Source organism: Aquabacterium sp. G14 (assembly GCF_037482285.1).
Lineage (GTDB): Bacteria > Pseudomonadota > Gammaproteobacteria > Burkholderiales > Burkholderiaceae_C > Aquabacterium.
This window is the reverse complement of the sequence record NZ_JBBEYB010000004.1, coordinates 1-112100: the sequence shown is the minus strand read 5'-3', so window position 1 is coordinate 112100 and position 112100 is coordinate 1. Positions and strand designations below refer to the sequence as shown.

Annotated in this window: 110 protein-coding genes, 1 tRNA gene, 4 pseudogenes and 1 riboswitch; of the genes and pseudogenes, 49 read left to right on the top strand and 66 right to left on the bottom strand. The window is 64.6% G+C overall.

The genetic code is table 11. From position 1 onward, the window contains the following. Positions 1 to 27 precede the first annotated feature (27 nt). Positions 28 to 891 (bottom strand): ZIP family metal transporter, encoded by an 864-nt coding sequence (locus WIT60_RS06420; protein ID WP_339583106.1) that lies wholly within the window; start codon positions 889 to 891, stop codon positions 28 to 30. Between the two features lie 88 nt (positions 892 to 979). Between WIT60_RS06420 and WIT60_RS06415 the strand changes: the two genes are divergently transcribed. Continuing rightward, a complete protein-coding gene (locus tag WIT60_RS06415) occupies positions 980 to 2533 on the top strand; it encodes a Ppx/GppA phosphatase family protein (protein WP_339583241.1) in 1554 nt (517 codons plus the stop codon). A 14-nt stretch (positions 2534 to 2547) separates the two neighbouring features. Here WIT60_RS06415 and WIT60_RS06410 read toward each other — a convergent pair whose 3' ends face one another. From WIT60_RS06410 to ribD, 6 genes are all read right to left on the bottom strand, one after another. Beyond that, on the bottom strand, positions 2548 to 3696 hold the full coding sequence (locus WIT60_RS06410; protein WP_339583105.1) for a serine/threonine-protein kinase: 1149 nt from the start codon (positions 3694 to 3696) through the stop codon (positions 2548 to 2550). A 23-nt stretch (positions 3697 to 3719) separates the two neighbouring features. Continuing rightward, positions 3720 to 4244: a transcription antitermination factor NusB gene (gene nusB, locus WIT60_RS06405; protein ID WP_445207664.1), complete on the bottom strand. Its 525-nt coding sequence runs from the start codon at positions 4242 to 4244 to the stop codon at positions 3720 to 3722. Continuing rightward, positions 4241 to 4705: a 6,7-dimethyl-8-ribityllumazine synthase gene (ribH, locus tag WIT60_RS06400; RefSeq protein WP_339583104.1), complete on the bottom strand. Its 465-nt coding sequence runs from the start codon at positions 4703 to 4705 to the stop codon at positions 4241 to 4243. Before ribH ends, nusB begins: the two co-directional genes overlap by 4 nt. Positions 4706 to 4793: 88 nt before the next feature. Next, entirely contained in the window at positions 4794 to 5909 is a 1116-nt protein-coding gene (gene ribBA, locus WIT60_RS06395) for a bifunctional 3,4-dihydroxy-2-butanone-4-phosphate synthase/GTP cyclohydrolase II (RefSeq protein WP_339583103.1), read from the bottom strand. 157 nt (positions 5910 to 6066) lie between these two features. Next, the gene (locus WIT60_RS06390; RefSeq protein WP_339583102.1) at positions 6067 to 6702 is read right to left on the bottom strand and encodes a riboflavin synthase; all 636 of its coding nucleotides are present in this window, start codon (positions 6700 to 6702) and stop codon (positions 6067 to 6069) included. A 45-nt stretch (positions 6703 to 6747) separates the two neighbouring features. After that, positions 6748 to 7899: a bifunctional diaminohydroxyphosphoribosylaminopyrimidine deaminase/5-amino-6-(5-phosphoribosylamino)uracil reductase RibD gene (gene ribD, locus WIT60_RS06385; protein ID WP_339583101.1), complete on the bottom strand. Its 1152-nt coding sequence runs from the start codon at positions 7897 to 7899 to the stop codon at positions 6748 to 6750. A gap of 119 nt (positions 7900 to 8018) precedes the next feature. On the opposite strand from ribD, the gene WIT60_RS06380 reads away from it, so the two are divergent. Genes WIT60_RS06380 through WIT60_RS06360 form a run of 5 tightly spaced genes read left to right on the top strand, consistent with a single transcriptional unit; the run spans position 8019 to position 11063 of the window. Then, positions 8019 to 8582 (top strand): GspH/FimT family pseudopilin, encoded by a 564-nt coding sequence (locus WIT60_RS06380; RefSeq protein WP_339583100.1) that lies wholly within the window; start codon positions 8019 to 8021, stop codon positions 8580 to 8582. After that, a complete protein-coding gene (gene pilV, locus WIT60_RS06375; RefSeq protein WP_339583099.1) occupies positions 8582 to 9109 on the top strand; it encodes a type IV pilus modification protein PilV in 528 nt (175 codons plus the stop codon). The genes WIT60_RS06380 and pilV overlap by 1 nt, the downstream gene beginning before the upstream one ends. Further along, positions 9109 to 9975, top strand: a complete 867-nt coding sequence (locus WIT60_RS06370; RefSeq protein ID WP_339583098.1) for a PilW family protein — start codon at positions 9109 to 9111, stop codon at positions 9973 to 9975. The genes pilV and WIT60_RS06370 overlap by 1 nt, the downstream gene beginning before the upstream one ends. A gap of 3 nt (positions 9976 to 9978) precedes the next feature. Next, complete coding sequence (locus WIT60_RS06365; RefSeq protein ID WP_339583097.1) at positions 9979 to 10593, top strand: PilX N-terminal domain-containing pilus assembly protein; 615 nt, start codon at positions 9979 to 9981, stop codon at positions 10591 to 10593. Between the two features lie 11 nt (positions 10594 to 10604). Further along, on the top strand, positions 10605 to 11063 hold the full coding sequence (locus WIT60_RS06360) for a type IV pilin protein (RefSeq protein WP_339583096.1): 459 nt from the start codon (positions 10605 to 10607) through the stop codon (positions 11061 to 11063). Positions 11064 to 11121: 58 nt separating this feature from the next. Here WIT60_RS06360 and nrdR read toward each other — a convergent pair whose 3' ends face one another. From nrdR to WIT60_RS06345, 3 genes are all read right to left on the bottom strand, one after another. After that, positions 11122 to 11604, bottom strand: a complete 483-nt coding sequence (gene nrdR / locus WIT60_RS06355; RefSeq protein WP_339583095.1) for a transcriptional regulator NrdR — start codon at positions 11602 to 11604, stop codon at positions 11122 to 11124. A gap of 96 nt (positions 11605 to 11700) precedes the next feature. After that, positions 11701 to 12951, bottom strand: a complete 1251-nt coding sequence (gene glyA, locus WIT60_RS06350) for a serine hydroxymethyltransferase (RefSeq protein ID WP_339583094.1) — start codon at positions 12949 to 12951, stop codon at positions 11701 to 11703. A 60-nt stretch (positions 12952 to 13011) separates the two neighbouring features. Next, positions 13012 to 13156: riboswitch (ZMP/ZTP riboswitch) on the bottom strand. Positions 13157 to 13244: 88 nt separating this feature from the next. After that, positions 13245 to 14162 (bottom strand): lytic transglycosylase domain-containing protein, encoded by a 918-nt coding sequence (locus tag WIT60_RS06345; RefSeq protein ID WP_339583239.1) that lies wholly within the window; start codon positions 14160 to 14162, stop codon positions 13245 to 13247. Between the two features lie 435 nt (positions 14163 to 14597). Here WIT60_RS06345 and WIT60_RS06340 point away from each other — a divergent pair, with 435 nt between their 5' ends. Both WIT60_RS06340 and msrA read left to right on the top strand, forming a co-directional pair. Further along, a complete protein-coding gene (locus tag WIT60_RS06340; protein WP_339583093.1) occupies positions 14598 to 16187 on the top strand; it encodes a UbiD family decarboxylase in 1590 nt (529 codons plus the stop codon). 346 nt (positions 16188 to 16533) lie between these two features. Next, positions 16534 to 17097: a peptide-methionine (S)-S-oxide reductase MsrA gene (msrA, locus tag WIT60_RS06335; protein WP_339583092.1), complete on the top strand. Its 564-nt coding sequence runs from the start codon at positions 16534 to 16536 to the stop codon at positions 17095 to 17097. Between the two features lie 43 nt (positions 17098 to 17140). Here the strand turns inward: msrA and pdxH are convergent, their stop codons facing one another. Beyond that, positions 17141 to 17791, bottom strand: coding sequence for a pyridoxamine 5'-phosphate oxidase (gene pdxH, locus WIT60_RS06330; RefSeq protein WP_339583091.1), 651 nt, complete (start codon positions 17789 to 17791; stop codon positions 17141 to 17143). A 141-nt stretch (positions 17792 to 17932) separates the two neighbouring features. On the opposite strand from pdxH, the gene WIT60_RS06325 reads away from it, so the two are divergent. Further along, the gene (locus WIT60_RS06325; RefSeq protein ID WP_339583090.1) at positions 17933 to 18580 is read left to right on the top strand and encodes a nucleotidyltransferase family protein; all 648 of its coding nucleotides are present in this window, start codon (positions 17933 to 17935) and stop codon (positions 18578 to 18580) included. Between the two features lie 211 nt (positions 18581 to 18791). Further along, on the top strand, positions 18792 to 19469 hold the full coding sequence (locus tag WIT60_RS06320; RefSeq protein WP_339583089.1) for a hypothetical protein: 678 nt from the start codon (positions 18792 to 18794) through the stop codon (positions 19467 to 19469). Positions 19470 to 19872: 403 nt separating this feature from the next. On the opposite strand, the gene WIT60_RS06315 is transcribed toward WIT60_RS06320, so the two are convergent. The 3 genes from WIT60_RS06315 to tyrS all read right to left on the bottom strand — a co-directional run bounded on the left by WIT60_RS06315 (position 19873) and on the right by tyrS (position 23594). Continuing rightward, positions 19873 to 21174: an OmpW/AlkL family protein gene (locus WIT60_RS06315; RefSeq protein ID WP_339583088.1), complete on the bottom strand. Its 1302-nt coding sequence runs from the start codon at positions 21172 to 21174 to the stop codon at positions 19873 to 19875. A 119-nt stretch (positions 21175 to 21293) separates the two neighbouring features. Further along, positions 21294 to 22088: a PEP-CTERM sorting domain-containing protein gene (locus WIT60_RS06310; protein ID WP_339583087.1), complete on the bottom strand. Its 795-nt coding sequence runs from the start codon at positions 22086 to 22088 to the stop codon at positions 21294 to 21296. 243 nt (positions 22089 to 22331) lie between these two features. Beyond that, a complete protein-coding gene (gene tyrS / locus WIT60_RS06305; protein ID WP_339583086.1) occupies positions 22332 to 23594 on the bottom strand; it encodes a tyrosine--tRNA ligase in 1263 nt (420 codons plus the stop codon). Positions 23595 to 23747: 153 nt separating this feature from the next. Between tyrS and WIT60_RS06300 the strand changes: the two genes are divergently transcribed. Beyond that, positions 23748 to 25178, top strand: coding sequence for a M23 family metallopeptidase (locus tag WIT60_RS06300; protein WP_339583085.1), 1431 nt, complete (start codon positions 23748 to 23750; stop codon positions 25176 to 25178). Continuing rightward, positions 25175 to 26341, top strand: coding sequence for an anhydro-N-acetylmuramic acid kinase (locus tag WIT60_RS06295; protein WP_339583084.1), 1167 nt, complete (start codon positions 25175 to 25177; stop codon positions 26339 to 26341). The genes WIT60_RS06300 and WIT60_RS06295 overlap by 4 nt, the downstream gene beginning before the upstream one ends. Here the strand turns inward: WIT60_RS06295 and erpA are convergent, their stop codons facing one another. The 4 genes from erpA to rplM all read right to left on the bottom strand — a co-directional run bounded on the left by erpA (position 26342) and on the right by rplM (position 28981). After that, positions 26342 to 26719 (bottom strand): iron-sulfur cluster insertion protein ErpA, encoded by a 378-nt coding sequence (gene erpA, locus WIT60_RS06290; protein WP_339583083.1) that lies wholly within the window; start codon positions 26717 to 26719, stop codon positions 26342 to 26344. A gap of 181 nt (positions 26720 to 26900) precedes the next feature. Beyond that, positions 26901 to 27938 (bottom strand): N-acetyl-gamma-glutamyl-phosphate reductase, encoded by a 1038-nt coding sequence (gene argC, locus WIT60_RS06285; RefSeq protein WP_339583082.1) that lies wholly within the window; start codon positions 27936 to 27938, stop codon positions 26901 to 26903. Between the two features lie 210 nt (positions 27939 to 28148). After that, positions 28149 to 28541, bottom strand: coding sequence for a 30S ribosomal protein S9 (gene rpsI, locus WIT60_RS06280; protein ID WP_339583081.1), 393 nt, complete (start codon positions 28539 to 28541; stop codon positions 28149 to 28151). A gap of 11 nt (positions 28542 to 28552) precedes the next feature. Continuing rightward, positions 28553 to 28981: a 50S ribosomal protein L13 gene (gene rplM / locus WIT60_RS06275; RefSeq protein WP_294638427.1), complete on the bottom strand. Its 429-nt coding sequence runs from the start codon at positions 28979 to 28981 to the stop codon at positions 28553 to 28555. 405 nt (positions 28982 to 29386) lie between these two features. Here rplM and WIT60_RS06270 point away from each other — a divergent pair, with 405 nt between their 5' ends. Together WIT60_RS06270 and WIT60_RS06265 are read left to right on the top strand one after the other, a co-directional pair. Beyond that, positions 29387 to 30085: a GNAT family N-acetyltransferase gene (locus tag WIT60_RS06270; protein WP_339583080.1), complete on the top strand. Its 699-nt coding sequence runs from the start codon at positions 29387 to 29389 to the stop codon at positions 30083 to 30085. A gap of 91 nt (positions 30086 to 30176) precedes the next feature. After that, the gene (locus WIT60_RS06265; RefSeq protein ID WP_339583079.1) at positions 30177 to 30902 is read left to right on the top strand and encodes a DUF2726 domain-containing protein; all 726 of its coding nucleotides are present in this window, start codon (positions 30177 to 30179) and stop codon (positions 30900 to 30902) included. On the opposite strand, the gene htpG is transcribed toward WIT60_RS06265, so the two are convergent. Further along, complete coding sequence (gene htpG / locus WIT60_RS06260) at positions 30871 to 32769, bottom strand: molecular chaperone HtpG (RefSeq protein WP_339583078.1); 1899 nt, start codon at positions 32767 to 32769, stop codon at positions 30871 to 30873. The two genes, WIT60_RS06265 and htpG, sit on opposite strands and share 32 nt — an antisense overlap. A 164-nt stretch (positions 32770 to 32933) precedes the next feature. On the opposite strand from htpG, the gene WIT60_RS06255 reads away from it, so the two are divergent. Beyond that, positions 32934 to 33010: transfer RNA gene (locus WIT60_RS06255), tRNA-Met, on the top strand. A gap of 113 nt (positions 33011 to 33123) precedes the next feature. Here WIT60_RS06255 and WIT60_RS16865 read toward each other — a convergent pair. Continuing rightward, positions 33124 to 33291 carry a DUF4113 domain-containing protein gene (locus WIT60_RS16865; protein ID WP_445207663.1) on the bottom strand — a complete coding sequence of 56 codons (168 nt, stop codon included), beginning with the start codon at positions 33289 to 33291 and terminating at the stop codon, positions 33124 to 33126. 199 nt (positions 33292 to 33490) lie between these two features. Here WIT60_RS16865 and WIT60_RS06250 point away from each other — a divergent pair, with 199 nt between their 5' ends. The 3 genes and pseudogenes from WIT60_RS06250 to tnpC form a co-directional block, all read left to right on the top strand. Further along, complete coding sequence (locus WIT60_RS06250) at positions 33491 to 33868, top strand: transposase (RefSeq protein WP_200964342.1); 378 nt, start codon at positions 33491 to 33493, stop codon at positions 33866 to 33868. Further along, on the top strand, positions 33865 to 34212 hold the full coding sequence (tnpB, locus tag WIT60_RS06245) for an IS66 family insertion sequence element accessory protein TnpB (RefSeq protein WP_058087081.1): 348 nt from the start codon (positions 33865 to 33867) through the stop codon (positions 34210 to 34212). Before WIT60_RS06250 ends, tnpB begins: the two co-directional genes overlap by 4 nt. Positions 34213 to 34271: 59 nt before the next feature. After that, positions 34272 to 35297 (top strand): annotated as a pseudogene (tnpC, locus tag WIT60_RS06240) (IS66 family transposase); the annotation flags it as partial. Between the two features lie 163 nt (positions 35298 to 35460). On the opposite strand, the gene gdhA reads toward tnpC, so the two are convergent. After that, complete coding sequence (gdhA, locus tag WIT60_RS06235) at positions 35461 to 36807, bottom strand: NADP-specific glutamate dehydrogenase (RefSeq protein ID WP_339583076.1); 1347 nt, start codon at positions 36805 to 36807, stop codon at positions 35461 to 35463. A 254-nt stretch (positions 36808 to 37061) separates the two neighbouring features. Between gdhA and WIT60_RS06230 the strand changes: the two genes are divergently transcribed. Then, positions 37062 to 38087 carry a Fe(3+) ABC transporter substrate-binding protein gene (locus WIT60_RS06230; RefSeq protein ID WP_339583075.1) on the top strand — a complete coding sequence of 342 codons (1026 nt, stop codon included), beginning with the start codon at positions 37062 to 37064 and terminating at the stop codon, positions 38085 to 38087. A gap of 3 nt (positions 38088 to 38090) precedes the next feature. Here WIT60_RS06230 and WIT60_RS06225 read toward each other — a convergent pair whose 3' ends face one another. Beyond that, complete coding sequence (locus WIT60_RS06225) at positions 38091 to 39803, bottom strand: ABC transporter permease (RefSeq protein ID WP_445207662.1); 1713 nt, start codon at positions 39801 to 39803, stop codon at positions 38091 to 38093. Between the two features lie 54 nt (positions 39804 to 39857). Here WIT60_RS06225 and WIT60_RS06220 point away from each other — a divergent pair, with 54 nt between their 5' ends. The 6 genes from WIT60_RS06220 (at position 39858) to WIT60_RS06195 (ending at position 45920) form a co-directional block, all read left to right on the top strand. Next, a complete protein-coding gene (locus WIT60_RS06220) occupies positions 39858 to 40970 on the top strand; it encodes an ABC transporter ATP-binding protein (protein WP_339583074.1) in 1113 nt (370 codons plus the stop codon). 4 nt (positions 40971 to 40974) lie between these two features. Then, positions 40975 to 41682 (top strand): N-acetylmuramate alpha-1-phosphate uridylyltransferase MurU, encoded by a 708-nt coding sequence (murU, locus tag WIT60_RS06215; RefSeq protein WP_339583073.1) that lies wholly within the window; start codon positions 40975 to 40977, stop codon positions 41680 to 41682. Between the two features lie 114 nt (positions 41683 to 41796). Then, complete coding sequence (locus WIT60_RS06210) at positions 41797 to 42180, top strand: hypothetical protein (protein WP_339583072.1); 384 nt, start codon at positions 41797 to 41799, stop codon at positions 42178 to 42180. 14 nt (positions 42181 to 42194) lie between these two features. Next, positions 42195 to 43562: a tRNA (N6-isopentenyl adenosine(37)-C2)-methylthiotransferase MiaB gene (gene miaB, locus WIT60_RS06205; protein ID WP_339583071.1), complete on the top strand. Its 1368-nt coding sequence runs from the start codon at positions 42195 to 42197 to the stop codon at positions 43560 to 43562. A gap of 159 nt (positions 43563 to 43721) precedes the next feature. Continuing rightward, positions 43722 to 44840 carry an HD-GYP domain-containing protein gene (locus tag WIT60_RS06200; RefSeq protein ID WP_339583070.1) on the top strand — a complete coding sequence of 373 codons (1119 nt, stop codon included), beginning with the start codon at positions 43722 to 43724 and terminating at the stop codon, positions 44838 to 44840. A 156-nt stretch (positions 44841 to 44996) separates the two neighbouring features. Then, positions 44997 to 45920 carry an HD-GYP domain-containing protein gene (locus WIT60_RS06195; protein WP_339583069.1) on the top strand — a complete coding sequence of 308 codons (924 nt, stop codon included), beginning with the start codon at positions 44997 to 44999 and terminating at the stop codon, positions 45918 to 45920. Here WIT60_RS06195 and bioF read toward each other — a convergent pair. Then, positions 45905 to 47137 (bottom strand): 8-amino-7-oxononanoate synthase, encoded by a 1233-nt coding sequence (gene bioF / locus WIT60_RS06190; protein ID WP_339583068.1) that lies wholly within the window; start codon positions 47135 to 47137, stop codon positions 45905 to 45907. The two genes, WIT60_RS06195 and bioF, sit on opposite strands and share 16 nt — an antisense overlap. A gap of 37 nt (positions 47138 to 47174) precedes the next feature. Continuing rightward, positions 47175 to 48080 carry a transcriptional activator NhaR gene (gene nhaR / locus WIT60_RS06185; protein WP_339583067.1) on the bottom strand — a complete coding sequence of 302 codons (906 nt, stop codon included), beginning with the start codon at positions 48078 to 48080 and terminating at the stop codon, positions 47175 to 47177. 120 nt (positions 48081 to 48200) lie between these two features. Here nhaR and WIT60_RS06180 point away from each other — a divergent pair, with 120 nt between their 5' ends. Then, positions 48201 to 48893: a Bax inhibitor-1/YccA family protein gene (locus tag WIT60_RS06180; RefSeq protein ID WP_339583066.1), complete on the top strand. Its 693-nt coding sequence runs from the start codon at positions 48201 to 48203 to the stop codon at positions 48891 to 48893. Between the two features lie 187 nt (positions 48894 to 49080). Here WIT60_RS06180 and bioD read toward each other — a convergent pair whose 3' ends face one another. The 5 genes from bioD to WIT60_RS06155 all read right to left on the bottom strand — a co-directional run bounded on the left by bioD (position 49081) and on the right by WIT60_RS06155 (position 52655). Next, on the bottom strand, positions 49081 to 49794 hold the full coding sequence (gene bioD / locus WIT60_RS06175) for a dethiobiotin synthase (RefSeq protein ID WP_339583065.1): 714 nt from the start codon (positions 49792 to 49794) through the stop codon (positions 49081 to 49083). A 24-nt stretch (positions 49795 to 49818) separates the two neighbouring features. Then, the gene (bioA, locus tag WIT60_RS06170) at positions 49819 to 51255 is read right to left on the bottom strand and encodes an adenosylmethionine--8-amino-7-oxononanoate transaminase (protein WP_339583064.1); all 1437 of its coding nucleotides are present in this window, start codon (positions 51253 to 51255) and stop codon (positions 49819 to 49821) included. A gap of 66 nt (positions 51256 to 51321) precedes the next feature. Then, complete coding sequence (locus WIT60_RS06165; RefSeq protein ID WP_320362503.1) at positions 51322 to 51696, bottom strand: 6-pyruvoyl trahydropterin synthase family protein; 375 nt, start codon at positions 51694 to 51696, stop codon at positions 51322 to 51324. Between the two features lie 25 nt (positions 51697 to 51721). Beyond that, positions 51722 to 52384, bottom strand: a complete 663-nt coding sequence (gene queE / locus WIT60_RS06160; protein WP_339583063.1) for a 7-carboxy-7-deazaguanine synthase — start codon at positions 52382 to 52384, stop codon at positions 51722 to 51724. A 1-nt stretch (position 52385) separates the two neighbouring features. Continuing rightward, positions 52386 to 52655 (bottom strand): hypothetical protein, encoded by a 270-nt coding sequence (locus WIT60_RS06155; RefSeq protein WP_320362501.1) that lies wholly within the window; start codon positions 52653 to 52655, stop codon positions 52386 to 52388. Between the two features lie 152 nt (positions 52656 to 52807). Between WIT60_RS06155 and hemA the strand changes: the two genes are divergently transcribed. The 6 genes from hemA to WIT60_RS06125 all read left to right on the top strand — a co-directional run bounded on the left by hemA (position 52808) and on the right by WIT60_RS06125 (position 58012). After that, positions 52808 to 54151, top strand: coding sequence for a glutamyl-tRNA reductase (gene hemA, locus WIT60_RS06150; protein WP_339583062.1), 1344 nt, complete (start codon positions 52808 to 52810; stop codon positions 54149 to 54151). Between the two features lie 8 nt (positions 54152 to 54159). After that, the gene (prfA, locus tag WIT60_RS06145) at positions 54160 to 55260 is read left to right on the top strand and encodes a peptide chain release factor 1 (protein ID WP_339583237.1); all 1101 of its coding nucleotides are present in this window, start codon (positions 54160 to 54162) and stop codon (positions 55258 to 55260) included. Continuing rightward, entirely contained in the window at positions 55253 to 56089 is an 837-nt protein-coding gene (gene prmC, locus WIT60_RS06140) for a peptide chain release factor N(5)-glutamine methyltransferase (protein WP_339583061.1), read from the top strand. The genes prfA and prmC overlap by 8 nt, the downstream gene beginning before the upstream one ends. 123 nt (positions 56090 to 56212) lie before the next feature. Further along, positions 56213 to 57013, top strand: a complete 801-nt coding sequence (locus tag WIT60_RS06135; RefSeq protein ID WP_339583060.1) for a hypothetical protein — start codon at positions 56213 to 56215, stop codon at positions 57011 to 57013. 100 nt (positions 57014 to 57113) lie between these two features. Next, positions 57114 to 57437: a Grx4 family monothiol glutaredoxin gene (gene grxD, locus WIT60_RS06130; protein WP_339583059.1), complete on the top strand. Its 324-nt coding sequence runs from the start codon at positions 57114 to 57116 to the stop codon at positions 57435 to 57437. Positions 57438 to 57445: 8 nt separating this feature from the next. Continuing rightward, complete coding sequence (locus WIT60_RS06125) at positions 57446 to 58012, top strand: UbiX family flavin prenyltransferase (RefSeq protein WP_339583236.1); 567 nt, start codon at positions 57446 to 57448, stop codon at positions 58010 to 58012. 7 nt (positions 58013 to 58019) lie between these two features. Here the strand turns inward: WIT60_RS06125 and WIT60_RS06120 are convergent, their stop codons facing one another. Then, positions 58020 to 58664 carry a lytic transglycosylase domain-containing protein gene (locus WIT60_RS06120; protein ID WP_339583058.1) on the bottom strand — a complete coding sequence of 215 codons (645 nt, stop codon included), beginning with the start codon at positions 58662 to 58664 and terminating at the stop codon, positions 58020 to 58022. 184 nt (positions 58665 to 58848) lie between these two features. Beyond that, positions 58849 to 60612 (bottom strand): proline--tRNA ligase, encoded by a 1764-nt coding sequence (locus tag WIT60_RS06115; RefSeq protein WP_339583057.1) that lies wholly within the window; start codon positions 60610 to 60612, stop codon positions 58849 to 58851. Positions 60613 to 60712: 100 nt separating this feature from the next. Here WIT60_RS06115 and WIT60_RS06110 point away from each other — a divergent pair, with 100 nt between their 5' ends. Further along, a complete protein-coding gene (locus tag WIT60_RS06110; protein ID WP_339583056.1) occupies positions 60713 to 61324 on the top strand; it encodes an RNA pyrophosphohydrolase in 612 nt (203 codons plus the stop codon). A 103-nt stretch (positions 61325 to 61427) separates the two neighbouring features. On the opposite strand, the gene WIT60_RS06105 is transcribed toward WIT60_RS06110, so the two are convergent. From WIT60_RS06105 to WIT60_RS06050, 12 genes and pseudogenes are all read right to left on the bottom strand, one after another. Next, on the bottom strand, positions 61428 to 62489 hold the full coding sequence (locus WIT60_RS06105; protein ID WP_339583055.1) for a putative solute-binding protein: 1062 nt from the start codon (positions 62487 to 62489) through the stop codon (positions 61428 to 61430). A 143-nt stretch (positions 62490 to 62632) separates the two neighbouring features. Beyond that, positions 62633 to 63751 (bottom strand): glutamate 5-kinase, encoded by a 1119-nt coding sequence (gene proB / locus WIT60_RS06100; RefSeq protein WP_339583054.1) that lies wholly within the window; start codon positions 63749 to 63751, stop codon positions 62633 to 62635. Between the two features lie 37 nt (positions 63752 to 63788). Beyond that, complete coding sequence (locus WIT60_RS06095) at positions 63789 to 64367, bottom strand: histone H1-like repetitive region-containing protein (protein ID WP_339583235.1); 579 nt, start codon at positions 64365 to 64367, stop codon at positions 63789 to 63791. Between the two features lie 24 nt (positions 64368 to 64391). Next, positions 64392 to 65441, bottom strand: a pseudogene (gene cgtA, locus WIT60_RS06090) (Obg family GTPase CgtA); the annotation flags it as partial. A 135-nt stretch (positions 65442 to 65576) separates the two neighbouring features. After that, entirely contained in the window at positions 65577 to 65834 is a 258-nt protein-coding gene (rpmA, locus tag WIT60_RS06085) for a 50S ribosomal protein L27 (RefSeq protein ID WP_339583053.1), read from the bottom strand. 45 nt (positions 65835 to 65879) lie between these two features. Beyond that, on the bottom strand, positions 65880 to 66191 hold the full coding sequence (rplU, locus tag WIT60_RS06080) for a 50S ribosomal protein L21 (protein WP_339583052.1): 312 nt from the start codon (positions 66189 to 66191) through the stop codon (positions 65880 to 65882). 93 nt (positions 66192 to 66284) lie between these two features. Beyond that, a complete protein-coding gene (locus WIT60_RS06075) occupies positions 66285 to 67529 on the bottom strand; it encodes a patatin-like phospholipase family protein (RefSeq protein WP_339583051.1) in 1245 nt (414 codons plus the stop codon). Then, positions 67526 to 68476 (bottom strand): arginase, encoded by a 951-nt coding sequence (gene rocF, locus WIT60_RS06070; protein WP_339583050.1) that lies wholly within the window; start codon positions 68474 to 68476, stop codon positions 67526 to 67528. The genes WIT60_RS06075 and rocF overlap by 4 nt, the downstream gene beginning before the upstream one ends. Before the next feature lie 5 nt (positions 68477 to 68481). Further along, positions 68482 to 69390, bottom strand: coding sequence for an LOG family protein (locus WIT60_RS06065; RefSeq protein WP_339583049.1), 909 nt, complete (start codon positions 69388 to 69390; stop codon positions 68482 to 68484). Positions 69391 to 69403: 13 nt separating this feature from the next. Next, positions 69404 to 70180, bottom strand: a complete 777-nt coding sequence (locus tag WIT60_RS06060) for a HesA/MoeB/ThiF family protein (protein WP_339583234.1) — start codon at positions 70178 to 70180, stop codon at positions 69404 to 69406. Positions 70181 to 70212: 32 nt separating this feature from the next. After that, entirely contained in the window at positions 70213 to 71655 is a 1443-nt protein-coding gene (locus tag WIT60_RS06055; protein ID WP_339583048.1) for a S41 family peptidase, read from the bottom strand. Positions 71656 to 71817: 162 nt separating this feature from the next. Further along, a complete protein-coding gene (locus WIT60_RS06050) occupies positions 71818 to 72786 on the bottom strand; it encodes an MBL fold metallo-hydrolase (protein ID WP_300156340.1) in 969 nt (322 codons plus the stop codon). Between the two features lie 120 nt (positions 72787 to 72906). Between WIT60_RS06050 and WIT60_RS06045 the strand changes: the two genes are divergently transcribed. Continuing rightward, positions 72907 to 75672 (top strand): CHASE domain-containing protein, encoded by a 2766-nt coding sequence (locus WIT60_RS06045; RefSeq protein ID WP_339583047.1) that lies wholly within the window; start codon positions 72907 to 72909, stop codon positions 75670 to 75672. Positions 75673 to 75700: 28 nt separating this feature from the next. Here WIT60_RS06045 and WIT60_RS06040 read toward each other — a convergent pair whose 3' ends face one another. Next, on the bottom strand, positions 75701 to 77563 hold the full coding sequence (locus WIT60_RS06040) for a polysaccharide biosynthesis protein (protein WP_339583046.1): 1863 nt from the start codon (positions 77561 to 77563) through the stop codon (positions 75701 to 75703). A 73-nt stretch (positions 77564 to 77636) separates the two neighbouring features. On the opposite strand from WIT60_RS06040, the gene WIT60_RS06035 reads away from it, so the two are divergent. After that, a complete protein-coding gene (locus tag WIT60_RS06035; RefSeq protein ID WP_339583045.1) occupies positions 77637 to 77882 on the top strand; it encodes a DUF1653 domain-containing protein in 246 nt (81 codons plus the stop codon). 24 nt (positions 77883 to 77906) lie between these two features. On the opposite strand, the gene WIT60_RS06030 is transcribed toward WIT60_RS06035, so the two are convergent. From WIT60_RS06030 to WIT60_RS05970, 13 genes and pseudogenes are all read right to left on the bottom strand, one after another. Further along, complete coding sequence (locus WIT60_RS06030) at positions 77907 to 78212, bottom strand: 2Fe-2S iron-sulfur cluster-binding protein (protein WP_445207661.1); 306 nt, start codon at positions 78210 to 78212, stop codon at positions 77907 to 77909. After that, complete coding sequence (locus WIT60_RS06025) at positions 78190 to 78429, bottom strand: hypothetical protein (RefSeq protein ID WP_339583044.1); 240 nt, start codon at positions 78427 to 78429, stop codon at positions 78190 to 78192. Before WIT60_RS06025 ends, WIT60_RS06030 begins: the two co-directional genes overlap by 23 nt. 143 nt (positions 78430 to 78572) lie before the next feature. Beyond that, the gene (gene dinB / locus WIT60_RS06020; RefSeq protein WP_339583232.1) at positions 78573 to 79778 is read right to left on the bottom strand and encodes a DNA polymerase IV; all 1206 of its coding nucleotides are present in this window, start codon (positions 79776 to 79778) and stop codon (positions 78573 to 78575) included. After that, on the bottom strand, positions 79775 to 80074 hold the full coding sequence (locus WIT60_RS06015) for a flagellar basal body protein (protein WP_339583043.1): 300 nt from the start codon (positions 80072 to 80074) through the stop codon (positions 79775 to 79777). The genes dinB and WIT60_RS06015 overlap by 4 nt, the downstream gene beginning before the upstream one ends. Positions 80075 to 80093: 19 nt before the next feature. Then, on the bottom strand, positions 80094 to 83855 hold the full coding sequence (locus WIT60_RS06010; RefSeq protein ID WP_339583042.1) for a DUF748 domain-containing protein: 3762 nt from the start codon (positions 83853 to 83855) through the stop codon (positions 80094 to 80096). 69 nt (positions 83856 to 83924) lie between these two features. After that, positions 83925 to 84752, bottom strand: coding sequence for a 2-keto-4-pentenoate hydratase (locus tag WIT60_RS06005; protein WP_339583041.1), 828 nt, complete (start codon positions 84750 to 84752; stop codon positions 83925 to 83927). A 39-nt stretch (positions 84753 to 84791) separates the two neighbouring features. Further along, complete coding sequence (locus WIT60_RS06000) at positions 84792 to 85793, bottom strand: PA2778 family cysteine peptidase (protein WP_339583040.1); 1002 nt, start codon at positions 85791 to 85793, stop codon at positions 84792 to 84794. A 5-nt stretch (positions 85794 to 85798) separates the two neighbouring features. Continuing rightward, the gene (locus WIT60_RS05995) at positions 85799 to 86203 is read right to left on the bottom strand and encodes a PA2779 family protein (protein ID WP_339583039.1); all 405 of its coding nucleotides are present in this window, start codon (positions 86201 to 86203) and stop codon (positions 85799 to 85801) included. A 115-nt stretch (positions 86204 to 86318) separates the two neighbouring features. Further along, positions 86319 to 86597, bottom strand: a pseudogene (locus tag WIT60_RS16860) (methylated-DNA--[protein]-cysteine S-methyltransferase); the annotation flags it as partial. A gap of 332 nt (positions 86598 to 86929) precedes the next feature. Then, on the bottom strand, positions 86930 to 87151 hold the full coding sequence (locus WIT60_RS05985; RefSeq protein WP_339583037.1) for a SlyX family protein: 222 nt from the start codon (positions 87149 to 87151) through the stop codon (positions 86930 to 86932). 19 nt (positions 87152 to 87170) lie between these two features. Beyond that, on the bottom strand, positions 87171 to 87953 hold the full coding sequence (locus tag WIT60_RS05980) for a bestrophin-like domain (RefSeq protein ID WP_339583036.1): 783 nt from the start codon (positions 87951 to 87953) through the stop codon (positions 87171 to 87173). A gap of 16 nt (positions 87954 to 87969) precedes the next feature. Continuing rightward, the gene (locus WIT60_RS05975; protein ID WP_339583035.1) at positions 87970 to 88419 is read right to left on the bottom strand and encodes an acyl-CoA thioesterase; all 450 of its coding nucleotides are present in this window, start codon (positions 88417 to 88419) and stop codon (positions 87970 to 87972) included. Positions 88420 to 88489: 70 nt separating this feature from the next. Then, positions 88490 to 90229 (bottom strand): ABC transporter ATP-binding protein/permease, encoded by a 1740-nt coding sequence (locus tag WIT60_RS05970; protein WP_339583034.1) that lies wholly within the window; start codon positions 90227 to 90229, stop codon positions 88490 to 88492. Between the two features lie 117 nt (positions 90230 to 90346). On the opposite strand from WIT60_RS05970, the gene WIT60_RS05965 reads away from it, so the two are divergent. Further along, entirely contained in the window at positions 90347 to 91546 is a 1200-nt protein-coding gene (locus WIT60_RS05965) for an HPP family protein (protein WP_339583033.1), read from the top strand. A gap of 10 nt (positions 91547 to 91556) precedes the next feature. Here WIT60_RS05965 and WIT60_RS05960 read toward each other — a convergent pair whose 3' ends face one another. Genes WIT60_RS05960 through WIT60_RS05935 form a run of 6 tightly spaced genes read right to left on the bottom strand, consistent with a single transcriptional unit; the run spans position 91557 to position 94096 of the window. Next, positions 91557 to 91769 carry a hypothetical protein gene (locus WIT60_RS05960; protein WP_339583032.1) on the bottom strand — a complete coding sequence of 71 codons (213 nt, stop codon included), beginning with the start codon at positions 91767 to 91769 and terminating at the stop codon, positions 91557 to 91559. Continuing rightward, on the bottom strand, positions 91766 to 92350 hold the full coding sequence (locus WIT60_RS05955; RefSeq protein WP_339583031.1) for a sigma-70 family RNA polymerase sigma factor: 585 nt from the start codon (positions 92348 to 92350) through the stop codon (positions 91766 to 91768). Before WIT60_RS05955 ends, WIT60_RS05960 begins: the two co-directional genes overlap by 4 nt. Continuing rightward, positions 92347 to 92838: a DoxX family protein gene (locus tag WIT60_RS05950; protein WP_339583030.1), complete on the bottom strand. Its 492-nt coding sequence runs from the start codon at positions 92836 to 92838 to the stop codon at positions 92347 to 92349. The genes WIT60_RS05955 and WIT60_RS05950 overlap by 4 nt, the downstream gene beginning before the upstream one ends. Next, positions 92801 to 93073 (bottom strand): HvfC/BufC N-terminal domain-containing protein, encoded by a 273-nt coding sequence (locus WIT60_RS05945; protein ID WP_339583029.1) that lies wholly within the window; start codon positions 93071 to 93073, stop codon positions 92801 to 92803. The genes WIT60_RS05950 and WIT60_RS05945 overlap by 38 nt, the downstream gene beginning before the upstream one ends. Then, positions 93046 to 93828, bottom strand: a complete 783-nt coding sequence (locus WIT60_RS05940) for an MbnB/TglH/ChrH family RiPP precursor modification enzyme (protein WP_339583028.1) — start codon at positions 93826 to 93828, stop codon at positions 93046 to 93048. The genes WIT60_RS05945 and WIT60_RS05940 overlap by 28 nt, the downstream gene beginning before the upstream one ends. Positions 93829 to 93841: 13 nt before the next feature. Beyond that, entirely contained in the window at positions 93842 to 94096 is a 255-nt protein-coding gene (locus WIT60_RS05935; protein ID WP_339583027.1) for a hypothetical protein, read from the bottom strand. Positions 94097 to 94185: 89 nt separating this feature from the next. Here WIT60_RS05935 and WIT60_RS05930 point away from each other — a divergent pair, with 89 nt between their 5' ends. Beyond that, a complete protein-coding gene (locus tag WIT60_RS05930) occupies positions 94186 to 94512 on the top strand; it encodes a DUF427 domain-containing protein (protein ID WP_510166981.1) in 327 nt (108 codons plus the stop codon). A gap of 26 nt (positions 94513 to 94538) precedes the next feature. On the opposite strand, the gene WIT60_RS05925 is transcribed toward WIT60_RS05930, so the two are convergent. Beyond that, a complete protein-coding gene (locus tag WIT60_RS05925; RefSeq protein ID WP_339583025.1) occupies positions 94539 to 94781 on the bottom strand; it encodes a VF530 family protein in 243 nt (80 codons plus the stop codon). 86 nt (positions 94782 to 94867) lie between these two features. On the opposite strand from WIT60_RS05925, the gene WIT60_RS05920 reads away from it, so the two are divergent. Next, positions 94868 to 95458 (top strand): malonic semialdehyde reductase, encoded by a 591-nt coding sequence (locus WIT60_RS05920; RefSeq protein WP_339583024.1) that lies wholly within the window; start codon positions 94868 to 94870, stop codon positions 95456 to 95458. Between the two features lie 18 nt (positions 95459 to 95476). After that, entirely contained in the window at positions 95477 to 96256 is a 780-nt protein-coding gene (locus WIT60_RS05915) for a hypothetical protein (protein ID WP_339583023.1), read from the top strand. Between the two features lie 5 nt (positions 96257 to 96261). Here WIT60_RS05915 and WIT60_RS05910 read toward each other — a convergent pair whose 3' ends face one another. Then, a complete protein-coding gene (locus WIT60_RS05910; RefSeq protein WP_339583022.1) occupies positions 96262 to 99267 on the bottom strand; it encodes a bifunctional diguanylate cyclase/phosphodiesterase in 3006 nt (1001 codons plus the stop codon). A gap of 286 nt (positions 99268 to 99553) precedes the next feature. Here WIT60_RS05910 and WIT60_RS05905 point away from each other — a divergent pair, with 286 nt between their 5' ends. The 3 genes from WIT60_RS05905 (at position 99554) to WIT60_RS05895 (ending at position 101288) form a co-directional block, all read left to right on the top strand. Beyond that, on the top strand, positions 99554 to 99790 hold the full coding sequence (locus WIT60_RS05905) for a hypothetical protein (RefSeq protein ID WP_339583021.1): 237 nt from the start codon (positions 99554 to 99556) through the stop codon (positions 99788 to 99790). A gap of 73 nt (positions 99791 to 99863) precedes the next feature. Next, positions 99864 to 100322, top strand: coding sequence for a bacteriohemerythrin (locus tag WIT60_RS05900; RefSeq protein WP_339583020.1), 459 nt, complete (start codon positions 99864 to 99866; stop codon positions 100320 to 100322). A gap of 486 nt (positions 100323 to 100808) precedes the next feature. After that, the gene (locus WIT60_RS05895) at positions 100809 to 101288 is read left to right on the top strand and encodes a molybdopterin dinucleotide binding domain-containing protein (RefSeq protein WP_339583019.1); all 480 of its coding nucleotides are present in this window, start codon (positions 100809 to 100811) and stop codon (positions 101286 to 101288) included. Positions 101289 to 101333: 45 nt separating this feature from the next. On the opposite strand, the gene WIT60_RS05890 is transcribed toward WIT60_RS05895, so the two are convergent. Next, positions 101334 to 101993 (bottom strand): ArsR/SmtB family transcription factor, encoded by a 660-nt coding sequence (locus WIT60_RS05890; protein ID WP_339583018.1) that lies wholly within the window; start codon positions 101991 to 101993, stop codon positions 101334 to 101336. Between the two features lie 24 nt (positions 101994 to 102017). On the opposite strand from WIT60_RS05890, the gene WIT60_RS05885 reads away from it, so the two are divergent. The 7 genes and pseudogenes from WIT60_RS05885 to WIT60_RS05855 all read left to right on the top strand — a co-directional run. Beyond that, positions 102018 to 102431, top strand: a complete 414-nt coding sequence (locus WIT60_RS05885; protein ID WP_339583017.1) for a hypothetical protein — start codon at positions 102018 to 102020, stop codon at positions 102429 to 102431. 159 nt (positions 102432 to 102590) lie between these two features. Further along, entirely contained in the window at positions 102591 to 103832 is a 1242-nt protein-coding gene (locus tag WIT60_RS05880; protein ID WP_339583016.1) for a TolC family protein, read from the top strand. A gap of 4 nt (positions 103833 to 103836) precedes the next feature. After that, the gene (locus WIT60_RS05875; protein WP_339583015.1) at positions 103837 to 105438 is read left to right on the top strand and encodes an efflux RND transporter periplasmic adaptor subunit; all 1602 of its coding nucleotides are present in this window, start codon (positions 103837 to 103839) and stop codon (positions 105436 to 105438) included. A 38-nt stretch (positions 105439 to 105476) separates the two neighbouring features. Continuing rightward, on the top strand, positions 105477 to 108623 hold the full coding sequence (locus WIT60_RS05870) for an efflux RND transporter permease subunit (RefSeq protein ID WP_339583014.1): 3147 nt from the start codon (positions 105477 to 105479) through the stop codon (positions 108621 to 108623). Continuing rightward, positions 108620 to 109668: pseudogene (locus WIT60_RS05865) on the top strand (DMT family transporter). The gene WIT60_RS05870 and the pseudogene WIT60_RS05865 overlap by 4 nt, the downstream one beginning before the upstream one ends. 897 nt (positions 109669 to 110565) lie before the next feature. Then, positions 110566 to 111102 carry a hypothetical protein gene (locus WIT60_RS05860; protein WP_339583013.1) on the top strand — a complete coding sequence of 179 codons (537 nt, stop codon included), beginning with the start codon at positions 110566 to 110568 and terminating at the stop codon, positions 111100 to 111102. Between the two features lie 77 nt (positions 111103 to 111179). Continuing rightward, positions 111180 to 112100: IS1595 family transposase (locus WIT60_RS05855; protein WP_339581920.1), on the top strand; the 921-nt coding region annotated here is incomplete at its 3' end.

Genomic DNA, 112100 nt, shown 5'->3' with positions numbered 1-112100 from the left:
ATGACGCGTCGCACCACAGCAGCGCGCTCAGCGCTCCTCGTGGCCGGGGAGCACTTCTGACGCCAGATCCGCATGGGGCGCCACGTCGTGGGCATGCCCCGCATGCTCATGCTCATGCGCGCCGTGAAGGATGCTGACGATGCCCCCAATCAACAACAAGCCCGCGCCCATCCACACGATCTGCATGATGGTGTCCCGCCCGCTCAAACGCTTTTGCAACTGCGGGATCAGGTCCGCCACGGCCACATACACGAAACTGCTGGCCGCCACCACCATCATGTAGGGCAGGTATTCCTGCCACGGGCCGATCAGGAAATAACCCAACACCCCACCGACCACAGCGGCGAGGCCGGACAAGGCGTTGTAGGCGAGTGCCCGCATCCGCGAGAACCCAGCGTTGATCAACACGATGTAGTCCCCCACCTCCTGCGGGATCTCATGCGCGATGATGGCCAGAGCGGTGACGATGCCCAGGTTCGGATCGGCCAAAAAGGCCGCTGCGATCAGAACCCCGTCGCAGAAATTGTGGATGCTGTCGCCCACCAGCACACTCCAGCCACCGCGCCCGGCCTGCTCGGCATCGAAGCCGTGGTGGTGGTCGTGGTGATCATGCTCGTGGTGATGCCCGTGCCGGTACAACTCGGCCTTCTCCAGCAGGAAAAAGAACAGCAAGCCGCCCAACAAAGTGAGAAACAAGGCCTGCGGAGGCTCACCGGAACCGAAGGCCTCAGGCAGCACGTGCAACAAGGCCGTTCCCAACAACACCCCGGTTGACAGGCTCACCAGGTGACGAACGATCAAACCCAGCAAAGGCGCCGACAGGGCCGCGGCCAGCAGCACCGAAATCAGACCACCCAAGAACGTGGCAGCCACGATGAAAATCAAAGTCATCGAGACATCTTAGCAATGCTGTCAACAGGCTTTGATGCACTGCAGCGATCCACACGGCAAAGCAGCGACAATATCGCTCATGGACAAGATGCTAACCGCCAAGACAAGCAAGAGCCCCGCCACGAGTCTGGAGCAAAGCCGCTACCCCGACCTGTTGGCCGCCATTGACATGGGATCCAACAGCTTTCGGCTGGAGATCGGGCAGATCGCCAAGGGGCGCTACAAACGCATCGAGTACCTCAAGGAGACGGTACGCCTCGGTGGCGGACTGGACAGCCATGGCATGCTGACCGAAGAAGCGACCCAACGTGGCTTGGCTTGCCTGGCAGGTTTTGCCCAGCGACTCAAGGGCTTCGCTCCCTGGCAAGTGCGTGCAGTGGCCACCCAAACCCTGCGCGAAGCCCGCAACCGCGACGCTTTCCTCCAGCGCGCTGACCGTGTGTTGGGGCACCGCATTGAAGTGATCGCCGGCCGCGAAGAAGCCCGCCTGATTTACCTGGGCGTGTCCCGGCTGCAACCCAGCGAGTTGCCGCGCCTGGTCATCGACATCGGTGGACGCTCCACCGAGATGATCCTGGGACACGGCCGCACCCCGATTCGCAAGGAGTCGTTCGGCATTGGCAGCGTGAGCCTGTCGATGCAGCATTTTCCACAAGGACAATACACCGCCGACAATTTCCGCGCAGCTCAGATCGCAGCAGGCGCGGAGTTGGAAGAAGCGCTCACCCTGTTCGAGCGTCATCAATGGCAAGAAGCCCTGGGCTCGTCTGGCACCGTGGGCGCCGTGTCTCAGATTCTGGCTGCCAATGGCATCACCGACGGCAGCATCACCCCCGAGGGGCTGCGGTGGTGTATCGAGCGCTGCATTGAGGCAGGCTCGGCCGAGCTGCTCGCCCTGCCCGGCCTCAAAGCCGAGCGCAAGCCCGTGCTGGCGGGTGGCCTGTGCATCCTCTACACCCTGGCCTCGCACTTCGACATCGAAGCACTGAAGCCCGCCAAAGGGGCATTGCGACAGGGCGTGATCTTCGACCTGGAAGAGCGGGTCGAGGCAGCACGCAACCATCGCCTGCTCGATCCGCGCGACACCTCGGTGCGTGAATTGCAACAGCGTTTCCGTGTCGATGCGACGCAAGCGCAGCGCGTTCGCCTGCGCGCCCTTGCCTTGTGGCAGGAACTGGCCGAACCCCAAGCCAACCCGGATGGCGAACATGCCCGCGAACTGGGTTGGGCCAGCGCCCTGCACGAAATCGGCATGATGGTCTCGCATCACGATCATCACCGCCACAGCGCCTACCTGCTGGGCCATGTGGACGCGTCGAGCTTCTCACAGTCACAACTGCGGCGCCTGGCCACGCTGGTGCTGGGACAGCGCGGTGAACTGATCAAGCTGGTGGAACATTTCCATGACCAGGCACTGATGTCTCAGGTGCTGTGCCTGCGCCTGGCCATCATCCTGCATCACGCCCGCGTCGATCTGCCCCACCGCGTGGTCAGCCTGCAGCGCAGCCGCGGCAAGATCAAGCTGGCGCTGAACAGGCGCTGGGCTGCGCAGCATCCTCGTACCCTGCACTTGCTGGACGAAGAGGCCCGGCGCTGGAGCGCCCAAGGGCGCCGTTCACTGGAGTTGTCGCTGGTGGCCTGACCTAAAGGCGTGCTTCAGCGCCAGATGGCCCAGGCAATGCCCAGCAAGGCCAATACCCACCCGGATGCGGCCAATGGCAAGAGCCAGCGTTTTGCACCGCTAACGCCACCGTCGGCCAACGCGGAGCGCCCTTCCTGCGGCACATCGGGGGCATCGGCACCTTCGATCCATTCACGCAAAGCTTGCGACAAGCGACGGGCCGAGCGGATGCGCTGATCGCGTTCGCGGTGCATGGCTTGGGCAACGATTTCGGAAAGGGCGCGAGGCACCTCGGGGTTGACCTCATGCGCCAAAGGCACCGGCTGGCGCAGGACCGCTTCGGCGATTTCCTCCAGGCTGTTGCCTGCAAAGGGGCGCTGCCCGGTCAGCAACTCGTACAGCACCACGCCCAGGGCATACACGTCGACGCGGCGGTCCACCGGCAAGCGGCGCACCTGTTCTGGCGACATGTAATAGGGCGAACCACCCACCAACTCATGGAAACGGCTTTGCGGGTCGTCGCGCTGCGCCAGAGATTCGGCCTGCCGAATGCGGGCAATGCCAAAGTCGAGCACGCGGGGCTGGGTGCGCCCCGTCATGAAAATGTTGGCCGGCTTGATGTCGCGATGGATGACGCCTTTGTGATGCGCGTAAGACAGGGCATCGGCCACGCGCCGCACGATCAAGGCCGCCTGCGAAGGCGTCGGGCGCCAGCCCTGTGCCAGCAATTGCCGCAAGTCCTTGCCGCGCAGCAACTCCATCGCGATGTAAGGCCCCTGCTCGCTGGTGCCGGCGTCGTACACCGTCACGATCTGCGGGTGACTGAGTCCCCCCGCAGCCCGCGCCTCGTTGAGGAACAGCGCGTTGAAGCGCTCGGGATCCGTCATGGACGGGTCCACATGCAAGGTCTTGATGGCCACAGCCCGCGACAACAGCGGATCGTGCGCTGCATAAACCGTGCCCAAACCACCTTCGCCCAGTGTGTACTTGAGCGCGTACCGCGAGATGTTCCCGATGGTCGGCAAGCTTTCCAGCCGCCCTCGACGCACCTCGGCAGCGGCCTCGTCGGCATCAGGGAACGGACGGGTCAGGATGACCGTATCCTGGTTGTCTGGCACCAGGCGGTCAACGTCCACCTGGTTGGGCAGGGTGTCAGCCAAAGAGGGGGCGGGCCGCTGCGTCACGGATCGGAGCCCTCCTGCGTGCTTCAGCGCGATGCCGGCCGAGCGGCCTTGACTTCATCCGGGCGCAACTGGGGCGCCAGGTGGTCGAGCACGCCATTGACGTACTTGTGGCCATCGGTGCCGCCGAAGCTCTTGGCCAGCTCCACCGCCTCGTTGATCGCGACCTTGTAGGGCACGTCCAGACAATGGGTCAGCTCGTACACACCGATCCAGAGCACGGCATGCTCGACCGGCGAGAGCTCCTCGACCGGGCGGTCCAGGAACTGCAGCAACTGCGCGTCCAGTTGCGCACATTGCGTGATGCACCCGTGCAGCAAGGCATCGTAGTGACCACGATCGCAACGGGCGAAGTCATCCTGTTCACGGATATGGGCGTCCACGGCCCCCGCATCACGGGAGTTGAGCTGCCATTCGTACAGACCCTGCAAAGCAAATTCGCGCGCACGGCGACGCGAGGACTTGGCCCTCGGTGCTCCGGGTGCCGCGGGCTTGCGGGCCGGACGGCCTTGCAGCGGGGTGGTTTTGGGAGTATCGCTCGCGTCGCTCACAGCAGGTCATCCAGCAGGTTGGCCATCTCGACGGCAACACGGGCCGCTTCACGGCTTTTCTCTTCCACGCGGGCTTCGGCTTGCGCCTGGTTCTCCACCGTCAGGATCGCGTTGGCGATGGGCACGTGGTGATCTAGGCTGACACGGGTCACGCCCGCACCACTCTCGTTGGACACCAGCTCGAAGTGATAGGTTTCACCGCGGATGATGCAACCCAGCGCCACCAGCGCGTCAAAACGCTCACTGTCGGCCATGGCCTGCAGGGCCACCGGCACTTCCAGCGCGCCCGGCACGGTCACATGCTGAATGTGCTTGGCCTGCACACCGAGTGCACCCAGTTCCTCGATGCACAGCGCCGCCATCCGGGAAGTCAGTTCGTCATTGAAGCGGGCTTGCACGATGCCGACACGCAGATCGTGTCCATCGAGTCGGCCGGCTTGTCCTTTGTCAGCGCCTTGCATAGTGTGTGATCCAGATAAAAGAGCGAAAAATCAAGAAAGAAAAGAGCAGGTGGTCAGAAAGAGCGGCGCCCCAAAAAGGGCGCCTGCCTCAGTTGGGTGGATCCAGTCGCGTGCCATCGGCCGTCAGGAAGCCCACCACTTCCAGTTCGTAGCCCACCATGCTGGGCATGCGACGCTGGTTGCCCATCAGGCGCATGCGCTGCACACCCAGGGTGCGCAGAATCTGGGCGCCGACGCCATAAGTGCGCAGGTCCACCGGCTGCTTGACCGGGGTTTGCGGCTCAGCCGGCAAGGCACGTTCCAGCAGGCGCTCGGCCTCGTCACCAGCGTTCAGCAGCACCACCACACCACGGCCGGCTTCGCGCACAGCCGCCAATGCCTTGGGCAGGGGCCAGGCGTGCGCGCTGTTGCCCGCATCGAGCCAGTCCATCACCGACAGGGGCTCGTGCACACGCACCAGCACCTCGTCGGCCGGGGTCCAGTTGCCCACAGTCAACGCCAGGTGCACGGCACCGGTGCGATCACGGAAGACCGAGGTCTCAAACGCGCCCTCCGGCGTCTGCATGGTGCGCTGACCCAGGCGTTCAATGAGCGATTCATTGCGGCTGCGATACTGGATCAGGTCGGCAATGGTGCCGATCTTGAGGTTGTGTTCCTTGGCGAACACTTCCAAGTCCGGCAGGCGGGCCATGGTGCCGTCGTCGTTCATGATCTCGCAGATCACCGACGAGGGCGTCAGACCGGCCATGCGCGCCATGTCGCAACCGGCTTCGGTATGGCCGGCGCGCATCAGCACGCCGCCATCTTGCGCCTGCAGCGGGAAGATGTGCCCGGGTTGCACCAGGTCCGTTGGCTTGGCATCGCGGGCCACGGCCGCTTGCACGGTCCGGGCGCGATCGGCGGCCGAAATGCCGGTGGTCACGCCCTCGGTCGCCTCGATGGACACGGTGAAGGCTGTGCCATGCTTGGTGCCATTGCGGGTGGCCATCGGGGGCAGTTGGAGCCGCTCGCAGCGCTCGCGCGTCAGCGTCAGGCAGATCAGACCCCGGCCGTACTTGGCCATGAAGTTGATCGCCTCGGGCGTGACGTGCTCGGAGGCAATGACGAGATCGCCCTCGTTTTCGCGGTCTTCTTCATCCACCAGGATGACCATGCGACCGGCGGCGAGTTCGGCAATCAGCTCAGGAATAGGTGAAATGGGCATGGCAGGGATTGTAGGCTTCTCGGGCCCGGATCAGAGGACCAGACGGGGGCGTCCCCATCGAAAACAGGCCGAGGGAAGCGCCTGGGCGGCGCTTCTTCACGACTGAGACTGGGCTTGGGCGCGCGCCACGGTGTGCAACGGCGGCACCAGAGAGCATTCAGGCGCCCAGTTTGCCCTCGGCGTGGAGCATGCGTTCCACATAGCGGGCGATCAGATCCACCTCCAGGTTGACCTTGGAGCCGACCTTCAGGGTGCCCAGGGCGGTGTTCTCGATGGTGTGCGGGATCAGGTTGATGCTGAACACGGTGCTGCCGTCGGTGGCGTCTTCGACGCGGTTGACGGTCAGGCTCACCCCGTTGACGGTGATGGAACCCTTGTAGGCCAGAAAGCGCGCAAGGCTGCGCGGCGCCCGAATCTGGAGCAGCCACGATTCGCCCACCGGCTCGAACACGACCACGTCGCCGACATCATCGACGTGGCCAGTCACGATGTGCCCGCCCAGGCGGTCGTGCGAGCGCAGGGCTTGCTCCATGTTGACGGTGCCTTGCTGGTCCAGACCCACGGTACGAGCCAGACTTTCGGCCGACACGTCAATCGTGAAACGGCCCGCTGCGGCGTCAAACGAGGTCACGGTCATGCACGCGCCGTTGATGGCGATGCTGTCGCCCAGGCCCACGCCGTCGAGGTAGCCGGTGGGCGTCTGCAGGGTCAGGCGGCGGCCGTGGCTGGCGTCAGCGCCCAGGGGTTGGGAGTCGACGATCTGGCCCACGCCAGTGATGATGCCGGTGAACATGGGGTTCCATCCATCCAGAAAAAGTGACAAAGAGGGGCTCGGGGGTCAGAAATCGGCACGCCCGGCAGGTCGCGCAAGGATACGCAGATCCTCGCCCACCTGCTCGACGGCGTGGAATGTCAGGGTGCGCGCATCTGCCATGCGGTTCAGGGGCGACAAGGCCGCCAGTCCCCGGCCTGGCCCCACCAGCTTGGGCGCCAGGTAGAGCAGGTACTCGTCCACCCAGTCGCCCTCGATGAGGGCTGCGTTCAGGCGTGCGCCCGCTTCCACATGCAGTTCATTGATGCCGCGCGCGGTCAGGTCGGCCATCACGGAGGCCAGGTCCAGATGACGGCCGCTGGCATCCGCCGGCAGCATGGCCACGCTGGCACCGCGCGCAGCCAAGGCCAGTTGTGCCGCCTGTGCCTCCCCGGACTCATCGGCCAGACCGTAGACGAGCACCTCCCCAGGCGGCGCGAGCAAACGTGCCGTTGCAGGCAGGCACCAGCGGGAGTCCAGCACCACACGCAAAGGCTGGCGGGCCACCTCAATGGCGCGCACATCCAAGCGAGGGTCATCGTCGAGCGCCGTGCCAATGCCGGTCAGCACCGCCCCGGCACGCGCACGCCACACCTGCCCATCGGCCCGGGCGGCCGGGGCAGTGATCCACTGGCTGTCCCCGTTGTCGAGCGCGGTGCGGCCATCCAGCGACGCGGCGATCTTCATGCGCACCCAGGGGCGACGACGCACCATGCGCGAGAGAAAGCCGATGTTCAACTCCCGCATGGCCACTGCCTGCGGGTGATCCGCTGGCAACACGTCCACTGCGATGCCCGCCGCACGCAGGCGGGCCACGCCCTGCCCTGCCACCAGGGGATTGGGGTCCATCAAGACCACGACGACGCGCGCCACTTCGGCGCGCACCAGGGCATCGGCACAGGGCGGGGTGCGGCCATGGTGAGAGCAGGGCTCCAGGGCCACATAGGCGGTGGCACCACGCGTGGCGTGACCTCGGGCCTGCGCGTCCCGCAGTGCCATGACCTCGGCATGCGGGCCACCGGCCTGCTGGGTGTGACCTTGCCCGATCACCTGCCCATCAGCGGCCACGAGCACACAGCCCACGCGGGGATTGGGCTCGGACAGGCCAATCGCCTGCCGCGCCAGCGTGACCGCCTGGGTCACATGAAGCTCATCGTTGTTGTTGCAAAAGGCCTGCACCAGTTCATCCCTTGGGGTGCCCCTCGAAGGGGGAATGAGGGGGATTTTGACGCAAAGCACTCCCGCCCCTTCTGGGGATCGGGCTTTCGGACGCGGGCGCCATCTCAAGAATGCGGCGCATGCACCACTTTCCTTCTTCGTTCCGTCGCGTGTCTCGCGGCTTCACCTGGGTCGAGCTCCTCGTCACCCTGGCCATCCTGGGCGTCTTGAGCGCCTTGGGTGCCCCGGGCTTGCGCGCACTGCTGGAACAGCGTGCCGTGAGCACCCAGGCGGGCGCACTGGCCGATGCCCTGCGCCTGACACGCGCCGAGGCTGTGAAACGCCGCCAGCGCGTCACCATCTGCAACACCCCCAACCCCGATGCCGCCACACCGGTGTGCGCCAGCGCCAGCACCAACTGGTCCACCGGCTGGCTGATCTTTGCTGACGCCAACGGCAACAAGGTCCGAGAGGCTCACGAAGCCCTGTTGCACCTGCAGCAAGCCCTGACGCCGACCGTGGGCCTGACCCTGCCGAACAACAAGCCGGCCATCACGTTCGGAGGCGTGGGCTTGGCGGTGGCCAACAACGCCAGCTTCCTCGTCCAACCCTTGAGCTTCGGCACCTCGACCACGCCGCTCGTTCAACGCTGCGTGCGCCTGGCCGTGTCCGGGCGTGTGCGTGTCTTGCAAGGAGCGTGCTGATGCGCACCCAGCCCTTTTCTCGTTTGCAGCGCGGCAGCTCCCTCGTCGAAGTGCTGGTGGCGATGCTGCTGATGTCGTTTGGCGTGCTCGCCATGACCTCGCTGCAGGCGCACGCCATCCAGCACAGCCACACCACCGACACGCGCGCACGCGCCACCCTGCTGGGGCATGATCTGGCGGACCGGATGCGGGCCAACGTGTCGCCCAGCGGTGACTGGAGCGCCTACGAGCTCACAGCACTCGCCACGTCGTCGATCACCAGTACGACGCTGAGCGGCGCCTGCGAGGGCAACACGGCCTGCACTTTCGCCGAGATGGCTGCCTACGATCTGGCGCAATGGCAGCAGCAACTGGTGCGCAGCCTGCCTCAAGGGCGTGGCCACGTCCGCATCGTCGGCGCTCAAGCCGACATCTGGGTGCTGTGGGAAGACCCGGACGAGGCCGGCGCCCAGGCTCATGACCTCTGTCCTGCCGGATTGATCATGGCGGCTCACACGCGCTGCCTTTACCTTCGGATCGCCCTGTGATGAGCCACCGCTATCGACCCGCGTACCTTCAACGCGGCCTGGGCCTGGTCGAACTGCTCGTGGGGCTCGCGCTGGGCCTGACGGTGATCGCTGCCGCCATGGCGCTGTACCTCAGCTCAGGCCATGCGTACCACCACACACAGGCCGTCACGCAACTGACCGAGGACGCCAGCGTGGCCCTGACCTTGTTGCGCACCCAGATCGCGCAGGCCGGTTACAGCGCCCCCACCGGGATCGACAGTGACGGACACATGACACGCGCCTTCACGGGGCCGGGGCTGTTTGGCTGCACGGGCGGCATCACCCCGAACAGCATTGGCCACGCTGTCCTGAACAATCTGGCATGCCACAACGACAGCGCGCAGCCCGACGCCATCGTGGTGCGCTACGAGGCGGACACCCGCAACACCCCGCCCACCTCGGCGGGCACCCCTACCGACTGCCTGGGCAACAGCACCCCACTGGTCGATGGCACCCACCATGTGGCCGACAACCGCTACTTTGTCAAAGATCACACCTTGTCATGCCGTGGCAATGGGCACAGCGTGTCTCAACCCCTGGTCGATCACATCGTGGACCTTCAGATCCGCTATGGGGTCTCGACGCCGTCGGCCGACGACCCCAGCGTGTCGACCCTGCGTTTCCTGAGCGCGCAGGAAGTCAGCGGCTCGTCCACCCCGGCCGCGAACTCCCCGCTGTGGCGCCGTGTAAAGGCCGTGCGCCTGTGTCTGGTACTGCGCAGCGAACTGGAGGTGCAAGACACCCCCATGAACTACACAGATTGCAGTGGCGCCACTCAAAACGCCCCCGACCGGCGCCTGTATCGCGCGTTTCACACCACCGTGAGCGTGCCCAACCCTGTGTGATCCATGAGCCATCAACGCCCACACGCCCTTCTGGAGCGCGCATCTGCACATGGGATTGCACTGGTCGTGGTGCTGGTCTTGCTGACCGTGATCAGCCTGGTCTCTGGCGCCACCCTGCGTGCTTCCCTGAGCGCCGAACAGATCACCCTCAACGTGCGACTGGAGAACCTGGCCCGGGAGGCCGCGCACATCGGCTTGCGCCACTGTGAGGACGCGCTTTTGCAGATCACGCCTGCATTCACGGTGCACCCGGCGCCACTACCGTCCGAAGTGGCACGGTGGACACTGTGGTCCAGCTGGCATGGCAGCCACGTCTTGGCCCACACCGTGCCCGCCGCGGCCATGAGCTCGACCGACAGCGCCTATGTGCCCGCGTCTCGCCCTCAGTGCCTGCTCGAAATCCACCCCGCGCACCCGGAACTGATCACCGTCACTGCACGTGGCTTCAGCCCCGATCACCAAGCAGACAGTGCGGGGCGAACCACACAAGGTGCCACAGCCTGGGTGCAGTCCACCGTGCACCGTTGCCTCCCTGGCGGCGCCGGATGCCCCACTGCCACCTCACCACAGCTTGGAAGTCGGGTGTGGCGCGCCCTGCTCAACCCACCGACTCCCTGAGTCCTTGTCCCATGTGTCACCCTCTTGCGAACACGGGCCACCGGCATGGTGGCTTCACCCTGACGGAAATGCTGACCGTTCTCGCGCTGCTCGGCGTGCTCGCCGCCGTGGCCTACCCCAGCTACGCCGCGCACCTGCAACGCGCCCACCGCACCGAAGCCCAGGCCGCCCTGATGGACGCCGCCTTTTTCATGCAGCGCCACTACGCCGCGCACCACCGCTACGACACCGGAGATCCGAGCGCACCGCTCGTGGCCCTGCCTGCACCGCTGAACCAGGCCCCTCGCCAGGGCCCCGCGCACTACGTGATCAGCGTCACGCAGGCCAGCACCAGCGGCTACACCCTGGCTGCCACACCGGTCTCAGGTGGCCCCATGGCTCACGACGCTTGCGGCAGCCTCACCCTGAATCAACACCAAGCCCGCGGCATCACGGGCACCACGGTCAGCGTGGCGCACTGCTGGCGATAGCCTCCCGCGCTCACAGCTGCTCCGCCTGGCTCACCGACCTCCCGATCGGTCTCACTGTTCAGTCTTCGCTGACGTCGCCCTTGGCGCCACGCTTATTGCCCGTCTCCTTGATGGCGGCGACAAACTCGCTGACGTCATCAAAGCTGCGGTACACCGACGCAAAGCGCACATAGGCCACCTTGTCGAGCTTGCGCAACTCGCGCATCACCCATTCGCCCAACTGCGTAGACACCACTTCCTTCTCGCCACACTGGCGCAACTTGGCCTCAATCGCCTCCAGCGCACCTTCCAGCGCCTCGGCACTCACCGGCCGCTTGCGCAGCGCAATCAGCATCGAGCCCTTGAGTTTGGCGCGGTCGTAATCGGTACGCCTGCCATCGCGCTTGACGATCGCCGGCAGGTCGATTTCCGCCCGCTCATAGGTCGTGAAGCGTTTGTCGCAGCCATGACACTTGCGACGGCGACGGGTTGAGTCGCCTTCATCGGAGTCACGCGTCTCCACGACCTGGGTGTCATGGTGTCCGCAAAAAGGGCAACGCATCGGTGTGGTTCTCTCGGTTCAAGACAAGCAAAAACCCGGCGAGGACATCACATCCAGGCCGGGTTCCGAATCACGCACGCATCAAGGCGTCAGCGCTCAGCGGTAGACCGGGAAGGCCTTGGTCAGGGCCGACACCTGCTCGCGCACGCGGGCGATGGTGGCTTCGTCGTGCGGATTGTCCAGCACGTCGGCGATCAGGTTGGCCACCTGCACGGCCTGCTCTTCCTTGAAACCACGGGTGGTCATCGCGGGCGAGCCCAGGCGGATACCCGAAGTCACCATCGGCTTCTGCGGGTCGTTGGGGATGCCGTTCTTGTTGCAGGTGATGTGCGCGGCGCCTAGGATGGCCTCGGCTTCCTTGCCGGTCAGGTTCTTCGGACGCAGGTCCACCAGCATCACGTGGCTTTCGGTGCGGCCCGACACAATGCGCAGACCACGCTTGGTCAGGGTATCGGCCAGCGCGGCGGCGTTCTTCACCACTTGCTGTTGGTAAGCCTTGAACTCGGGCGAAGCGGCTTCCTTGAAGGCCACGGCCTTGCCGGCAATGACGTGCATCAGCGGACCACCCTGGATGCCAGGGAAGATGGCGCTGTTGATCTTCTTGGCGATCTCTTCACCGCGCATCAGGATGATGCCGCCACGCGGGCCACGCAGGCTCTTGTGGGTGGTGGAGGTGACCACGTCAGCGTGCGGCACCGGGTTGGGGTACACGCCCGCGGCGATCAGGCCGGCGTAGTGGGCCATGTCCACCATGAAGTAGGCGCCGATTTCCTTGGCGATCTTGGCAAAGCGCTCGAAGTCGATGCGCAGGGCGAAAGCGGACGCACCAGCAATGATCAGCTTGGGCTTGTGCTCACGCGCCAGCGCTTCCATCTTGTCGTAGTCGATGTCTTCAGCGGCGTTCAGGCCGTAGGACACGACCTTGAACCACTTGCCCGACATGTTCAGCGGCATGCCGTGAGTCAGGTGGCCGCCTTCGGCCAGGCTCAGACCCATGATGGTGTCGCCGGGTTGCAGCAGACCGAAGAACACGGCCTGGTTGGCTTGCGAACCGGAGTTCGGCTGCACGTTGGCGTATTCGGCGCCGAACAGGGCCTTCAGGCGGTCGATGGCCAGTTGTTCGACCACGTCCACGTGCTCGCAGCCACCGTAGTAGCGCTTGCCTGGATAGCCTTCGGCGTACTTGTTGGTCAGCTGGGAGCCCTGAGCTTCCATGACGGCCGGCGAGGTGTAGTTCTCGGAGGCGATCAGCTCGATGTGGTCTTCCTGGCGTTGGTTCTCGGCCTGGATGGCTGCAAACAGCTCAGGATCAACGTTGGCAATGGTGTGTTGGGCACGGTCAAACATGACTTGGCAGTCCTCTTCAAGGTTGAAGTCCCGCAGCACTGACCCATCCAGATCAGGTGTGAGGGCTGCCCAGGCGAACGGCTGACTCAGCCCAGGCATTGGAAGCCCCTAGGGCTGGCTGCGCTCCCCGGTGGTTCACCACCTCAGACGATGCCGTCTCTGTGTGACAGCAGCACGTCGTGTATCGCCAGTTGCGCAGCGTTGCGGATTGTAGCGGTTGGGGCCCACTCATGCCAGCGAAGGACATCGGACGATGCCGCCACCGACAAGGTAGTGCCCCTGCGGACCGCAGCTTACAGGGTGAGCATCGCCACCTGCTCGACGGCTGGCGCGGTCACGGGCGGCTTGACGCTGCTGGCGGCCGGCGCGGCTGACACGGGCGCAGCGTTAGCAGGAGCCTGCGATGCCTGGACGGCCGAAGCCGCCACCGGCGCCGGCGCCTGCGCCACCACACGTGGCGCGTTCGACACATTCACCGGCACCTGCTTGCCCATGGCCACCTGGCGCAAAAAGCCTTGCTCCGCGAGCACCTTGGCGCCGTAGCCACCATCGTGGGTCATGTTGGCCGCCCCCACGTAATGCTTCAAGCCCCCGGCCACACTGCCCGCACGGCGGATGCAGTCCTTGAGCACCTGCACCCCCACACGCAGATTCGTCACGGGATCGAAGGCCGCATTGCGCCCACCGAACACCTCATACTTTTCGCGATGGATGCCCGTCATCACCTGCATCAGGCCTTGCGCGCCCACATGGCTCTGCGCAAACGGGTTGAAACCCGACTCGATCGCCATGATCGCCAGCACCAGGGTCGGCTCCACCCCGGCGCGCTGACCTACGTCCCACGCCTCCTGCACCAGGCGGCTGATGGGCTCCGGTGCCACGCTGTAGCGGCGCGCGATCCAGTAGGCCACGGCCGCCTGCTGACGGCTCAATTCCGACGGATCGGTCGCCGTGGCACGCTGAATGGCCTCGGGCTCGGCCATCGCCAGCAAGACGTCCTGACTGGAAGCCTCGGCATCGTCACTCGCCATGGCGCGCGACGTGGCACGATCGGTCAACCAACCCAAGGTCTGGTGCTCAAGACGGTAACGCACATCCGGGCGACCGGCCAAAAAGACCACGCCCACCACGGCCACGAGGCCCAGCATCGCGAGCGCGTTGTGGCTCACGCGGCGCAGCCCCAGCAACACATCCTGCACAAACTGCGACATGGCCGCACGCCACACCTGAGGGCGGACCGACGACGCCACCGCCGTCTGAGACACTTCCACTTCTTCAACCATCACGGCGGCCTCCAGGCCTGCCGTTGCACGTTCACACGCTGTCATGGTTCTCCTTTCTTCGCCGCCGCACTCACAGACGGCACGCCATCGACTTCGATCGCGCGCCGCGCAGGTGCGGCATTGATAATGACCCTGGCAAAAAAGTGGCGGGACCGTGCAAGTCACTCACCACCGCGAACGGTCTGTCGCGTACATCAGCGAACAGACCCATGGGAAAACGCCAGGGCTGGCAGCGTTGCGCCGCGGTGTGCGGCGCAAGGGGAAACCCGGTAAAAATCGTGACCGGATCCAACAGGGGCGGATTCTAGGCAAGCCTGTAATAACCAGTCAAGCATAAAGAACACACTCTTTATTACAAAAATCATGAAATATCGCGACTTGCGAGAATTTGTATCCGGCCTGGAACGCCAGGGAGAGCTCACCCGCATCAGCGAGCCCGTGTCCGTCCACCTGGAGATGACATCGGTGAGCGACCGCGTGCTGCGCGCCGGTGGCCCCGCCTTGTGGTTCGAGCACCCAACAGGACGGGGTGATGGCACGACAAGCGCGCCACGCGCCTACGCCATCCCCGTGCTTGCCAACCTGTTCGGCACACCCAAACGCGTGGCCCTCGGCATGGGGGCCGACGACGTCAGCGAGTTGCGAGACATCGGTCGCGTGCTCGCCAGCCTGAAAGAGCCCGAACCACCCCGTGGCCTGAAGGATGCCGGCAAACTCATCCAGATGGCCAAGGCGCTGTGGGACATGAAGCCCAGCAGCGTGCGCAGCGCGCCGTGCCAAGCCGAGGTGCGCGAGGGCAGCGACATCGATTTGACCGAATTGCCCATCCAGCACTGCTGGCCCGATGACGCCGCGCCGCTGCTCACCTGGGGCCTCGTCGTCACCCGCGGCCCCCAGAACGTGCCGAACCCGCGTCGGCGACAAAACCTGGGCATCTACCGCCAGCAATTGATCGGCAAGAAGCAATTGATCATGCGCTGGCTGGCCCACCGCGGTGGCGCGCTCGACTTCCGCGAGTTCGCCCTGGCCAATCCTGGCCAGCCCTTCCCGATCGCCGTGGCACTGGGAGCCGACCCCGCCACCATCTTGGGTGCCGTCACCCCTGTGCCCGACTCGCTGAGTGAGTACCAGTTCGCCGGCCTGCTGCGCGGCAGCCGCACCGAGGTGGTCAACACGAAAGCGGGCGAAGGCGACCAGTACCTGCAGGTACCCGCCAGCGCCGAGTTCGTACTCGAAGGCCACATCCCCACGGCCCCGACAGGCTACAAGGGCGTGAGTGAACATGGCGTGCCTTTGATGGAGCGCGGCGGCTACCTGCACGCGCTCGAAGGCCCGTTCGGCGACCACACCGGCTACTACAACGAGCAGGATTGGTTCCCCGTGTTCGAGGTCACGCGCCTCACGAACCGCCAGAACCCGGTCTACCACTCCACCTACACCGGCAAGCCACCCGACGAGCCTGCGGTGTTGGGCGTCGCGCTCAACGAAGTCTTCGTGCCCATCCTGCAAAAGCAGTTTCCTGAGATCGTGGACTTCTACCTGCCGCCCGAAGGCTGCAGCTACCGCATGGCCATCATCAGCATGAAGAAGGCCTACCCCGGCCACAGCAAGCGCCTGATGTTCGGCCTGTGGAGCTTCCTGCGTCAGTTCATGTACACCAAGTTCATCGTCATCGTCGACGACGACGTGAACATCCGCGACTGGCAGGAAGTGATCTGGGCCATCACCACCCGCATGGACCCGGTACGCGACACCACGCTGGTCGACAACACCCCCATCGACTACCTGGACTTCGCCTCACCCATCAGCGGTCTGGGCGGCAAGATGGGGCTGGATGCCACCAACAAATGGCCTGGAGAAACCAACCGCGAATGGGGCCGCACCATCACCATGCCCGATGCGGTGACCCAGCGCACGGAGGACCTGGTCGCGCGCATTCTGAAAGGCGCATGAACCCCTGACGGGGCATAGACAAAACATATTGGCGTCGTCCACGCAGCTGGCTTAACCTGCAAGTGTCTGCACGGCAGGCAAACCATCTAGACGCAGTCACTGCGTCTTGGGAAGCGGCAAACCTTCCTCTTTGCCCTTTCCAAGGACGGCCCTCGTGCCGCTCCCCCCCCGGCTTCGCCCGGGGGTTTCTGTTTGTGTGCCATCTTTGTGTGCCATGTCTCCACGGCAACCTGGCTCGTAAAGTACGGCTGACGTCAGGGGTTTCGTGAGGCAGCAGGCAGGCAAACGCGACAACGCATAGCCTTGTGTCACCGTAGATTGCTGCGCTTTGACCCCGACCCTTTTCATGGCCAACACCACCTCCCCTCACCAGGATCACGAAGAAGCCACCCTGGCTGGCGGATGCTTTTGGTGCCTCGAAGCGATCTTCAATCAACTGCAAGGCGTGATCGAGGCCGAATCCGGCTACAGCAATGGACACCATCCTGCGCCCACCTATGAAGACGTGTGCACAGGCGAAACGGGGCATGCCGAAGTGGTGCGCATCCGCTTCGATCCACGCATCATCAGTTTCAAAGGCTTGCTGGAGGTGTTTTTCGCATGCCACGACCCCACCACACCGAATCGGCAGGGGCATGATGTGGGCACGCAATACCGTTCAGGCATTTACACCCACACGCCACAGCAAGCCATCACAGCCCGGCAGATGATCGATGACTTGACGCAGCGCCAAGTCTTTGGCGCGCCCATCGTCACGGAACTGGCTCCCGTGTCCAATTACCACGCCGCCGAGGCCTACCACCAGCGCTACGCGGAACATCACCCCTACCAGGGCTACTGCGCCTACGTGGTGGCCCCCAAACTGGCGCACTTTCGTCAGCAATTCCAAAGCCAACTCAAGCCCGACTGAACATGCCGCCCGCCTTCGCAAGGCCGCACGCGTCGGGCTGGCATCAAGGCGCCAGACGCTGAATCTGCCAACTGCCGTCAGCTTGCTTCACATACACGATGCGGTCGTGAAGCCGAGAGGGGCGGCCCTGCCAGAACTCCCAATACGCGGGGACCAGGCGATACCCCCCCCAATGTGCAGGCCGGACAGGGTCCTGACCTTGTTGCGTCTGGATGGTGGCCCAGTTCGCCTCCAGATGTTCGCGCGACGGAATCACTTCGCTCTGTGGCGATGCCCAGGCACCGATGCGTGAACCCAGTGGTCGTGTTCGGTAATAGTCGTCTGACTCCGCCTCGGCAATCTGCTCGACGCGTCCCTCGATGCGCACAACGCGCTCCAGCTCCGGCCAAAAAAACTGCAGCGCGGCCTGAGGGTGCGCGGCCAACTCGCGGCCCTTGCGGCTTTGGTAGTTGGTGTACCAGACCAAACCGCGCTCATCCAGCCCCTTGAGCAGCACCACACGGGTTGACGGCCCGCCATCGGCGCCCACGGTCGCCAAGGTCATGGCGTTGGCTTCCAACGCCTTGGCATGCACGGCTGCATCGAACCAATGCTGAAACTGCACCAAGGGATCCGGGCGGACATGGGTCTCATCCAACTCAGCCCGTTCGTAGCTCTTGCGCATTTGCGCCAGATCGTGAGATGTCTTGTTCATGTCATTCAGTATCCGTCAAACCTTGCAAGGGGTGACATGACCCGCGTCAATCCGTCTCAGGGGTATGCACTTAAGTAAAGGCTCGGTGGTGCAACGCAACAAAACGGATCAAAGTGAACTGCCGAGACCGTGAGCCGCACCATGTCCGAACCGCCTACCCTCATCATTCTGGCCGAATCAGAAGGCCAACCCAGGATGGCCGTTCCGCACGCCCAGCTCGATGCTTTGGATGCAGCCCCGCTCGACCACCTCAACAGCCTGCACCACACCATCCGCAAGGGACTTGCCAGTGGCCTGCAGGTCCTGCTGGTGGCCCCTCCCATGGTCGCTGCTCAGGCCCATCACCTGCTGCCACCGGATCGCGTGATCTTGCTGCCCGACGCGCCCCCAGATCAGCCACCGGGCCACAGCGATCAAATGACACTGGGTGTGGCCATTGCCGTCATTGCCAGCGCCAGATCGCCCGGTTGGTTGCTGTTGCCAGGCGACATGCCCTTGCTGCAGTCAGACACCTTGAAGGCCATGGGGGAAGCCGTCACCCGCGATCCGCTGGTCTTCCCTGAATACCGCCATCGCCGCGGACACCCCATTGGCTTTTCCGCCGAGTTCTATTCCGAGCTCATCCGACTCCAACGCGAACGCGATTTACAGCGACTGCTGGCCAAGTACCCAGCACGGGGCGTCGAAGTCGATGATGTGGGCATCCTCATGACACAAGACACCGTCAGCCCCTTGGCCCTCATGCGAACGGTTCTGCAAGGGCACGCGGGGCTGCGGGCCCAGCGCTGAGTCGCAGCGCTGACGCCTTCTCACCCCGGGTTGGTTAACCCTGAGCGGCCAGCCACCGATCGAATCAAGGCTTACCCTTAACTGAGTCAGCTAATGCGCCCCCTCCCCCTCACTCATGGGGACCTCGTGGACAGGCGGTTCAAGAACAATTTGAACCATGGACACAGCGTCAAACGCGGTCCGTAACCCTAAACACCCACAGGAGTTCCACATGACCTTCGCAACAGTCCGCTCCGTCTCCATTGCCGCCGCTGTCGCCCTGTCCGCCTTCTCTGCACAGGCCCTGACCATCCCGACGAACAGCCTGCAAGCCGACTCCTTCCAAGTCTTCTCTGACGCCGCCCTGGAGTCGTACGCTCTGTTTGACGTTGGCATCAAGGCCCTCGGCAACGCCACCCCTGTCGCCGGCACCACCAACACCTTCAGCCTGCCCGTCACCAGCATCTCCATCGCCCTGAGCGGTGGCATCAAGATCGAAAACGGCAAGGCCACCGGTTCCGCCCTGGAAATCTCGCGCCCCGACCCCAAGACGGGCATCAAGCGCGGCCTGACCATCGCCAACTTCACCATCGACTTCGCCAAGAACCAAGTGTTGGCCGACACGACCGTGATCGGCGGCGCCACCCAACCGCAAGCTCCCGTCTACAACTTCACCAAGACCCAAGAACTGGCCCTGAAGTACAAGTTCCCCCTGAGCATCAGCCTGAAGGAGCAACTGGGTGACCTGCGTCTGGTGGATGTGAACGGCACGGCTGACGCATTGGGCATCCCCCGCGCTCTGGCCAACATCGTGATCCCCGAAATCGACTTCGGTGTCATCAACATCGACATCGGTGTGGCCTTCCGCTCCAAGCCTGTTTCGACCAAGCCCTACGTGCCCGCTCTGTAATGGCATCTGCTCGGTAGCAGCATTCAATTTGCTGCCACCGACTCGCAGAAAGCGCCTCTTCCAAACGCCCGACTTCCGTCGGGCGTTTTTCATTTGTGCTTACAGTTACAGCATCCCCCAGCCACCCGAAACAGGCCCTGACTGGCGCCCCGCCTGACCTCAGTTGCACGAGATCGGTACGACCAGCGCACACCCAGCACCCATCGCTAGAAACATCAGGCATCCGAACATACGGCGGCACCATCAACAACTCTCCACCCGTGACCGCCTCAGCTGCACTGAGCTTGCGCGCAGTCTGCCTTGAACATCGCCGCGCCATCAAGCGCCCAGTTCAAACGAGCCATCGCCGAAAAGACAAAAGGGGCCAGCGGCCCCTTTCTGATTTCGAGCAAGCATCCGATGGTCAGAAATTCTTCCCAATCGACAACATGAACAAGGTGTTGTCCAAAGTGCTCTTTTGCTTTCTGACGAACGTTCCCAGACTTCCGTCCCCCTCACCCTGACTTTGCTTGTACGCAGCCAAGTCACGCATCAATTCGGTGGTGAAGCCATTGGGCATGAAGTTCACGACAGCGGACGCATCACCCGTTTTGACACGGTAGGCATTTGTCGCATTGTTGTTGGCAGTGGTGCGCAGGCTTTCACCCTGCTCGATCGCTGCACCCGTTGTCTCCTTGTAGTCAAGCAATGCGGGATCGCCCGTGCGGAACTGGGTGTCGCGCGACACCAAGGTCGCCTCGGTGGAGAACTTGATGCGCCCGACAGAAAGGGACACCTTCCAACCGGACAAGTCTCCGCTTTCCAAGCCAACAAACGGACCCACGCCAAATGCATTCTTGATCGAAACTGACGTCTTCCCCGTCCCGCCGTTGTACTGATCGAAGTATGACGTTGTCTTCGTGTCAAAGAAAATGGTGTACATCGCACCCACACCGACATAGGGTCTGGCCCACCAGGAGCGATCCCCGAAGTAGTAGCCAAACTTCACAATGGGCGGCAGCATTTTGGTTTTGATGATGTCACGGCCAGCCAATTGATTCGGCGCCCCTGCATCATTCGTCCCAGCGCCCTGAATGGTGGCCCGGACCGGCGCACCAAGCACCAACGCCTCAACCGCCCAGTTGTGTGCGTCGTTCAAGTAGTACCCCACACTCATGGCCACGGTACTCGACGGATTACCTGCTTTCGCGCGAATGCCCTGAGGGGTTGTCAAATACCCTGCGCCGGACTCAAAACCATAATCCTCGACCAGCGCAGCGTCCAGCAAACCGATCCCCGTCAAACCAGGCGCACCTGGTTCACCGTAGTACTTGATCTTGTAGTAGTCGATGAAGTCCTGCTCGGTTTGCAGAGCGTTTCTCACATTGACCGCGGCAGCTCCGCCACCGGTCAGGTTCACGGGATTGGTCGAAAGACGCGCATCCACCCCTGTGCGAGCCAGCAAATCCTCGGCCAACTGATCCTTCATGTCGATCAAATCGGAAATGCGCACGATCTCCGGCGTCAGATCTCGCGGCTGCTCTGATTTGGTTTTGGTTTTGGTGCTGATCACACTCAAATTCCAGAACATGCGATCCCGAACACCCTTGCTCATGCTGAGTGCCAAGCTGTCTTCAACGGAAGGACCAGCCGAAGCGGGCAGCGCTGCCACAGCAAACAGAGCACCCACAGCCAGGGAAAAGCGACTACGCACGGGATTGAACATGAAAACTCCGGAAGAAGTGCCGACAAGAAACCAATCAAGACAAAAGCCGCCCAGCAATTGCACTGAGCGGCTTCAGATAGCGCCCCACACGAGGCGGGGACGCAGCGATCGCGCAGCGATTACTTGGCAGCGCGACGGCGGGCAGCGAAGCCGATACCGACCAGACCCAGGCCCATCAGAGCGTAGGTGGAGGGCTCAGGAACGGCCACGGTGATGCTGGAAGTCAGGGTACCGAAGTCAGCTGCAGCACCTTGCAGAGCAATCAGACCGATGGAGTACAGGCCCAGACCGTTCTTGAGGTTGTTGAAGCCCTCTGTGGTCAGCGCCAAGCCGGACAGAGTGGTGTCGAACGTGCCAGGACCAGTGATGTTGGTCGGGCCAGCGATGTCGGTAAAGGTCCATGCCAGCACGTTGGTCGCGTTCACGTTGACGGTAGCGCCAGTGCTGTTCTTACCTGCGCCAACGAAGTCGGCGTAGATGTTCTTGTTGACCATGTCGATACGCAGGTTGGTCACGCTGATGGTGCCACCGTAGGACACACCCTTCACAAAACCTGCGATCTGGGTGGCACCACCGACGCTTTGGGCTTGCTCGATGAGGCCGCCAGCGCCAACCGTCAGGGTGCTCACCGGAGCGCTCACGCCCACGGCGGTGTATTCACCAGGGGCACCGACGATGTTCGACAGCGCGCCACCAGCGGCTTGCACTTCCACGCCACCGGTATTCAGAGCATCAATCAGGGTTTGGCTGAAAGTCAGAGTACCGGAGCCGCTGGCAAAGTACACCTCTTGCGAACCGTTGCCGGTCGGCACGAAGGTGTTCAGGTTGCCAGCTTGCAGCACGGTGCTGGCGTTAGCGGCACCTGCAGCAACGAAAGCAGTAGCAACAACGATGCTCTTGAATGCAAATTTCATGTCTATCTCCACTTGAAACAAAGCGGCCCTTTGAAACTTCTCTGCTTCTGTCAGAAGGCATCCGCGTATTCCTTCGACCGGCCCAGACTTGTGTGTGTCTGTTGGGTCTCAGATTAACGACGTGCCACATCTCCGACAACGGCCGACTCCCCCTGAACGCGTGCTTATCGCCTCAGGAAACCACCAGTGGAGCCCAAAATCCCCCGCATTCAGGCGTCGGGGCAACCCCCTAATGACGCCAAATCACCCTTTTACGACCACTTTGGCAAACTTGCGCTTGCCCACCTGTACAACATAGGTCCCGGACGGCAGTTTCAGTGCCTTGTCTCGCACGGCGCCACCATCGACCTTCACGCCGCCCTGCTCGATCATGCGCAGGGCCTCGCTGGTGGAAGGCACCAGTCCGGCTTGCTTGAGCAATGCACCGATGCCCAGGCCTGTGCCATCGTCGGGCAGACTGAGCGCCACCTCGGGAATGTCGTCGGGCACCCCCCCCTTGGAACGGTTCACAAAGTCCGCCAGCGCGTCTTCTGCCGCCTGCGCGCCATGGAAGCGGTTGACGATCTCTTGCCCCAACAACACCTTGGCATCGCGCGGATTGCGCCCAGCCGCACATTCGGCCTTCATGCGCTCGATCTCCGCCATCGGTCGGAAGCTCAGCAAGGTGAAGTACTTCCACATCAACTCGTCACTGATGCTCATCAGCTTGGCGAACATGGTGTTGGGTGCTTCGCTGATGCCGATGTAGTTGTTCTTGGACTTGGACATCTTCTCAACCCCGTCCAGCCCCTCCAACAAAGGCATCGTCAAAATGCACTGCGCCTCCTGCCCGTACTCCGCCTGCAGGTGACGCCCCATCAGCAAATTGAACTTCTGGTCGGTGCCGCCAATCTCGAGGTCGGATTTCAAGGCCACCGAGTCGTAGCCCTGCATCAGCGGGTAAAGAAACTCATGAACGCTGATCGATGTGCCCGCGTGGAAGCGATCGTGGAAGTCATTGCGCTCCATCATGCGGGCCACCGTGTATCGACTGGCCAGCTGGATCATGCCGCGGGCACCCAAAGCGTCACACCACTCACTGTTGTAGCGAACCTCGGTTTTGCTGTCGTCCAGCACCAAACTGGCCTGGCGGTAGTAGGTTTCAGCGTTGACCTTGATCTGCTCGGCCGTCAAAGGCGGACGAGTGGTGTTGCGTCCCGATGGATCCCCGATCAAGGACGTGAAATCACCGATCAGGAAGATCACCGAGTGCCCCAAGTCTTGCAGTTGACGCAACTTGTTGAGCACCACGGTGTGCCCCAGGTGGATGTCAGGCGCCGTCGGATCCAGACCGAGCTTGATGCGCAAAGGGGTGCCCGTGGCCTCGGATCGGGCCAGCTTGCGCACCCATTCCGCCTCCGGCAATAGCTCGTCCACGCCCCGCTGCGTGACGGCCAAGGCCTCTTGCACACGTTCCGTTACAGGAAATTCAGGCTGATTGGCGGAATTTTTTTCGAGTTGCGACATGATGAACCGATCAGTGGAAATCAGCAGTACAAGCCCCCCTTTGGAGGGCTATACTCAGAAAATTGTGGGTGCCCACGGCATGCATTTGGCGTGCAAAGCGGGCTGATTTTAGAGGACGCCGTCCTCACCACCTGGTTCGAGGAGACATCGAGTTTGAAAACGTCCAAGCAGTATCAGGCCTCGCGGCCTTCTCGCCTCGACTCGATCATCTCCACTGCCACCGCCTTGCAAAGCATGGCGCATCGTCATCCACGCCGCGTGAGCGCGGCGGTCTTGACGTTGCTGGCGGGCTCAGCCATGACCGCATTTGGCGTCGCGCCTTTGGCTGCCTTGCCGCAAGCGCCAACCCCTGTGGTTACCCAGATCAGCGAAAGCATCCAACCGCCTGAGTTGCAAGAACAGCTGCAACGACTGGATGCCGCCCCCCTGACTTTGTACCGCAGCGATGTCACGCGGTCAGCCGACACCGTCGACAGCCTGTTGCAACGACTGGGCGTGATGGACGCAGACGCCGCGCAGTTCATCCGGCAAGATGCCGTCGCCAGCACCTTGCTGCAAGGGCGCACCGGCAAGTCGGTCAAGGCCCTGGTTGAGGACGGCCTGCTCCAGCAACTGGTGATACGCGGCCCAGCGGCCAACAACGGCGACTTCGACACCCACTTCACGCGCCTGACCATTGAGCGCGATGCCGCCAGCAATGCGTTCCGCGTCAAGCAGGAAATCGTCCCGCTGGAAGCCAGCACACAACTGGGCTCGGGGATGATCCGCTCGTCATTGTTTGCGGCGGCCGATGACGCTCGCATCCCGGACGGGGTCACCAACCAGATCGCCGAAATTTTTGGCAACGAGATTGATTTCCGGCGCGAATTGCGCAAGGGCGACGCCTTCAGCGTGCTGTACGAAGCGCATTTGGCCGATGGCGAACCCATCACCTGGGGCAACAGTCATGGGCGCGTGCTCGCAGCACGCTTCATCAACAAGGGCGAGACCCACGACGCGGTATGGTTCCAGGAAGCTGGCCGCAAAGGGGCGTACTTTGACCTCAATGGACGTTCAACGACCCGCGCCTTCCTTGCCTCACCGCTTGCCTTTTCGCGTGTAACCTCCGGGTTCGCGATGCGCTTCCACCCGGTTCACAAGACCATGCGCGCCCACTTGGGTGTGGACTTTGGCGCCCCCACGGGCACCCCGGTGCGCAGCGTGGGTGAAGGGGTCGTGACCTTTGCGGGTTGGCAGACAGGCTATGGCAACGTCGTGCATGTATCCCACAGCGGGGGCCGCAGCACCGTGTATGCACACCTCAGCCGAATCGATGCTCGCCGCGGTCAAGCCATCGAACAAGGTCAGACATTGGGCGCTGTAGGCGCCACGGGCTGGGCCACCGGACCGCACCTGCACTTTGAGTTCAAGGTCAATGGCAAGCAAGTCGATCCCATGCAGGTGGCACGGGCATCTGAAAGCCTGCAACTGTCGCCACAGTCGCTCGCCAAGTTCCGCACCATGGCGGTCTCCGTCGCACAACGACTGGATCGTGCTGACGCCTTGCAGACAGCCGGGCTTCAGCCAGGCTCCCGATTTGAATGACGCACGCCCTCACTCCCTCAGCCCGCGTCAGCGGGCTTTTTTCTGAGCTCTACATTGGCTTGATGTCCGGCACCTCGCTGGATGGCGTTGATGGCGTACTGATGCGCCGCCATGCGGGTCAATGGCAGACTCTGGCGCATGCCCACCGCCCCTTTCCCGCTGCGCTGCGCCAAGACCTGCTGGACCTGAACACCCCGGGCAACGATGAATTGCACCGCAGCGCCCTCGCTGCCCAGGCCTTGGTCGCGGTCTATGCCGAGGTGGTCACCAGCGTGTGCGAACAGGCCGCGGTGAACCCCACTGACGTTCAAGCGATCGGCGCGCACGGCCAGACCGTCAGACACCGGCCCGATCAAGGCTACACCCTGCAACTCAATCACCCCGCACTGCTGGCCGAACTGACCGGCATTGATGTCGTGGCCGATTTCCGCAGCCGGGACGTGGCCGCCGGCGGGCAAGGCGCCCCACTGGTACCCGCCTTCCATCAGGCCATCTTCGGGAGACCCGACGCGACCGTGGCTGTGCTCAACATTGGCGGCATGGCGAATGTGAGCATCTTGAGGCCGGGCGACACACCCCTGGGTTTTGACACCGGACCTGGCAATGCCTTGCTGGACATGTGGTGCGATGTCCAGACGGGTCACGCCTTCGACGCCAACGGAGAGTGGGGAGCTGGGGGCGAAGTTCGAGAGGATTGGCTGGCCGATGCTTTGGCCGAACCATTTTTCCACCAGTCTCCGCCGAAAAGCACGGGTCGAGACCTGTTCAACGCAGACTGGCTCGCAAGATGGTTGGCACCGCACGGCTTGACCGATGGCCCTTTGGGCGACGGCGCACAAGCGCGCGACGTTCAAGCCACCTTGTGTGAGCTGACCGCCAGGAGTGCCGCGCAAGCTTTGCGAGAGCACGCCGCCGATGCGAGTGATGTCGTGGTGTGCGGCGGAGGCGCCCTCAACGGCGACCTGATGCGCCGACTCAGCGAGCAGTTGCCTGGCGTTCGCGTGGGACGCTCAGATATTCATGGACTGGATGTGATGCAAGTCGAGGCCGCCGCGTTTGCATGGCTGGCCTGGACCCACCTGCAGCGCTTGGCCGGCAATGTGCCGGCCGTCACCGGAGCACGTGGCCCCCGGTTGCTGGGTGCGCTGTACCCGGCGCGCTGATCAGACCGAGAAGCTGGAACCGCAGCCGCAGGTGGTCTGGGCGTTGGGGTTGCGGATCACGAACTGGGCGCCTTCCAGATCGTCCTTGTAGTCGATCTCGGCTCCCACCAGATATTGCAGGCTCATGGCGTCGATCAGCAGGGTCACGCCGTTCTTTTCCATCTTCGTGTCGTCTTCGTTGACGAGTTCGTCGAAAGTGAAGCCGTACTGGAAGCCAGAGCAACCACCGCCCTGCACAAACACGCGCAGCTTCAGATCGGGGTTGCCTTCTTCGGCCACGAGCTCGGCCACCTTGCCTGCCGCGGCATCGGTGAAGATGATGGGGGCAGGCAGGTCAGACGAGAAGGTGTCGACAGAGGTCTCAGCTACGGCGGTCATGGGGTTTTGCTCCGAAATCAACGATCAGTTCTGGGGGCCGAGGCAGGGTGTCGGCCAGGCCACCATTGTGCCGCACACGCGCAAGACCTGAGTCCTGACGCAATGCGTCACCATGGTTTTCATGATGACATGAAGCCCCCCGACCTTGCCATGAACGCGGACATTGCCCGCGCTCAGGACATCAAGGCAGCACGGGCACGTGGGTCAGGCCCAGATGCTCGTCCAAGCCACACATCAGGTTCATGCACTGCACCGCCTGCCCCGAGGCACCCTTGGTGAGGTTGTCCTCCACCACCAACACCATCACGGTGTCAGGCTGCGGCTTGTGCACCGCAACGCGCACGGTGTTGCTGGCGCGCACGCTGCGGGTCTCGGGCGCACTGCCAGCCGGCAAGACATCGACAAAACGCTCGCCAGCATAGAAGGACTCGAACACTGACTGCAAATCCGCGGCCTGGCCTTCAGCGGTCAGGCGACCATACAGGGTGGAGTGGATGCCACGGATGATGGGCAGCAGGTGAGGCACGAACAGGCAGTTGACGCTGTCGTCCCCCGCGATGGCGCGCAGTTGCTGGTTGATTTCCGGGCCGTGACGGTGCCCCTTCACGCCATAGGCTTTGAAGTTGTCACCCGCCTCGGCCAGCAGGGCGCCGACTTCGGCCTTGCGGCCTGCGCCGGACACACCCGAAGCGCAGTTGGCAATGAGGTGCGTGGGCTCGACCAGCTTGTGCTTGAGCAGCGGCGCCCAGCCCAGCTGCACGGAGGTAGGGTAGCAGCCGGGGTTGCCAATGACGCGCGCCTGCTTGATGGCCTCGCGGTTCAGCTCGGGCAGGCCATAGACGGCTTCGGCCAAAATATCGGGGCAGCTGTGGGGCATGCCGTACCACTGCTCGAACACAGCGGTGTCTTTCAGACGGAAGTCAGCGGCCAGGTCGATGACCTTGACGCCCGCAGCCAACAACTCACGGGCCTGGGCCATGGCCACGCCATGCGGGGTGGCAAAGAAGACCACGTCGCACTCGGTCAGCTTGGCGTCATCGGGCGTGACGAAGGCCAAGTCCACATGGCCGCGCAGGCTTGGATACATGTCCGCCACCGGCAGTCCGGCCTCCTTGCGCGAGGTGATGGCCTGCAGTTGCACCTGGGGGTGCTGAGACAACAAACGCAGCAATTCGACCCCGGTGTAACCCGTGCCACCCACGATACCGACTTTGATCATCTCTTCACCTTTCAGCCTCAAGGGCAGCGGGGCCCAGCCACCGTCACCTGCGGGAAAACCACCATTTTAGAAAACATTCATGACAGGCGGGACGCCAGCATCCGATGACCTGCGCACACCCCATGAAAAAACCCGCCGGAGGCACAGGCCCCGAGCGGGTTTTTGAGGGAGTTCGCCTGGCCATGCGACCCGGCGAAACACCCAGAAGGATCAGCGCTTGCTGAACTGCTTGCGACGACGAGCGCCGTGCAGACCGACCTTCTTACGTTCGACTTCACGAGCGTCGCGGGTCACGAAACCAGCGCGGCTCAGTTCCGACTTCAGAGCTGCGTCGTAGTCGATCAGAGCGCGGGTCACACCATGGCGCACAGCGCCGGCTTGACCGGATTCGCCACCGCCGTGCACGTTGACCTTGATGTCGAAGGCTTCGACATTGTTGGTCAGTGCCAGAGGCTGCTTGACGATCATGATCGAGGTTTGACGGCCGAAATACTGCTCGACCGGCTTGCCGTTGACGATGATCTGGCCAGTGCCCTTCTTGATGAAGACGCGGGCGACGGACGACTTGCGACGGCCGGTGCCGTAGTTCCAGTTACCAATCATGTGGCCGCTCCTTAGATTTCCAGGGCCTTGGGCTGCTGGGCGGCGTGCGGATGCTCGCTACCGGCGTAGACCTTCAGCTTCTTGATCATGGCGTAGCCCAGGGGACCCTTGGGCAGCATGCCCTTGACGGCCTTTTCGATGGCGCGGCCAGGGTGCTTGGCTTGCATGTCCTTGAACTTCGTGGCGTAGATGCCGCCGGGGAAGCCCGAGTGACGGTAGTAAACCTTGTCGTTGGCCTTGGTGCCAGTGACGCGGATCTTGTCGGCGTTGACGATGACGATGAAATCGCCGGTGTCCACGTGAGGCGTGTAAATGGCCTTGTGCTTGCCGCGCAGACGGAGAGCGACTTCGCTGGCCACTCGTCCGAGCACCTTGTCGGTGGCGTCGATCACAAACCACTCGTGCTTCACTTCGGCCGGCTTGGCGCTGAAGGTCTTCATGAGATTTCCTTGGTAAAAAACTGGCTGACTGTCGCCATTGGAACCACTTCTTAGGATGTGGTGGCCTCTCAAGCAACGGGCGGCGGACCTGCGGCGCACTCAAGGCGTGCACCAGCGAACTGGCCTGCGTCCCGGGCCGCGCCCGCAAACAAATGTAGGCACAACCCTCCCGGCAACCATGTCGGGAATCGCGCAGTATAGCCCGCTTTGAGACGCCCGTGCAAACTTCCTGGCGGAAAACGCGCCAAGCACTCGAACAGCACCAACGAGCCACACTAAACTTGTCATGAAAGCAAGCACGGTAGACGCGTCGCGCACGCCATATTAGTATTAACCCTAGGTTATGATGCATTGCACCATGGCACGACGAAACATGCGCTTCACAGGCTCAGAAAGGGGTCAGCGATGACTGCGATCAAGCCAAGTTCCGATCTGGACCGATTCGGACTGGGGCCCGACTTGGGTGCCCCCAACCCGCAACCCAGCTTGAGCGGGGATCACTGGGTTCCCATCCGCGACTTGCATGCCCGGCATCGCCGCCGCATCCTGGACCACTTGCTGCACTTGGACGAGCGTGATCGCTATCTGCGTTTCGGCTTCCCGGCCACACAACACCAGATGGCTCAATACGTGGCGTCGATCGATTTCAAGCGCGACGAGGTGTTCGGCATCTTCGACCGCAAACTGCGCCTGGTGGCCGTGGCCCACCTGGCGGCGCTACCAGGTCATGGTCCGCACGAAGCCCATCCTGACACACAGGCCATGGAGTTTGGCGTGTCCGTGCTGCCGTCAGGGCGCGGCAAAGGGCTGGGCATGCGGCTGTTTCAGCACGCGATCACGCACGCGCGCAACCAGCATGCCACCCACATGATGATCCACGCGCTGAGCGAAAACGCGCCGATGCTGCGCATTGCAGCCAAGGCAGGCGCAGTGATCGAACAAGATGGCCCCGATGCGCAGGCTTGGCTGAAGTTGCCACCGGACACGATGGGCAGCCACCTCGACAGCTCCCTGCAGTCGCTGGCTGCCGAGGTGATCTACCGCGTGAAGTACCGCGTGATGCACATCAGCGATTGGCTGAGGATGCTGATGACCTCCTCATGATGATCGGTGCACGTTTGCCCTGACCCCTCGCCGGAGGGGTTTTCAGCACGACGCCCGCGGCGTACCCTCCCAATGTTCTAAGGGGAGCGACATGGCGTCGAATGCGTGGTTATGGCTGGTCTGTGCAGCGGCCTTGGTGGGCGGCTTGCTGCTGGGATGGGGTGGACACGCCTACTTCACCCGCGCACGTCACCAAAACTGGCCGAAGCGCTGGAATTTGCAGGCGCGCCCGCTGCTCAACGCACACGAGCGGGCCCTGTTCCGCGAATTGCAAGCCACCTTGCCCCATCATGTGGTGTTTGCCAAGGTCAACGTGCTCCGGTTTTGCCAAGCCGCGGCGGCACGCGATGCCCGCGCGTGGTACGACCGGCTGCAAGCCTTGAACGTGTCTTTGTTGGTGTGCACCCCCAACGGCGTGGTGATCTCGGCCATCGACCTGGAGTCTCCATCGACACCCACCCGCTCGACCGGCCGCTCACAGAAGCTCAAGGAAGCCACGCTGGAGGCCTGCCGCGTACGCTACCTCCGCTGCCGCCCCGGTCAATGGCCGCAAGGCGCCTTGATGGCCGCATGGGCACTGGGTCACGATGTGGCGACGGCCCCGCAAGATCGCCCCGGCGACGAGCTCAACGACGCAGGCGACCAGTTGGCGCGCAAGCTCAAGGAGCGCCGTGCCGAGCGTGCCGCACTGTGGGCCGAGTCCAGCTTTGCACAGGACTCGTTCTTTGCGTTCGACAGCCGCTTCGATGGGGTGCCGAGCTCGGCACCCGCACCGCTCGACGACCTCAGGCCGTCGCGTTCAGCAGCAGCGAGTTGACGCGGCGGACGTAGGCAGCCGGATCTTCCAACTGTCCACCTTCGGCCAGCAGGGCCTGGTCGAACAGGATGTGCGCCAGATCGTCGAAGTGGGCGCTGGTGTCCAGCTTCTTGACCAGGGCATGCTCGGGGTTCACTTCCAGAATCGGCTTGACCTCGGGCGCAGCCTGACCTGCCTGCTTCAGCAGACGGGCCAGGTGGGCACTCATGTCGCCCGACTCGGTCACCAGGCAGGCCGGTGAATCGACCAGGCGGGTGGTGACGCGCACATCCTTCGCGCGATCACCCAGCGCGGTCTTGAGGCGCTCAAGCACCGGCTTGAACGCGGTGGCGGCCTCTTCGGCCTTCTTCTTTTCCTCTTCGTCTTGCAGCTTGCCCAGGTCGACGGCACCCTTGGTGACGTTTTGCAGCGGCTTGCCGTCAAAGTCGTAGAGGTGCGAGAGCAGCCACTCGTCGACGCGGTCGGTCAGCAGCAGCACCTCGATGCCCTTCTTCTTGAAGAGTTCGAGTTGCGGGCTGCTCTTGGCCGCTTGCAGGCTGTCGGCGGTGATGACGTAGATGGCCTCCTGGCCTTCCTTCATGCGCGACACGTAGTCGGCCAGTGACACGCTCTGGGTACCGGTGTCGTCGTGCGTGGAGGCGAAGCGCAGCAGCTTGGCCAGGCGCTCCTTGTTGGCGAAGTCTTCGCCGACGCCTTCCTTGAGCACGGCACCAAACTCGCGCCAGAAGGAGGCGTACTGGTCGCGCTTGGCCTGGTCTTCGTGGTTGGCCAGCTCTTCGAGCATGGACAGCACGCGCTTGGTGCAGCCTTCGCGGATTGCCTTGACGTCGCGGCTTTCCTGCAGGATCTCGCGGCTGACGTTGAGCGGCAGGTCGGCCGAGTCAATCACGCCCTTGACGAAGCGCAGGTAGGTGGGCAGCAGCGCTTCGGCGTCGTCCATGATGAAGACGCGCTTGACGTAGAGCTTGAGACCTCCGCGCTTGTCGCGGTTCCACAGGTCGAACGGGGCCTTGGCGGGCACGTACAGCAGCTGGGTGTACTCGCTGCGGCCTTCGACGCGGTTGTGGGTGTAGGCCAGCGCATCTTCGCTGTCGTGGCTGAGCTGCTTGTAGAACTCCTGGTACTGCTCGGGCGTGACGTCGCTCTTGCTGCGGGTCCACAGGGCGGCGGCCTGGTTGACGGTCTCCCATTCATCCTTGACAACATACTCGCCCTTGTCCTTGTCCCACTCTTCCTTTTGCATCAGGATGGGCAGGGAGATGTGGTCGGAGTACTTGCCGATGATGCTGCGCAGTTTCCAGGCGGCGAGGAATTCGTCTTCGCCTTCGCGCAGGTGCAAGATGATGTCGGTGCCGCGGCCGGGCTTGGTGATGGTGTCGACCTCGAAGTCGCCAGTGCCTTCACTGCTCCAGCGCACGCCCTCTTCGGCCTTCAAGCCGGCACGGCGCGATTCGACGGTGATGCGGTCGGCGACGATGTAGCCGCTGTAGAAACCCACGCCGAACTGGCCGATGAGCTGAGCGTCCTTCTTCTGGTCGCCGGACAGTCGCCCCATGAAGTCCTTGGTGCCGCTTTTGGCGATGGTGCCCAGGTGGTCGATGGCCTCTTGGGCGCTCATGCCGATGCCGTTGTCACGGATGGTGATGGTGCGGTTGGCCTTGTCGACGAGCACGCGCACGTCCAGATTGGGCGCGTCTTCATAGAGCTCGTTGTGATCGAGGGCTTCGAAGCGCAGCTTGTCGCAGGCATCGGAGGCGTTGGAGATCAGCTCGCGCAGGAAGATTTCCTTGTTGGAGTACAGCGCGTGCGTGACCAGGTGCAGCAGTTGCTTGACTTCGGCCTGGAAGGAATGGGTTTGCTTGGTCATGGCTGGTTCTGATGCAGACAAAAAGGGTTGCAAGGGTTACCGTAGCGGATGGGCCGAGAGATGGCGGCGGCCTCGTTTTTTTCAAGAGCCGGTGATGCGATGAAGATTTTTTGCGACAAGGCTTGCGCGCAGCCGAAAAGTCGGCATATACTTTAGGTCTTGATGGCGCTTTAGCTCAGCCGGTTAGAGCGACGGAATCATAATCCGCAGGTCCGGGGTTCGAATCCCTGAAGCGCCACCAGAATTTCTCTAAGCGTGACAACGACTTAGACAAAAAAGCCACCCTCGCGGTGGCTTTTTTCTTTGTCTGCTTACATCACTATGTAACGACGGATGTAAGCAGATTTGGTGGCTTCAAGCCCTCGCTGTCGGCACGTCACTCCACTGCGTCGTGTAGCTGGGTGTCTTTCGGACCTGACGCATCCCCCAGGTGTCGGCACCTTGGCTTAGCCTTGAGCTTCCACCGAGCAACACCGTCCTCTTGCCAAACCGCTCGTTGACGCGGTCCATGGCGTGAATCAACTTGGACCGGTCTCGGCTCGGTCGTCGGCTCGTTCCAATCCAACGCTCCTTGCACTAAGGTGTCCGGCACGAGGCCCAGCAGCATGACCCCGGCCTTGGCCAACTGGACTCCGGGCGCATAGATGGTAAGCGTCCGACGACGACCCTCTAGCCAAGGCTGTATGGCGGCGTGAAGATCGCGTCCACTATGGAGAAGATGGTGGACGCGATCGCAAAACAAGACTCAGACGCCAAGACAGGCGTTGTGGGTGTACGCAAGCGGCGGACGTACAGCAAACAGTTCAAGGCCGAGGTGGCGGCGCAATGCCTGATGCCCGGCGCATCGGTGTCAGCGATTGCCCTGAGCCATGGCATCAACGCCAACGTGATTCGCAAGTGGCTGCCGCCAGGGCCTGTGCCCATGGCCCGCGCACCAGTGCTGTTGCCGGTGATGATTGAGCCCGATACACCGCCTGCACAGCCGGCAGCGACGCAGCCCATCGAACTGAGCATGCATGGCGCCACCCTGTGCCTGCCGCCTGGCTTTGCCGCGCAGGATCTGCGCAGCATCCTGCAAGTGCTGCGCTCACTGCCATGATCGGATTGCCAGCGGGCACCCGCGTCTGGCTGGCCGCTGGCCACACCGACATGCGCAAGGGTTTCGATGGTCTGGCCGCTGTGGCGCAAGAAGTCTTGCTGCAGGATCCGTTTGGCGGCCATGTCTTCGTCTTCCGTGGCCGGCGCGGCGACATCATCAAGCTGCTGTGGTGGGATGGACAGGGCCTTTGCCTGCTGAGCAAGCGCCTGGAGAAGGGGCGCTTCGTGTGGCCGCAGGCCGATGGCGGCAAGGTCAGTCTGAGCCCGGCGCAGCTGTCGATGCTGTTGGAGGGCATCGACTGGCGCATGCCCGAGCGCACCTGGCGACCAGAGCGTGCTGCCTGAATCTGGTTGACATCGCATCCCCCGTGGCGTGATCGCTGAGCCTTGGGCACAGTATCGTCATGCCACACGATCCGCACCCGCATGACCACTGCGAGCTGTCTCGCCAGTTGCGCGACAGCCGCCAGGAACTGGCCCATGCCAAGCTGCTGATTGACAAGCTCAAGACCGAGATCGCCTACCTGCGCCGCATGCACTTTGGCCGCAGCAGCGAGCAACTCGATGTGGCCGCACAGATGGAACTGTTGGCACCCGCGACAACGGTGGAGCCACCAGCGGCCAACGACGAGCCTGAAGGTGGTGCCAACAACCGCAAGCGCTCACGCAAAAGCCGCCAAGGCCTGCGCGACTTGCCAGCCCATCTGCCACGCGAGATCGTGGTGCACACGCCCGATGCGGGCTGCGCTTGCGGCGCCTGCCTGGACGCGCTGCGCCCCATTGGCCAAGACGTCAGTGAAGTGCTCGACTACCTGCCCGGTCAGTTCAAGGTCATCCGCCATGTGCGGCCCCGCCTGGCCTGCCCGGCGTGCGACAGCATCGTACAAGCCAGTGCGCCGAGCCGTCCGCTCGATCGTGGCATGGCCGGCGCCGGCCTGCTGGCCCATGTGCTGGTGAGCAAGTATGCCGATCACACCCCGCTGTATCGCCTCTCGCAGATCTATGCCCGCCAGGGTGTGGACCTGGAGCGCTCGACCCTGGCTGACTGGGTGGGTGCAGCGGCTGCGTTGCTCAGCCCCTTGACGCAAGCCATCGGCCGTCATGTGCTGGCCGCCGCCAAGATCCACACCGACGACACGCCGATCCGGGTTCTGGGTGGCCAGGGTCAACAGGCACGCACTGGGCGATTGTGGACCTATGTGCGCGACGACCGCGCCAGCGGTGACGCCAGGCCACAGGCTGTATGGTTCCAATACTCCCCCAATCGCAAAGGCGAGCATCCCAGGCGTCACTTGGCCGGCTTCAAGGGCATCGTGCAGGCAGACGCCTTCGCGGGCTACGACCGGCTGTTCGACAGCGGCGAGATCATCGAGGCCGGCTGCTGGGCCCATGCCCGGCGCAAGTTCTACGACGTGCACATGCCGCCACACAGCAAAATGCCGCGCTGGTGGAGGAAAGTGCCGCGGCTGCGGAGAGCCTGAGCAATCAGGCACGCCATCTGGTGAACACGATGGCGTCCTTCAAGTTGAGCGCCGCGGACCTGCGCGAAGTGCCACAGGTCCGCTGAGGGCTCAGGGTGATCTGGTCAGGCGATCAGATCACGCCTTGTGCCAGCATGGCGTCGGCGACCTTGACGAAACCGCCGACGTTGGCACCGTTGACGTAGCTGACCGAGCCGTCGGCGCGACGACCGTGACGCACGCACACCTCATGGATGCTGCGCATGATGCCCAGCAGTCGGGCGTCGACCTCTTCACGGGTCCAGGACAGGCGGATGGCGTTCTGGCTCATCTCCAGACCGGAGGTGGCCACCCCCCCGGCGTTCGAGGCCTTGCCAGGCGCGTACAAGATGCCGTTGCCCTCGAAGACATGCACGGCCTCGAGCGTGGAGGGCATGTTGGCGCCTTCGGCCACGCAGATGACACCGTTCTTGACCAGGGTTTCGGCATCCTTGCCATCCAGTTCGTTCTGGGTCGCGCAAGGCAGGGCAACGTCCACCGGGATGCTCCACGGGCGCACGCCTTCCATGAACACGGTACCAGGCACGCGCTTGGCATAGTCACCGACGCGGCCATAGAGGTGGTTCTTCACTTCCATCAGTTCGGCCAGCTTGGCCGGGGTGAAGCCGGCTTCGTCGTACACGGTGCCGCTGGAGTCGGACACGGTGACGACCTTGGCGCCCAGGGCCATGGCCTTCTCGACGGCGTACTGGGCGACGTTGCCCGAACCCGAGACGCTGACGCGCATGCCCTCGAAGTTGCGCCCCTTGAGTTTGAGCATCTCTTCGGCGAAATAGACGGTGCCGTAACCGGTGGCTTCCGGACGGATCAGCGAGCCGCCAAAGCTCAAGCCCTTGCCGGTGAACACGCAGTCAGCGCGGTTGCTGAGCTTCTTGTACATGCCGGCCATGTAGCCGACCTCGCGACCGCCCACACCGATGTCACCCGCGGGCACGTCCGTGTCGGCGCCCACATGGCGGAACAACTCGCTGACGAAGGCCTGGCAGAAGCGCATGATTTCGCCCTGGCTCTTGCCCTTGGGGTCGAAATCCGCGCCACCCTTGCCACCGCCCATGGGCAGCGTGGTCAGCGCATTCTTGAAGGTTTGCTCGAACGCCAGGAACTTCAGGATGGACAGGTTCACCGAAGGGTGGAAGCGGATGCCGCCCTTGTAAGGACCGATGGAGGAGCTGTGCTGGATGCGGTAGCCGCGGTTGACCTGCACCTGCCCACGGTCGTCGACCCAGGAGACGCGGAACATGATGATGCGCTCGGGCTCGACCAGTCGCTCCAGCAAACTCTGCTCGGCGTACTTGGGGTTCTGCTCGATGAAGGGCCACAGGCTGTCCATCACCTCGGTGACGGCCTGGAGGAATTCGGGTTGGCCGGGGTTGCGGGCCGCAACCTGGCTCAGAAAGCTGTCCAGCGACTGAATTTTCATGATGTGAGCACCACCAAGGTGCATTGGTGAAAAGCGGGTCGAACATTCTGGCATACAGCACCCCACCATGGTGCACACAAGGTCAGCAGGCGAGCGCCGCAGTCAAGCAAATGCACCACCTCGGTGCGACTCGTTCACCCTTCTTCGCCTGATCGCGATCCACTCAGGAAAATACGAATGATTCCTGTTATCTTTATAATCATGTCGCGTGTGAACCCACGCCCCTCTTCAACGGACACCAAGGAAACTGTCACATGGCTCGTTTGACCTCCCGCGTTGCCGCCCTCACCTTGATCGCGCTGGCCTGCCAGGGCACTGCCCACGCCGCCGATGCGGTGCTCAACATCTACTCGGCACGCCACTATCAAACCGATGAGGCGCTGTACAACGACTTCACCAAGCAGACCGGCATCAAGATCAATCGCCTGGATGGCAAGGAAGATGAACTGCTGGAGCGCATCAAGAACGAAGGTGCCAACTCGCCAGCCGACATCCTGATCACCGTGGATGCCGCTCGCCTGGAGATTGCAGACAGCCTCGGCCTGTTTCAGCCCATCCAGTCGAAGGTGCTGAACGCCCGCATCCCAGCCCACTTGCGCACACCAACCTGGGTGGCGTTTTCGACCCGCGCCCGCGTGATCGCGTACAACAAGAACGCCGTGAAGGCCGAATGGGTGCAGACCTACGCCGATCTGGCCAATCCACGCCTGAAGGATCAGGTGTGCGTGCGCTCGGGCTCACACCCTTACAACCTGTCGCTGGGGGCGGCCATGATCGCCCATGAAGGCGAAGCGAAGACGGAGAACTGGGCACGTGGCCTGGTGGCCAACTTTGCCCGCGCGCCCAAGGGCGGTGACACGGATCAGCTCAAGGCGGTGGCGGCAGGCGAGTGCGGCGTGACCATCTCGAACAGCTACTACCTGGCCCGCCTGATGCGCTCGACCAAACCGGAAGACCGCAAGGTGGTCGAATCCTTGGGGGTGGCCTGGCCCAACCAGAAGAGCTGGGGCACCCACATCAACATCTCGGGGGCAGGCATCATCAAGACCGCGCCCAACCGTGACGCCGCGATCAAGTTTCTGGAGTACCTGAGCAGCGACAAGGCCCAAGCCTATTTTGCCGATGGCAACAACGAATGGCCGGCCGTGAGCGCGGTGAAGATCGACAACCCGGCTCTGAAGGCCCTGGGCACCTTCAAGCCCGACACCTTGCCGGTGGGCGATCTGGCCCGCAACGCCGCCAAGGCTCAGAAGGCTTTCGACCGCGCTGGCTGGCGTTGATGATCAGTGCGGGGTCGCAGAGCCCTGGCGGGCTTTGGCGATCTCGCGGCTGAGCACGATCAGGGGCAGCAGCCCCACCACGACGATGGCCAAAGCCGAGGTGGAAGCCTCGGCCAGGCGCTCGTCGGATGCGAGGTTGTAAGCCTGCGTGGCCAGGGTGTCGAAGTTGAAGGGCCGCATCACCAGCGTGGCCGGCAGCTCCTTCATCACGTCGATGAACACCAGCAAGGCCGCGGTCAAGAGGCTGCCACGCAGAAGCGGGAAATGCACGCGACGCAATGTGGCGGCCGGGCTCAAGCCCAGGCTGCGTGCCGCGTTGTCCATGCTGGGCGTGATTTTGAGCAAGCCCGCATCCACCGACTGCACTGCCGGCGTCAGGAAACGCACGACACAGGCGTACACCAGTCCGGCAATCCCCCCCGTCAGGACCAGGCCAGACTGCCAGTCAAAATGGTGGGTCAACCAGTTCGTCAGCACATTGTCGATGCGGGACACGGGGATGAGCACCCCCACCGCGATCACCGTCCCCGGCAGCGCATAGCCCAGGCCACCCAAGCGGTGCACGCTGCGCACCACCCAGGAATTGGCCCGCAAACGGGCGGCATAGCCCAACAGCAAGGCCAAGGTCACGGCGATCAAGGCTGTCAGACCTGAGACGGTGACACTGTTGGTCGCCAACTCGATGAAACGTGCGCCGAATTGAGCGTCGCCTTCGGTGATCGCCATCTCCAGCAGGATGCCGGCGGGCAACAAAAAGCCCGTGACGAAAGGAATCAGGCAGGCGACAACGGCCAGTGCAGCACGCACGCCGCGCAAACGTCGAGCCTGGAAGCGGGCACGGCGCAAGGTCGTGTCGTGAAAGCGCGCTCGGCCGCGTGACAGGCGTTCGAAGGCCAGCACCAGGATCACGAAGCCCAACAAGGCGGTGGACAACTGCGCTGCAGCCACGCGGTCACCCAGCGAGAACCACGCCCGGTAGATGCCAGTGGTGAAGGTCTGCACGCCAAAGTAGGAGACCGCGCCAAAGTCGGCCAAGGTTTCCATCAGCGCCAGCGAGACGCCCGCGGCGATGGCGGGACGCGCCAGCGGCAGCGACACGCGCCAAAAGCTGGCCCACGGACCCAAGCCTAGCGACCGGCCAACCTCCAGCATGCCGCCAGCCCGCTCCAGAAACGCCGTGCGCGCCAGCATGTAGACATAGGGATAGAGCACCAGCGAGAACAGGATCACCGCGCCGCCCAGAGAGCGCACATCAGGGAACCAGTAATCCGCACGCGTCCAGCCAAAGGTGTCGCGCAACGCCGTCTGCACCGGCCCCACGAACTGCAGCAGATCGGTGTAGGTGTAGGCCATGACATAGCCGGGCACGGCCAGGGGCAGCACCAAGGCCCACTCCAGCATGCCGCGCAACGGGAAGTTGTAGCGCGTCACCAGCCAGGCCGCGCCGACACCCATGCTGGCCGTCCCCAAGCCCACGCCCAGGCACAGCCACAGCGTGGACCACAGGTAGTCCGGCAGCACCGTGGAGGCCAGATGCGACCAGGTGTCACTGGTGCCCGTGCTGAGCACATGGCTGATGACCGCCAACACCGGCAAGGCCACCAAGGCCCCAACGAGCACCGCCCAGGCGGTGAGCCACCCTGACCGCCAGCGCGCAGCAAACGGCCGAGAGGAGGACACAACGGAAGGAGAATGAGGAGAGACTGCCGGCTTCATGGTGAATTGAGAATTATCATCGTTTCATTGCCGGTTTCCGAATTTGTTTGCCTCATGCCTGCCTCGGCCTCCTCTGCCCTGCCCCCGGTCACCGATCCCAGCCAAGCTTGGCTGGTCGTGGACGACGTCACCTTGCGCTACGGCAAACGCGCCATCCTCGAGCACTTGAGCTTTGCGCTGCCCCAGGGGGGCATTGCCTGCCTGCTGGGCCCCTCGGGCTGCGGCAAGACCACGGCCCTGCGCGCCATCGCAGGCTTCGAGCCGATCAGCGCAGGCGCCATCCGGCTGGCTGGTCAGGTGCTCAGCGCGCCCGGTCAGATCACGCCGCCCGAGAAGCGCCGCATCGGCATGGTGTTCCAGGACTACGCTTTGTTCCCACACCTGACGGTGGCACAAAACGTCGGCTTTGGCCTCAAGGGTCGCGCCGATGCCGCGCAGCGTGTGGCCGAGATGCTCGACACTGTGGGGCTGGCACATGCCGCGCAGCGCTTCCCGCATGAGTTGTCGGGCGGCCAGCAGCAGCGCGTGGCCCTGGCACGGGCGCTCGCACCCCAGCCCAGCATGCTGTTGCTCGACGAGCCCTTCTCCAACCTGGACGTGGCCCTGCGCGAGCGACTGGCCAGCGAGGTGCGCGACATCCTCAAGGCCACCCACACCACCGCCGTGCTCGTCACCCACGACCAGCACGAGGCCTTTGCGATGGCCGACGTCATCGGTGTGATGGCCGACGGTCACCTGCAACAATGGGACACGGCCTACGGTCTGTATCACCAGCCCGCGAACCGCCGGGTCGCCAACTTCGTGGGCCAAGGAGCCTTCGTTCCGGCCGTGGTGGTCGATGACCATCACCTGCGGCTGGACGTGGGACAGAGCACCGGTGACCAGACCGTGTTCGCCACCGATGACGTGATGACCCACGCCCCCGGCACCCGGGTGGACGTGCTGATGCGCCCCGACGACGTCGTGCATGACGACGCCAGCCCGGTGAAGGCCACCGTGCTGCACAAGGCGTTCAAAGGTGCGGAGTTTCTCTACACCCTGGCCCTGAGCGATGGCACCGAGGTGCTGTCCACCGTGCCTTCGCACCACGACCATGCCATCGGTGAAGCGATTGGCATTCGCCTGGACCTCAGTCACGTGGTGGCCTTTGCCCACGCCGCCGAGTGACACCATGAGCCAACTGCCCGCCCTCATCCTGGCTGCCGGACGCGGCGAACGCATGCGCCCACTCACCGACATCACCCCAAAGCCGCTGCTGGCGGTGCAAGGCAAGCCACTCATCGTGTGGCACCTGGAAGCATTGGCACGCGACGGGGTACGCGACGTGGTGATCAACACCGCCCACCTCGAAGAACAGTTCCCGGCGGCGCTGGGCGATGGCTCGCGCTGGGGTCTGCGCATCTGCTACTCGATGGAAGGGCGCGATCACGGCGGCGCCCTGGAGACCGCTGGTGGCATGGCCCAGGCCCTGCCCTTGCTGGGTGAAGCCTACTGGGTGTTGGCCGGCGATGTGTTCGTGCCGGGCTTCCAGTTTGAGGCCGGCGCCGCGCAGGCCTTTGTGAACAGCACGGACTGGGGTCGGATGTGGTTGGTGCCCAACCCGCCCCACGTACCGCAGGGCGACTTTGCCCTCACCGCAGAGGGGCTCGTGCAACGCAAGGATCAGGCCGCCGCAGGCACACCGGCTTACACCTACTCCACCATCGGTCTGTACCGCCCGGCCATGGTCGAGGGCATCCAGCCCGGCGAGAAGGCGGCGCTGCGCCCTTGCCTGGAGCGGGCCATCGACGCCGGCCGCTTGAGCGGCCAGCTGTACACCGGCCCTTGGGTCGATGTGGGTACGCCAGAGCGGCTGGCGCAGTTGAACGCCGAATCCTGACGCCCTTCCTGCACGGGCACCCAGCCCTGCCACCCCAGACGGGCGGAAAAGCCCCACAGACAGCAGGCCAGCGGCTAAAATCGGCGTCCGATCAACAGCCCCTGGATCTACACCATGCCCCGCTGTCTTTCGATGGCCCTGGCCGCTGCGGCCCTGGCTGTCCCTGCGCTGAGCTGCGCACAAGTGGCCAGAACCATGCCGATGGACTCCCTGCGTGGCGAGGTCACCTTCGGCCAGCCACCTGAAGTCCTGCTCAACGGGCAGCCCATGCGCCTGGCACCGGGTGCCCGTATCCGCGACCCTCAGAACATGCTGGTGCTCTCTGGCGCCCTGGTGGGCCAAAAGCTCAAGGTCAACTACACCGTAGACCCTTACGGGCTGTTGTTCAACGTGTGGATCTTGCGTGCGGACGAGTTGGCCAAGCGTTGGCCCAGCACGCCCAAAGAAGCCGCCACCTGGACCTACGACCCGATCAATTTTGCCTGGATCAAGCCCTGATCCCTTCCCGACCCATGAGCACCGCGCCCGAGACCAAGAAGGTCTACATCAAGACCTATGGCTGCCAGATGAACGAATATGACTCGGACAAGATGTCCGACGTCATGAACGCCGCCAAAGGCTACACGCCCACTGACAACCCCGAAGAGGCCGATCTGATCCTCTTCAACACCTGCTCCATCCGCGAGAAGGCCCAGGAGAAGGTCTTCTCCGACCTCGGTCGCGTCAAGCACCTCAAAGAAAAAGGCGTGATGATCGGCGTGGGCGGCTGCGTGGCCAGCCAGGAAGGTGCGGCCATCATCGAGCGCGCACCCTATGTGGACGTGGTCTTCGGCCCGCAAACCCTGCACCGTCTGCCCGCCATGCTGGAAAAGCGCCAGCAGCAAAAGCGCCCCCAGGTCGACATCAGCTTCCCCGAAATCGAGAAGTTCGACCACCTGCCGCCACCGCGCAAGGAAGGCGCCTCGGCCTTCGTCTCCATCATGGAAGGCTGCTCGAAGTACTGCAGCTACTGCGTCGTGCCCTACACCCGGGGCGAAGAGGTCTCGCGTCCCTTTGAAGATGTGCTGACCGAAGTAGCCGATCTGGTCGACCAGGGCGTCAAGGAAATCACCCTGCTGGGCCAGAACGTCAACGGCTACCGCGGCAAAATGGGCGACACGGCCGACATCGCCGACTTCGCCACCCTCATCGAGTACATCGCCGAGATGCCGGGCCTGGAGCGCATCCGCTTCACCACCAGCCACCCCAACGAGTTCAGCCAGCGCCTGATCGACGTTTACGGCAAGACCCACAAGCTGGTCAACCACGTGCACCTGCCCGTGCAACACGGCTCCGACCGCATCCTGATGGCGATGAAGCGCGGCTACACGGCGCTGGAGTACAAGAGCACCATCCGCAAGCTGCGCGCCGTGCGTCCCAACATCAGCCTGTCGACCGACTTCATCGTTGGCTTCCCCGGCGAAACCGACGACGACTTCGACAAGCTCATGAAGCTGGCCACCGACCTGGAGTTCGACGCCTCCTTCAGCTTCATCTACAGCGCGCGCCCCGGCACCCCGGCCGCTTCGCTGCAAGATGACGCCACCTACGAGGTCAAGCTCAAGCGTCTGCAAACGCTGCAGGCCTACCTGGAAGCCAATGTGCTGCGCTACAGCGAAGCGATGGTCGGCACCACGCAGAAGATTCTGGTGGAGGGCCCCAGCCGCAAGGACCCGAGCGAGTTGATGGGCCGCACCGAGTGCAACCGCATCGTCAACTTCGCCGCCGGCCCCACGCAGGCCCTGCGTGACCGCCTGATCGGCCAACTCATTGACGTGAAGATCACCAAGGCCTTCCCGCATTCGCTGCGGGCCGATGTGGTCCTGCCTCACGCTGCCTGAGCCGGCCTCCGGGGACTCGGGTTCACCCTGATGCCAGGGTAACCACCACGATCACAGCGTGACGTAATCGACAGGTGCCCCCCCTTAGGGGTATGACCCGACTGTCATGCATGGCGATTCGGCAGAATCTGCAAGAAATTGCAATTCCGGTAAATCGCCATGCAACTTCTGCGGCTGTGCGCCCATCAGATTCAGCTCAACAAGCCCTTGCCCTGGAACGTGCGCAATGAGCCCGGGCATTTGCTGCTGGGCAAAGGTTTCGTGCTGACCAATCAGGCTCAGATCGACAGCTTGCTGGCGCGCGGCGTGTACGTGGACAAAGACGAGTTCGACGCCGTCCAGCGGACCAGTTACGCCCCCGAGAAGCGCAAGGACCCGTTCTCGCTGTGGAACAACATCCTCAAGCGGACAGGCACGCTTCTGCGCCAATTTCAAGACAATCCGCAATTCGCCAAAGACATCACCGACCTGTCGGGCCAGGTACACGCGGCCATGCAAGCCGACCAGGAGGTTGGCACTTTCGAGATGATGCATGGTGACGCCACGGGCTACTCCGTTTCACACTCGCTGCAAACAGCGTTCGTCGCCAGTCTCGCCGCTGAGCGGCTGGGCTGGAGCGAAAGCGAAAAGCTCACGCTCATCCGCGCGTCCTTGACGATGAACATCGCCATGCTGGATCTGCAAAACACCCTGGCCGCGCAAACCACACCTTTGACGCCTGCCCAGCGTGCGGACATCGACAACCACGCCAAACGAGGCAGAGCGATGCTGGAGTCCGCTCAAGTCACCTGTCAGGACTGGCTGCGCACCGTGGAGCACCACCATGTCACCGTCGATGGTCGCGACATCCCTCAAGATCGCACCGACATCAGCCCGCTGGCCTGCATGGTGCACTACGCCGATGTCTACCTCGCTCGCATCAGCCCACGTGCCACCCGGGCAGGGCAAGCCGTGAACGTTGCCGCACGTGACCTGTTCATGAAAGCCGGCGGCGCCAACAACCCGTATGCCGCGGCCATCATCAAGGAGATGGGCATCTACCCGCCTGGCAGCTTCGTGAAACTGGCCAATGGCGACACCGCCGTGGTCGTACGCAAAGGCGAAACTGCCGTCACCCCTCAGGTACACAGCCTGATCAGCGCCGACGGCTGGGTCTTCCCCGACTCCAAACTGCGCGACACGGCCAAAGCCGAGTTCAAGGTCACGGCCGCGGTACCACGCGGCAACGTGATGCTGACCCTGAACCGCGCCAAGCTTTTCGGGTACGCCACCGCCTGACACCTCCCACCCAGGCATTTGCGATCTGCAACGCCCACGTCCGGGCACCGAGTCCGCGATCCGCAGTTACCATGGAGCGTGTAACGCCATCCCCACCAGCGGTGGAGACCAGCGTGCGCCCTGGACACGCTCGAGATCAGTCGGAACGAAGCAGACATGTCGGAGAAACCCAAGGATCCCTTCCTGCTGTGGAGCAGCATCCACAAGCGAACGGGCATGCTGCTGCGCCAGCACAAGGACAACCCCCGCTTTGCCCAGGATCTGAGCGAGCTCGCAGGGGTCATCCATTGGGCCATGCAGCAGGACCAAGAGATTGGCACCTTCGAGATGATGCACGGCGAAACCATGGGCTATGCCATTGCCCACTCCCTGCAGACTGCCTTCGTGGCCAGTCTGGCTGCCGGGCGTCTGGGCTGGAGCGAATCGGATCGCTTGACCCTGGTCCGCGCCTCGCTGACGATGAACATCGCCATGCTGGACCTGCAAAATGTGCTGTCCCTGCAAACCACGCCGCTCACCGCCAAACAACGCGCCGAGATCGACAGCCACCCCTTGCGAGGACGCGAGATCCTGGAAGCAGCCAACGTGACCAGCGAGGATTGGTTGCGCACGGTCGAACAGCACCACGTCACGCTCGATGGCCGAGACGTGCCGCAAGACCGCACCAATCTCAGCCAACTGGCCTGCATGGTGCACTACGCCGATGTGTACATGGCACGCATCAGTCCGCGTGCCTCAAGGGTGGCCCAGCCCGTCAACATCGCTGCGCGAGAGCTGTTCATGAAAGCCGGCGGTGCCGACAACCCCTATGCCGCCGCCATCATCAAGGAAATGGGCCTCTACCCCCCTGGCACCTTTGTGAAACTGGCCAATGGCGACACGGCCGTGGTCGTGCGAAAGGGAGAGACCGCCGCCGCCCCTCAGGTGCACAGTCTGATCAGTGCGGACGGCTGGGTGTTCCCCGACTCCAAGCTGCGCGATACGGCCAAAAGCGAGTTCCGGATCACGGCCTCCGTCCCGCGCGGGGACGTGATGCTGAGCCTGGACCGCGCCAAGCTCTTCGGCTACGCCACGGCCTGAGTCAGGGCGGCCACGAGCTGGTCGACCTGTGCCAGCGTGTGAGCCGCGGACAAGGAGATGCGCAGGCGTGCGGTCCCCTCCGGTACGGTGGGCGGCCGGATGGCGGGCACCCACACCCCCTGTTCGTCGAGCTTGGCCATCACCGCCAGAGCCGCTTCGTTGCTGCCAATGATCAAAGGCTGGATGGCCGTGTCCGATGGCATCAGATGCCAGGGCAGACCGGCTGCCGCCACGCCCTCGCGCAGGCGCTGTTGCAATGCCCGCAGGTGATCGCGGCGCCAACCCTCTTCCTGCATGACGCGCACGCTGGCGCGCAGGGCCTCGGCGATCATCGCCGGGGTGCCCGTGGCAAACATGTAGGTGCGCGCTTTTTGCAGCACCCACTCGACCATGCTGGGCTCACCGGCCACAAAGGCGCCGGCCACCCCGGCCGCCTTGCCCAAGGTCGCCATGTAGATCAGGCGATCCATGCGTCCCTGCCAGGCGGGTGCCACGCCGTCGCGCCCGGCCATGCCAAAGTACGACAAGGTGCCCTCTCCGTGCTCGCCCAGCACGCCAAAGCCGTGGGCGTCGTCGATCATCAGCCAGGCATCGTGGCGTTCGCACAGGGCCATCAAGGCCGGCACATCGGCCACATTGCCGTCCATGCTGAAGACGGCGTCGGTCACCACCAGCTTGCGGCGGGCCGTGCTGGCCTGCAAGGCCTGCTCCAGTGCGGCCAGATCGGCGTGCGGCACCACATGCAGCTCGGCCCGTGACAGGCGAATGCCATCGATCAGGCAGGCGTGGTTGAGCGCGTCGGAGAACACCGCATCGCCCTTGCCCACCAGGGCCGGGATGATGCCGACGTTGGCTGCATAGCCCGCATAGAAGTACAAGGCACGCGGCAAGCCGACCAGTGCGGCCAACTCGTGCTCCAGAGCCTCGTGCGCCGGACTGTGCCCACAGACCAGAGGCGAAGCCGTGGCCCCCACGCCATAGCGAGCGGCGGCTTCCTGCGCGGCCGTGATGACCGCCGGATGCTGGGACAGGCCCAGGTAGTCGTTGCTGCCAAAGGACAGGCGCGCCTGCCCGTTGATCAGGTAGTGGGTGCCGCGCAGGTCCTCTTCGTCGGCAGACAGGTCCACGGGCGCCTTCAGAGGCATCACCTGGCGGCGCTGACGGGCCAGGTGGGCGGTGCGCAGTTGCGCCAGTTCTTGGTCAAACAATCCAGTCATCCGCCAAGGTTAACCCCAAGTGCTGGGTTTTCCGGCCTCAACGGTTCCAGGCAGCGAACAGGCCTGCACGGGCCGCCTGGGTGATCGCAGCCACCCCGGGATGGGTGATGCGCCGCTCCACCGTGATCACATAAAACTCTTCGATGAGGTCGGTGGCCTCGCCCAACAGGTGCACGCCGTACTGGGCACGCACCTCCTGGTCCAGCACCATGGGCGCGACGAACACCCCGTGGCCCTGCTTGCCCAACTCGGTCACCAGCGCGCCATCGTCGAACTCACCCACCACGCGAGGGCGCAGCTTGTGCTTGCCCAGCCACTGGGTCAGGCGCACGCCCATGGCCGAATCGGCCCCTGGGGCCAGCAAAGGCAGCCCATCCAGGCAGGCTGGGAACACCCCTTGCGCGCGCTCGGCCAAGGCCGGTGCGGCATAGAAACCCACGTTGGCGCCACCGAGTCGGTGGTTGAAGGCGGTCACGCTCAGGGCCGGCGGCAGCGGGATGTCGGACAGGACAAGGTCCAGGCGGTGCACAGCCAGCTCGGCCAGCAGGCTGTCGAGCTTGCCTTCGCGGCTGATGACCTTGAAGGGCTGCGTCTGGCTCATGGCCGGCTCCAGCAGGCGGGTCACCACCAGCTTGGGCACCGCATCGGCATTGCCCACGCGCAGCTCCACCGGGCGCAAGGCACCCTTGGGCTGGCGCACCACCTGCTCCAGTTCGGCCCCCAGGTTGAAAATGTCCTGAGCGTAGCTGAAGGCGAGCTGGCCGGTCTCGGTCATCTCCAGCTTGCGGCCCTTCTTGCGAAACAGCGGGTGGCCGAAATGCTCTTCCAGCAGCTGGATCTGGCCGCTGATGGTTTGGGGCGTGACGTGCAGGTGCTCGCCCGCCTTCACGACGCCGCCCAGGCGTGCCACGGTCCAGAAGTACAACAGGTGCTTGTAGTTCATTTCGGTTTCACCGATATGTTTTCGTCAAAAAACCGAATTTACGCGAAACATTGACCTGCGTACAGTGCGTCGTGTCGTGGTCCGTATCCGGTGCCACAGTTTTCTGCAAGGAGTTTCTCCATGTCCAACGACATCCGATCCGAAGTGCGCGCGTTCCCCATGGGCGACGTCACCACGGTGACGCCTGCCAGCGCCCAACGCGTGCTGCGCAACACCTACGCCCTGCTGGGCCTGACCCTGGCGTTCAGCGCCCTGGTCGCCGGCCTGGCCATGAGCCTGAAGCTGCCGCACCCCGGCATCCTGGTGACCCTGGTGGGCTTTTACGGCCTGTTCTTCCTGGTCAACAAGACGGCCAACAGCGGCAAGGGCGTGCTGGCCGTGTTCGCCCTGACCGGCTTCATGGGCTACACCCTGGGCCCCACCCTGAACGCCGTGATGAGCCTGCCCGGTGGCAGCGCCGCCATCACCAACGCCCTGGCTGCCACGGCTGCGGCTTTCCTGGGACTGTCGGCCATCGCCTTGACCACCAAGCGTGACTTCAGCTTCATGGGCAAGTTCCTGATGATCGGCATGCTGACCGCAATGGTGCTGGGCTTGGGTGCGATCTTCTTCGAGATCCCCGCGCTGAGCCTGGCTGTGTCGGGCATGGTCGTGCTACTGGCCAGCGGCATGATCCTGTTCGAGACCAGCCGCATCGTCAACGGCGGTGAAACCAACTACGTGATGGCCACCGTGGGCCTGTTCGTGTCGATCTACAACCTGTTCAGCAGCCTGCTGATGCTGTTCGGCCTGGGTGGCGGCAGCGACGACTGAACAAGTGAACGAGTGTGGTGCCAGCTTGACGGAAGGGGTTGTGTGACCCACAGCCTGTAGACGGGTCAAGCTTTGATCGCCCGGTGTCGGCTTCGGCCACACCGGGCGTTTTTCATGGGAACACGGAGATGGCGCCGATGGCTCGGATCAGATGGGTCCATGCGGGCGCATCGGCTCCGAGCAGCCTTCAGGGCAGGCGAAAGCTGCGCGCCAGCTCGGCCGGATCGGCGTCCGGCTGCCATGGCCAGTGCGCCAGCAATGGGGCCTGCAAGCGTGCCTTCAGCGTGGCCAGGTTGGCCGCCTGCTCCGACATCTGCGGGTCGATCACATTGGCCACCCAGCCGGCCAGCTTCAGGCCGCGCGCCAGGATGGCCTCTTGCGTCAGCAGCGCATGGTTGATGCAGCCCAGGCGCACGCCCACCGTCAGGATGATGGGCAGGTTCAAACGCTGCGCCAGGTCGGCGCTGGTCACCCAGTCACCGCCCAGATCGGGATCGGGCTCGCACAGCGGCACGATGAAGCCGCCGGCGCCCTCCACCACCACTGCGTCGGCGTGCTGACGCAGCGCGTGAAAGCTGGCCTCGATGTGGTCGAGGTCGATCACCACGCCGGCGCGACGGGCCGCGATGTGCGGCGACACGGCATCGGGCAAGGCATAGGGGTTATCGAAGCCGCCGGGCACACGCAGGCTGGCCGCCGCGCGCATGGCAGCGACGTCCTCGTTGAGCCAGTGGCCGGGCTCGTCGCCCTGCTCCTCCACCCAGTCGCAGCCGGAGGCCACCGGCTTCATGCCGACCACGCGGGCATGACCGGCCTGGCGCAGCGCATGGATGACGGTGGTGCTGGTGCGGGTCTTGCCAACGCCGGTGTCGGTGCCGGTGATGAAGTAAGCGAGGGACATGTCAGGGCGCTCGGGGTCAGGGGTTCAAGCCATGCGCACGGCATCGGTGGCAGGAACGGCGTTCGATACCGACGACACAGGCAAGGCGTCGATCTCGGCCAGCACCTGATCGAGCACGCGTACCAGGCCCTCGGCCAGCGCGCGCTGGTCGGACTCGGTCAGCACATACGGAGGCATGACGTAGAGCGTGCTGCCGATGGGACGCAGCAGCAGGCCGGCGTCCAGCGCGGCGCGGTGGTAGCGGGCGGCAAAGGTCGGCTCGGCCGTATCAATGTCCCAGGCCCAGATCATGCCCAGGTGGCGCGTGGCCTTGACACGCGGGTGGGCGCGCAGCGGCGCGGTCAACTGCGTGAACCGCTCGGCGACCACGCGGTTGCGACTCAACACATCGTGACCGTCGGCATCGCGGGCGGCAAAGGTGTCAAGCACGGCCAGGGCGGCGCGGCAGGCCAGCGGGTTGCCGGTGTACGAGTGCGAGTGCAGGAAACCGTGCACCGTACGGTCGTCGTAGAAGGCCACGTACACCGCGTCGGTCGTCAGCACGGCCGACAGGGGCAGCACGCCCCCGGTCAGCCCCTTGCTCAGGCAGATGAAGTCGGGCTTGACCCCGCTGCCATCGGCCCGGCGCGCCTGCTGGTGCGCAAACAAGGTGCCGGTGCGGCCAAAGCCCACGGCGATCTCGTCGGCGATCCAGTGCACGGCGTAACGGTCGCACAACTCGCGCACGGCCACGAGGTAGTCGGGCGCGTACATGGCCATGCCAGCGGCGCCTTGCACCAGCGGCTCCAGGATCAGTGCGGCGGTGCGCGTGTGGTGCTCGGCCAGGTAGGCGGCCAGCGCATCGATCGCGGCCTGGGTGTGCGCCTCGGCGCTCACACCCGCTGCGGCATGACGCGGGTCGGGCGAGGGCAAGGTGGCGCTCAGGCGCAGCAACGGTGCGTAGGCCTCGCGGAACAGCGGGATGTCGGTGACGGACAAGGCGCCAGCGGTTTCACCGTGGTAGCCGCCTTGCAGGCCGATGAACTGGTGCTTCTCGGGCTGGCCCAGGTTGCGCCAACTGTGGGCGCTCATCTTCAGCGCGATCTCGGTGGCACTGGCACCGTCGCTGGCATAGAAGGCGTGGCCCAGGCCGGTCAAATCGGCCAGACGCTCGGACAGCTCGACCACCGGCGGATGCGTCAAGCCGGCCAGCATGATGTGGTCGAGCTTGCCCAGCTGGTCGGTGATCACCTCGCGGATCGGGCCGAAGTTGTGACCGAACAGGTTGACCCACCAAGAGCTGACCGCGTCCAGGATGCGGTGCCCCTGGTCGTCGATCAGCCAGGGCCCCTCGGCGGCGACGATGGCGCGCGGCGGGAAGCGCTCGTGCACCTTCATCTGTGTGCACGGGTGCCAGACGGCCTGACGGCTGCGTTCGGCCCAGTCCGGCTGGGTGAGGGACATCGGCGTCAGGGCAGTCATGGGTGGGGCCTTCAGGCAGTCGGTGTGGTCAGGATCGATGCAGGCCGGCGTCGCGCTCGGGCCGGATCAAGCCGGCTCGGGGCGATACAGGCAGCGGTCGCCCGCGGCGCGGGAGACGGCCACGCCCGCCACCTGCGGGATCCGCGGCTGGATGCGCTCGAAGATGAACACGCAGAGGTTCTCCAGCGTGGCGGCGCCCAGGCCGGGCACCTCGTCGAGGAAGTGGTGGTCGAGCTGGCTGCGCACCTCGGCGATCACCTCGCGCAAGATGGCCAGGTCCACGACCATGCCCGACTCGGGCTGACGCGGGCCGCGCACGATGACCTCGGCGGTGTAGGTGTGACCATGGATGCGGCGGCTGCCGGCGGCCTCTTCGGGCGACACCTGGCGCTTGAGCGTGTGCGCCGCATCGAAAGCAAAGGTCTGACTCAACTCGAACATCAACAATCCTTGCAGGGGCAGCGCGTCAGCGGATGCCCAATGATTTGTGGGTCTGGACGCTGAGCAACCAGCGCGGGTGGTCCAGACACCATTGCACGGCCCATTCCATCGCCTGGCGGCGCGCTTCGGGCTGGGCGCTGTCCATGGCCTGCACGCGCAGTTGCTGGAAATCCAGCTGCTCGAAGGCCAGCAGGTCCGCTTCGGTGAAGCCGGCTTGTGGCACGACCACCTTGAGCTCATGGCCGCGCGTCTGCACCAGCTTGGCGCCGGCCTTGGGGCTCACGCAGATCCAGTCCAGGCCCTCGGGCGCGACGACGGTGCCATTGGTCTCGACCGCGATCTCGAAGCCCTGGGCGTGCAGTGCGTCGATCAGGGCCGCATCCAGTTGCAACAGGGGCTCACCACCCGTGACGACGACGAAGCGCTGCCCTTGCCGCCCCGCTGGCGTGTCCGGCCAGAAAGAGGCAATGCGCTCGGCCAAGGCCTGCGCCGTGTCGAACTTGCCGCCGCCCAAGCCGTCGGTGCCGACGAAATCGGTGTCGCAGAACTGGCAGATGGCGCTGGCGCGGTCGGCCTCACGGCCCGTCCACAGGTTGCAGCCGGCCATGCGGCAAAACACCGCCGGGCGACCGGCATGCGTGCCCTCGCCTTGCAGGGTGTAGAAAATTTCCTTGACGCTGTAGGTCATCTCACTGCCATCCTGTCCACCACACCACGCCCGCCGAAGCCAGCACCAAGCCGGCATACGTGGCCACCGCACCATCCTGACCCGTGAGGATCAGGCCCAGTACCAACACCGCGGCATTGGCCACCGCCGTCCACTGCACCTGGCGGCGCCACGAACGGCCTTTCAGCTCCTGGCGCCACACCACGCGGGCCAGGGACGGCACGAGCAAGGCCAGCGCCAGCGCAGGCAAAAAGAAATTCCACGCGTGATTCAGCGCGCTGAAGAAACCCATGTCAGGCCTTGTGAAACGGAGGCAATGGAGGCGCCGAACTTGCGCTGCATCAAAAAAATGCGCTGTTTCGGGGCCGACACCCCAGCGCACACCCAGGGCATCCGCGTCAACGGAACCCCATGTCAGGCGGTGGATTTTATAATCGCCGGCATATGACCGTCTTGACCCTGGGACTCAACCACACAACCGCGACAGTGGACCTGCGCGGCCGGTTTGCGTTCGCGGTCGATCAGATCGCTCCGGCGCTCAAGACCCTGCGCGAACAACTCACCGGCGCGCCCCAGTCCGAAGCGGCCTTGCTGTCCACCTGCAATCGCACCGAACTGTATATGGCGGCGGCGGGCGCGGGCAAGCCGGTCCCTCAGCTGCGGCATGCCGCGATCGACTGGCTCTCCCGCACCGGTGGCGTTTCGCGCGACGAACTGCTACGCCACACCTACGTGCTCGAAGGCGGCCAAGCCGCGCGCCACGCCTTCCGCGTCGCCAGCGGACTGGACTCGATGGTGCTGGGCGAGCCGCAGATCCTCGGCCAGATGAAGCAGGCCGTGCGCGAAGCCGACACCGCCGGCACCCTGGGCACCACGCTGCACCAGCTCTTCCAGCGCAGCTTTGCCGTGGCCAAGGAAGTGCGCACCTCCACGGAAATCGGCGCGCACTCCATCAGCATGGCCGCGGCGGCCGTGCGCCTGGCCTCACAGCTGTTTGAAGACCTGAGCAAGACGCGCGTGCTCTTTGTGGGCGCGGGCGAGATGATCGAGCTCACCGCCACCCACTTTGCCGCCCGCAGCCCGCGTGCCATGGCCGTGGCCAACCGCACGCTGGAGCGCGGCGAAAAACTCGCGGCCCACCTGGGCGCCCAGGCCATCCGCCTGGCCGACCTGTCACAGCGCCTGCACGAATTCGACATCGTGGTGTCCTGCACCGCGAGTTCCCTGCCGATTATCGGCCTGGGCGCGGTCGAGCGCGCCCTGAAGGCCCGCAAGCGCCGCCCCATCTTCATGGTGGACCTGGCCGTGCCGCGCGACATCGAACCCGAGGTCGCCCGCCTGGACGACGTCTACCTCTACACCGTCGATGACCTGTCGACCATGGTGCAGACCGCGGGCGAAAAGCGCCAGGCCGCCGTCGCCCAGGCCGAGGCCATCATCGACACCGGCGTGCAAGGCTTCGTGCACTGGCTTGACCAGCGCAGCACCGTGCCCCTGATCCAGGCCCTGCATGGCCAGGCCGACCAGTGGCGCACGGCCGAACTGACCCGCGCGCGCAAACTGCTCGCCAAGGGCGAAGACGTGGACGCCGTGCTCGACGCCCTCACCCACCGCCTCACGCAAAAGATGCTGCACGGCGCCATGGTCGAGCTGCACAGCGCCGACGCGCACACCCGCCCGCAGATGGTGGCCGCCTTGTCGCGCCTGTTCCTGCGCGGTGAGGCCGTGCTGCCCACCGACCTGCAACGCCCCCGTGGCCGCCTCCTGAACGACGAGGACCTCGCGTGAGCGCCGCCCTGGCGCCTTCTCTCGCCTCTTCGCTCGAACGCCTGGCCCAGCGCCTGCAAGAGCTGGACATGGCCCTGTCCGACCCGGTCGTCGCCGCCGACAACAGACGCTTTCGCGACCTGTCGCGGGAGCACGCCGAAGTCAGCAGCGTGTGCGACCTGGCCCGCCGCCACACCCAGCGCCAGCAAGACCTCGACACCGCCCGCGAGATGCTCGCCGATGCGGGCGACGACGCCGAGATGCGCGCCATGGCCCAGGACGAGATCACCCAGGCCGAGGCCGACCTCGACCAGCTGGTCGCCCAACTGCAGACCGCCCTGCTGCCCAAGGACCCCGACGACGCGCGCAACGCCTTCATCGAAATCCGCGCGGGCACCGGGGGCGACGAGTCGGCCCTGTTCGCCGCCGACCTGGCCCGGATGTACACCCGCTATGCCGAACGCCAGGGCTGGCGCAGCGAGATCATGTCGGCCAGCGAGTCCGACCTGGGCGGCTACAAGGAAGTGGTGCTGCGCTTCGAGGGCGATGGCGTGTATGGCCAGATGAAGTTCGAGTCGGGCGGTCACCGCGTGCAACGCGTGCCCGCCACCGAAACCCAAGGCCGCATCCACACCAGCGCCTGCACGGTGGCCGTGATGCCCGAGCCCGACGAGGCCGCAGCCATCACCCTGAACCCCGCCGACCTGCGCATCGACACCTTCCGCGCCAGCGGCGCCGGCGGCCAGCACATCAACAAGACCGACTCGGCAGTGCGCGTGGTCCACCTGCCCACCGGCCTGGTCGCCGAATGCCAGGACGGCCGCAGCCAGCACAGCAACAAGGCCAAGGCCCTGCAGGTGCTGCAAGCCCGCCTGCAAGAGAAAGAACGCAGCGAGCGCGCTGCCAAGGAAGCCGCCCTGCGCAAGGGCCTGATCGGCAGCGGCGACCGCTCCGACCGCATCCGCACCTACAACTTCCCCCAAGGCCGCCTCACCGACCACCGCATCAACCTGACGATCTACAAGTTGCTCGCGGTGATGGAGGGCGAACTCGACGATGTGATTGCCGCGCTGCTCAGCGCCCAGGCCGCCGAGCAGTTGGCCGAGCTGGAGGCCGCGACCGGTGTCTGACACGCCCACCCCGCTGACCGTCGCCCAGGCCCTGGCCCGCGCTGCCGGCTGCGGCGTGGACCGCCTCGACGCCCACCTGCTGCTCGGCCATGTGCTGGGCCGCTCACGCACCTGGCTGCTGTCGCACGACACCGACCTGCTGGATGCCGAGGCCCAAGCGCGCTACCTGGCCCTGCTGGCCCGTCGCGCCGAGGGCGAACCGGCCGCCTACCTGCTGGGCGACAAGGAATTTTTCGGGCTGAACCTGCGCGTCACGCCCGACACCCTGATCCCCCGCCCGGACACCGAAACCCTGGTGCACTGGGCACTGGAACACCTGCCCACCGACCAGCCCCGCCGCGTGCTGGACCTCGGCACCGGCAGCGGCGCCATCGCCCTGGCCCTGGCGCATGAGCGCCCTCAGGCCGACGTGACGGCTGTGGACGCCAGCGCCGGCGCCTTGCAGGTGGCCCTGGACAACGCCGCCGCCCTGGGTCTGCGCCTGCGTGGCCTGCTGGGCTCCTGGTTCGCGCCGGTGGCAGGCGAACGCTTTGACCTCATCGTCAGCAACCCGCCCTACATCGCCGAGGGCGACCCGCACATGGCCGCCCTGCGCTTCGAGCCCGAAAGCGCCCTGACCGCCGGCCCCGACGGCCTCGATGACCTTCGCCAGATCGTGGCGCAGGCCCCCGATCACCTGCCCCCCGGCGGCTGGCTGCTGTTGGAGCACGGCTACGACCAGGCCGAGGCCGTGCAAACCCTGATGCGCCAACGCGGCTTTGTGGAAGTGAGTACTCACTTCGACCTGGGGCAGCAAGCCCGCTGCACCGGCGCACGCTGGCCAGGCTGAGTCGCGCAGCCCAGGTGGCGCAAGCGCAGCCCTTGCGCGGAACTGCGGTCACGAATGCACACATCTCTCTGACACAAGGCCTAGGCCGCGGCGTAGCATGACCTTCCCTCGACGGAGCCCGACATGCCTACGCCCATCGACGCCCTGCCCGACCGCACCGCCATCCACCCCACCCCGCGCCGCCTTGCCCGAGCGTGGGCCGATGCGCTGCGGAGGCCGGCGTCCTGTGCCTTGCCAGCGCGTGCATCGTTGTCCTTCGCCCTGCTGACCTGGCTGACACCGGCCCAGGCGCAACTGGTCCCGCCGACCGCCCACGCGATGCGTCAGCTGGCCCAGGCGCCCTACACCACCGTGCACCTGCCCTGGCGCCAGCCAGCCGACGGCAGTGGTCTGCAAGCCAAGGGACGGCAGCTCTGGCCGCAATGGGAAGGCCGCATCGGCGTCGTCATCGACCGCCCCGTCGACCCCTTGAAAAACAACTTCGTGCTGGCCCAGCCCAGCCCCGCGGGCCTGCAACTGCGCAGCCTGCACATCCTCTCCGACTACCACCTGGACGGCGGCTTCCGTGCCACCGCCGGCGTCTTGCGCGGCCACGTCGAACAGGCCTGGTGGACGGGCGGCGCACAAAGCCCCGGCCTCAACCTCAGCCTGCAGCGCCTCGACCTGCTGCGCCTGCCCGGCGACCATCAGGGCCGCGACCGCACCATGGCCTACGTGGGCGCAGGCTACAGCACCTCGCTGGACGACACGCCTGGCGACGCCTTCCACTCGCACTTCAACGCCGACATCGGCCTGACCGCCACCGGCCAGCGTGACGCCCGGCGCACTGACATCTCGGCCACCGACGGCCTGGGCGGCAACCCTTTGTCGGGCAAGCTGCAGTGGCGCCCCCTCATCAAGGTCTCGGTGGACTACGCCTTCTGAGCTAGGCCTTCTGAACAGGGGTGAATCAACCCCAGATCGCGCCAGACGGTCGGTCCTGATATAAGCTCGGCTGTTTTCTTTTCTACAAGATGGTGTGGTTATGAGCGACGTTCAACAACGCATTGACGATCTGGTCAAAGGCAACCGCGTGGTGCTGTTCATGAAGGGCACGGCCCAGTTCCCGCAATGCGGTTTTTCCGGCCGTGCGGTACAGATCCTCAAGGCCTGTGGCGTGACCGAGCTGACCACGGTGAACGTGCTGGAAGACGAAGGCATCCGCCAGGGCATCAAGGAATACGCCAACTGGCCGACCATCCCCCAGCTCTACATCAACGGTGAGTTCATCGGCGGCTCGGACATCATGATGGAGATGTACCAGGCTGGCGAGCTGCAACAGGTTCTCGGCGGCCAACAAGCCGGCTGATGAGCGCCATGCGCCCATCGCGCCTCATCGTGGGCATCACGGGGGCCAGCGGCGCCGTCTATGGCGTGCGCCTGCTGGAGCGCGCCCGTGCCCTCGGGGTGCAGACCCATCTGGTCGCCACCCCGGCGGGCATCCTCAATGTGCACCACGAACTGGGGCTGGACCGCTCGGCCCTGGAGGCCCTGGCCACCGAAGCCCATGCGCCCGGTGACGTGGGCGCCTGCATCGCCAGTGGCAGCTACGCCACCGATGCGATGGTGATCGCCCCCTGCACCATGAAGACCCTGGCCGCCGTGGCGCACGGCCTGGGCGACAACCTGTTGACCCGCGCGGCCGACGTAACGCTGAAAGAGCGTCGCCGCCTGGTGTTGATGGTGCGCGAAACGCCCTTCAACCTGGCGCACCTGCGCAACATGACCGCCGTCACCGAAATGGGCGGCATCGTCTTTCCGCCGCTGCCGGCGTTCTACCACCGGCCGCAAAGCATCGACGAACTGGTCAATGAAACGGTGGAACGTGTGCTGGCCCTGCTGCAGATTGAGCAGGCGCGGCCGCAAGAGTGGCGCGGCCTGTGAGCCGCGTTCAAGGCCGGGTGTAGCTGACCTTCTGCACGCCAGCCGACCCCTCGGCCAGCCGAGTGGCCTGGGCCTCCTGATCACGCCAGACCCGCGCGGCGGCGGTGACCATGTTCGGGTACTCGGCGCGGCCACGGCTGCCGTTGTAGCGCCCCAGGGCCATGAAAAGATTGCCCTTTTCACGGTCCAGGTAGTGACGCAGGATCACGCAGCCAAAGCGGATGTTGGTCTGCATGTGAAACAGCGAGGACGGATCGCCATTGCCGATGGTGCGTGACCAGAACGGCATGATCTGCATGTAGCCGCGTGCCCCGGCATGCGAGATCGCATGCTTGCGGAAACCACTTTCCACCTGGATCAGACCCAGTACCAGCGAGGGCTCCAGCCCAGCCCGCTTGGCCTCGTAGCAGACGGTGTTGAGGAACTCATGGCGCACCAGCTCCTCCGGCTTGCGCTTGCGCAAACGGGCTTCCTGGGCCTGCGTCCAGCGGGCACATTGCTGGCGTTGCGCGTCATCGGCGAACACCAGCTTGGGCGGCTCGCCCCGCCCCACGGCGGCCGACAGGGCCGAGCGCACCGAGTCGGCCAAAGGCTCCTCGATCTGCGCACCGGCCCAGGCGCTGGACAGGCTGGCGGCCAGCAGACCGGCCATCCACCCTGCATGCCCCCGCCCACGGCGCCGTGCCGGCCCCGCAGAGCACGCACCATCACTCATGGACAGACGACCCAACATGCGACCGGATGGCGACAGAAAGCGACGAAACAAGGACTTCACAGACATTTTTAGACCATAGCGCATTCGGTGCGCCTTGTCGCGCACCTTGCGCACGTGCCACTCAAGCGGCGTGCAATCGTGCCAGCAGGTGCACCAGCACATCGCTCACCGGCACCTTGGTGGCTTCGGCATCGGTGCGGCCCTGGTACTCGGCCAGACCTTCCTTGAGGCCCTTGTCGCCCAGCACCACGCGGTGCGGCACGCCAATCAACTCCCAGTCGGCAAACATCGCACCCGGGCGCTCGCCACGATCGTCGAGGATCACGTCCACGCCCTTGGCCAGCAGGTCGGCGTGCAACTGATCGGCTGCGGCCTTGACGGCTTCGGAGCGGTCGTAGCCCACCGGGCAGATCACCACGGTGAACGGCGCGATGCTGTCGGGCCAGATGATGCCGCGCGCGTCGTGCTTCTGCTCGATGGCTGCACCCAGGATGCGGGTCACGCCGATGCCGTAGCAGCCCATCTCGAAGTGCTTGGGCTTGCCGTCCACATCGAGGAAGGTCGCGTTCATCGACTGCGAATACTTGGTGCCCAGGTAGAACACGTGGCCGACTTCAATGCCACGCTGGATGGCCAGCACGCCCTGACCGTCCGGCGACGGATCACCTTCAACGACGTTGCGGATGTCGGCCACCAGATCGGGCTCGGGCAGGTCACGGCCCCAGTTCACGCCTTGCAGGTGGAAGCCCTCTTCGTTGGCGCCGCAGACGAAGTCGCTCATCTTCGCCACCGTGCGGTCGGCCACCACCTTCACGGGCTTGAGCAACTGGACCGGGCTCAGGTAGCCCGGCTTGCTGCCAAAGTGGGCGACGATTTCGCCTTCGGTGGCGAAGCGGAAACCGGCCTTCAGGCCCGCACCATCGGCCAGCTGGATCTTGCCGGCCTTGACTTCATTGAGCTCGTGGTCACCACGCACCAGCAGCAGCCAGATGGTGGACTTGACGATCTCGCCTTGCTCGTTGGTCTCGTCAGTGGCCAGCACCACGGACTTGACCGTGTGGCTCAAGGGCACGCCCAGCAGCTCGGCCACGTCCGGGCAAGTGCTCTTGCCAGGCGTCGGCACCTTGGCCAGCGCGGCGGTGGGCGCGGCGCGGTGGTCGATCAGGCCCACAGCTTCGGCCAGCTCGATGTTGGCGGCGTAGTCGCTGGTGGGGCAGTAGACGATGGCGTCTTCGCCGGTGTCGGCGATCACCTGGAACTCGTGCGAACGGTCACCACCGATGGCGCCGGTGTCGGCGGCCACGGCGCGGAACTGCAGGCCCAGGCGCTCGAAGATGCGGGTGTAGGCCGCGTACATCGCGTCATAGGTCTTGCCGGCGCTCTCGACGTCACGGTCGAAAGAATAGGCGTCCTTCATCGTGAACTCGCGGCCGCGCATCACGCCAAAGCGCGGACGGCGCTCGTCGCGGAACTTGGTCTGGATCTGGTAGAAGTTCTTGGGCAGCTGACGGTAGCTGCGCAGCTCCTGGCGGGCAATGTCGGTGATCACCTCTTCGGCGGTGGGCTGGATCACGAAGTCGCGGCCATGGCGGTCCTTGAACCGCAGCATTTCCTCGCCCATCTTCTCGAAGCGGCCTGTTTCTTCCCACAACTCGGCGGGCTGCACCACCGGCATGACCAGCTCGACGCAGCCGGCCTTGTTCAGCTCGTCGCGGATGATGTTTTCCACCTTGCGGATGGAGCGCAGGCCCATCGGCATGTAGTTGTAGAGGCCCGCCCCCAGCTTCTTGATCAGACCAGCACGCATCATCAGCTTGTGGCTGACGATCTCGGCATCGGCCGGGGCTTCCTTGAGGGTGGAGATGAAGAACTGAGAGGCTTTCATGGGAACCAATGCAAAGGCACCGCAAGGGCCGGGATGACCACACTAGGCGATCCGGCACAGCGGTGCAATAATGAAACCAGTTGAAAATTTGGAGTTGATTATGCTCGACCGTGAAGGCTTTCGGCCCAACGTCGGCATCATCCTGCTCAATCACCGTAACCAGGTGTTCTGGGGCAAGCGCATCCGCACCCATTCCTGGCAGTTCCCACAAGGCGGCATCAAATACGGTGAGTCGCCCGAGCAGGCGATGTTCCGCGAGCTCCACGAAGAAGTGGGCTTGCTGCCCGACCACGTCCGCATTGTGGCGCGTACCCGTGACTGGCTGCGCTATGAGGTGCCGCTGCACTTCATCCGCAAGGACGCGCGCGGCCACTACCGTGGCCAAAAGCAGATCTGGTTTCTGTTGCAACTCACGGGCCGCGACAGCGACATGAACCTGCGCGCCACCAACCACCCCGAGTTCGACGCTTGGCGTTGGCACGAATACTGGGTGCCACTGGAAAGCGTGATCGAGTTCAAGCGCGGGGTGTACGAAATGGCCCTGTCCGAACTGGCGCGTTACCTGCCCAAGCCGCAGGCTCCTGGCAACCGCTTTTTGCGTGGTCACATGCGTGCACAGCGCGCGGACGAATGCCACGAAGACGGCATGGCCAGTGACGCAGCGACTACAGACGACGAGCACCATCACACAGCGCCCGCCTCGCGCTACTGAGCCTGACCATCACAGATGACAAGACCCGGCAGGCTTTCGCCTCCGGGTCCGTGACTGTGTGCCCCCCGACCGCAACCGGGGGCACAGGGTCCATTCAGGTCAATCAGTCGATTTCGCGCGGGGTGGCGCATTCCGCATCGGACGGGTTGACGCTGCAACGGGCCTTCTTCATCACGTTCAAGGTCGTCTTGTTGTAAATGCCTTGCTTGGCGATGTCCAGGCGAGCCTCGCGGTACATCACGGCGTACTTGGGAATGCTCTCGGCAGGGAAGTCTTCCCACACAGCGGCCGGGATGCCCTTTTCAGCGGTCTTGACGATGTTCAGGGCGCGATCAAACTGGGCCAGCCAGAACTGACGCGACTTGTCGCCAAAGCCCTCGGGGAACTTGCCCTTGTTGAGCATGATCTGCACCGTGGGGATCACGATGGGCAGTCGGCCAATGCCACCGGTCTTGCCGATGCCCTTTTGCAATTCGAAAGGCTTGTAGGCCACGGCCGGCAAGGTCACCATGTCGAGCAGACCATTGTTGAACTTCGTCCCCAGGTTGCTCACATCCACCGACACCGGCTGGGCGCCGATGCGCTGGATCATCATGCCCTGGGCCTTGTCGTAGTCGAAGGCGGCGATCTTCTTGCCTGCCAGCGATTCAACGGTGTTGTTCTTGCGATCACGCACGATGGGATAGGCTGCGCCCAGCGGGAAGATGCCGCCGACTTCATAGTTGCCGTCGACCATCATCTTGCTGGCGGCAGGCGAGGAAAACACCTGAATGACCTTGCGCAGCACTTCGTAGCCGGCGTCGATGTCCACCTTGCCGTTCTTGATGATCAAGGTTGAACCGATGCTGTCGATGGAGCCGGCGATGTTGTTGAACTGACGGGTGCGGAACGAGGTGGCCACCACCGCGTCGCACTGACCTGCACGGAAGTCCTCGATGGCCACGCGCTCATCGGTGTAGCCCTTCAGTTCGAGGGTGGCGCCGTGCTTCTGCATGGCCAGCGCGTAGTCGGTGGCGGTGGCGAAGACATCACCCGTCTTGCCGGCCACGTCCCAGACGCAGACAACATTCTTGGCCTGGGCCGACACCGCCACGGAAGACAGCAGGGCAGCGGCAGCCAATGCCAGAGATTGGGGACGCAGGAAGGAGCGGGGAGCGTGGGACATGCAGGAGCCTCCGGGGAGCAGAACACGTGAAAAAAGTCTCAGGACTTATTTTTACGTGACGTCCGAACACCCCTGGGCAGGGTGAACCCGCCTCCCTCCCCATTCAGGGGATCGCGTCAGGTGCCTCTCGCGGGCTGGACCGATCAGGCCAGCACGAGGTTGTCGCGGTGGATCATCTCGGGCTCGTTGGTGAAGCCCAGTGCCGCCTCGATGTCGGCCGAAGCCTTGCGCACCAGCAGGCGCGCTTCGCCGCTGGCGTAGTTGGCCAAGCCACGGGCCACGTCCTGGCCCTGGCTGTTGCGCACTGCGATGACATCGCCACGGAAGAACTCGCCCACCACCTCGGTCATGCCGATGGGCAGCAGGCTGGCGCCCTCCTCACGCAATTTGTGCACGGCACCGTCATCGACGATCACGGCCCCACGCAGTTGCAGGTGGTCGGCCATCCACTGCTTGCGGGCGGTGAGCTTGGCGGTGGCGGCCACGAAGAGCGAACCAATGGGTTCGCCCTGGGTCAAGCGCACCAGCACGTCAGGCTCACGCCCCCAGGCGATGACCGTGGAAGCGCCGCTGCCCGCTGCCCGTTTGGCGGCCAGCACCTTGGTGATCATGCCGCCGGTGCCCACGCGGGAGCCCGCGCCGCCGGCCATCTGCTCCAGCGCCGGATCGCCCGCGGTGCAGACGTCGATGAAGCGGGCGTTGGGGTCCTTGCGCGGGTCGGCGCTGTAGAGCCCCTTCTGATCGGTGAGGATGACCAGGACATCGGCCTCGACCAGGTTGGCCACCAGCGCCCCCAAGGTGTCGTTGTCACCGAACTTGATTTCGTCGGTGACCACCGTGTCGTTCTCGTTGATGACGGGCACCACCTTGTGCGACAGCAGCGTCAGGAGCGTGGAACGGGCGTTGAGGTAACGCTCGCGGTCAGCGAGGTCGGCGTGCGTGAGCAAGACTTGGGCGCTGCCCATCCCGTGCTCACGCAGCTTGGTTTCGTACATCTGGGCCAGACCCATCTGACCGACGGCCGCAGCCGCCTGCAAGGCGTGGATTTCCTTGGGACGGGTGGCCCAGCCCAGGCGCTTCATGCCTTCGGCGATGGCGCCACTGGAGACCATGATGACCTCACGGCCATCTTGCGCCAGCGCAGCCATCTGGCGGCACCAGGTGCCGATGGCCTCCGCGTCCACGCCCTTGCCCTCGTTCGTGACCAGACTGGAACCCACCTTGACGACAATGCGGCGGGCGTTCTTCAACACATCGTTCATGGGCAGGGGCTCGGTCAGGGCGAATGGAGATCAGGGCTCAGCGGGCGGCCTTCTTGGCCACGGCCTTTTTGGCGACGGCTTTCTTGGCTGCGACCTTCTTGGCGGGGACTTTGACGGGCGCTGCCTTTTGGGCGGGCGCCTTGGTGGCCACCGGCTTCTGGGCCAGCGCCTTCTTCACCGCCACGGTCTTCACTGCGGCCTTCTTGGTGACGACCGGTTTGACGGCAGCATTCTTGGCTGCAACCGGCTTGGCGGCGACCTTCTTGGCGGTCACTTTCTTGGCCGGCGCTGCCTTGGGTGCGGCCGCCTTCTTCACCGCAGTCTGCTTCACGGCCGCGGTTTTGACCGCCGCTTTCTTGACCGCGACCTTCTTGGCGACCACCTTCTTCGCGGCAGCCTTCTTCGCTACCGCCTTGTTGGCGGCAGGCGCCGCGGCCGTCTTCACAGCGGCTTTCTTCGCCACGGGCTTCTTGGCAGGCGCAGGCTTGGCCGCAGCTTTCTTGGCCGGGGGTTTCTTGGCTACCGCCTTCTTGGCCACAGCCTTGCGTGCGGCACCCGACTTGGGCTTGATCAAGGCTTCCAGTTCGTCGTCGTACGACAAGCCGGCGCGGGCCATCAGGTCAGATGCCATCGGCAGGCTGGCTTCCACGTCGAAGCGGATGTCGGCTTCTTCGTGATGCTCCTGCATGCTGGCCACGTGCTGGTAAATCGTCTGCACCAACTGCTCGCAGCCCTGGCGGGTCAGGGCCGAGATCTGGAAGACCGGGCCCTTCCAGCCGTAGCGGCGCACGAATTCGAGCACGCGGGTCACGCGCTCGGCCTCGGGGATCATGTCGAGCTTGTTGAGCACCAGCCAGCGCGGCTTGTTGTAGAGCTCTTCGTCGTAGATCTTGAGTTCGTTGACGATGGCTCGGGCCTGCTGCACCGGATCGGCGTCGTCAAACGGCGCCAGGTCGATGACGTGCAGCAGCACGCGGGTGCGCTGCAGGTGGCGCAGGAACAGGTGGCCCAGACCGGCACCTTCCGACGCGCCTTCGATCAGACCGGGGATGTCGGCGACCACAAAGCTCTTCTCCGGGCCCACGCGCACCACACCCAGGTTGGGGTGCAAGGTGGTGAAGGGGTAGTCGGCGATCTTGGGACGAGCGTTCGAGATGGCCGCGATCAGGGTGGACTTGCCGGCATTGGGCATGCCCAGCAGGCCGACATCGGCCAGCACGCGCAACTCGAGCTTGAGCTTGAAGGCCTCGCCGGGCCAGCCGACGGTTTTCTTGCGCGGGGCACGGTTGGTCGAGGTCTTGTAGTGCAGGTTGCCGAAGCCGCCATCACCGCCCTTGGCCAGCAGGCGCTTTTCGCCGTGCTCGAGCAGCTCCATCATCACTTCGCCGGTTTCGTAGTCGCGGATGATGGTGCCCACCGGCATGCGCAGGACGATGTCCTCGCCGGCGGCGCCGAATTGGTCGGAGCCTCGACCTTGCTCGCCGTTGCGCGCCTCGTGGCGGCGGGCGTAGCGGTAGTCGATCAGGGTGTTGATGTTGCGGTCAGCGACCACGTAGACGTGCCCGCCTCGCCCGCCGTCGCCCCCGTTGGGGCCGCCGAAGGGAATGAATTTCTCGCGACGGAAGCTGATGCATCCGCTGCCACCGTTGCCGGCGGTCACATCAATGGTGGCTTCATCGACGAATTTCATGAGACGGGTGTCCTTGTGAGTCCAGGGCAGAGATTATCCCTGCCACTGACAAAAAAATCTGGACGGGCGACAAACACAAAAGCCCCGGCAAGCCGGGGCTTTGGTTCAGCAGGCCCGTAGGCTGCCAAAGACCGATCAGACCGGGGTCACGACCACGGTCTTGCGGTTCAACGCGCCCTTGACGGTGAAGGACACGGTGCCATCGACCAGCGCGAACAGGGTGTGGTCGCGGCCGGTGCCGACGTTGGTACCAGCGTGGAAGCGGGTGCCGCGTTGACGGACGATGATGGAACCAGCGGAGATCACTTGACCGCCGAAGGCCTTCACGCCCAGCATCTTGGGTTGCGAGTCACGGCCGTTCCGCGTGGAACCGCCGCCTTTTTTCTGTGCCATGGATCTGCTCCTTGGTGACTGAGGTTAGACGAAGAAGGCGCGAGATCAGGCGTTCACGGCGCTGATTTCCAGCTCGGTGAAGTTCTGACGGTGACCTTGGCGCTTCTGATAGTGCTTACGACGGCGCATCTTGAAGATGCGGACCTTGTCGTGACGACCATGAGAAACAACAGTTGCCTTGACGGTTGCGCCAGCCACCAGAGGGGTGCCCACCTTGAGTTCAGCGCCGGAGCCGACTGCCAGAACCTGGTCGATCACGATCTCTTGGCCAACTTCCGCAGCAATCTGTTCTACTTTAATTTTTTCGCCAGCAGCAACCTTGTATTGCTTGCCACCGGTTTTTATGACCGCGTACATGTTGAGACCTTTCAGGAAAAGAACTATTCCCCGCCTTTTACAAAGCGAAGCTCTCTACTTTAGCACGCTGTCAATGGGAAGTAAAGTCTGGCCTCACGGGGCGTCGCTCGCGCGTCCCTGCGTTTCGCCCCAGCCGAAGAAGGCGCGAACCTCTTCGCGCTTGGCCAGGGCATCGGTGAAGCCAAGGTGGATGAGTTCGCGGGTGAAAGACGACTCGAACAGCAGGTAGCTGGCCAGCGCAGCACCACGGGCCGACTTGCCCTGGCCGTAGACGCCGACAGCCCGCAGCATGGCGCGCACCGCAGGCGGCAGGGCCCACAGGTGACGGGCGGCTATGTCGTCGATGCGCTGGCTGGGCGCGATCACCAGCGCCTCGATGGGCCTCAGGCTGGTGTGTCGACGTTGCTCGGGGGTCATGAGGCTGAGCGTGTGGTTGATGCGCTGCATGCGCTCAATGTCCACGGTGAGCGAGTCCAGGAAGATGCTGGACATGGCGTGACCGGCGATCTGCGCCAGATTAGGGTACTCAACCACTTTCTCGCGTCGATCAGGCGGCTCATGGAGCCGACCCACCCCGATCACCAGGATCCGATCGGCGCCCAGGTGGATCGCCGGGGAGATGGGCGCGGCCTGGCGCATGGAGCCGTCACCACAGTAGTGCTCTCTGCCCTGCACCGACAGCTTCACGGCCGGGAACACAAAGGGGATGGCCGAGGACGCGAGCAAGTGGTCGATGCCGAGCTGATCGCGCACACTCAAGCGCTGCGAGCGCGCCCAAGGGGGAATGGGGTGGGCGCTGTCATAGAAGGTGACGTGCTCACCGGTGGTGTAGCTCGAGGCGGTGACGGCCACGGCATCCAGGTGCCCTTCGGCCATCAACTGCGGCAGGCGATCGACCTGAAAGAGCTGAGGCAGCAGGTCTCGCACAGGACTGTTGTCCAGCAGCGAGCGCGGACGCATGCGGCGCCAGCGGGCCAGGGCCCAGCCCAGAGAAAACAGGGTCAGCCATTGGGCACCACTGCGGATGACCCCCAGCGAATCGGCACGGTACACCTGTTCGGCACGGAAGTCGCGCCAGACATCGACCATGGTGCGCAAGGCGAGCTCATAGTGATCGGCCTGGCAGGCCAGGGCCATGCCGTTGAGCGCACCTGCCGAGGTGCCGGAGATGATGTGAAAAGGGTTGCCGCGGCGACGTTCACCCGCATCGCGGCGGATGAGTTGCAGGGCCTGCAACACACCGACCTGATAGGCGGCCCGTGCCCCACCGCCGCTCAGGATCAGGGCTGTCTTGCCGCCCGGGCGGGGATGCAGAGGGGCAGGCGTCGGCTCCGTCACGGACGGGCCCGCATCAAGGTGCTCTTGCCGAACAGGCTTTCGAGCAGGTCCACCACCAGCTCAGCGGTGCGATTTTGGATGTCGCGCGCCGGGTTGAGCTCCATCACGTCCACCGATCCGATACGGCCGGTGTCCGCCAGCATCTCCATGCACAACTGCGCCTCGCGGTAAGAAGGACCGCCGCGCACCGGGGTCCCGACGCCCGGTGCGATGTCGGGATCGAGGAAGTCAACATCGAAGCTGATGTGCAGATGGGTGCGCTCTCCCACCCCCATCAAGGCCTGCTCCATGACCCGGCGCATGCCCTGCTCGTCGAGACTGCGCATGTCGAACACGTCCAATCCCTGACCGTGGACAAAGTGGCGCTCCAACGGGTCCACACTGCGCACACCGATCAGGCGCAATTCATGCGCCTGCAGCGCCGGGACGTCGTGCGTGGGGGACGCGAGGTGGCGCAGGGCCTCGGGCCCGTGCCCGCACAGCACTGCCACCGGCATACCATGCAGGTTGCCACTGGGGGTGAGGTCCGGGGTGTTGAAATCGGCGTGGGCATCCAACCAGATGACCCGCAGGTCCCGACCGGTGGCGCGGCAGTGCGCGGCCACCGCGCTGATGGAGCCGATGGCCAAGCTGTGATCCCCCCCCATGAGCAGCGGCACCGCGCCTTGCCGCAAAGCCTCGCCGACCTCGTGATAGGCCGCGCGGTTCCACTGCACGCACTCGGGTAGGTGGCGATAGCCTTGCTGAGGCGCGTGCTCCGGGTTGGGAGGGCCCTGGAGATTGCCACCATCGCGAACGTCGAGCCCCAGACGCGTGAGCGCCGGGACCAGGCCCGCCACCCTCAAGGCCTCGGGCGCCATGGACGCCCCACGCATGCTTGCCCCGATGTCGGTGGGTGCGCCGATGAGACGCACACGCACGGCAGGGGTGGGCAGCGAAGCGCTCATGACACTCACCAGCCGCTGGGGCTGTCGGCGGAGGCGTCCTGGCCGAGGCCATACACCTGCTGCAAGGTTTCCCAGGCCTCGTCGGCCGTTTCAACGAAGCGGAACAGGTCGAGGTCTTCGGGGCTGATCATGCCGGTGTCGACCAGATGATCGAAGTTGATCAGCTTGGTCCAGAACTCGCGCCCGAACAGCAGCACCGGACGCTTGCGGCACTTGCCGGTCTGGATCAGGGTGAGGGTCTCGAACAGTTCATCAAGCGTACCGAAGCCGCCCGGGAAGCACACCAGCGCGATCGAGCGCATCAGGAAGTGCATCTTGCGCAGCGCAAAGTAGTGGAACTGGAAGCACAGGCGTGGCGTGATGTAGGGATTGGGCTCCTGTTCGTGAGGCAGCACGATGTTGAGTCCCAGGCTCTTGCCACCCACTTCGAAGGCACCACGGTTGCCGGCCTCCATCACGCCCGGACCGCCACCGGTGACCACGTAGATGGGCGAGGCCAGGCGAGCGGAGTGCTCGGTGACCAGGCTGGCAAAGGCGCGCGCCTCTTCGTAATAGCGTGCCATCACCACATGCCGACGCGCGACGTGCAGCGCGTGCTCGCGCGCGGGACCGGGCGGCATGTCCTCGGCCTCCTGCAGTTTGAGCTGGGCCTGCTCGGCCGGCAGGATGCGGGCACTGCCAAAGACAACGATGGTGGACTCGATGTTCTCCTCGCGCTGCACCATCTCGGGCTTGAGCAACTCGAGTTGCATGCGCACCGGACGCAGGTCAGGATGGAGCAGGAAATCGTTGTCGGTGAACGCCAGCTCGTAGCTGCTGTCGTCGCCCGCATACAAGGAGGGACGGCGCGCACTGCGGGCATCCTGGTCGGCCGTGGGAAAGTTGCGCTCGAGCAGTTCTTTGGGGTTGTTCATGTCGGAGATCGGTTCAGGTGGCAGGGCCGCACACCGGGCATTGCGGCGATCGGTGCGCACGCAGGGTGGTCCAGGACCAGTCACGCCCGTCCAGCAGCAGCAAACGCCCGGCCAGCGATTGGTGGTGGCCGGAGACACCCGGCTCATGCAAACCAGCCAGCAGCTTGACGGCTTCTCCGGCCTGCATCACCCCCATCATGCCCACCACGGGGGCGAACACGCCCATCAAGGCACAGCGGGTTTCTTCCGGCGGTGCATCGGGCGGAAAGAGGCAGGCGTAACAGGGTGACTCGGGAACACGCGGGTCGAACACGCTGATCTGGCCATCGAAGCGCACCGCCGAGGCCGACACCAGGGGAACACCATGGCTGCGGCAGGCACGGTTGATGGTCTGACGGATGGCAAAGCGATCGGTGCAGTCGAGCACGACGTCCGCCTGGGGCACCCAGATGTCGAGCAGGGCCTCATCGGCCGCTTCGGCGATGGCGTGCACCTGCACACCGGGGTTGAGCTCGGAGATGGCCAACTCTGCTGACAGCACCTTGGGCTGACCGATGCGGGCCGTGGTGTGGGCGATCTGACGCTGCAGGTTGGTGAGGTCGACCGTGTCGGGGTCGACCACGGTGATGCGCCCCACCCCGCAGGAGGCCAGGTACATCAGGGCAGGCGCCCCCAGACCACCGGCTCCGATGACCAGCACATGGGCACTCAACAAACGCCCTTGCGCGCCTTCCGACCACTCGTCGAGCAGCAGGTGGCGGCTGTAGCGGAGTTGTTGGTCGTCGTCCAAAAGCATCGTGCCGTGGTGCTGGCTCCGTGGCGTCACTGCGCCTTGGCATCTTCCGGCTTGCGCTCGGTCATGGTCTTGGAGACCATCACCGGCTTGCCCTTGAGCTGATTGAGGGCTTGTTGCAGCTGGAAGTCCTCGGGCGAACCGAACTCGGGCAAAGGCTTGGGTGGCTCGTTGTTCTTGCCGCGGGCCTCTTCCAGCTTCTTGAGCGCTTCCTCGCGAGCCTTCTCACGGGCCTCGTCCTTCTCTTCCTTGCCCTGACCACTGCCGATGTGCTTTTCCAGATCGGCTTCGCGCACGCGCAGAGCAGAGTAGAGGTTACCCTCCGCCGACTCGTCCACCATCACATCGGGCACGATGCCTGTGGCCTGGATGGAGCGGCCGCTCGGCGTGTAGTAACGGGCGGTGGTGATTTTGAGGGCAGTTTCAGCGGTGAGCTGGCGCACCGTCTGCACCGAGCCCTTGCCGAAGGTTTGTGCCCCCAGGATGGTGGCACGCTTGTGGTCCTGCAAGGCGCCAGCGACGATTTCGGAGGCCGACGCGGACCCCTCGTTGACGAGCACCACCAAAGGTACCTTCTTGAGGGCCGCCGGCAGCTTGGCCAGCGGGTCGGCACCAAAACGACGGGTGTAATCCTCGGCGCGCGCCTTGAAGGTTTGCTTGGACTCGGGCAACTGCCCGTTGGTGGACACCACGGTCACGTCGGGCGGCAGGAAGGCCGCCGAGATGGCGATGGCGCCTTCCAGCAGGCCACCCGGGTCGTTGCGCAGGTCCAGCACCAGCCCCTTGAGCTTGGGGTCGTCCTTGTAGAGTGCGGTCACCTTGGTGACAAAGTCTTCGACCGTGCGGTCCTGGAATTGGCTGACGCGCACCCAGCCATAACCGGGCTCGACGACCTTGGCGCGCACGCTTTGCACACGGATTTCCTCGCGCACGATGGTGACGGGGAAACTGCGGTTTTCGTTCTTGCGGAAGATCGTGAGAACGACCTTGGTGCTGGGCTCGCCGCGCATGCGCTTGACGGCCTGGTCCATGGTCAGCCCCTTGACGAAGGTGTCGTCAATCTTGGTGATGAGGTCACCCGTCTTGAGGCCGGCGCGGAAGGCCGGTGAGCCTTCAATGGGGGAGACGATCTTGACGAGGCCGTCTTCCATGCCGATTTCGATGCCCACGCCGACGAACTTGCCGGTCGTGCCTTCGCGGAATTCCTTGAACGAGGCCTTGTCGAAGTAGACGGAGTGCGGGTCGAGCCCGGCCACCATGCCGCCAATGGCGTCGCTGATGAGCTTTTTCTCGTCGGTGGGCTCGACATAGTCGGTCTTGATCATGCCGAAGACAGCGGCCAGCTGCTGCATTTCTTCCAGAGGCAGGGGGGCCATGGCACTGCGTGCGGTGGCTCCGAACTGCATGGTGGTCAAACCACCCGCCAGCGCCCCGAGCGCAACCCAGCCTGCAATCTTGAATTTGGAAGTCATGGCGTGCGTGTGTGCCTTTCGAACCCGCGGTGCAGGCCTGTCACCCAGCCTGCTTGTTGACTGTTCAGTATAGGGCGACGCGCGCCCTTACATCATGGAATAAGGCGGAAAGATGGCGCCTGTTGGCCTATTTCCCGCCACAAGTTGGCACCCACGCCGGGATCAGGGCTGGGTAGGCGCGTAGTCCAGCGGCACCCAGCTGTAGCGACCCTTGCCTTCGGCGCGCACCTGACCCATCCCAGGGAAGGGCAAATGGGCCCCCGCCACGGGCAAGGCATCCTTGGCCGTCCAGCCCAGCACCTTCATGCGGGTGGCCAGGGCCTGGGCGGGCACGCTGTCGAATTCGATGGTGACCTGAGGCTTGGGGAACTGCACGGCGGCGTTGTGCACGATGTCACCCCAGACGAGCAGCTGCTGGCCCTCGGACTGGAACAGGTAGCTGGTGTGACCCGGGGTGTGGCCGTGGGTCTGGACGGGACGCACGCCAGGCAGGATCTCGTCCGTGCCGGCGTAGGTGCGCAGGCGGTCGGCCTGCACGTAGGGCGCCACCGAGTTCTGGGCCGCCTGGAAGAAGCCTTGTGCGGCCGCGGGCGCCTTGGCCATCACCGCCGGGTTGAGCCAGTGGTCGGCATCCGCCTTCGAGACGTACACCTGGGCATTGGGGAAGGCCATCTGCCCCTCGGCCGTGCGCAGGCCGCCGACGTGGTCACCGTGCAAGTGGGTCAGCAAGACGGCATCGACCTGTTCAGGCTGGTAGCCCGCGGCCTTCAGGTTGGCATGCACCTGCCCCAGGCTGGGGCCGAAGAGCTGGGCGGCGCCGGCATCGACCAGCACCAGTTGCTTGCCGGTGTTGACCAGGAAGGCGATCACGGCTGTGGGCGTGGGCGAACTGCGGAAGGAACGGGCCAGCAGCTGCGAGATCTCTTTGGGCGTGGCGTTTTTCAGCAGCTTGCTGTCGAGCTGGATGCGCCCGTCGTACAGTGCGGTGACCTCGAACTGTCCCACCATGTGGCGCTGGTAACCCGGCACCTGGGTGCGCACCTGGGGGGCTTCGGCGTGCACAGCCGGCACGGCCCCCAGGGTCAACAGGCTCAGCGTCAGGGAAGGCAACAGGCGTGACAGACGGTTCATGGACAGGCTCCGATCAGAGGTAAGCAGGGAAATCAGTCTAGGCCCTCTCCCTCTTGAAGGGGGGCGTTCGGGGCGAAAGCCCTATGTCGCAACACGGGCTCCGATGCTAATGTTATGCGCATGCTCACGCCTCCGTCCTCGCTCTGGCCCCGCCTGATCCTCACCTGGTTGTTGTACACGGCCGTCGGTCTTGCCAGCGTGGCCCTGGCCGCCACCAATGACTTCGTCTCGCCCCTGTACCTGGCGGCCGGACTGGGGCTGGCCTGCGTGCTGGGCTGGGGGCTGCGCATGGTGTGGGCGGTGGGCCTGGGAGGCGCCGCGGTGTCCGTGGCCTATCAGGCGTTCGTGCACCCCGACACCCCCTGGCCGGTGATGCTCACGCTGGCGGTGCTGGTGGGCATGGGCATCGCGCTGCAGGCTTGGGTGGCGTGGGCCTTGACCCGCGCACGGGACAGCCAGGCTCTGAGCCTGGAACACCCCGGACAGATCCTGCGTTTTTTGCTGCTGGCCGGCCCGCTGGCCTGCCTGGTCTCTGCCGGCGTGGCCACCGGCGCCATGGTCCTGCTGGGCGGACTGCCGGTCGAAGAGGCGCTGCGCTTTGCCTTCAACTGGTGGGCCGGTGACACCCTGGGGGTCCTGATCGGGACCCCCATGCTGCTGCCCCTGGTCGGGCAGCCCGCCGCGCTGTGGCGTCCGCGCCGCAGGGTGGTCAGCATCCCGCTGCTGGTCATGGCGGCCTTGCTGACCCTGGCCGTGCGTCAGCTCCATGCCTGGCACCAGGAGCGCCAGCACGCGGTCTTTCTGCAGTCGGTCGAGGCCACCACCAGCGCGGTCCAGCTCCGCCTTCAGGGCTATCTGCACGCAGTCGTGGCCCTGAACGGCCTGATGGACGCGTCCGAAGAGGTGTCGCGTGCCGAGTTCCACCGGGCCACGCGCTACTGGCTGGGGGCGCTGGACAGCGTGCAGGCCATGGGGTGGGAGGAGCGGGTGGCCATCGCCGATCTGCCCGCCTTTGAAGCCGCCCAGCGCATGGAGGGCCTGCCCGGCTACCGGGTCTATGACGGCGTGGATCGCCGCCCGCCGCAGGGAGACGAGGTCCTGGCCCTTCGCTACATCGAACCGCAAAGCCACAACCTGCGCGCCCTGGGCTACAACGTCCTGTCTCGCCCGGAAACCCGCACCACGTACGAGCTGGCCCGCGACACCGACACGCTGCAGGCCACGCAGGGTTTCCGGTTGATCCAGGAAACGGGCATGCAGCAAGGCGTTGTGATCTACCGCCCGGTGTACAACGGTGCCCCGCAGACGGTGGCCGAGCGCCGCCTGACCGTGCGGGGCGCCCTGTTCCTGACCTTGCGCATGGACGATGTCCTGACCGCCATCTTGCGTGACATGCCCGCCCACCTTGCGGCCTGCCTGTACGAGCAAGTGCCCACGGGTGAGCGCCTGTTGGGCGGCTCGCCGGCGTGCGTGCACTTGAATGCTGCGGATCCGCCTCGCCACATCCAGCGGGTGCCGGTGCCGTTTGCAGGCCAGACCTGGACATTGGCCGTGTGGGCGCGTGCCCCCATCCCCATGGCGGGTGACGGTGCCACGTTCTGGCTGCTCGCAGTCGTGGGCACCTTGCTGGCCACCGCCCTGGGCACCCTGCTGCTGGTGATGACGGGCCATGCGCGTCATCTGCAAGAAGCGATACAGGAAGCACGTCGCCTGCACGAGGCGGCCGATCAGGCCAACCGGGCCAAGTCGGAATTCCTCTCTCGCATGAGCCATGAGCTGCGCACGCCGCTCAATGCCGTGCTGGGTTTTGCGCAGGTGATGGAGCTGGACAGCGCCTCCCCTCTGCCCTCCTCGCAGCGCCATCGGGTGCAACAGATCCAGCAAGCTGGCTGGCATCTGCTGGACATGATCGACGATGTGCTGGACATCTCTCGTGTGGACAGTGGCACCATGCGGCTGAACTGCCAAGCCATGCCGGTGGCGGACGCGCTGGCAGCGGCACTGAACCTGGTGGAGGACAAGGCTCAGAAACAGGGCATCAGCCTGCAAGGGCCCGGCACCGTACCGGCACACTGGGGGGTGCACGCCGATGCCACGCGCCTGCGCCAGATCCTGACCAACTTGCTGAGCAATGCCATCAAGTACAACCGCCCCAACGGCCGTGTGACCGTGAGCGTGACACGGGATGCCGAGGGCACCCCTGTGCCTCGCTTGCGCATTGCCGTGTCGGACACCGGCCTGGGTTTGAGCCCATCACAGCAGGCGCAACTGTTTCAGCCCTTCAACCGTCTCGGGCGCGAGCGCAGTCAGACCGAAGGCACGGGCATCGGCCTGGTCATCAGCCAGCATCTGGCGGAGCTGATGCAGGGCTCGCTGGAGGTGCAGAGCCGAGAAAATGAGGGCAGCACCTTCACCCTGGTGCTGCCGACCTTGGACCTGAGCCCCCCTGCGCCACACGCCGAACAACCCGGCCAGGACACTCGCTCCACCGCTGACGCCACGGCGCCCCATCATGTGCTGTATGTCGAGGACAACGCCACCAACGCCGATCTGGTTCGACAAGGTTTGCACGAGCAACCCGGTTTGAGCGTGTCGGTGGCGGCCAACGCGGAAGAGGCCCTGGGCGTGTTGCACAACCCGTCGCGAGGCCCGCGCCCCGACCTGATCTTGCTGGACCTGCACCTGCCTGACGCCTCCGGCCTTGACGTGCTCAAGCTGCTCAAGGCGAACCCGGACACCGCCCAGATCCCGGTCATCATGGTGTCGGCCGATGCCATGCCCACCCAGATCCAGCATGCCCTGGACGCTGGCGCGCACCGCTACCTGACCAAACCCCTGCACCTGCCCACGCTGCGCCAAACCATCGATCAGGTGCTCAAGGGCTGATCGCTCGGCCGCCGGGGTCGGGGGGGGCTCAACGCGGGGCGTACTCGGGCACCAGTTCGTGCAGGCGGTTGCGCAGCACGGCCGGCGTGGCGGCGCTGTCGTCGTTGGCCAAGGCCATCAGGCGGGGCAGCCAGTCGGCGGGCAACTCACCCCGCAGTTGCGCCAGGCGCAGGCGCGGATGCGGCGTGGGCAAGGTCGTGTCGGCATCGGCCAGCAGCTCTTCGTAGAGCTTCTCGCCGGGACGCAGACCGCTGAAAACGATGGGGATCTCGGCCTCGGTGTGACCGCTCAGGCGGATCAGTTCGCGCGCCAGGTCGGCGATCTTCACCGACTTGCCCATGTCCATGACGAACACCTGCCCGCTTTCGGCCAGGGAGGCCGCCTGCAGCACCAGTTGCGCGGCCTCGGGGATGGTCATGAAGTAGCGGGTGATCTCGGGATGGGTGACGGTGACCGGCCCGCCCTTGGCGATCTGTTCCTTGAACTTGGGGATGACGCTGCCGCTGGAGCCCAGCACATTGCCAAAGCGCACGGCCATGAAGCGCGTACCGGTGCCCTGGGCGGCCCAGTGCGAGATGACCATTTCGGCCGCGCGCTTGGTGGCGCCCATCACATTGGTGGGGTTCACCGCCTTGTCGGTGGAGATCAGCACGAAGCGCTGCACCTTGGCCTCGGCTGCGGCCTGCGCCGCCAGGTAGGTGCCCAGGGTGTTGTTGCGCAGCGCGATCCAGGCGTTGTCGTCCTCCATCAGCGGCACGTGCTTGTAGGCTGCCGCGTGGAAGACCAGATCGGGCTGGTGCGTGGCCATGGCGCGGCGCAGCGCGGCCAGGTCCTTGACGTCGCCCACCAGACGCACCAGAGGCAGGTGCGGGAAACGCTCGCCCAGGTCCTGCTCGACCTGGTAGAGCGCGAACTCGCTGAGCTCGAACAGCACGATGCGGCTGGGGCCGAAACGGGCGATCTGGCGGCACAGTTCGGAGCCGATGGAGCCGCCCGCACCGGTCACCATCACGGCACGGCCGCTGATCAAGCTGGACACTGCCAACTCATCGAGCTTGACGGGCTCGCGGCCCAGCACGTCTTCGGGCTGGATGTCGCGCACACGGTCAATGCGGGTGCCGCCTTCGCGCAGTTCATCGGCCGAGGGCACGGTGACGACCGGCAGCCCGGTGGCCGCCGCCAGCGCCAGCACACGCTTGCGTTGCGCCTGGGTGGCGGCCGGCATGGCCAGAATCAGGTGGGAGACATCGGCCAGGTTGGCGCGATCGGTGAGCAGGTCGAGTCCGCCCCAGACGGTGACACCGGCGATGCGGCTGCCGTGCTTGCGTGGATCGTCATCGAGCAGACCCACCACCGTCCAGCTGCGATGCTGGATGCCAGCGATCAGCAACTTGGCCGCGGCCCCCGCGCCCAGCACCAGGGCACGCTGACCGTTGTCCTGGGCGCCCGTGCGCCGCGCCCGAGACGACTCGCTGAGCATGCGCACGGTCATGCGCGCGAGCGACAGGCCGATCAGCGTGAAAACGGGGTGCAGCGCCAGCACGGCACGTGGCACCTCGTTGAGCTGCGCCATCAGGATGACGACGGCACAGGCCAGACCAGCGCCGAGGCAGACCCAGGCCAGGCGGGTGATGTCAGGAAAACTGGAGTAGCGCCAGCTAGCACGCGGCACGCCCAGGGCCCAGGAGACGGTGCTGTAGACGGCGATCACGCCAAGCAGCACAGCCCAGTCGTAGGACGGCCGCTCATGCAACCAGCGTTCGACCCCCATGCGGAACAGGTAGGTGGCATGCCAGGCCAGCAGGATCAGGAGGGCGTCGGCGAGCATGACCACGCCTTGACGACGGGGACGCAGTTGATCCAGAACGCGGTTCAGGGAGTGCCAAAGCATGATGGGAGGCGCGCGGGAAGGCAAAAAAGAAGCGGCAACCCGCCATTGTGCCTCCGAGCACGACAATGCGGGGATGAGCAACCCGCACGACCTCCCGCCCCTGCCGACCTTGCCGACCGGCGAATACGAGCACTACAAACGCCTTCGCTACCGGGTGCTGGGCGTGGTGCGCCACAGCGAAACGCTCGAGCCCCTGGTGCTGTACCAGCCGCTGTATGGCGAGCAGGCACTGTGGGTGCGACCGTATGCGATGTTCGTGGAAGAGATAGAGGTGGACGGATGGCGTCGGCCACGCTTTGCATTGGTGCAGCCAGACTGAAGCCGGCTCTGCCTTCCGGCGTGATCAGGGACGGCGCATCACCAGATCGCTGGTGGCCTCGGCCACACAGGGCAGGATGCATCCCCACTCTTTCTCTTCGGGGGTGAGCCCGGGCCAGTCGATGCGGTAGCGCACGCTGCCCACCTCCACTTGCGCCAGACAGCTGCGACAGCTGCCATTGCGGCAGGAGCGCGGCCAGTCCACCCCAGCCGACAGCGCAGCCTCCAGCACGGTCTGCCCCGGCGCCTGCTCGAAGCTACGCGCTTCGTCCGACAAGGTGATGCGCACGCTCACAGCCGGCTCGCGATCAAGGTTGGGGGAAAGGCTCACCCGCGTCGACGCGCGGCGCCTCGTCCTCGTCCGGCTCGTCATCCGAACCTGCCACGGCCTTGACGCCGGCCGCTGTGACATCCACGGCCGTGCCCACCACAGTGGCCCCGACACTGACGGTGGTGGCCACCACCGTCACCGCGGCATCGGCGACAGCCAGCACGGAGCAACCCGACAGACAGGCCACGAGAGAGAGGATCAGGGCCAGACGGCGCATGGGGACTCCACCAACAACGAAGAACTGCAAGCAAACGCGCGCACCGACACAAGGCCAGGCGCTGGCGTACGGCGTTGGCGCCCAAGCGAGCAATGGCCTACGCCAACGGGGCGCCATTGTCGCCGCGAACGCCCCCCGCGCACTCACACCTCGTCAAACAGCGGCAGGCTGTAAGGGGCGTCAGGCTCGGTCACCGTGGGCTGACCATCGCCAGGCACCAGTGATTCCATCTTCACGCCCAGCAGACGCAGGCGCCGGTTCAGCGGCACGGTCTTGAGGCAGCGCCCCGCCCACAGGCGGATGGTGGCCGCATCGCGGGTGGGCTGGGGCAGCGTGAGGCTGCGGGTGACGATCTTGAAGTCGTCGTAGCGCAGCTTGATGCCCACGGTGCGTCCCGCGTAGTTCTTGCGCACCAGGTCGCTGGCCAGCTGTTCGCACAGACGCGTGAAGATGGGGCCGAGTTGGGTGCGGTCGTCGCGCGGGTGCAGGTCGCGCTCGAAGGTGGTTTCGCGGCTGATGGATTTGGGCTCTCGCCAGGTGACCACCGGGCGGTCGTCGCGGCCATGGGCGGCCTCGTGCAACCAACTGCCGTAATGGCGACCGAAGGCACTGACCAACTCGTGCGCGGGGCTGGCCGCCAGCTCGCCAATCGTGCGCAGGCCCATGGCCGCCAGGCGCTCGGTGGCCTTGGGGCCGATGCCGTTGATGCGGCTGACCGGCAAGGGCCAGATGCGGGTGGGCACCTCGTCGTGCATCAGCACCGTGAGGCCGTCGGGCTTGTCCAGGTCGGAGCTGATCTTGGACAGCAGCTTGTTGGGCGTGACGCCGATCGAGCAACTCAGACCGGTGGCCTCGCGCACCGCTGTCTTGATGCGCTGAGCCAGGGCACGCACCCCGCCCAGCGGGTCGCCATCCACAGCCTCTTGCGCGCCGGGCACGTCGGTCAAATCCAGGTAGATCTCGTCGATGCCGCGGTCCTCCATCACCGGCGCGATGGCCGTGACCGCCGCCTTGAACAGGCGCGAGTGGTGGCGGTAGGCCTCGAAGTCCATCGGCAGCAAGATGGCGTCGGGCGCCAGCGCCGCCGCCTTCATCAGGCCCATGCCGGAGTGCACACCCAGCGCCCGTGCCGGATAGGTGGCGGTGGTGATGACGCCGCGGCCGGCGTAGTCGCGCAGACGCGCGAAGTCATCGAGCGACCGAGGCGCGGTGGCCGAGGGGTTGCGTCGAGACCCGCCGATGACGACAGGCAGGCCCTGAAGCTGCGGGTAGCGCAGCAATTCGACCGACGCGTAGAACGCGTCCATGTCGAGATGGGCAATGAGACGGCGGGGCGCGGTCGTGTTCAGGCCTTGATGTCGAGCAGGCTGCCCATCATCTGCTGGTCGGCCTGAATGCTGCGCAGGTTGGCGCGGTAGCTGTATGTCGCCATCTTCTGCTCGATGAGGTCCTTGGCCAGATCGGGACCGATCTCTTGGGCCTGGGCCACCGAGGTGCTCACGCCGCCCGATTCCTGGCTCTGCTGGTTGACCACCTGGCGCTGGAATTTCTCGGTCTGGACGTTGGCGATGTTGTGGGCGGCCACGTCCATGCGGGTCGTGGCCGCATTGGCCCCCGACACACCGATGGCTGAAATGGAACTCATGGTCGCCTCCGTGATGGGATCACTTCAACCCAAACTGTACCCGAGAGCTGGGCCCCTTGTCATCGGGCAGGCCGTCGGTGCCAACCTTGGAAGCCGTGAGCAACACACGCTCGGGCGCAATTTTGGTGACCAGGTAGGCCTTGACGGCATCGCCGCGGTGGTCGGCCAGATGCTTGAGGGCCGCGTCGTTGACCGGGGCTGCCGCCTGCAACAAGGCCTCCATTTCGGCGGGTGGCAAGGTCTTGGCCAACCCCACCAGGTTGCGTGGCTTCTTGATGTCGGCGGCCTTGTAGGCGGCCGTCAACCACTGATTTTTCTCGTCAGGTGAAATCTTCACCTCGCTCACGGCCACCCCCTGGGCTTTGGCCTTGGCCGCACGCATCAGGCGATCGACGTGGGCGGCGCGCAAGCCGGCGACGTCCACGGCAGGGTCGGCGCGGCCGGTGGCTTCCAATTTGAGGGCAGGCCGGTCATCGAGCTTGCCGGCCAGGGTGTCGAGGCGGGCACGGGCTGCTTCGGTGAGATCGGCCGAGCCGGGCGCAAAGGGCACGAAGCCCAGCTCATCGCCCCCACCGGACAGGAGCGAGAACGGCGCCATCACGGCCTTGGTGATCAGGTTGACGATGACGCGCCAGATGATCCCGCCCACCGAGAACTGCGGATCGTCGAGGGAGCCCGAAATGGGCAGATTGATGTCGATCTCGCCATGGCGATTCTTCAGCAACGCGACGGCGAACAGCACCGGCAGCTTGGTCGCGTCCGGGCTGTCGACTTTCTCGCCAAAGGTGAGCTGGTCCAGGAAGATCTGGTTGCTGGCCTCCAGCTTGCCGCCGTCGATCTTGTAGTGCACCGTCATCGACAAGGAGCCCTTCTCGATGGCGTAGCCGGCGTAGCGCGCCGCATACGGCGTCAGGCGGGTCAGCTCGATGCCCTTGGCACTGCCCTGGATGTCAGTGAACAGGCGGGGCCCCAAGGGGTGCAGCTGGCCGGTGATCTTGAGCGGCGCGCCGTCGTCCACGGCGCCGGACACATCCACGGTGGCGGGCTCGGGCTTGTCGGAGGCGACCGCCGAGATGCTGCCCTCGATGCGGGTGAGGTCGGCCGAGTAGTTGGGCTTGATGTAGTTGTCGGTGAAGTCGACACGGCCCTTGCTGAGCTTGATGCCTTGCCAGCGCAACTTCATTGGAGCAGCTTGCGCGGTGGCAGCGGGGGCAGTGGGTGTAGCCGGCACGGCGGCGTCCGGCTTGACCGCTGGCGCGGGTGCAGGTGCAGGTGCAGGTGCAGGTGCAGGTGCAGGTGCAGGTGCAGGTGCCGAAGCCGCCGTCTGCGGTGTGGTGAGCGACTGGGGCTGCGCACCCGCTTCGCGGCTGGCGATGCTGGCCAGGTTGAGCTGCCCGTCCGGGTTGATGATCACGCGGCCGTAGAACTCGTTGAGCGCGATGCGGCCGAGGTTGGCGTTGACCTGCCCGTTGGCCCAGGCGAGGTCGGTGCCGTCGAGCGACAGATTGCGCCAGCTGACGAAGTCAGCCTCGTTGACGCGGTCCTGCAAGCGCAGGTCGCTCAGGCCGACGCGGCCCTGATAACGCACGCTCAGGCCGCGGCGGACATCGTCTTGCACTTGCACGCGTCCCGCCGCCTGGGCCCGGGCGCCAGCGATGTGGATGTTCAGGTGCGGATCCAGGTAGGACTGCAGCACGCGCAGGTCCACCCCGGCGAGGCCGACCTGGCCTTGCACGGACAGGGGCTGAGGTCGCACCTCGCCTTGGAAGTTCACCTGCCCCTTGCCTTGCGCCTGGGTACGCAGGTCCACCTTCAGCGGCTGACGCAGATCGGTGGAGGCATTGGCGACAGTCAGCTCGGTGCGCTGCAAGGACAGCAACGCCGCCGGACTGACGGTCTGGTCGGTGAGCTGCACGCGGCAGTCCTGACAACGCAACAGCTTGAGCGTGACCGGAGGCTCGGCCGGGTCCGGCGCCTTGGCCGCGGCCACCTTGCGCGTGGCCGGTGTGGGCGTGGCACGGGCTGGTGTCATGCCCAGCCACTGACCTTGGCGGCCACGGGTGACGCGGGCATCCAGTCCATCCAGGGTCACGGCATCCAGCGACAGACGGCGCAAGCCGGGCTGTGTGGGAGCCAGCGACACGTGGGCTTCGGCCCCCTCCACCGCGAGTTCACGCCACTGCACCTGGTCTCGCACGCTGGAGGCCTTAGCCGTGGCCTGCCAACCCGCCAGCCGCACCGAGCCGCCGCTCAGGTGCAGGCCCGCCTGGGCCAGCTCGGGCGAGGTGGCGGCCGGATCAGCCTGCAGGCGGGCGCTGAGTTGGGCCTGCAGTGACAAGGTCCCTTGCTGCACAGTCAAGGGCAGCTTCAAGGCCGGGGCCAGGGGTGCCAGCCAGGGGGGCACCGCTGCCTGATCCAGCGCCAGCTTGGCGTCCAGTTGCTGGCGGGCGACCTGGGCCTGCCCGCTGGCACGCAGCGTCATGCCGTGCTGGTCGGCCACATCGAGCTGCCAGGTGGCGGCGGGCGCCTTCGCTGAGGCATCCAGGCCTTTGACATCGAGCACCACGCGGTCCAAACGCGGCCAGGGCGCGGCCGCGTCGGTCTGCACGTCGATGGCCTGAGCGGCCAGATGCACGGTACCGACAGACCACTGCCAAGGCGCGGCGGGGTCGGACACCGTGGCCGACGTCGGCGCAGAAGCCGCAGCCACAGGCGAGGCGACGGTGGCCGTCGCAGCCGTCGCACCGGGGCGCACCTGCAGGCGCAAGCCGTCCAGCGCGACGCTGGCCACACGCACCCGGCGCTCCAGCGGCAAGGCGTCCACGCCATCGACCTTCAACGATTGCCAGCCTGCATCCGCTTGCCCGAGGGTGGGCAGCTGTGGCATGCCCATGCCCAGCTTGCTGAGCGTCAGGCCACCGGTGACGCGCAACATCGGCACGGCCGGCGCGGGGCGCTGCTCGAACTGCACGGTCAGCGCGGTGTCCAGGCTGCCCTGCCGGGGCGCGATCTTCACGCTCGGTGGCAGGAAGGGTTGGGCCGCCGTCAGCCAGTGCGCCACGTCCACCGACTGCCAAGACAGCTTCACCTCGGAACGGTGCCCCTCCTTGAAGGGCAAGGTCTGGCCCTCGATCTTCAAGGGGCTGCCGTCCACCCGCGCCTGCAGCAGCGGTTGCACCGCGACATCGATGTCACTGGGCAGGTTGGAGACGAAAGGCACCCCCAGCTGCAACTGTTCCACCCGGTGTTCCTGTTTCAACACCCGGTCGGTGTAGCGCAACATGCCGTCACGGACCTCGATGTTGAAGACCGCAAAGCGGGCGGGCTCGGCGTTGGGCTTCGGCTCGGGCGAAGGCGCCATCAGACGGGCCATCACCGGGCTGATGTTGAACTGATCGGCCGTCTGGCGTTCGAGCCAGAACATCGGCTCGGTCAGTTGCACACGGCGGATGACCGGCGCAAGGTGTCGCACCGAGGCCAGCGAGAGTTGGGCCTGCGCCTGCTTGAGCGTGAACCAGGGCGACGCCGCTGGCCCCACGGCCACGCCGTCCACTTCGACGGCCAGAGTCCAAGGCTGGATGCGCACAGCCGCCACCTTGACAGGGGTCCCGAGCGCTTCGGTGGCCGCGGCCTCGATGCGGGGCTTGGCCCAGTCCGGCAACCACAGACCGACCACCCCGGTCCACACCGCAGCCACTGCGGCCACGCCCACCAGGGGTTTGACCCAGGCGCGCTGGCGGGCAACCGGTGCGACAGGAGAGGTGGCGTCAGGACGGGTCATCGGGCTCGGCTCACAAGATCACAGAGATGATGGGATGGTACTGCTGACCTCGCCCTCGCGCACAGTGCGTCAGTCTCGTGGTCGGTCCTCAAACCGCATCGACAACTGGCCCAAGGTCCCGAAACGCACGCTCACGGGCAACCCGACGGGCACCCAGGGGGCGCCAGCATACGAGCCGGTGATCACGACCTGCCCGGCCTGCAAACCTTGTCCTTGGCTGCGCAGGAATTCGGCCAACCAGCACAAGGGTGCCAGCGGATCTCCGGCCGGATGCGCGCCAGGCTGCGACAGCAACAGCTGCCCATCCGCGCGCACCTCGATGTCGAGGGTCTGCGGAGCAGCCCCGAGAGCGATGTCCAGCGCTGGGCCCAGCCACAGGCCCTGGTTGACCAGGCCATCGGCCAAGCGGTCGGCAAACTGCAGGGGCACGCTGTCGTCATAGCGGTTGTCGATGAGCTCCAGCGCCAGGTGCGTCGAGGCCACCGCCGCCCTCACCTCGTCGGCACCATAGGGCTGCGTGCGCGGCGGCAGATCGTGCCCGAGCACAAAGGCCAGCTCGGGCTCAACCTTCACCTGCCCTTGCTGCGTCCACACAGGGCAGGCGGCCACTGGCGCCTCCGGCCCCTCGGCGCGGTGCAGCATGCTGGCGTACAGCGGGGCCAGCACCCAGGTGTCGGCACCGGGCATCCCGCATTTCCAGCCGACCACGCGCTCTCCAGCGCGCTGTGCCAGCTCCACGGTCACGGCGCTTTGCACCGCCCAGGCATCGGGCAGGGTCACGGGCCGACATGCAGCGGGCAAGGCTGCGCCCACCTGGCCGGTCAGTCGGCGTGTGGCCAGGGTGTGGGCGGCGGCCGCGATGGCGTCCGGGGACAAGGTCGGTGCAGGCGTGCTCATGGTGGCGCATCATAGACACCCGAGCGCCCAGGGACACGTTCAAGGACGCGGCGCAGCGCCCTCACCCGCCGTGGCGCGTTCAACATCCCGGCGGAGCACCTCGACCGCATCGCGCCAGTTGGGCTCGTGCTGCGCACGGCGCACGGCGGCATCGGTGGCAGCGCGTGCACCGGACAGGTCGCGCCGCTCCAAGCGCACCCGGGCCAGGTTGTGCCAGGCCGGGGCGCTGTCATGGCGCCGTGCCACCTGGGCGTACGCGGCTTCGGCATCAGCGAGGGCGCCCGCGGCATACAGCGCGTTGCCCAGGCCCAGGCCCAGCAACAGGGAATCGGGCCAGCGCTGCAGTGCCGTGCGATAGGCCTGCGCGGCCAGCGGCGCCGGGGCCACGCGCTCAAACGCCACACGGGCTTCGGTGACCGCCGCCTCGTCGGCCTGCGCCGGCAGGCGATCCGGGGGCAGCACGACAAACGCCCATTGGCTGGAGCGCGTCCAGGTGTGCTCGAAGGTGCTCAGGGGCATCACCTCGCGTTTCACGGTGCCCGAACGCAGGAGAATCTGGCCCGCCGGCAGGTCGTAGCCCACCACCACGGCGTAGTGCCACAGGGGCTGGATGGACAGGCCCAGGTTGAGCAACACCACTGGCGCTTGCCCGGCCGCCACTTCGCGCAGCAGCGAGATCAGATCGGGCCGGATGCGGGTGGCAATGTGGCCATGCCGACGCGGCGCCGCCAGCATCTCGATTTGCAGACTGCCTTCGCGGGCAGGCACGAACACGGCCGTGCCCAGCACCTCAGGCGCAATCGGCACACCCACGGCGCCCAATGCGGTGGCCAGCGCAGCCGGGCCGCACTGGTTGATATCTTGCGGAAAGAAGGGCACCTGGGCCCACTCCACACGCGCCGGCAGGTCAGACGGTGGATGGGCCAGCAGGGCACGGGTTTGCTTGGCCGTCAGGCTGGCGCAGGCGCTCAGCAGACTGACGGCACCCAGCGCCCCGGCACGCACCAGCCAGCGGCGGCGTGCGGGTCGCAGGCGGGTCATGCGGCTCAGCGGATGGAGCGCGTGAAAGGGAAGACCTTGGTGAAGCCCAGGATGTCGGTGACCAGCAACACCAGGAAGATGAACACGATGGTGCCCAGCACGCCACTGGCACCGGCCGGTGCATGCTCCAGCTGATCGGCCAGCGCAACGACTTCCTGGTCAGACAAGGAGGCGATGCGGGCACGGGCCGCATCCATGTCCACGCCCTTGGCCACCAGGGCCTCGGTCACATCGGCACGGTTGAGGGTGGCGAGCACCTGGGCACGGCGCGACTCGACCTGCACAAGGTCGGTGGTTGCGGCCACCGACTCGGTGGCGATCATGCCGGCGTGTGCAGCTTGCAGGCCCGCAGTGTGGGACAGGGCGGCCGCCACAATCCAGGCAACCAGCTTCTTCTTGGACGTCATCATGAGTCTTCCTCAGGAAATGCACGAGGCGGTGCGGCGATCTTAGAGCAGGCGCCGGACCTTTGTCAGTGCCGATCTGTGAGTGGATGTACAGGCCCTCCGGCCGACGCGGCACACCTCAGCGCAGGGCTTCGCGTGCCAGCAAGGTCTGCTTGCGTGCCAGCCCCCAGCGGTAACCTGAGGGGCTGCCGTCGCGCCGCACCACGCGGTGACATGGGATCAGCACGGCCAGCACATTGGCCGCACAAGCGCTGGCCACGGCCCGCACCGCACCGGGCCGGCCAAGCTGCTGTGCCAGCTCACTGTACGTCACGGTCTGCCCTGTTGGAATCTGCCGCAGGGCAGACCACACCGCTTGCTGGAATGCGGTGCCGCCGACATCCAGCGGCAAGCGCATGCGGTGAGCCTGATGGGGACGCACCCCCTCCAGTTCGGCCTGCACCGCGCTCACCCAGGGGTAAGGCCTCTCATCGTGCTGCCACACCCGATCCCGGAAGGCCTGTTGCAACTCGGCGAGCACGGCAGCATCGTCATCGCCCAGCAAGACGGCACACACACCCTGTGCAGTCCAGGCCACCAGCGCACGCCCCAGGCCCACAGAAACAATCTGCCAATGCAGCACAGGATGATCAAGGGTAGAACGGGCCATGATGAAAGCTCCCAGGTGGTTCGGCCCTTGCGGGCGCGTCAATGCGCGGACATGCCAGGAGGGCATGCAAACGGGTGCGCTCAGTAATGCGGCGGCAGTTCGTCGCGCAGGCTGCGAAAGGACGGGCTGCCGCCGCCATCGTCCTGCTGACGGCGCAAAGCGCTCACCTCTTTGACCAGCAGGTCGATGTGTTGTTGCTGGCGGGCGACCAGGGTGTTGAGGTTGTCGAGCAGGTCCTCCATGAACCCGATCTTGATCTCGAGGTCGATGAAGCGCTGTTCGGTATCGGTGGATGAAGACATGGCGCTATTGGACACGAAGTCAGCGCGCCGTCAAGCCGTTCAGCACGGCCTGCAGGGGTGCCGATGTCACGCCCACCGGCGCCAGAAAGGGGTTGCCCTGGATGAGCACGATGGCCGCCGTGGGCGCGGCCCCGAAGGCGAACAGCACGACTGCTGCCAACAAGGCCCGGGGCCGCTCAATGTGCACCACCGCCACCGACAACAAGGTCAGCAAGCCCAGAAAGGCCATGCCCAACCACTTCAAGGGGTTCACATGGGTCTGACTCAAAGACACGCGCTGGTCACGTTCATCGCGCATCGTGATGACCTGGTCGAGCATCAGGGCCTGGACGTTCGCGCCCAGCGCGTCCCGCACCCCGGCGCTGGCGATCAGAGTCAGCAAGGCATCGGCCCGCTCCGCCACCACGGGGTTTTCGGTGCGCTGCGCCAGCCAGCCCCATTCGTCCACGCTCGCCTGAGCGTATTGGGCCAGGGCGCCACGCACCTGGCTGGCCAGTGGCGCCGGCAAGTTCTGGCTGAGCGCCAGGGTGGTGCGCATCGCATCGGCCTCGCGGTACACCGCCCGGATCGCCCGATCGTGCGCGCTCCAGGTGTCGTTGGCCAGAAAAGCCAGCGTCAGACCAAACAGCACGCCCAGGATGTTGATGAAAGGGGGCGCCACCCCCTGCCAGGACAGCAACCACCCTGCACAGCGTGGGTGGTGCGCCAGGCGAGACACCCCGCTGACCGCCGCGAACGTGCCCACCACGGCCAGCAACGCATAGCCATAATGGTCGTAAGCCAGCCAGAGCGAGGTCGACATCAAGCGAACGACCGACTCAGTCGACGCTCAATTCGGGCGCCTGCGCCAGCAGGCTCTGCATGAAGCCTTCGGGACGCGGCACCACTTTCTTGTGCACCTTGTCGACGAAGACGATGCCGCTCTTGCCGCGCGCCACTTCGCGCCCGGACGACACCTCGGTCAAGCGGAAAACCAGATCGAAGCCGTACTTGTTGAAGTCGGACGGCAGCATCTCGACGCGGATGACCTCACCGTAAAAGCCTTCGGATTTGTACTGCGCCACCATGTCGCCCACGACGATGGACACGCCTTCCACATCGAACTCGGTGTAGCCCAGCCAGCGGAAGAAACGCGCACGGCCCTCAGAGACCAAGGTGAGCAGCTGCGCGTTGTCGAGGTGACCGGCCTGGTTGACGTGGCTGACATAGATCTGCACCTCCGTTGTGAAGATGAAGTGATCCGGCAGTTCAAATTGGACGCGAGCCATGGCTGTACACAGTGAAAGAAACGAAAACGGCGCCCGTGAGCGCGCGCCGCCATCGTAGCAGGCATGGGCATCATGGGGGCGATGAGGCCGCGGTGGCGTCGGTCGCGTACAGGCGCCAGCCCCCCTCTCCGGTCAACTCCAGCACCTGCGTGTGGAACGCGGCCACCGCTTCGTGATGGCTGACGCTGATGGGTGTGATGGACAACCCTGCCAATTGCCCATAGAGCAAGGCTTCGTTGGCGCCGTCGAGGGCGCTGGTGGCCTCGTCGAGCAGCAGGTAGCGGGGCTTGGCCAACAAGGCGCGTGCAAACGCCAGCCGTTGCTGCTCCCCCGCAGAGAGCACCTTACCCCAGTCCAGTTCGGCCTGCAGTCCGCCAAAGCGCTGCGCCAGATCGGGCAGGTTCACCACACGCAACCAGTCGTGGAGCTCCGCATCGGAGATGTCACGCTCGGTGTGCGGATAGAGGAGTTGGGTGCGCAAGTCCCCCAGGGGCAAATAGGGGTACTGGGGCAGAAAGAGCATGTCAGGCCCGGCCGGGCGCAGCACCCGGCCCGTACCGGTGTGCCACAAGCCGGCCATCACCCGCAGCAACGAGCTTTTGCCAGAGCCGCTGGCGCCCGTGATCATCAACCCCTGCCCTGGTGGCACCGACAGGTTCAGGTCCCGCAACAGAAGGTGCTCGCTGCGGGGGGTGTAGATCGTGAGTTGCGCCAGCGCCAGATGCGGCCCAGGCTCGGTGACGATGTGACGCTGCTCGGCGCTGGGCTCCTGGGTCAGGGCGTCAGCGTGCTGATCGAGCGTGTCAGAGAAGGCATGCAGGCGATCAATGCCCGCCGAGAAACGGCTCAAACCCTCGAAGTGCTCGACGATGACGGTCAAGGCGCTGAGGATGGCGGTGAAGGCCCCAGTGGCCTGGATGGCACGCCCCACCTCCAGCTCCCCCGAGAGCACCTGCCCCGAGATGATCACCACCGGCAAGACGATGGTGAGAAAGCTGTGCGCGTACTGGAAGGTGTTGAGGCGCAGCTGCCACGACAGCACCTGCCGGTAGTTGGCAAACAGCGCGTCGAACACCCGCATCAGGGCCGACATCTCGCGCGCCTCACCGTTGTGGAACGCGATGGGCTCGGCATGCTCACGCACACGCACGAGGTTGAAGCGAAAGTCCGCCTCGCGCTGCAGTTGCTTGAAGTTCAACCCGATCAGCCGCCTGCCAAACACCGTGGCGGTGAAGACGGTGGTGATGAGGGCATAGCCGATGAGGAAGTACACCAGACCTTGGGAAATCGTCCACAGCACCCCGGCAAAGGCCACAAGCTGGATCACCGAGGACAACACGATCATCGAGAAGTACAAGGACTGCTGCGTGAACGCGTTGATGTCTTCCGCCATGCGCTGGTCCGGGTTGTCGATCCCCGTCTCGGCATTGAGCCGGTAGTAGGCCCGTCCGCTGAAGTAGCGGCCAAGGAAATGCTGGGTGAGCCAACGGCGCCAGCGCAAACCCAGCGTGTCGCGCACGTAGTAGTACAAGCCGTAGATGGGCACGGCCGCCGCGAGGATGAAGGTGTAACGTCCGATCGAAGACCAGAAGCGCTCGGTGTCGCCCGCCGCCAGGGCCGAGGTGAACTCCCCTGTCTCGTGGTTGAAGAGCACATTGAAGCCCGTCTGGCCCAGCAACAGCACGATGAGCAGCGCCAGCATGCCCCAGGCACGCCACCGTTCGTCAGCGGTACGCCAGTAAGGGGCCGCGATGCGGGTGAAGCGGCGCCACAACGTGGCGTTGAAACCGAGGGCAGCAGCGGGGCTCATGGTGAAAGGGCGGGACAGGTCCGTCATGTTACGGCAGCGGGTTTGTCACATACCCTTCTGGCACAAGGCACATTGGAGATGCACCACAATGGTGCCCGACTCTGCTCACGTCCTGCCATGTCTGCTGCCCTGCTCCGTCGGCTCGCGCACCTGCTGACCGATGATGCCCCCACCTTGTCCCGCCCGGAGCGTCGGCGCGCCAGCCTGGGCGCGCTGTTGAGTGTGGCCCTGAGCGTGGTCGTGCTGCCTCTGTTGCCGGGCTCTCACGACTGGCTGATGGCGCCGGTTGGCGCCAGTGTGGTCATCTTGTTTGCGCTGTCACACAGCCCGCTGGCACAACCTTGGCCGGTGTTGGGCAGTTATCTGATCGCCACGCTGACTGGCTTGGCCTGTGTCGCGCTGGTCCCGCACGCCGGCTGGGCCGCGGCCCTCGCGGTGGGCTTGACGGTGTGGCTGATGGCGCGGCTGCATTGCCTGCATCCACCCGGCGGAGCGTTGGCGCTGCTGATCGTGCACGAGCACCACGGACAACACGTCGGCATTCCCCACACCCTGGCCATGGTGGCGCTCAATGTGGGTCTGCTCCTGCTGGGGGCAGTGCTCATTCACCGCGTGCTGTGGGGTCGCCCCTACCCCTACCGCGCCCCGGCAGACAGTGCCCCCACACGCCACCGGACGCGCGATGCATCCCCCCTGCAGCGCGGCGGCCTGGACCACGACGACCTGGCCTACGCCGTCAAGCAGCTCGACGGCTTCGTGGACGTGCAGGAAAACGAGTTGATCACGCTCTACAACCTGGCGGTCTCGCATGCGTTCGAGCGACATCTGGGTCTGAACTGTGGCGACATCATGTCGCGTGATGTGGTGACGGTGACGTTCGCCACCGAGCTGGAAGAAGCCTGGCAGCTGCTGCGCCGGCACAAGGTCAAGGCCCTGCCGGTGGTGGACAAGTTCCAGCGCCTGATCGGCATCCTGACCGTGGCCGACTTTTTGAGGCAGATGGATGACACCCGCACAGCGGGCCTGGCCGCCAGCCTCCAAGGTCTGCTGCGACGGACGCCAGGCCCCAATTCGGACAAGGCCGAGGTGGTGGGGCAGATCATGAGTCCCCACGTGATCACCGCCACCCCAGAGACCCCTGTGGCCACCCTGGTCCGGCAACTCAGCGACAAAGGGCTGCACCGGGTCCCCATCATCGATGCGCGTCGACAGGTTGTGGGCATGGTGACGCAGTCCGATCTGATTGCGGCGCTGTACAAGCACATTGCGTTGTCAGCGTGTGCGCCCCCTTCCTCCCCAGCGGCCCCGAACGCCTGAGCGTCGTCGCTCAGGGCTCTGAGCGTGAGGGCGGCTCATCTGGCCGCGTCAGGTGGTTCCGGTAGCTTTGCAAAAGCTGGCTCAGGCGCTCGTCATTGGCGGTGAACGCCCGGCAGTGGCGGCACATCAGCCGATGTTGCGCCGCCCAGAAGCGATCCGGCCAGGCGCCCTCCTCCAGCTGCCCCGAGGTCAGCTTGAAGACATAATCCTTGCAGCGCATCATGGCGTCATCCCTTCAAACCAGTTCTGGTGCAAGCACAGCTGGATCTGTTTGCGCGCCCGGCTCATGCACTGCCAGTAATCGGCCTTGCTCAACCCTAGCGTGGCACACACCTCATCGGCCTCACACTCCAGCAACTCCTTCATGCTGAAGACCCGGGCTGTCTTGGAGGGCAGCTTCTGCATGCAGATGTCCACCACGGCAAAGAACTGATCGGTGAGCAGTTGCTCCTCCGGTGTGCGCCAAACGGTCGGCGCCATGCCTGCAACCCAATGTCCGCGATCGTTGAACAGGACGTTGTCGAGTTCGTCGGCAAAAGCCTCGCTGTAGCCCACTTCAGGGCGGTACTTGCCTCGCAGGCGGTCGGTGATCTTGTGCTTGAGGATGCCAAACAGGTAGCGCTTCAGATCGGTCTGTCCCAGCGTGGCCGGATCGGCGCCCAGCATCGCGGCCAAGGCGTCTTGCACAGCGTCTTCCGCCTCTTCCCTCGGTTGGATGTGCAGCAAGGCAAAACGCAGCATCGGGCCACGCCACTCACGGGCCCATCGCCCCAGAGACAACTCATCCGACGAAGAAAGGTTCATGCATGCCTGCTCGAAGTACGCTGTGTCCGGCCGCGCCAGGCATCGAGGGCATATTGTCCGCCGCCTTGTGTCACGATGGCCAGCAACATGATGGCGAGCATGAGCGGCACCTTGAAACCCAACCCTGCCTCAGAGTCGATCTGGTTCCACCCCGCCCAGCCCAGATCGAAATGCACGGTGTACACCGCGACATAGGTGATGAAGAGCAGCCCGCCTGCGGCCCAGCGGCTCCACCAGCCAAGAGTCAAGGCCAGCCCCAGCAACACCTCGCCCACACCGGCGGCCAGCCAGTTGACGTCAGCAGACAAGAAGTGGTTGGGAAAGGGGAAACTCAGCCCCGCAAACCATGCCGGGGCAGGCAGGCCGGCAGACAGCTTGGTGTAGCCGGCCCACAGGAACTCTTGCCCCGCCCACAGGCGCAAGGCCAGCAAGCCCACGCCGTCCAGTCGTTCATGCGCTTTCTCGCGCCAGGTAAGCCAGAAAGTCATCTGTCAGGTCTCCGTAATAGGGCGAGGTCCATGTGGACTGCCGGATGTAGGCCTCGATCAAGGTCCGCCAACCAGCTTCTCCCAGTTGCTCACGCACCGCAGGAAAGTGCGCCTCGATCATCTGGCTGACACCCAGGTAGACGAGGTGCCGGTAGACGCGCAGGCCCTGGGCGGTGTAGCCGGCCGGGACCTCGTCGCTGCGCCCTCTCACATGGTCGAAGAAAGCCGAAGACATGCCAGCTCCTTGTTGAGGATGTCCATGGTCGGGACGTCGTTGTCCCACTCCAGCAGCACCGCCAGACCCTGCGTTTGATGCAGGTGGCGGGCCATCTCGGCGGTGACCCGCTCCACGGGCTCGCTGTGGGTGTCGATGTACAGGCCGAAGCGCTCGTCCCACTCATGACCGGCCACATGCAGATAGCTGACGCGCTGGAGGTCAATGCCTTGCACAAAGCCTCTCAGGTCGTGTCCGCCGTGGTTCTTGTGGTTCACGACCACGTTGTTGAGGTCCAGCACGATGCCACAGTCGGCGCGCTCGGCCACTTCGGACAGAAAGTCGACTTCGGACAACTCGCCGATGTTGGTGTACCAGGTCGTGTTTTCGATCGACAGGCGTTGCCCCAGCACGTCCTGAACCTGCCGGATGCGGTCGCTGACACGCACGACCTCGGCCTGTGTGAAAGGGATGGGAAAGAGATCGTAGAGCTGGTGTGCATCACCACTGGCTGCGAGATGATCCGAGTACACCGAGGTGTTCAGATCGGCCATCAGCTCACGCACGGCCCGTACAAAATCGAGATTGAGAGGCGATGAACCACCCAGGTTGAGCGACACCCCATGCAAGTACACCGGGCGCCCCGCCGCGATCAACTCATGCAAGGGACCGCGGTCACGGCGCACCCAGTTCTCGGGGGCGACTTCAAAGAAATCCGCCTGAACGCCTGACATCTCCCAGTCGCTCATCTCACGGCGGTAGCCCAAGCCGATCATCGCCGCCCTCCGATCACTTCTTGCTGCAGGCCGCATCCTTTTTGGAGCAGGAGGCGTCTTTCTTGGCGCACGAGGCATCCTTCTTGGCGCAGCTGGCATCTTTTTTGCCCGCCTCGCTGGCCTTGGATGCTGCAGGCTGGGCCTTCTTGGCCGCGGTTTCCTTTTTGCCGCAGGTGCCGGCTCCGCACTTGCTGTCGGTGGGTCCTGCGGCCCAGGCAGACGAGGCAATGGCCGCCGCAGCGAGCGTGGCAAGGGTCTTCAGGTTCATGATCTTGTCCTCCAGATAGGTCGTGCCACACAGCGTGCACGGTGACTCTGTCGGACGAGGTGGCCAATTCCTGACAATCTCTCTGAAAAATATGTCGCAGGCGCTGGCATGATCGCCTTGTTCAACAGGAGTGCGGCATGAAGGCGATCTGGAACGGCGTGGTGGTGGCAGAGAGCGATGACATCGTCACCGTGGAGGGGGAGCACTACTTTCCTCAGGCCGCGCTCAAGAGCGAGTACACGAGCTTCAGCAACCACCGCAGCAGCGACTGGAAGGGGCAGGCCTACTACCAGAGCCTGTTCGTCAACGGCGAGATGAAGGCCGATGCCGTCTGGCACTACCCGGAACCGAGCGAATCGGCAGCGAACCTGAAGGGGCGCGTGGCGTTCACCTCTGGCGTTCAGATCGTCGATTGACCAAGCGCCGATCTGCTCCGCCAGAGTCAGTCAGCTTGACGACGGGTCTGGCGCAGCGTGTAGAGGTAGAGGCCCTCCACTTTCTCGCGTGCCCAAGGCGTTTTGCGCAACACCTTGAGGCTTGAGCTGATGCTGGGGTTCTGGGCAAAGCAACGCAGCGCAATGCGCTCGGCCAGGCCTTCCCAGCCGTAGTAGTCCACGAGGTCGGTGAGAAGTCGCTCCAGCGTGAGGCCGTGCAAGGGATTGCGGGGTTGTGCTTGTTCGTTCATGGGGTCAGGTTGTAACGCAAATCAAACGAGAGGTGGGCACCTGACATACGATGAGGGTTCTGTCAGTCCTTGCATCGGAGCGACCCATGAACCAGCCCCTCGATACCGCCGCCCTCGACCAGCTTTTCGTGCAGGCCCACACCCACAACACCTTCACCGACCAGCCGGTGAGCGACGCGACGCTCCACCAGCTTTACGATCTGCTCAAGTGGGGGCCCACGTCGATGAACTGCCAGCCCGCACGCTATGTGTTCGTGCGCAGTGAAGCGGGCAAGGCCCAGTTGCTGCCAGCCCTGAGCCCCGGCAATGTCGACAAGACCCGCCTGGCTCCGGTGACCGTGGTGATCGCCTCGGACACCCGCTTTCAGGACCAGTTGCCCACCCAGTTCCCCGCCTACGATGCCAAGCCCATGTTTGACAGCGACGCGGCGCTGGCCGAGTCCACGGCTTTCCGCAACAGCACGCTGCAAGGCGCTTACCTGATCCTGGCCGCGCGCGCCCTCGGGCTCTCCTGCGGGCCCATGAGCGGTTTCGATGCCGCCAAGGTGAACGCCGCCTTCTTCCCCGACGGCCAATGGCGGGTCAACTTCATGGTCAACCTGGGCCATGGCGCCCCGGACGGCTTCTACCCACGCGGCCCCCGACTGCCGTTCGACGACGTGGCCCGCATCGTCTGAATCCAAGCCGCCCTCGCCATGAACCGCTTGCTCTCCGAATGGCAACGCCTGTACGCCGCCGGGCCGGACCGCGCCTGGGCCGACCCGCAGGGACAGGTACGCGCCCTGGTTTTGGAACTGTCACGCCCGGCCGACTGGCGCACGCTGTCGCGCGCCTGGCAGGGTGTGCAGGCCGATCTGGCTTGGCCCGCTCCAGCCATCGCTGTCACCGGACGCGATGGCTACCAACTGTGGTTCTCGCTGGATCAGGCGATCCCGCTGCCGCACGCCACCGCCTTTCTCGCCAGTTTGCAGGCCCGCTATCTGGCAGACGTGCCGCCTGAGCGCGTGCGCCTGTGGCCGATGGCCGATGAGCAGGCACCCCACGGCTGGCGACACACTGCCCCCCTGCCTGAACCGGACGGACAAGCAGTGTGCCCCGATCAGTGGGCGGCTTTCGTCGCACCCGATCTGGCGCCGGTGTTCAACGACACCCCTTGGCTGGACCTCCCGCCCAACCTGGAAGGGCAGGCCGACCTGCTGTCGCGCCTGCGCAGCGTGAGCGCGGCCGAATGGCAAACGGCCTGCGCCCAGTTGACCACCCTGCCCACCGCAACCACGTCACACCCTACGCGCGAGGCTTCGACCTCACCGGACGCTCCCCCCTCGGCAACGCCCGCGGCGCCCGATGCCAGTCACGTTCCGTCTCACACCGATCCGCACAGCTTCCTGCTGTCGGTGATGAACAACGTGGCCCTCGACATGGCCCTGCGCATCGAGGCAGCCAAGGCACTGCTGCCCTTCACGTCGCAGCGTTGAGAACCTCAGGGCCGCCAGTTGGCAATGAAGGCTTCCAGATCGGCCACATCCAGCGGACGGCTGAACAGGTAGCCCTGGTGGGCGTGGCACCCCTGTTCGCGCAGGAAGGCGCACTGTGCCTCGGTTTCCACCCCTTCGGCGATGACGCTCAGGCCCAGACTCTCGGCCAGCACGATCACGGTGCGGGCAATCGCCGCATCGTTCGGGTCGTCCAGGATGTCACGCACAAAGCCCTGGTCGATCTTGAGCTGATCGAGTGGCAAACGTTTGAGATAGGCCAGCGAGGAGTAACCGGTGCCGAAATCGTCCAGCGAGAAACGCACGCCACGGGCCTTGAGCGCATCCATCTTGCGGATCACGCTCTCGACGTCGGTCACCAGCGAGCTTTCGGTCAACTCCAGCTCCAGACGGGTCGGATTCGCACCGGTGCGGTCGAGGATCTGACACACATCGGCCACGAAGCGCTCTTGCAGGAACTGTCGTGCACTCACGTTCACCGCGATGCTCAAGTCGGCCGTGCCCGCGTCCTCTGCCCAGCGTGCAAGCTGCACGCAGGCCGTCTCCATCACCCACCGCCCCAGCGGCACGATCAGGCCGTTTTGCTCGGCCACCGGGATGAAGGCAGCCGGTGACACCATGCCACGCTCTGGGTGACGCCAGCGCACCAGGGCCTCCACGCCGATGATGCGACGGTCTGCCGAGACCTGAGGCTGGTACTGCAGGAAGAACTGCCCCTTCTCCAGGGCGCCCCACAGCCCGGCATCCAGCTCTGCACGGGCATGGATGTCGGCCTGCATCTGCGGGTCGAAGAAACACAGCTGGTTGCGCCCGGCCTGCTTGGCCTGTGCCATCGCCAGGTCTGCCCGCTTCAGCGGCTCATCCACGCGCTCTGCCGGGTTGTCGCCAAACAAGGTGATGCCGACACTGGCCGAGCAACGGTGCGCCGAACTGCCGAGCTGGAAAGATCGGTGCAAGGCCTGCAGGATCTTGGTGCCCACCACTTCGGCACGACGAGCGGCCTCCATGTCTTCCTCGCTCAAGGCCTCCAGCATCACCACGAACTCATCGCTGCCCAGGCGGGCCACGGTGTCTTCCTCACGCACACAGCTCAGCAGAATCTGTGACACCTGCTCCAGCAACTGGTCGCCCTCCTGCTGCCCCACCGTGTCGTTGACCGCCTTGAAGTTGTCCAGGTCGATGCACAACAAGGCCCCTCGACTCTTGTGACGCGCACACGAACGCAGCGCATGCTCCAGACGCTCCAGTAGCAGACGCCGATTGGGCAGTTGCGTCAGCGGGTCGAAGAAGGCGAGGCGTCGCACTTGCTCCTCCGACGACTTGCTCGACGTGATGTCAATGAACGTTGACACATAGTGCGTGACCCGCCCCTGCTCGTCCTTGACAGCACCGATCGAGATGGCTTCCGGATAGATCTCCCCGCTCTTGCGCCGGTTCCAGATCTCGCCTTGCCAAGACCCCGTGGCGTGCAGATCCGACCACATGGCCGCGTAGAACGCCTCGTCGTGGCGCCCCGAACTGAACATGTGCGGCGTCTGGCCGATCACCTCCTCGGCCTCATAGCCGGTCACCTGAGTGAACGCCGGGTTGACGCGCAGAATGCGCTGCTGATCGTCGGTGATCAGCATCGCCACCTGAGAGTCGAAGGCCGTGGCTGCGATGCGCAGGCTTTCCGCCGCCTGCTTGCGCTCGGTGATGTCGCGGGCCGAGCCAAAAATCACCGGCTGACCATGCAGATCGAGCGGAAAGGCCGTGATCTCGACCGCACGCTGCGTCCCGTCCCGATGGCGGTGTGTGGTTTCAAACGTGGTGACCGAGGAGGAGGCGCGCACACGCTCGATCAGCGCATGGATCTCGGACTCGGACAAGGCCACATCCCATTGCGTGACGCTCATGCCGATGGCTTCGCTGTGCGGCACCCCCAACATGCGACAGAAAGCGTCACTGGCTTCGATCACCCGGCCTTGCAAATCGATGATGTGGATGCCATCGCTCGCGTTCTGCAGCAGCACCTGGCTGCGACGGTGAGCCCGTTCGTTGGCACGGATCAGTCGCCACAGCAGCCAGGCCGTGGCGCAGGTCACCAGCATGAAGAGCCCCGACAGGATCACGGCCTTGCGCACATCGTCACGCCACTGCCCGAGATAGTCTGCCTCGCCCAAGCCCACGACCACGAAAGCCGGCATCAAGGTCAACTTGCGGTACGCATTGATGCGGTTGATGCCATCGGCGGTCCGGGCACTGTAGAAGGTGGCCTGCGGGGCCCCAGAGGCGACGATGTCGGTCAACTCCTGCGAGCCAGCCCGCACGCCCACCCGCCCCGCCGGCGCATCCAACCGAGGCGCGCGGGCGATCAAGGCCTTGTCGGTGTCCCGCATCAGCGCGATGCCGTGCCGTCCCAACTGCAAGCCAGACAACAGTGCTTCGAAATGCTGCACGGGCACGGCCGCCGTGACCATGCCCGCAAAACGCCCATCAGGATGGTTGTAGCGGCGCGAAAACACCGTGATCCAGGTGCCTGCAATGCGGCCATGCAGCAGCTTGCTGGCACGCGTCTGGCCATCGTCCTGCTCACGGTGGGCACGGAAAAAGTCACGGTCGGCATAGCTCACCCGGGTGCCGGGCATCACGCCATGCCCGAGCAGCACCCGTCCCTGCGCATCAGACACGCGCAACTCGGCGATCTGTGACAGCCAGCTCTCGTGAAAGGCCAGCAGCGCGACCATATCGGGATCGTTCAACGGCACCCGCTGGCGCAAGGCGCGCTCCAGTTGCAACTCGACCTCGCGCAACGACTGGTCAATGCCACGGACCGAAGAACTCACGCTCTGGTCCAGCAACAAAGCCAGATTCTCGACCGTGGTGCGCACCTCGGCCTCCTTGCGCGCCTTCGCCTCCCCCAAGGCCACCGTGAACAGCCCTGCGAGGAACAGATTCAAAGCCACGACCGTCGCCACCAGGGCCAGGAAAATGGTCTTTTTTCTCTGTTGCATGACAAAGGGGAACGTGAGCAGCAGTGCGAGTCAGGCGCGCAGAGGTGAACAAAAGGGGCAAAAACGCCGGGAGCCCTCATTCTGCCTTGGACTGTTCAATTCCCGCCCACACCGCATCCGTTGATGTGATCCACGCCACACTTGCGACGACCAGGCGGCCGTGGGCAACCCGGCACAGACGCGCCCGCGACGCCCCCCCCTTTCCGGATTGGCGCCATGTGTTTACGATGCGCCACCTCCGCCATGAAACTTTCGCCCCGTCCCTCAAGGGTCGAAAGTCCACCTGATGAAAACCTACGACATCGAACTCCAGCGCCTGAAATCCGTCCGCCACCACAAAGGCCTGATCGAGTTGGGCGTTGAGGTGCTGGTGCAACCGCGCACAGCGCGCGATGAACAAGGGGTGACCAGCTGCCTGTCTCTGGAAGTGGACGACGCGCGCACCTTGCTGATCCTGCTCAAGCAGCAAATCGCCGAACTCGACAAGCTGCAACCGCGCAGCCGCCGCTCCGGACGCTGCTGACCGCCTCTTGTCCCTGGCATGACAGGGACAAGGCTTCGGCTCTATGCTTCAGAAGAATCTGCCTCAGACCACCATGACCCACCCTGATGCCCCCGACACCTCCGACGCCATGCGTTGGAGCGACGCCTTCCTGCTGGGCTATGACCCGATGGACAAGCTCCATGAGGAGTTCGTCGACATCGTCGCCCGACTGCAGGCGGCCGACGATGGCTCCCTGCCTTCCTTGATGGACGAGTTGGCTCGCCACCTCCAGGAACACTTCGACCTGGAGAACAAATGGATGGAAGAGACCGACTTCCCGCCCCGTGGGTGTCACATGGACGAACACGCGGCCGTCTTGAAGTCTGTGGCCGAGGTGCGTGAAGAGCTCACCGCCGGCAACACCGATCTGTGCCGCGATCTGGTTGCGCATCTGGCCGAGTGGTTCCCCGGCCACGCCGACCACCTGGACTCCGCGTTGGCGCACTGGATGTCCAAGCGCCGGTTTGGTGGCAAGCCGGTGGTGCTGCGACGAGACGTGCCGCTGCGCTGAGGATCTGGCCGCCGCAGGCCAGATCGCAGGAAGAGTGCAGGGCTCACGCAGGTCATACTGTTCTAGGCAATTAATGTCGACAACTGGAGGCATGGCGAATCAAGGACTTGCAACGCTTCAAAAAAACTGACAGGTCAACACAAGTCGAAAACGGACTCACGACAACGCCACATGCGCCGTCGTAGGCACGCAATTAAAGTCGAAAACAGTGCGATTTATGTGAGCCCTCAAATCGCCATCTCAAGCTAGTAGTCGAATCCGTACGGACAGAATTGACAGGGAGGAAGTTCAAACCAGCCTGTCGAAACCCGCAAGATCCCCGTCTAGAGACCAGACGCGCACTCGGCTCATGGGGTGTAAGTCGCAGTTGTGCTGCCACTCCTTGAGGATTGAAGGCAACAAGCTGACGCTCGGTGTGACCTTGTTTGAGCGGATCATGGGCAGCCCGCAAGGCACGGCCATCAGCGAACACCTGCAGGAAGACATGTGGTCGCTTCTGGCCAACAAAGACGGAAAGGTGCACTGGCCATTCCTGAGCTGCTTCAAGCGCTGCATAACCTCGGCGCGCCCGCTGGCTTAGATGCTGAGTACCCGCTCGTTCTGATGGCGGGCGAGCGACGCTCCTACAACGCCAACCAGATCTACCGCGACCCGAAATGGCGCAAGCAGGATGCAGAAGGCGCGTTGCACATCCACCCGGACGACGCGAACCAGTACGGCCTGACCGATGGCGGTAAGGCTGTGTGCAAAACGCGCAGGGGGCAGCTGACCGTATCTGTGAAATTCGACTCAGCAGCCAGGAAGGGCTTCGTCACGCTGCCGCACGGTTACGGCATGCGCTACCGGGATGGCGAACCCAATGGACCTCAGCTCAACATGCTGACATCCAGCAACGAGTGTGACCCGATGACCCGGACCCCTCACCACAAATACGTCCCAGTCGCTGTGCAGCCCTGTGCGGCATGACTGGCGTCTCCTCAACCCCTGGCCATCTGCACTGAGGGGTTTGATTCAGTGCTCGATGGGTAACCCGCAGGCACGCCACTCTGTGACGCCATCGGTGATCTTGTAGGCTTTGTAGCCACGCCGACGCAACAGCTTGACGGCCTCGTCAGACATCAGACAGAACGGCCCCCGGCAATAGGCGACGATGTCCTTGCCACTTGGAAGATCGGCCAGCCGTTTCGTCAACTCCCCCAAGGGCAGAGAACGCGCAAACGGCAGGTGACCGGCGCCGTATTCGGCCTCCGGGCGAACGTCGATGACCACGATGTCGCCCCTGCGCGCCTTGGCAAGCAGGGACTCACGGCTTTCCGGTGACAGGGAATCTGGCGAGGCTGCCATCTGGTTGAGCGCCACTTGCAACTCGATCAGGTGTTCTTCGGCCACTTCCCGAACATGGACCCACAGCTGGGCGACATCTGGCCCACTCAGGCGGTAATGGATGAACTTGCCCTCGCGCCGGGTGTCGACCAAACGGGCTTCCCGGAGCGCACGCAAATGGGCGCTGGTCAAACGCGTGTCGATGTGCGCCTGTTCGGCCAAGGTCTCGACCGTCTTTTCGCCTTGCGCCAGCAACTCAATGAGTTCCAAGCGCTTCGGGCTGGATAGCGCTTTGCCGATGCGAGCGACGTGTTCGTAAAGATGAGACTTGATTCGAGGTGATGCCATTCGTACATCCTAACGGTTATTGGAATGTTTGCCAAACATCCGCATTCGCGAACCCGATATACTTTTGAAATGCGTCGATGGTTCGCGATCTTCCTGCTGGTTCTGATGCCTCTGCAAGCCGTTTGGTCTGCAGCCGTGCCCTATTGCCAGCATGAGAGCGCCCCGAGCCAATCGCGCCATCTGGGGCATCACCAGCACCACGATCATGCTGACGTGGACGGCGCTCAGTCTCATGAGCACGGCAAATCGGATACCGGAAAAGGCATCGCCGATCTGGATCACGACCATCATTGCTGGTCCTTCGCTTCCATGCTGCCGGACGCACAGGGCCTTTCTGTGCCGCCGCCGCAAGCCCAAAGCGCCACCTCTCCGCTGGCGGCGTACACCTCCTTCGACGCCCATCACATCGATCGCCCCAATTGGCGGGTTTCGCTCTGAGTTGGCGAGACAGGGGCTGCACATCGGTCTGATGTGACCCGGTTCATGTGACGTTGGTGCACCCGCGCTGACGCTGCGCATGGGCCACGCACGGATGACGCATCGACGGCGCCATCCTCCTGCTCGCCGGATATCCCCTGCTGATTTCCGGAGAACCCGATGCGATGGTTTGAAATGGGCCGAGTGGTGCCCGCCACAGGCATGGCCCTGTGTTTGTCCTTCATGTTTCAAGGCGCTGGGGCACAAAGCCTGAGCCTGGATGTGGCGATTGCTGCCGCACTGGCGCGTCATCCTCAGTTACGCGCGGTGGTGCTGGAGCGCGAAGCCAGCGCTGGGGCCACCCAGCAAGCGGGCGCCTGGCTGAACCCCGAGTTATCCACCCTGGTGGAAGACACCCGAAGCGCGACGCGCACCACCACCCTCCAGCTGACTCAGCCCATGGAATTGGGTGGCAAACGGTTGGCGCGCATCCAGGCCGCCGAGGCCGCCCAGGCACAAGCCGATCTGGAGGTGTCGGCCATGCGCGCCCAAGTCACGGCGCAGGTGATGGCGGCATTTCATGGCCTGGCCATGGCCCAGGAAAAGGTGCGACTGTCCGATGAGTTGAGCCGCATTGCCACGCAGGCGCGTGAGATGGCGGCCAAGCGCGTGCAGGCGGGCAAGGTTTCGCCCGTGGAAGAGGTGAAGGCCCAGGTGGCACAAGCCCAAGCGCTTTCTGCGGCCAGTGCAGCCCAGGGTGAGTGGCGTGCCGCCATGTCCCTGCTTCGACAGGCAGTGGGCAATCCGGACGTGCGGTTTGACCGCGTGGAGGGGATCGCCGGATCACTGCCTTCGGCGCAACGCTGGCAACCCTTGACCCCGCTTCTGGAGGCCTCGCCTGCGATGTTGCGCGCGCAGCAGGAAGTGATGCGCAGGCAAGCGCTCGGGGCACTGGAGAAGGCTCGCCGTGTGCCCGATGTCGCCTTGACGCTGGGCGCCAAGCGGGATGCCCAGATGGGCCGAAGCCAAGCCATCGCGGGGGTGAGTCTGGTGTTGCCGCTGTTCGACCGCAACCAGGGCGCCATCCTGGAGGCCACGCGCCGCGAGGACAAGGCTCGCGTGGAACTGGAAGTCATCCGTGCCGACCTTCAGACGCAGGCCGAGCAGGCCCTGGCGCAACTGGAAGCCGCCTTGACTCAGGCCCAAGCGATGCAGCGCAGTGTGCTGCCCGCAGCACGGCAGGCCTTTGCCGCCAGCACCAAGGGCTATGAACTGGGCAAGTTTGGCTACCTGGATGTGCTGGATGCCCAGCGCACCCTGTTCGAGGCCGAGACCCACGCATTGAACGTGGCCGCTCAAGCCCACCAGGCCGACGCACGCCTGGTGGCACTGTTGGGCGAGCCCACACCGAAGAAAGACTGACACCATGACCTCATTCAAGAAACACACCTCCCGGCTGGCCATTGCCGCCGTGCTCATCCTCGGTGGCCTCCTCGGGTGGGCGATCCTGCAGAAGGACACCGCCCAGCCGCAAGACGAACACGGCCATGCAGCTCACACGGAGGACGGCGCCCACGCTGATGCAGAGCATCACGGCGCTGCACCCGATAAGGCCCACACCGATGCGCCAGCCCATGACGATGACGAACATCACGAAGTAGCCGAAGCCGCGCAAGCAGAGCCCAGCGCCAAGGGACCTCACGGCGGCCGACTGTTCACATCTGGCAGTTTCGGGCTGGAGGTGAGCATCTTCGAAGAGGGTGTGCCCCCTGAGTTCAGGCTCTATCCGTCTCAAAACGGCAAGCCTTTGTCCCCTTCGCAAGTCACGGCCACCTTGACGCTGGAGCGATTGGGCCGGGCACCACAAGTGATCCGCTTCAAGCCGCAAGGCGACTTCCTGCAAGCTGACGCCGAAGTCGTGGAGCCTCATTCCTTCAAGGTCTCTGTGGAGGCGGTGCAGGATGGCAAAACCCATCGGTTCGGCTACACACAGGAGGAAGCGCGCGTCACCATGAGCGATGCGCAACTGAAGCAGGCAGGCGTCACCTTGGCAGTGGCTGGCCCTGCGCGCATCAGCAGCCAGTTGGCCCTGTTGGGCGAAGTGCGCTACAACGCCGACCGTACCGTACAGGTGGTGCCACGCCTGGCTGGCCTGGTGGAAGCCGTGCCTGTCAGTGCGGGTGAGCGTGTGCGCAAAGGACAGGTGCTTGCCGTACTGTCCAGCCCGGCCCTGGCTGACCAACGGGCTGAGGGCATGGCGGCACAGAAACGCCTGGCACTGGCCCGCACCACCTTCGAGCGTGAGAAGCAACTGTGGCAGGACAAGATTTCGGCAGAGCAGGACTACCAGCAAGCCCGTGCGGCTTTGCAGGAAGCCGAGATCGCCGAGCAGAACAGCCGTCAGAAACTGGCCAACCTGGGGGCGACCGCATCCCGCAACAGCAACCTGACGCGCTTTGAGCTGCGCGCGCCCCTGGATGGCGTCATCACCGACAAGCGCATCACCGTGGGACAGTCCGTGAGCGAGACCGAACCGGTGTTCACCGTGTCCGATCTGTCGTCCGTGTGGGTCGAGGCCCCGGTGGCCACGAAGGATCTGGGCACCATCCGCACGGGCATGGCCGTTCAGGTTGCGGCCAATGGTTTTGACGCACAGGCGGTGGGCACCATCACCTACATCAGCGCGCTGGTGGGTGAGCAGACCCGCAGCGCCACGGCTCGTGTGGTGCTGCCCAACCCAAAGGGGCTGTGGCGACCGGGGCTGCCGGTGCGTGTCGCCGTCACCGAAACACAGGCCGATGTTCCGGTGGCGATTGACGTGGAGGCCATCCAGACCGTGCGTGACTGGCAGGTGGTTTTTGGCCGTTACGGCCAGCAACTGGAAGCGCGCCCCCTGACATTGGGGCGTAGCGATGGCAAACGGGTCGAGGTGCTCAGCGGTTTGAGCGCAGGCGAACTCTATGCCGCCAAGAACAGTTTCGTCATCAAGGCCGAGTTGGGCAAGGCAGGAGCCAGCCATGACCACTGACACACCACGCACGCCCAAGCAGACCGAGGACACCCGCCATGTTTGAACGCATTTTGCGCTTTGCACTGGAGCAGCGCTGGGTGGTCTTGCTGGCCACGCTGGCCATTGCCGTCCTGGGGCTGTTCAGCTATCAAAAGCTGCCCATCGACGCCGTGCCGGACATCACCAATGTTCAGGTTCAGATCAACACCGAGGCTTCTGGCTACTCACCACTCGAAGCCGAGCAACGCGTGACGTTTCCTATCGAGACGGCGATGGCCGGGCTGCCTGGCTTGAGCGAGGTGCGCTCCCTGTCTCGCTACGGCCTGTCGCAGGTGACCGTGGTGTTCAAGGATGGCACCAACATCTACTTTGCGCGCCAGTTGGTCAATGAACGCATTCAGGAAGCGCGCGCCAAGCTGCCCCCGGGCCTGAGCCCGTCCATGGGGCCGATCAGCACGGGCCTGGGCGAAATCTACATGTGGACGGTGGAGGCCAAACCAGGGGCCCTCAAGGCCAATGGTCAGCCTTACACGCCCATGGACCTGCGCGAGATCCAGGACTGGATCATCAAGCCCCAACTGCGCACGGTGCCGGGTGTGACCGAGATCAACACCATCGGCGGCTATGCCAAGGAGTTCCAGATTGCGCCGGATCCAGCCAAGCTGGTGGCCCACGGGCTGGACCTGGAGGACCTGGTCACCGCGCTGGAGCACAACAACGCCAACGTGGGGGCCGGCTACATCGAGCGACGCGGCGAGCAGTACCTGATCCGGGCGCCGGGTCAGGTGCAGGGCCTGGCCGACATCGGTGGCATCGTGGTCAAGCAGACGGCGGGCGTCAATGTGCGCATCCGCGATGTGGCCGAGGTGATGCTGGGCAAGGAGTTGCGCACGGGTGCCGCCACCGAAGATGGCCAGGAAGTGGTGCTGGGCACCGTGTTCATGCTGATCGGCGAGAACAGCCGCGAGGTGTCGCGCGCGGTGGACGAGCGGCTGGCGCAGGTCAACAAATCACTGCCTGCGGGCGTCATCGCCAAGACGGTCTATGACCGCACCGTGCTGGTGGACAAGGCCGTGGCCACGGTCAAGAAGAACCTTTTTGAAGGGGCGGTGCTGGTCATCGTCATCCTGTTTGCCTTCCTGGGCAACTTCCGGGCGGCCTTGATCACGGCCATGGTGATCCCGCTGTCGATGTTGTTCACCTTCACGGGCATGGTCAGCCAGAAAGTGAGCGCCAACCTGATGAGCCTGGGCGCCCTGGACTTCGGCATCATCATCGACGGCGCCGTGGTGATCGTGGAGAACTGTGTGCGGCGCCTGGCCCATGCGCAAGCCCATCATGGGCGGACGCTGACCCGCTCCGAACGCTTTCACGAGGTGTTTGCCGCAGCGCAGGAGGCCCGTCGCCCGCTGCTGTTCGGGCAGCTCATCATCATGGTGGTCTACCTGCCCATCTTTGCGCTGGCGGGGGTGGAAGGCAAGATGTTCCACCCCATGGCCTTCACCGTGGTGGTGGCCTTGCTGGGGGCCATGGTGCTGTCGATGACCTTCGTGCCTGCTGCCGTGGCCCTGTTCCTGAACGGCCCGGTCAGCGAGAAGGAGAACCGCCTGATGGGGTGGGCGCGCCGCGCCTACGAGCCCCTGCTGGACAAGGCCTTGTCTCGCCAACCGCTGGTGCTGACCCTGACGGCGGTGGCCGTGTCCTTGGCGGCCTTGATGGCCACGCGCATGGGCAGCGAGTTCATCCCCAGCCTGGATGAACACGACATCGCGTTGCACGCCTTGCGCATCCCCGGTACCAGCCTGAGCCAGGCCATCGAGATGCAGGGCCAACTGGAGAGCACGATCAAGGCCTTCCCCGAGGTCAAGGCTGTCTTTGCCAAACTGGGCACGGCCGAGATTGCCACCGACCCGATGCCCCCCAACGTGGCCGACACCTTCGTGATGCTCAAGCCGCGTGAGCAATGGCCCGATCCCAAGCGCTCGAAAGCAGACCTGATCGCTGCCATACAGGCAGCCGTGATGAAGGTTCCGGGCAACAACTACGAGTTCACCCAACCCATCCAGATGCGCTTCAACGAGTTGATCTCCGGGGTGCGCAGCGATGTGGCCGTGAAGGTGTTTGGTGACGACATGGCCACGCTCAACGAGACGGCCGAACAGATCGCCAAGGCGCTGGAGACCGTGCCGGGCGCGCAGGATGTCAAAGTGGAGCAGACAACCGGACTGCCGATGTTGACGGTGCAGATCGACCGCGAGCAGGCGGCTCGACTGGGTCTGAACATGGCCGATGTGCAAAACACCCTGGCCACAGCTTTGGGGGGACGCGAGGCAGGGGCTGTGTTCGAGGGCGACCGTCGTTTTGACATCCTGGTTCGACTGCCTGAACCACTGCGCAGCGACATCGATGCATTGAGCCAGTTGCCCATCCGTTTGCCGCCGACAGTTGAAGGGGGCGCCGAGCGGGTGGCCGGGTTCATCCGCCTGGGCGACGTGGCGACCTTGGACATGTCCCCCGGGCCGAACCAGATCAGCCGTGAGGATGGCAAACGCCGGGTGGTGGTCACGGCCAATGTCCGAGGGCGTGACATCGGCAGTTTCGTGACGGAGGCACAGACCCGGATCGACGATCAGGTGAAAGTGCCGGCGGGATACTGGACCGACTGGGGGGGCACCTTCGAGCAACTCCAGTCGGCCTCTCAGCGCCTGGCCATCGTCGTGCCCGTGGCCTTGCTGCTGGTGTTCGTGCTGCTGTTTGCCATGTTCGGCGACGTCAAGGATGGGTTGCTGGTCTTCACCGGCGTGCCGTTTGCCCTGACGGGCGGGGTGGCGGCGCTCTATCTGCGGGACATACCCTTGTCGATCTCGGCGGGCGTGGGCTTCATTGCCTTGTCCGGCGTGGCCGTGCTCAATGGGCTGGTGATGATCGCCTTCATCCGAAGTCTGCGTGAGCAGGGCGTGCCGTTGGAGCAGGCCATTCGTGAAGGCGCCCTGACACGGCTACGCCCGGTGTTGATGACGGCCCTGGTGGCCAGCCTGGGCTTCGTGCCGATGGCCCTGGCCATTGGCACTGGCGCGGAGGTGCAGCGGCCCTTGGCCACCGTTGTCATTGGTGGCATCCTGTCGTCCACTGTCTTGACGCTGTTCGTTTTGCCACTCCTGTACCGCTGGGCACATCAGCGGGATGACAGGCCCCGTTCATGAAAGCTCTCACCGCCCCCGCACTCCAGGGCGGTTTGCTGGCCTTCATGGCCGCCGTCCTCTTTGGGATCAGCACGCCCCTGGTGCAGCGCATCGGTGCCAGCGTGGGGCCGTTCATGACCGCGGCGCTGCTCTATGCAGGGGCTGCGCTGGTTGGTGCCGTCTTGCGTCAATCCGCGCAGCGCGAGGCCGCTGTCCAGCGCCGTGACTGGGCCCGCATCGGCTGGATGGCCCTGTTCGGCGCAGGCCTGGGCCCGGTGGCACTGGCCTGGGGCCTGCAACACACCAGTGGGGCCAGTGCTTCGCTGCTGTTGACGCTCGAAGCTTTCTTCACCGCCTTGCTGGCACGCACGCTCTACGGCGAAGTCATGGACCGTCGGGTATGGGGTGCCATGGCCTTACTCTTGGCAGGAGGTATTGCCCTCGTCTTGGACCAGGGCACAGGTGGTGACGCTGGGCTCTTAGGGACTCTGGCCGTGCTGGCCGCCACCCTGGCATGGGCCATCGACAACACGCTGTCTCGGGCTGTGGCCGAGCGTGACCCCGCCCAGGTGGTGCTGGCCAAATCTACGATGGGGGCGATCTTGACGATGGGACTGTCGCTGTTACTGGGTGAGCCTCGGCCAAGTGTGCTGGCGATGCTCGGCTTGCTTCTCGTCGGCGCAACGGGCTATGGCCTGAGTCTGAGGTGTACCTGTTGGCACAGCGGGCATTTGGCGCCGCGCGCACAGGATCGGTGTTTGCCTTCGCGCCTTTCATGGGTGCATTGTTGGCCGTGGCCTTGGGTGAACGGTTTCTGAGTTGGGGAGTGCTGCTCGGTGGCGGTCTGATGCTGCTGGGGGTGCTGCTCCACCTGACCGAATCCCACGACCACGTTCATGTGCATGAGGCGCTGGTCCATGAGCATGCCCACGTTCACGACGACGGGCACCATGCGCACGTCCACGACCCCATGCCGGACGGGCCGCACAGCCATGTTCATGAACACGAGCCGGTGCGCCACGCGCATGCCCATGTGCCCGATGCGCACCACACCCACCGGCATTGACTGGGCGAGCCACCAGTGATGCCGACATACATCACTGGTGTTGCCCCTTGCGGACATGGGCTTAGCCGAATCGCCCTTGATGACCGACGCAACGCATACTGATCGAAATCGTTGGTCTGTCTTTCTTGTCCTTCTCCGCCTGGGGCTGACCTCATTCGGTGGCCCGGACCGGCAGCCATGGGGCGAAAGCCGACCTTCGATAGGCGGAGACGAGCGTCTGCAAACAGCCTTTAGCGGTCGGACACAACTATCTGTGTCCCGATCTCAGCCTAGCGATCCGACACCCAACGCAAAAAAAGCCAGCCCCTCCTAATGAGACGCTGGCTTCCTTGTTTACGACTTTGGAAGCGGTGCCCACGGCACCACTCTCCTAGGCAAGTTGTTTACGACTTTATTTGCGTGTTTACGACTTTAATTGCCAGAAACAATACCTGTTCTCGAAAAATAAAGTCGACAACTGTAAGCATAGCGAATCAAGGACTTGCAACGCTCCTCGGCGACCGAACGGTGAACACAAGTCGAAAACAAGATCAGCACAACGCCACATGTACCGTAGCAGGCAAGCAATTAAAGTCGAAAACAGTGCGATGTGGGCACCTGTACCCCCCTCAGCACTGTGACGGCTTCAGGTTGCTGCCACTGGGTACTTGCCCAAGCTAAGGCGCTACCCCAGCCAGGGCTAACAACCCATCATGGAAAGCTTTGGCGCGCACTCTTCTGAAACTGGGCCAACATCGGCTTGACGGTTAACGGCTGTGTTGACCAGCCTGCCAAGTAACCAGGAAGTGGCACATAAGTAGCCCGTCGAAATGCTGGTCGGCGGGTGAGCCGATCCAAGCCCCGACACATGTACAAATTGATGCGAAGCCGGCACAATTCTTTCCACGCCTGCAATGTTTGCCGCAGAAGAAGATAACTAACCGCAAGGCTCAAATGCCAATCGTACTGTCTCGTCACGACATTGATCAATCCCTGCCAAAAACCGCCAAAGGGTTAAGCCAGTATTTATGGCTGCAGGAACAGGTAGCAAATGGCGGCAAATTTCATGAAGCCATTGAGTTCAGGCGACGCTACAACCACTTTTACCGCGTGCGCCGTGGCGCAGATTGGCAAAAAGAGTACTATGCACTCATGGCTCAGGCGAAAGAGCGAGGCCTCACATTCGAGGGTGTACTTAGCGCTCTTCACCAAGCAACGTCTAGGGTCGAGGCCTCATTCGCTAGCAAGCTATATGCGACCATCAATCCTTCTGCGCCTGTCATCGACTCCGTAGTGCTCGAGCATGTCGGGCTCAAGCTTCCATCCGCAACGACGAAAGATCGCGTCGCCGCGGTTTGCTTGATCCACAACGAACTCGCAGCGCAGTTTCGGGACTACCTCCAGACTGACACTGGGATGTACTTAGTCGACAAGTTCAAAGAGATGCCTGATTAGAAACCTGCCTCAGCGAGGCTCACCCCATGAGCTTGTGACTCACTAATCTGTGGTCTTCTTACAGTGGGGTGAGCACCATGGCCTTCAACCAGATTCAGTTCCAGCACGGCATGTCGATTCCGGAATTCCTTCGTAGCTTTGGCACCGAGGCACAGTGCGCCGAAGCGATCAAGGCCGCGCGCTGGCCTGAGGGATTTCGCTGTCCGCGCTGCTCCAGCAGTGATCACTATGTGGTCGGCCACGGTGTCCGTAAGCTCTTCCAGTGCAATGGCTGTCGGCATCAGACCTCCCTGACCGCAGGCAGTCTCATGGCACACACCAAACTGCCCCTGACGACCTGGTTCTTGGCCATCTACCTCATCAGTCAGGCCAAAACCGGCCTGTCTGCCCTGGCGCTCAAGCGTCAGCTTGGCGTGAGCTATCCCACTGCCTGGCTGTTGCATCAGAAGATCAACCGGGCCATGGCCTCGCAAGACGCCACCCACCAACTCAGCGGCACGGTGCAACTCGATGACGCTTACCTCGGAGGCGAGCGCACAGGCGGCAAAGTCGGTCGGGGCTCCGAGAACAAGGTCCCCTTTGTCGCGGCTGTCTCGGTCAATGATCACGGGCATCCGATGTTCATCAAGCTCAATGTGGTCAGAGGGTTCACCTCTGAAGCGATCAGCAAGTGGGCCAAGTCCAATCTGGCACCGGGCACCAGCGTGCACAGCGATGGTTTGGCCTGCTTCAGTGCGGTGGCCGATGCCGGTTGCCTTCACCTCCCGATGGTGGTCGGCTCCCTCAAGCCGCGCGACCTGCCCAGCTTCAAGTGGGTCAACACCGTGCTGGGCAATCTCAAGACCACGTTGGCCGGAGCCTTCCATGCCCTGAACTACCGCAAGTACGCCGAGCACTACCTTGCTGGCTTCGCCTACAGGTTCAACCGCCGCTTCGATCTGCGTGGTCTGGTCGCAAGTCTCATCGTCGACGTCGTGAGAGCAAAGCCCATCAAGGAA

Bases quoted from the DNA above. Each gene is read 5' to 3' on its own strand.
- WIT60_RS06095 (WP_339583235.1), bottom strand. From the start codon at position 64,367: ATGGCCCGCGCCGGCTTGTCGTACGACGACGAACTGGAAGCCTTGATC.
- WIT60_RS05945 (WP_339583029.1), bottom strand. From the start codon at position 93,073: ATGTCTTCGGCTTTCTTCGACCATGTGAGAGGGCGCAGCGACGAGGTC.
- WIT60_RS06165 (WP_320362503.1), bottom strand. From the start codon at position 51,696: ATGTTCGAGTTGAGTCAGACCTTTGCTTTCGATGCGGCGCACACGCTC.
- nrdR (WP_339583095.1), bottom strand. From the start codon at position 11,604: ATGCGTTGCCCTTTTTGCGGACACCATGACACCCAGGTCGTGGAGACG.
- WIT60_RS06345 (WP_339583239.1), bottom strand. From the start codon at position 14,162: ATGTCGCAGTTTGTGCAGGATGTGTTGCTGGGGCTGCGCCGCGTGAGC.
- murU (WP_339583073.1), top strand. From the start codon at position 40,975: ATGAGCCAACTGCCCGCCCTCATCCTGGCTGCCGGACGCGGCGAACGC.
- proB (WP_339583054.1), bottom strand. From the start codon at position 63,751: ATGAACGATGTGTTGAAGAACGCCCGCCGCATTGTCGTCAAGGTGGGT.
- WIT60_RS05905 (WP_339583021.1), top strand. From the start codon at position 99,554: ATGAAAACCTACGACATCGAACTCCAGCGCCTGAAATCCGTCCGCCAC.
- WIT60_RS05885 (WP_339583017.1), top strand. From the start codon at position 102,018: ATGTTTGCCAAACATCCGCATTCGCGAACCCGATATACTTTTGAAATG.
- WIT60_RS06110 (WP_339583056.1), top strand. From the start codon at position 60,713: ATGCTCGACCGTGAAGGCTTTCGGCCCAACGTCGGCATCATCCTGCTC.
- WIT60_RS06015 (WP_339583043.1), bottom strand. From the start codon at position 80,074: ATGAGTTCCATTTCAGCCATCGGTGTGTCGGGGGCCAATGCGGCCACG.
- WIT60_RS06135 (WP_339583060.1), top strand. From the start codon at position 56,213: ATGCCTACGCCCATCGACGCCCTGCCCGACCGCACCGCCATCCACCCC.
- WIT60_RS06360 (WP_339583096.1), top strand. From the start codon at position 10,605: ATGTGTCACCCTCTTGCGAACACGGGCCACCGGCATGGTGGCTTCACC.
- WIT60_RS05985 (WP_339583037.1), bottom strand. From the start codon at position 87,151: ATGTCTTCATCCACCGATACCGAACAGCGCTTCATCGACCTCGAGATC.
- erpA (WP_339583083.1), bottom strand. From the start codon at position 26,719: ATGACCGCCGTAGCTGAGACCTCTGTCGACACCTTCTCGTCTGACCTG.
- WIT60_RS05900 (WP_339583020.1), top strand. From the start codon at position 99,864: ATGACCCACCCTGATGCCCCCGACACCTCCGACGCCATGCGTTGGAGC.
- htpG (WP_339583078.1), bottom strand. From the start codon at position 32,769: ATGACCAAGCAAACCCATTCCTTCCAGGCCGAAGTCAAGCAACTGCTG.
- WIT60_RS05960 (WP_339583032.1), bottom strand. From the start codon at position 91,769: ATGATGCGCTGCAAGGATTATGTCTTCAAGCTGACCTCGGGGCAGCTG.
- WIT60_RS06210 (WP_339583072.1), top strand. From the start codon at position 41,797: ATGCCCCGCTGTCTTTCGATGGCCCTGGCCGCTGCGGCCCTGGCTGTC.
- WIT60_RS06120 (WP_339583058.1), bottom strand. From the start codon at position 58,664: ATGGCCGGTCTGCTGGCCGCCAGCCTGTCCAGCGCCTGGGCCGGTGCG.
- WIT60_RS06005 (WP_339583041.1), bottom strand. From the start codon at position 84,752: ATGAGCACGCCTGCACCGACCTTGTCCCCGGACGCCATCGCGGCCGCC.
- WIT60_RS06380 (WP_339583100.1), top strand. From the start codon at position 8,019: ATGCACCACTTTCCTTCTTCGTTCCGTCGCGTGTCTCGCGGCTTCACC.
- nhaR (WP_339583067.1), bottom strand. From the start codon at position 48,080: ATGAACTACAAGCACCTGTTGTACTTCTGGACCGTGGCACGCCTGGGC.
- rplU (WP_339583052.1), bottom strand. From the start codon at position 66,191: ATGTACGCGGTCATAAAAACCGGTGGCAAGCAATACAAGGTTGCTGCT.
- rpsI (WP_339583081.1), bottom strand. From the start codon at position 28,541: ATGATTGGTAACTGGAACTACGGCACCGGCCGTCGCAAGTCGTCCGTC.
- pdxH (WP_339583091.1), bottom strand. From the start codon at position 17,791: ATGAACAAGACATCTCACGATCTGGCGCAAATGCGCAAGAGCTACGAA.
- WIT60_RS05965 (WP_339583033.1), top strand. From the start codon at position 90,347: ATGTCTGCTGCCCTGCTCCGTCGGCTCGCGCACCTGCTGACCGATGAT.
- WIT60_RS06065 (WP_339583049.1), bottom strand. From the start codon at position 69,390: ATGAACAACCCCAAAGAACTGCTCGAGCGCAACTTTCCCACGGCCGAC.
- WIT60_RS06415 (WP_339583241.1), top strand. From the start codon at position 980: ATGCTAACCGCCAAGACAAGCAAGAGCCCCGCCACGAGTCTGGAGCAA.
- WIT60_RS06320 (WP_339583089.1), top strand. From the start codon at position 18,792: ATGACCTTCGCAACAGTCCGCTCCGTCTCCATTGCCGCCGCTGTCGCC.
- WIT60_RS05995 (WP_339583039.1), bottom strand. From the start codon at position 86,203: ATGATGACGTCCAAGAAGAAGCTGGTTGCCTGGATTGTGGCGGCCGCC.
- WIT60_RS05920 (WP_339583024.1), top strand. From the start codon at position 94,868: ATGAACCAGCCCCTCGATACCGCCGCCCTCGACCAGCTTTTCGTGCAG.
- grxD (WP_339583059.1), top strand. From the start codon at position 57,114: ATGAGCGACGTTCAACAACGCATTGACGATCTGGTCAAAGGCAACCGC.
- WIT60_RS05890 (WP_339583018.1), bottom strand. From the start codon at position 101,993: ATGGCATCACCTCGAATCAAGTCTCATCTTTACGAACACGTCGCTCGC.
- WIT60_RS05915 (WP_339583023.1), top strand. From the start codon at position 95,477: ATGAACCGCTTGCTCTCCGAATGGCAACGCCTGTACGCCGCCGGGCCG.
- WIT60_RS06390 (WP_339583102.1), bottom strand. From the start codon at position 6,702: ATGTTCACCGGCATCATCACTGGCGTGGGCCAGATCGTCGACTCCCAA.
- WIT60_RS06040 (WP_339583046.1), bottom strand. From the start codon at position 77,563: ATGCTTTGGCACTCCCTGAACCGCGTTCTGGATCAACTGCGTCCCCGT.
- bioA (WP_339583064.1), bottom strand. From the start codon at position 51,255: ATGACTGCCCTGACGCCGATGTCCCTCACCCAGCCGGACTGGGCCGAA.
- WIT60_RS06230 (WP_339583075.1), top strand. From the start codon at position 37,062: ATGGCTCGTTTGACCTCCCGCGTTGCCGCCCTCACCTTGATCGCGCTG.
- WIT60_RS06225 (WP_445207662.1), bottom strand. From the start codon at position 39,803: ATGAAGCCGGCAGTCTCTCCTCATTCTCCTTCCGTTGTGTCCTCCTCT.
- WIT60_RS05880 (WP_339583016.1), top strand. From the start codon at position 102,591: ATGCGATGGTTTGAAATGGGCCGAGTGGTGCCCGCCACAGGCATGGCC.
- WIT60_RS06370 (WP_339583098.1), top strand. From the start codon at position 9,109: ATGAGCCACCGCTATCGACCCGCGTACCTTCAACGCGGCCTGGGCCTG.
- WIT60_RS05870 (WP_339583014.1), top strand. From the start codon at position 105,477: ATGTTTGAACGCATTTTGCGCTTTGCACTGGAGCAGCGCTGGGTGGTC.
- WIT60_RS05875 (WP_339583015.1), top strand. From the start codon at position 103,837: ATGACCTCATTCAAGAAACACACCTCCCGGCTGGCCATTGCCGCCGTG.
- WIT60_RS05955 (WP_339583031.1), bottom strand. From the start codon at position 92,350: ATGAACCTTTCTTCGTCGGATGAGTTGTCTCTGGGGCGATGGGCCCGT.
- WIT60_RS06045 (WP_339583047.1), top strand. From the start codon at position 72,907: ATGCTCACGCCTCCGTCCTCGCTCTGGCCCCGCCTGATCCTCACCTGG.
- WIT60_RS05935 (WP_339583027.1), bottom strand. From the start codon at position 94,096: ATGAACCTGAAGACCCTTGCCACGCTCGCTGCGGCGGCCATTGCCTCG.
- WIT60_RS06000 (WP_339583040.1), bottom strand. From the start codon at position 85,793: ATGACCCGCCTGCGACCCGCACGCCGCCGCTGGCTGGTGCGTGCCGGG.
- WIT60_RS06125 (WP_339583236.1), top strand. From the start codon at position 57,446: ATGCGCCCATCGCGCCTCATCGTGGGCATCACGGGGGCCAGCGGCGCC.
- argC (WP_339583082.1), bottom strand. From the start codon at position 27,938: ATGATCAAAGTCGGTATCGTGGGTGGCACGGGTTACACCGGGGTCGAA.
- WIT60_RS06010 (WP_339583042.1), bottom strand. From the start codon at position 83,855: ATGACCCGTCCTGACGCCACCTCTCCTGTCGCACCGGTTGCCCGCCAG.
- ribH (WP_339583104.1), bottom strand. From the start codon at position 4,705: ATGCAAGGCGCTGACAAAGGACAAGCCGGCCGACTCGATGGACACGAT.
- rpmA (WP_339583053.1), bottom strand. From the start codon at position 65,834: ATGGCACAGAAAAAAGGCGGCGGTTCCACGCGGAACGGCCGTGACTCG.
- WIT60_RS06295 (WP_339583084.1), top strand. From the start codon at position 25,175: ATGACGCACGCCCTCACTCCCTCAGCCCGCGTCAGCGGGCTTTTTTCT.
- pilV (WP_339583099.1), top strand. From the start codon at position 8,582: ATGCGCACCCAGCCCTTTTCTCGTTTGCAGCGCGGCAGCTCCCTCGTC.
- WIT60_RS06105 (WP_339583055.1), bottom strand. From the start codon at position 62,489: ATGTCCCACGCTCCCCGCTCCTTCCTGCGTCCCCAATCTCTGGCATTG.
- WIT60_RS06055 (WP_339583048.1), bottom strand. From the start codon at position 71,655: ATGACTTCCAAATTCAAGATTGCAGGCTGGGTTGCGCTCGGGGCGCTG.
- WIT60_RS06050 (WP_300156340.1), bottom strand. From the start codon at position 72,786: ATGAACCGTCTGTCACGCCTGTTGCCTTCCCTGACGCTGAGCCTGTTG.
- gdhA (WP_339583076.1), bottom strand. From the start codon at position 36,807: ATGAAAATTCAGTCGCTGGACAGCTTTCTGAGCCAGGTTGCGGCCCGC.
- WIT60_RS06200 (WP_339583070.1), top strand. From the start codon at position 43,722: ATGCAACTTCTGCGGCTGTGCGCCCATCAGATTCAGCTCAACAAGCCC.
- WIT60_RS06035 (WP_339583045.1), top strand. From the start codon at position 77,637: ATGAGCAACCCGCACGACCTCCCGCCCCTGCCGACCTTGCCGACCGGC.
- hemA (WP_339583062.1), top strand. From the start codon at position 52,808: ATGACCGTCTTGACCCTGGGACTCAACCACACAACCGCGACAGTGGAC.
- WIT60_RS06340 (WP_339583093.1), top strand. From the start codon at position 14,598: ATGAAATATCGCGACTTGCGAGAATTTGTATCCGGCCTGGAACGCCAG.
- ribBA (WP_339583103.1), bottom strand. From the start codon at position 5,909: ATGCCCATTTCACCTATTCCTGAGCTGATTGCCGAACTCGCCGCCGGT.
- bioD (WP_339583065.1), bottom strand. From the start codon at position 49,794: ATGTCCCTCGCTTACTTCATCACCGGCACCGACACCGGCGTTGGCAAG.
- WIT60_RS05925 (WP_339583025.1), bottom strand. From the start codon at position 94,781: ATGAACGAACAAGCACAACCCCGCAATCCCTTGCACGGCCTCACGCTG.
- WIT60_RS06365 (WP_339583097.1), top strand. From the start codon at position 9,979: ATGAGCCATCAACGCCCACACGCCCTTCTGGAGCGCGCATCTGCACAT.
- WIT60_RS06270 (WP_339583080.1), top strand. From the start codon at position 29,387: ATGACTGCGATCAAGCCAAGTTCCGATCTGGACCGATTCGGACTGGGG.
- WIT60_RS06325 (WP_339583090.1), top strand. From the start codon at position 17,933: ATGTCCGAACCGCCTACCCTCATCATTCTGGCCGAATCAGAAGGCCAA.
- WIT60_RS05975 (WP_339583035.1), bottom strand. From the start codon at position 88,419: ATGGCTCGCGTCCAATTTGAACTGCCGGATCACTTCATCTTCACAACG.
- WIT60_RS05980 (WP_339583036.1), bottom strand. From the start codon at position 87,953: ATGTCGACCTCGCTCTGGCTGGCTTACGACCATTATGGCTATGCGTTG.
- WIT60_RS05910 (WP_339583022.1), bottom strand. From the start codon at position 99,267: ATGCAACAGAGAAAAAAGACCATTTTCCTGGCCCTGGTGGCGACGGTC.
- WIT60_RS06155 (WP_320362501.1), bottom strand. From the start codon at position 52,655: ATGGGTTTCTTCAGCGCGCTGAATCACGCGTGGAATTTCTTTTTGCCT.
- WIT60_RS06220 (WP_339583074.1), top strand. From the start codon at position 39,858: ATGCCTGCCTCGGCCTCCTCTGCCCTGCCCCCGGTCACCGATCCCAGC.
- glyA (WP_339583094.1), bottom strand. From the start codon at position 12,951: ATGTTTGACCGTGCCCAACACACCATTGCCAACGTTGATCCTGAGCTG.
- WIT60_RS06310 (WP_339583087.1), bottom strand. From the start codon at position 22,088: ATGAAATTTGCATTCAAGAGCATCGTTGTTGCTACTGCTTTCGTTGCT.
- miaB (WP_339583071.1), top strand. From the start codon at position 42,195: ATGAGCACCGCGCCCGAGACCAAGAAGGTCTACATCAAGACCTATGGC.
- WIT60_RS05970 (WP_339583034.1), bottom strand. From the start codon at position 90,229: ATGAGCCCCGCTGCTGCCCTCGGTTTCAACGCCACGTTGTGGCGCCGC.
- rplM (WP_294638427.1), bottom strand. From the start codon at position 28,981: ATGAAGACCTTCAGCGCCAAGCCGGCCGAAGTGAAGCACGAGTGGTTT.
- WIT60_RS06315 (WP_339583088.1), bottom strand. From the start codon at position 21,174: ATGTTCAATCCCGTGCGTAGTCGCTTTTCCCTGGCTGTGGGTGCTCTG.
- WIT60_RS06025 (WP_339583044.1), bottom strand. From the start codon at position 78,429: ATGCGCCGTCTGGCCCTGATCCTCTCTCTCGTGGCCTGTCTGTCGGGT.
- queE (WP_339583063.1), bottom strand. From the start codon at position 52,384: ATGACCTACAGCGTCAAGGAAATTTTCTACACCCTGCAAGGCGAGGGC.
- tnpB (WP_058087081.1), top strand. From the start codon at position 33,865: ATGATCGGATTGCCAGCGGGCACCCGCGTCTGGCTGGCCGCTGGCCAC.
- WIT60_RS06115 (WP_339583057.1), bottom strand. From the start codon at position 60,612: ATGAAAGCCTCTCAGTTCTTCATCTCCACCCTCAAGGAAGCCCCGGCC.
- tyrS (WP_339583086.1), bottom strand. From the start codon at position 23,594: ATGTCGCAACTCGAAAAAAATTCCGCCAATCAGCCTGAATTTCCTGTA.
- WIT60_RS06420 (WP_339583106.1), bottom strand. From the start codon at position 891: ATGACTTTGATTTTCATCGTGGCTGCCACGTTCTTGGGTGGTCTGATT.
- rocF (WP_339583050.1), bottom strand. From the start codon at position 68,476: ATGAGCGCTTCGCTGCCCACCCCTGCCGTGCGTGTGCGTCTCATCGGC.
- bioF (WP_339583068.1), bottom strand. From the start codon at position 47,137: ATGACTGGATTGTTTGACCAAGAACTGGCGCAACTGCGCACCGCCCAC.
- WIT60_RS05950 (WP_339583030.1), bottom strand. From the start codon at position 92,838: ATGACTTTCTGGCTTACCTGGCGCGAGAAAGCGCATGAACGACTGGAC.
- WIT60_RS06180 (WP_339583066.1), top strand. From the start codon at position 48,201: ATGTCCAACGACATCCGATCCGAAGTGCGCGCGTTCCCCATGGGCGAC.
- msrA (WP_339583092.1), top strand. From the start codon at position 16,534: ATGGCCAACACCACCTCCCCTCACCAGGATCACGAAGAAGCCACCCTG.
- WIT60_RS05940 (WP_339583028.1), bottom strand. From the start codon at position 93,828: ATGATCGGCTTGGGCTACCGCCGTGAGATGAGCGACTGGGAGATGTCA.
- WIT60_RS06195 (WP_339583069.1), top strand. From the start codon at position 44,997: ATGTCGGAGAAACCCAAGGATCCCTTCCTGCTGTGGAGCAGCATCCAC.
- WIT60_RS06265 (WP_339583079.1), top strand. From the start codon at position 30,177: ATGGCGTCGAATGCGTGGTTATGGCTGGTCTGTGCAGCGGCCTTGGTG.